Raw genomic sequence first — 112740 nt, 5'->3', positions numbered from 1 at the left:
GATGCCGCGGGTCATGAAACCGGGGTACGCCGGAGCGCCGCCGACCGGGTCAGGGGTGCCGCCACCGGCGCCCCAGGCGCTGCCCTGACCGCGGGTGTCCATCACGAAGTGCGCACGGCCCGTGGACGCCCACAGCAGATGCTCGTGCGGCAGCCCGCGCCCGCCCCCATAGCCGATGAACTCGACGACCATCGGCAGCGGTTCCCCGGCGGCGACGGGCAGCGTCAGCCAGCCCTTCACCGGGTGACCGCCGTACCCGGCGAACGTCACGTCGAACACCTGTACGGTGGTCAGTCCCGTGTCGACCGGCTCGAACCGGGCGTCCAGGTCGTGCTCGCGGGCCTCCTGGAGGGTCTTGGACCAGAAGGCGTCGAAGTCCTCGGGTTCGGCGGAGGAACTCCGGTACTCGCGGAGCTCGTCGAGGGGGAGGTCGAACAGGGCCATGTAGGACCGCCTTGAGTGCAGACGACGTTGGTGATCACACCGTACGCGGGTGGTCGGACCACTCGCCAGATACGCGGACCCCGCGCGCAGGTTGCGACGGGATGTCGCCAGAGCCGCGCGTCAGGCCCGCCGCCGGGTCCACTCCGGTTCCGTGCGCGCCCACGCGCGCTCCCACTCCGCCATCCGGTGCCGGTTCGCCACCCGGCGGACGGCCGCCTGGCCGAGCAGCACCACGGCGACTGTGCCGCCCGTGGCGCAGACGCCCATGGTCAGGCTGTGCTGCCAGACCGTCGCGGCGCTCGGAGGCGGCGCCACGCTGCGGCCCCGCCCGTCGAACCACACGTCGACCGTCTGCCCGGGCCGCGTCCCCACCGGGACCCGCGCCGTGCCCGTCCGGGGTCCCTCACCGGGCTCCGTCCAGCGCACGGTCGCGCGGTACGAGTACTCCCGGCCGCCCTGCACCGCGGGCAGCGTGTCGGGGGTCCTGCCGACGACCTCGGCACGGACGTGCCGCCGGTCCTCCCGCTGGGCCGCCGCCGTCTGCTGTGCCTCGCCGTGGGCCCACCAGCCCGCCAGCGCCCCGGCCAGCGGCGCGCCCAGGAACAGCAGGACGGCGACGACCAGCACCGTCCACGCCTCGACGACGTCCGACCTGCGCCGCAGCGGATTGCGCCGCCAACGCCAGGCGCGCACCCGGGTTCGCATCTCCGCCTCCTCGCCGTCACCGGAGCCGGGGAGCCGTACCGGCGCCCCCGGGCCCACGTACGCGTGCGAGTCCACATGGATCTGGTACCCCGTCCCACGGACTTCGTTCATCGGGACGGACCGATGACAGGGACGGCGCGGCGAAGAGGCGGGTGCTGCTCAGCCGAAGCGTTCGATCCGGATCCGGTCCACCGGCTGACCCGCCGCCACGAGCTGGCGGGATGCGTGCTCGGCGAAGGCGTTCGAGCCGCACACATAGGCCTCCCACCCACCGGGAGGCGCCGCGTCCAGCAAGGACGCCACATGCGCCGCCGTCATACGACCCACCGGTACGCCCGGCGGAGCCGTGCGCGTGAAGACGGGCGTCGTCTCGGCGCCGTACTCCCGCGCGTAGATCAGCTCCTCGGGACTCCGCGCGGACACCAGCAGCCGCAGCGGCGCGGACAGGCCGCGCGTCCGGTGGTGCCGCACCATCGACATCAGCGGTACGACCCCGGATCCGGCGCCGATCAGCAGCGCGGCCCGGTCGCCCGGCCAGGCGAAGAAGCCGCTCAGCGGGCCGCGCACCTCGACCCGGTCACCCGGCCGGGCCTCGGTGTGGAACCAGCCGGAGACCTCTCCGCCCTCGACGTGGTCCAGGGTCAGCTCGATGTGCCCCGAGTCGTCCGGCGCGGACGCGATCGAGTATTGCCGCTGGGCGGTGTAGCCGTCGGCGGCGGTCAGCCGGAGCATCAGGTGCTGGCCGGGCAGATGCCCCGCCCAGCCGGGCACCGCGAACCGGAAGGTGGCCGCGCGCGGCGTCTCGCGGCGGATCTCGGTGAGCGTGGCGGTCTGCCAGTGGCCCGCGGTGCCGTTGCCCACGGCGATCCGGCCGGGCACGGCGAACCGCGTCGGGGGAGTGAACGTGTCAGTCACCGGAGTACCGCTGCTCCTCCCACGGGTTGCCCCGCGCGTGGTAGCCGTTCTGCTCCCAGAAACCGGGCTCGTCGTGGTCGAGCAGACTGATGCCCGCGATCCACTTGGCGCTCTTCCAGAAGTACAGATGCGGCACCAGCAACCGCGCCGGGCCACCGTGCTCGGGCGGCAGCGGCCGGCCGTCGTACTCCCAGGCGATCCAGGCCCGTCCGCCGGTCAGGTCGGCGAGCGGGAGGTTTGTGGTGTACCCGGTGTGCGCGTAGGCGACGGCGTGCGTGGCCGTCGGCAGCGGGCGCACCTGCTCCAGGAAGGCGTCCAGCGAGACGCCCCCGAAACGCACCCCGAACTTCGACCAGCTGGTCACGCAGTGGATGTCACCCTCGTACGCCGAAGCAGGCAGCGCGTGCGCCTGTGCCCAGTCCCAGGTACGGGGCGCCTGCACCAGGCCGTCGATGCGGAAGGTCCAGTCGGCGGCGCCGAGGTCGGGGGTGACCTCGGCGGACAGGACGGGCCAGTCGTCGCCCGCGTCGTACTGCCCGGGCGGCAGCCCCGGGTTGTCGACGCGCGGGCGCCCGGTGAAGCCTCGGGTGACGTTCATGCGGGTGGTGCCTCCAGACCGCCGGTGCGGCGGCCCGCGGGTAGAGCGTGATCAGTGCGTACGCGTACCACCGTACGTGGTAGGAGGACATGCCCCCGGAGACGGTCGCCGTCCGACCCGTGAGGTAGGGTGACCGTCCGGCTGGGGGCGGTCCCAGCCGTGTGCGACCGAGGAGGTGAGACCCATTACCGCTGTGTCAGGTCGGGTGCTCTCTCCTCATGTCGGCGCGGATCACCGGCAGTAGCGACCGAGAGCGCGCCCTTCGGCTTCCGAAAGGCTCTCACTCGCATGCCCCTACCGCTTTCACCTTCCTACGCCTCCGTGGTCGCCGCGCTGCGTGCCGCGGGCTGTGTCTTCGCCGAGGACGAGGCGGAGCTGCTCCTCGGCGCCGCCCGCACCCCGGACGAACTCGCCGCCATGGTGGCCCGCCGCACCGATGGACTGCCCCTTGAACTCGTCGTCGGCTGGGCCGAGTTCAGAGGGCTGCGCATCACCGTCGAACCCGGCGTCTTCGTCCCCCGCCGCCGCACCGAGTTCCTGGTCGAACAGGCCCTCGCCGCCGCCCCCAAAGCCTCGGTCGTCGTCGACCTGTGCTGCGGCTCCGGCGCGGTGGGCGCCGCCCTGGCCGCGGCCCTGGGCCGGGTCGAACTGCACGCCGCCGACATCGATCCGGCCGCGGTGGACTGCGCCCGGCGCAATGTCGCCGGGCACGGCGGCCGGGTCCACGAAGGCGACCTGTACGCGGCGCTCCCCGGCGAACTGCGGGGCCGCGTCGACATCCTCGCCGCGAACGTCCCCTACGTCCCCACCGCCGAGGTCGGCCTGCTGCCCGCCGAGGCACGTGACCACGAACCGCCCACCGCCCTCGACGGCGGCGCCGACGGACTGGACGTGCTGCGCCGGGTCGCCGCCGGGGCGGCCGAGTGGCTCGCGCCCGGCGGCTGCCTGCTGACCGAGACCAGCGAACGCCAGGCGCCTCAGGCCGTCGACGCCTTCACCCGGGCCGGTTTGACGACCCGTCTGGCGGTGTCGGAGGAGCTGTACGCCCATGTGGTGATCGGCACCAACTGACCCCGGTCCAAAGGGATCGGGCTCGGGTCAGTCTCCCGTCTGGGCGCGGGCGATGAGGACGGCCACGTCGTCGTGGTTGTCGGGGTGGTGCAGGGTGCGGACGAGGAGGTCGCAGACGTCTTCCAGGGGGCGGGCCGGGTCGTCGAGGAGGTCCAGCAGGGTGTCCAGGCGTTCGTCGAGGGAGTGACTCCGGGTCTCGACCAGGCCGTCGGTGTAGAGGACGAGTTCGTCGCCGGGGGCGAGATCGAAGACGGTGGTGGTGAACTCGACGCCGCCCACGCCCAGCGGCGCGCCGGTCGGCAGGTCGAGCAGCCCCCGCGTCCCGTCGCGGCGGACGTGCACGGGCGGCAGATGGCCCGCGTTGGCGATCCGGCAGCACCGCTGTCGGGGGTCGTGAATGGCGTACAGGCAGGTGGCGATCGAGTGGTCAAGGCCCTCGGTGATCCGGTCGAGGTGTTCGAGGAGCACCGCGGGGTCGAGGTCGAGGGACGCCAGGGTGTTGGTGGCGGTGCGCAGCCGGCCCATGGTCGCCGCGGCGGTGATGCCGCTGCCCATCACATCGCCCACGACGAGCGCGGTCTTGCCGCCGTCCAGGGGAATGACGTCGAACCAGTCGCCGCCGACCTCGGTGGCGGCGCCGGCCGGCTGGTAGCGGGAGGCGACTTCGAGGCCGCCGGTGACGGACGGATGGCTGGGCAGCAGGCTGCGCTGGAGGGTGAGGGCGGTGTCGCGGGCGTTCTGGTACCAGCGGGCGTTGTCGATCTGCACCGCGGCACGGGAGGCCAGTTCACGGGCGAGCAGGAGGTCGTCCTCGCCGAACGGCAGCGGGTTGTGGATGCGTTTGAGGTCGAGGGCGCCGAGCACCTCGCCGCGCGCGATGAGCGGGACGGCAAGATACGAGTGGACGCCCGCGCGGGCCAGCAGAGCGGCGGCCTCCGGGGAGCGGGCGATGCGCGGCAGGTCCTCGTCCTTGACCTGCGGCACCATCACGGGCCGACCGGTGCGCACACACTCGGTGACCAGGCGGTCGGGGCCGTAGCGGGCCACCTGTCCCGGCGTGTCGGCCGCCCGCAGGGCCTCCGGTGCGTCGTCCGCCCGTACGGCCAGCGCCCGGATCACCGCCGGCTGGGAGGGGTCGGAGCTGCTGCGGCGGCCGCCCACCACCGAGTCCAGCAGGTCCACGGCGGCCACGTCCGCCAGCTCCGGCACCGCGACGTCGGCCAGTTCGCTGGCGGTGCGGTCCAGGTCCAGCGTGGTGCCGATGCGGGCCGACGCGTCCGCGATGAGCGCCAGCCGCCGCCGCGCGGCCTCCGTCTCGACACTCGCCCGGTACTGCTCCGTGACGTCCACGACCGACAGGGCGACGCCCAGTACCGTGCCGCGGGCGTCCTCCAGCCGGTACAGGGAGACCGACCAGGCGTGGTCCTCGTGCGGGTCGGCCGGGGTCCGGCCGGCGGCGGGGTGGTCGACCAGCGGCTGCCCGGTGTCCAGGACGTGCTGCAGCGCGGCCTCCAGGGGCGCCAGCTCCAGCATCGGCAGTACCTCACCGACGGTCCGGCCGATGTGCTCCTCGGCCGGGACGCCGTGCATCCGCTCCAGCGCCGGGTTCACGGACACGAAGCGCAGCCCGGTGTCCAGGACGCCCAGCCCGGTCGGTGACTGCGTGATCACCCGCGTGGACAGCGCGACGTCCTGCTCCAGCCGGCGCACGGTCGGCTGGTCGGCGGCGAGGCCCAGGGCGTAGACGTCGCCCCGGTCGTCCAGCAGCCGCATGTTGCGGAACTCCACCAGGCGCGTGGTGCCGTCCTTGCGGCGCACCGGGAAGGCACCCGCCCACCCTCGGCCGGTGGCCATGACGTCGGCGAACAGCTTCTTGACCAGGTCGAAGTGCTCCTCGTGCACCATCACCCGGGCGGCGTAGTGGCCCAGCGCCTCGGGCGCCGAGTAGCCGAACAGCTCCTCGGCCTGCGGGCTCCACAGGACGATGCGGCCCTGGGCGTCCAGCACCACCGAGGCCACGCCCAGCACGTCGAGCAGGCCGCTGGGCCGCGCCGTCCCGCTGCCCGGCTCGGTCCCGTCGGCCACCGGTGGCCCGGTTGCTCCCATCCCACGCACCGCCTTCGCCTTCCACACGGCACGTCGTCCTCGTGCCGACTCCCCTTGGGTACCGCGCTCAACCATCTCTCTTACGCCACGACCGCCCTACTCCACCATCCCTCAACATGACTGGGGGTGTCTGGCGATGGCCGATTGGACGGGTGGGGGCTCGGGAGCAGCAGTCGCCTGTACGACAACTCCCGTTCTGTCGTTGGTCTGTACATGACCATCTCCTCTCGCCACACTCTTCCGCCAAGCGCACCCACCCCCAACCGAGGAGCCCCTATGCCCTCACGCCGCCCGCGGCAACGTTGTCGCACCCTCCTGGCCGGGCTCGCCGCCTGCGCCCTCACCCTGCTCGCCGCCCCCTCCGCCACCGCCGCCGACACCTGGACCGAGGTCGGCTCCGACCGGGCCGACCCGCTCACCGAGAGCCAGGGCCTGACCTCGGTCGAGGCCCCGGCCGGCAGCCCCAACCGGTACACCGGCGTCGGCACCATCCCCTCCTCCGTCAGCAGCCGCGGCTGGAACCACGTCGGCGACCCCGACGCCTCCTACGACGGCCACTACATCGAGCCGTACCAGCGTGACTCGGGCAGCACCAAGATGTTCCGGGTGCAGTCGCCCGGCGGCACCTGGTCGGAGTACGTCCACACGCTCAGCGCGGGAGAGGCCCTGAACAACTCCTGGGTCGCGATCTCACCCGACGGCCAGTGGATGCTCGCGGGCGAGTACGGCACCATGAACCGCCTGCTCGTCTTCCCGACGCCCGGAGTCAACCCCAGTACCTCGCCCTCGGCCAACCTCCCGCAGGCCGCCACCGTCCACCTCGACCACGCGGTCCGCGACGTACAGGGCTGCGACTTCACCGGCCCGACCACCCTGCTGTGCTCCTCCGACGACCCGGCGGGCACGCTCTTCGGCATCACCAAGCCGCTGCTCCAGATCGACCTGTCCGCCCCGCCGAACGGCACCTCCGACGTGTCCGGCCAGGTCACGGCCCTGCGTCAGCTCCCGCTGCGCAGTGGCTGCTCCGGCACCTACGAGGCGGAGGGCATCGACTACGACCGCCGCACCGGCACCCTGCGCGTGATCGTGCTGTCGCCCGGCTTCTGCATCCTGACCGACAGCAAGACATACCGCTTCACCAGAAGCTGAGCCGGCGCTCCTCTCGGGGCTGTACATCCCGGAATGTGGTGGTTTTCTGGGAGTGCGGCACGGCGCCGTGCGGGAACCCGCTGCCGTACCGCAGCGCGGCCACGAGAGGAGTCACCACGATGGACAGTGAGCGACTGCACCCGGAATCCGTCTCCGTGGAGATCAGCGGATGCAGCAAGGAGGACGCCCGGATCGTGTTCGACACCCTGTGCGAGTACTTCGACTCGGACCGGTGCTCCGAGGACGTACCGCGCGACTGGCACGAGGTCCGGCCGACGGTGTGGCTGGGCACTTTCGAGGTCTCCGCACCGCACACGGGCCCGCACACCACCAACCCCCGGCTCTCCGCCTCCGTCGAGGCCGACGCGCACGGCGGCTACTGGGCGATCGACCGCTTCCGCACCACCCTGCACGACCTGTTCAGGGTGCACGACCTCGCCACGGCCTCCGGCGACCAGGAGCGAGAGCTGCACGTGAGGCTGGAGAGTCGCTGACGACGCCCCTGCCGTTATGCAACTAGTTGCATAAACCGTGCGCGGTCCTCTACAACAGAGGTACGTCACCGCGCACGGAGGGGCCATGAGCCGTTACCCGCACCTGCTGAGCCCGCTCGACCTGGGCTTCACCACCCTGCCCAACCGGGTCCTGATGGGCTCCATGCACGTCGGCCTGGAGGAGGCCGAGCGTGGCTTCGCACGCATGGCGGAGTTCTACGCCGCCCGGGCGCGCGGGGGAGTGGGCCTGATCGTCACCGGCGGCATCGCGCCCAACGACGAGGGACGGCCGTACGAGGGCGGCGCCAAGCTCACCACCGAGGCGGAGGCCGAACAGCACCGGCACATCACCGAGGCGGTGCACCGCGAGGGCGGCCGGATCGCGATGCAGATCCTGCACTTCGGCCGGTACGCCTACCACCAGGACCTGGTGGCGCCGAGCCCGCTCCAGGCGCCGATCAGCCCCTTCCCGCCCCGTGAGCTCACGGACGCCGAGGTCGAGCGGACCATCGACGACTACGCCCGCGCCGCCCGCCTCGCCCGCCAGGCGGGGTACGACGGCGTGGAGATCATGGGCTCCGAGGGCTATCTGATCAACGAGTTCATCGCCGCGCAGACCAACCACCGCACCGACCGCTGGGGCGGCTCCTACGAGAACCGCATGCGCTTCCCGGTCGAGATCGTCCGGCGCGTGCGAGAGGCGGTCGGCGAGGACTTCATCGTCATCTACCGGCTGTCGATGCTGGACCTCGTGCCCGGCGGCTCCACCCTCGACGAGGTGATCACGCTCGCCAAGGCGGTCGAGGCCGCCGGGGCGACCCTCATCAACACCGGCATCGGCTGGCACGAGGCCCGTATCCCCACCATCGCCACCTCCGTGCCGCGCGGCGCCTACACCTGGGTCACCAAGCGGCTCATGGGTGAGGTGTCCATCCCGCTCGTCACCACCAACCGCATCAACACCCCCGAGCTGGCCGAGGAGTTGCTGGCGGACGGCTGCGCGGACATGGTGTCGATGGCCCGCCCGATGCTCGCCGACCCCGATTTCGTCGCCAAGGCCGCAGCGGGCACGCCGGAGGCCATCAACACCTGCATCGGCTGCAACCAGGCCTGCCTCGACCACACCTTCAGCGGGCAGATCACCTCCTGCCTGGTCAACCCGCGCGCCTGCCACGAGACCGAGCTGGTGCTCTCCCCGACGCGGCGGCGCAAGCGGGTCGCGGTCGTCGGCGCGGGCCCGGCGGGCCTCGCGTGTGCCGTGAGCGCCGCCGAACGCGGCCACCAGGTCACGCTGTTCGACGCCGCGAGCGAGATCGGCGGGCAGCTCAACGTCGCCCGCAAGGTCCCCGGCAAACAGGAGTTCGACGAGACGCTGCGCTACTTCCGCCACCAGCTCGACGCGCACGGCGTCGACGTACGCCTCGACACGCGCGTGACCGCCGCCGACGTGTCCGGCTACGACGAGGTCGTCGTCGCCACCGGCGTCACCCCGCGCACCCCGGACATCCCCGGCGTCGACCACCCGAAGGTCCTCGGCTACCTCGACGTCCTGCGCGACGGCGCCCCCGTCGGCGACCGCGTCGCCATCCTCGGCGCCGGCGGTATCGGCTTCGACGTCGCCGAGTACCTCACCGACGGCGGCGACAAGGCGCACGAGGACCCGGCGACGTACTTCCGCCACTGGGGCGTCGACATGACCTACGAAGGCCCCGGCGGACTCGCCGCCCCCGAGCGTCCCGCCCCGCCGCGCACCGTCCACCTGCTCCAGCGCAAGACCAGCAAGGTCGGCGCGGGCCTCGGCAAGACCACCGGCTGGATCCACCGCACCGAGCTGAAGCACCGCGGCGTCACCATGGTCCCGGGCGCGCGCTACGACCGCATCGACGACGCCGGACTGCACGTCACCGTCGGCGAGACCAGCACGGTCCTGGAGGTCGACACCATCGTGCTGTGCACCGGGCAGGACCCGCGCCGGGATCTGTACGAGGAACTGCTCGCCGCGGGCCGCAGCGTGCACATCATCGGCGGCGCCGACGTGGCCGCCGAACTGGACGCCAAGCGCGCCATCAAGCAGGGCACCGAACTGGCGGCCGCCCTCTGACGTCAAGGGGCCGTCCCTAGGATGGCCCCCATGTCACTCCCGCACGCGATCCTCACCGCCCTGCTCGAAAAGCCGTCCTCGGGGCTGGAGCTGACCCGCCGCTTCGACCGGTCGATCGGCTACTTCTGGTCGGCGACGCATCAGCAGATCTATCGCGAGCTGGGAAAACTGGAGGCCGAGGGGCTGATCCGGGCCCTGCCCGCCGAGCAGCCGGTGCGCGGGCAGAAGAAGAACTACGAGGTACTGCCCGCGGGCCGCGCCGAACTGGCCCGCTGGACCGCCGCCGCACAGGACCCCAGGCCGCACCGCGACCCGCTGCTGCTGCGGCTGCGCGCCGCGGCCGTGGTCGGCACCGAGGGCATCGTGGCCGATCTGCGCCGCCATCTCGATCTGCACCGGCGGCAGTTGGCGGAGTACGAGGAGATCGAACGGCGCGACTTCCCGCCGGGCAAGGACAGCCCCCAGGACCGGCTCCAGCATCTGGTGCTGCGGGCCGGTATCGACCTGGAGACGTTCTGGACGGGGTGGCTGGAGCACGCCCTGGCGGAGTTCGCCGAAATTCCGGACCGCGACGCGAAGTGAGCGCGGGTGTGCCTCAGAGCCGGTACGGCTTCGAGCGGCGGCGCAGGAACCAGACCGTGGCGATCACCCCGGTCCCCACCAGCGCCCCACCCCCCACGAGCGTCAGCGTGCCGTAGTCCCGGCTGGCGCCGCCGACACCGCCGACCACACCGCGCGTGGGCGAGGCCGTGGACGTCGCCGAGATGGTCGGCGTGGACCCGGGGGAGACGATGACGGACTGGGTGCCGGCGGTGTTGCCGTTGGAACAAATGACGATCACCGTGTACGTGCCCGGGCTGACGTTCGACCAGACCGAGCTCTGCAGGGCGGTCGTCCTGCCGGACAACGCCACCTGGCGGCCCTGAGCGAAGGTCGCCTGGCCGCTGCTGAGCAGCGAGGCGGTGCCCCACCTGCCGTTCAACAGGGTGCAGGCGCTGGTCGTCACCGAGACCGTGGAGCCGCGGGTGCTCACCGAGATCCCGGAGTTCGCGGCGGCCGGTCCGGCGACCAGGGCCAGCGGCAGCGCGGCGGCCGCCACGGCCGCCCCGAGCAGAGGCTGAGAAGTACGCATGGGACTGCCCTCCGGCGGCACGGTTGGCGGTACATCCCTTGCGCCGCCGAGGTCGGGGAACGCCCGTGCTGCCTCATGGGTAGCCAACGTGCCCCCGGCCCGTCCCGCATGCGGACCGCACCCGCACAGGTGACGGACTCCGCCGCCCGGGGGATAACCGGGCCCTCAGCGCCCCCCGCCGGTCGTGACCGTCCGCTCCGCCGAGAAGCCGCCCCACGTGCCGTCCGGCAACCGGGCGCGCAGCCGCACCCGATGGCTCACCCCGGCCTCCCGCCCGACGTAGAAGCTGTACGTCGCCCTGCCCCGGGGCGCGGTCCCGCCCCAGACGAGGGAGGTGGCCGGACGGCCGTCGAGGTGGACCTGGTACTCGGTGATCACTCCGTCCGCCTCGGGCGGCACCCACGACAGGTCGAGGTGGTAGGCCCCGTCGGCGCGCCGGGTCGTCGCACGGAAGTCGGTCGGCGCGGTGTCCCGCCCGTCGTCCGTGCCCGGCGCGGTGGTGAGCCGGACGGCGGCGCCGGCGGCGGAGACGTTGTCCGCTGCGTCCCGCGCCCGCACCGTGAAGGTGTAGCTGGTGCCCGGCCGCAGCCCCGTCACCACGGTCGCGGTCTGTTCCCCGCCCACGCTGTGGATCTTCGTGCTGCCCTGGTAGACCTCGTACGACGCCACGCCCCGGTCGTCCGTCGAAGCGGCCCACGACAACTGCACCGCCCGGCTCCCGGCGGCCCGCCCCCGTGTCCCGCCCGGCCGCGAGGGGGCCGAGGTGTCGGCCGCGACGGCGGCGGGTGTCCGCGCCCGCACCGCACGACTGCGCGGCCCGAGCCGCCCCTCGGTGTCCCGGGCCCGCACGGTGAAGACGTACGTCGTCGACGGCCTGAGCCGGGTGACGTCCACCATGTGCTCGGAGCCGTGGACCTCCTCGACCTTCGTGGCGTCGCGGTACACCTCGTAGCCGCTGATGTCGCCCGAGGCCACCGCGTTCCACATCACATGGACGCTGGTGGCGCTGCCCGCCGCCGCGGTGACCCCGGTAGGCGCGGCGGGCAGCCGTCCCTCGTCGCCGTCCGCCGTACCGCCCCAGCCGCAGGACGGGACGAGCAGCAGGACGCCGAGGGCCAGGGCAGCGGGGACGGGAACGCGTCGCACGACTCGGCCTCCCGGGACGGCACGTCGGCAATGGTCCGGACCAATATGACGTGACTGACGCGATCACATCAAGAGGGCGGTGCCTTCCTGAGCGCCCGGCACGGTTACGTATGCTGAAGCGAGCACGGCCGAACTCTCCCTGAGCGAGGGGAAGTTCGTGCTGCGGGCGCGGACCGCTGTCGTCGCTGATCCCGCGCCGGCCGGGGCGGCCGGGAGACCGAGCCGACACGGGCTCGGGCCCCGGCCCCTGGTGGACAGCGTGGCGTGCACCCTCCGGACCCCTCGGGTGGCCCCATGATCAGGGACAGCATCAGATGGTGCTGAGTGACCGTCAGTGTCCCCCATCAGAGAGTTTCTTATCGTGCGTGTCCAGTTGCTCGCCCTGGCCGCGGCAGGTGCCGCCCTGCTCGCCCCGGCGACCCCCTCGACCGCCCACCCGCCCAAGGAACCCCGCTCCCGGCAGGAGAGACCGGCCGAGGATGCCGTCCAGGCGGCCGACCTGCTGGCCAAGCTGCGGGACTGCACCCCCGTGTCCAGTGGCCGCTACCGCACCGACGCCGGCCGGCCCAGAACCATCCCCGTCTGTGGCACCCGGGACGCCGTCTTCTGGACGGCCGACATGGACATCGACTGCGACGGCCGCCCCGGCCGCCGCTGCAACCGCCGCGCCGACCCGTACTTCGCCGCCAGCACGGCCTTCCAGACCTCCGACGGCCGTCACCTGAACGCCGAACGCCTCCCCTACGTCGTCGTGCCCGTCCCCAGCCGCATCTGGGACTACCGCGAGCACGGCGTGCGCGGCGGATCGGTGGCCGCCGTCATCCATCGCGGCCGGGTGCAGTACGCGGTCGTCGGTGACACCGGGCCGCGCGAGGTCATCGGCGAGGCGTCGTACGCCGCCGCCCGGGCCCTCGGTATCCCGCCCGACCCGCTGAGTGGGGGAACGGACTCCGGTGTCACCTACATCATCTTCAAGGACTCGCAGGTCTCGCCCCTGGGGAGCCATGCTGCCGCCGTGGCGGAGGGGGAGCGGCTGGCGCGGCGATTCGTGGATGGTGGGTGAGCGGCCGTCACGGCTGCCCGCGGTGGCTGAGTGACCGTCAGACGGCGGACCAGCCGTCGTCGACGGGCAGGATCACGCCGTTGATGTTGCTCGCCGCGTCCGAGGCGAGGAACACGATGGCGGCGGCCTGCTCCTCGGGCTGGGCCAGCCTGCCCAGGTTGACGAAGTGCGGGCCGAGGGTCGAGGGCCCGTGCGCGCCCTGCTCGGCGTCGACGGCGATGCCGGTGCTGGTGCCGCCCGGGGCGATGGCGTTCGCGCGGATGCCCTGCTTCCGGTACATCACCGCGAGGGACTTCGTCAGCCCCGCCACCCCGTGCTTCGAGGCGGTGTAGGCGGCACCGGCCGCGCTGCCGCGCAGGGACGCCTCGGAGGCGGTGCTGACGATCGCGCCCCGGCCGACGGCGAGCATGTGCGGCAGCACCGCCCGGGTGAGCAGGAACGGCGCGGTGAGGTTGACCCGGATGACCCGCTCCCACTCCGCGTCGCTGACATCCGCGAGCGCCGACATGCGGTCCATGATCCCGGCATTGTTCACCAGCACGTCCACCCCGCCGAAGCGCTCCACCGCCGTCCGCGTCACCCGGTCGACGACGGCCTGCTCACTGAGGTCGCCGGTGACGGCGACGGCGGTGCCGCCCGCCTCCGCTATCTCCTTGACGGTCGCCTCCGCGCCCTCGGCGTTGAGGTCCGCCACCACGACTCGAGCGCCTTCGGCTGCGAAGGCCAGGGCGGCGGCGCGCCCGATGCCCGAGCCCGCTCCGGTGACGATGACGCTGCGGCCGTCCAGTCCAATGGTCATACGGGTGCTCCTGGGATTGAGGGGAGGCGTGTGCGGTCCTACCGTACGGCTTAGTGTCTCTGCGTGACATAAAGTCTTGGTGGAGAATTCCGCAAGACCGTTTCCCCTTCCCCGGCACCGGAGGACCAGATGGCCGCAGCCCATGGACGCACGGGCCGACCACCGCTGACTGAAGCGCGCAAGGCCGAGATACGGCTGCGGATCGCCCGCGCGGCCGTGGACCTGTTCGTGCGTCAGGGCGTCCACGCGACCACCGGCGAGCAGATCGGCCAGGCGGTCGGGGTCTCGGCGCGTACGGTGTGGCGGTACTTCCCGAGCAAGGAGAGCTGCGTACGGCCGCTGTTCTCGGCCGGGATAGAGATGCTCGTCGGGTGTCTGCGCGACTGGCGGCCGGGACAGCCGCTCGTCGCCGCCTTCGACGGGGCGCTCGCGGGCGAGCCCGAGCTGGTGGCCGGTCCCGAGCGCTCGATCCTCGGGCCGCTGGTACGGCTGACCCGGACCGAGCCGGGCCTGCGCGCGGTCTGGCTCCAGACGTACGACGAGGCCGAACCGGCGTTCGCCCGCGCCCTCGCCGAGCGGGCCGGGCTCCCGGCCGACGATCCGCGGGCGGCCATCCAGGCGGCGATGTTCAACGCGGCCCTGCGGGCGGCCGTGGAGCACTACGCGTGGCGGGACGCCGGGCGCGGGGCACAGGGGGATGAGCTGGAGGCGGCGGTGCGGTCGGCGTTGGGCGTGGTCGCGGAGGGGTTGAGGTGAGGCGGTGAGCCGATACGGCGGCGGAGGGGGACGGGCGGGAGATGACCGCCCGTTCGCCCTCCGCCGCCGTCAGCGGAGGGGTCGGCCCGGGTGTCAGACCTTGCGGTAGCTGTACGCCTCCGAGGCCGCCGCCGCCACCGCGTCCAGGTCGGCTCCCGTGGCCGCCGTGACGACCGCGGCGACGGCGCCCTCGACGAACGGGCAGTCCACCAGGCGCGACTGGGCGGGGAGTTCGTCGCCCTCGGCCAGCAGCGCCTTCACGGTGAGGACGGCGCTGCCGAGGTCGGTGAGTACGGCGACCCCGGCGCCCCGGTCCACGGACGCGGCCGCGGCGGCGATCAGCTCCGCGCTCGTCCCCAGCTCGCCGCCCTCGGTGCCGCCCGCCGGGGCGACGGGCACCGCCGTAGCGCCGCCCGCGAGCGCCTTCGCCAGCTCGGCCACGGACGCGGCGACCTGCGCGCTGTGCGACACCAGCACGATCCCGACCAGCTTCTCGTCACTCATCTTCTCGGCACTCATCTTCTCGTCACTCATCGGCCGCCTCGGCGAGCCCCGCGATGAGCAGCGCCGACGAGGTGGCACCCGGGTCCTGGTGCCCGATGCTCCGCTCGCCCAGATAGCTGGCCCGGCCCTTGCGGGCCTGCAACGGGATCGTCGCCAGCGCGCCGTGCTCGGCGGCGTTCCGCGCCGCGCCGAAGGACTCGCCGAGCGCGTCCACCGCCGGCACCAGGGCGTCGATCATCGTCTTGTCGCCGGGCGCGGCCCCGCCGAGCGTCATCACGGCGTCCACGCCCGCCCGCAGCGCGTCGGCGAGCTGTGCCCGGTCGACCTCGGCGGCGTCCCCGAGCGCCTTGCCGGTGCGGCGCAGCAGCGTGCCGTACAGCGGCCCGGAGGCCCCGCCGACCGTCGAGATCAGCTGCCGCCCCGCCAGGATGAGGATGGCGCCCGGCGTGTCCGGGGCCTCCTTCTCCAGCGCCGCCGTCACGGCAGTGAACCCGCGTTGCAGATTGCTGCCGTGGTCGGCGTCCCCGATGGGGGAGTCGAGGGCCGTGAGCCGTTCCGCCTCGCGGTCCACGGACGCGGCGGTCACCGTCATCCAACGGCGGAAGAAGTCGGCGTCGAGCACTGGGTCTCCTTGCGTGGTAGGTGCCTTGATCGTCCCGTCGCCGTGTCACATACCCCAGCGCAGCCCCGGCGTCCGCACCGGCGCGTCCCACAGCCGCAGCAACTCCTCGTCGACCTGGCACAGGGTGACCGAGGCGCCGGCCATGTCGAGGGAGGTCACGTAGTTGCCGACGAGGGTGCGGGCGACGGCGACGCCGCGCTCGGCGAGCACGCGCTGCACCTCGGCGTTGAAGCCGTACAGCTCCAGCAGCGGGGTCGCCCCCATGCCGTTGACCAGGACCAGGACGGGATTGCGCGGGCTCAGGTCCTCCAGTACGGCGTTCACCGCGAAGTCGGCGATCTCGCGCGAGGTCATCATCGCCCGCCGCTCCCGGCCGGGCTCGCCGTGGATGCCGATGCCCAACTCCAGCTCACCGGGCGGCAGATCGAAGGTGGGGCTGCCCTTCGCGGGCGTGGTGCAGGCGCTCAGTGCCACCCCGAAGCTGCGCGAGACCTCGTTGACCTGCCGCGCGATCGCCTCGACCCGCTCCAGCGGCTGCCCCTCGTCGGCGGCGGCCCCGGCGATCTTCTCCACGAACAGCGTGGCGCCGGTGCCCCGCCGACCGGCGGTGTAGAGGCTGTCGGTGACGGCCACGTCGTCGTTGACCAGCACCTTGGCGATCTGGATGCCCTCGTCCTCGGCGAGCTCGGCGGCCATGTCGAAGTTGAGCACGTCACCGGTGTAGTTCTTCACGACGAACAACACCCCGGCCCCGCTGTCCACGGCCGCCGCCGCCCGCACCATCTGGTCCGGTACGGGGGAGGTGAAAACCTCCCCGGGGCAGGCGGCCGACAGCATCCCGGGCCCCACGAACCCGCCATGCAGCGGCTCATGCCCCGAGCCCCCACCGGAGACGAGTGCGACCTTGCCCTCGACGGGCGCGTCCCGCCGTACGATCACCCGGTTCTCCACATCGACGGTCAACTCCGGATGGGCCGCCGCCATACCGCGCAGGGCGTCCGCGACGACGGTCTCCGGTACGTTCATGAGGATCTTCATCGGTGCCTCCTGGCGCGGTCCAGATAGGGGGAGGGCTGCTGTCGGCAGTATCGACCTTGCGGCGCCGAAGGTCACGTGGACGGTCATCCGGCCCCGTTCCTGCGCAGTCGGAGGCGCTGGGTGAGGCGGATGATGTCGTGTGCGGTGATGATTCCCGTGAGATGGCGGCCGTCCAGGACGAGGATCGGCAGGCCGCCCGCCGGGCGGAGCTGTTTGAGGGTTTCCTCCAGCAGGTCGTCCGGTGCGCAGGTGGTGCACTGGGACAGGGGAGTGGCCACGTCGCGCAGGCGCAGTGTCTCCCGCTCCGGTGCCGGGACTCGGGTCAGCTGCGGCAGCCGGAGCAGGCCGCTGGGGCTGCCGTCGAAGTCCAGCAGGGGCAGCGCCGAGTGGCGGGCCTCGATCGCGGGGCCGTCGATGAAACGCTGCACGGTCATCCAGTCGTGGGCGGTCTCGACCGGGCTGGACATGGCGTCGGTGGCTCGTAGCCCCTTCAGCGCCGAGGTCAGGGACGCCTGTTGCAGCTCGGCCTTGGCGGCGATCACGACGAAGAAGCCGATGAGGGCCAGCCACAGTCCGCTCCAGGCGCCGCGCAAGAACAACAGCCAGCCGAGGACGATGAGCAGAATGCCGAGGATCTGTCCGCTGCGGCCGGCCGTCCGTTCGGCCCGCTCGCGGTCACCCGTGCGCCACCACATCACGGCCTGCACGACCCGTCCGCCGTCGAGCGGGGCGGCAGGCAGGAGGTTGAACACTGCCAGCAGGAGGTTCGCCCAGCCCAGCCACACCAGCACGGCCGCGGGCAGTTGCCAGCCCGGTCCCGCGCTCAGTCCCACTCCCGCGCCGAGCGCCGCTCCACCGGCGATCAGGCTGGTGAGCGGCCCGCTCACGGCGACGAGGAAGGCCGCGCCCGGGGCGGTGGGTTTCTCCATCTCGGTCATGCCGCCGAGCGCCCAGAGGGTGACGCTGTGGACGGTTATGCCTTTGCGCCGAGCCGTGACGGCGTGCGCGGACTCGTGTGCCAGCAGGCTCAGCAGCAGCAACAGGGCGCCGACGAGCCCCGCGACGGTGTACGCGATCGTGGACCGTCCCGGGAGCCAGGCGGGCAGCGTCCCGCCGGCCAGGCCGTAGCCGAACAGGAACACCAGCAGCGGTACCGTCCAGTGGATCCGCAGCGGGACCCCGGAAACCCGTCCGATGGGTAGCGAGTTCTTCATGGCTGTCTCCTGCCGACCGTCATCCGTCGCTCTCGGACGGACTGCCGGGTCTGCGGCTTCGGTGCGGGCGGTCGGCGTGCGGGTTCTCGGGAGCGAGATCGCCGCCGTGCAGTGCGGTAGCGTCGTCGGCCTGGTAGATGTCGGGTATGCCGTCGGCGTCCGTGTCGGCGGTCTCCGCCTCGTACAACCGCCTGTACTTGTTGTTCCGCAGTCTCAGCAGGACGCATGCCACGAGCGCGGCGGTCAGTGAACCGACCAGGACCGCGGCCTTGATGTGTTCCTGGTCCACCGGGTCCGGATAGGCGAGTTCCCCGATCAGCAGCGAGACGGTGAAGCCGATCCCGGCCAGCACGGCCAGGGCGAATACGTCCGCCAACGCCAGGCCGGGACCGAGCTGGGCACGGGTGAAACGGATGGCGAGGTACGTTCCGCCGAAGACCCCCAGGACCTTCCCCGCCGCCAGCCCCAGCGCCACGCCCAGTGGCTCCGGGGTCGTGATCACGGCTCCGAGTGTGTCGCCGGACATGCTCACGCCGGCCGCGAACAGGGCGAAGAGCGGTACGGCCACTCCCGCGGAGATCGGCCGTGCCAAGTGGGCGATGTGTTCGGCCGGGCGGTGTCCCACCGTTCCGTCCTTGGCCGCGCGCAGCAGCAGTCCCATCGCGACTCCGGCCACCGTGGCGTGGACGCCGGCGGCGTGGGTCAGGCCCCAGATGACCAGAGCCAGGGGGACGTACCAGTACCAGCCGTGTACGTGTTTTCGCGTGTGCAGGACGTAGAACAGGCCGAGCCCGAGGGCGGCGCCGAGGAGGGCCGGGAGGTGGATGGTTGACGTGTAGAAGAGGGCGATGACGATGATGGCGCCCAGGTCGTCGACGATCGCGAGGGTCAGCAGGAAGGCGCGCAGCGCGGAGGGCAGGTGGGTGTCGATCACGGCGAGCACGCCGAGTGCGAAGGCGATGTCGGTGGCCATGGGGACGGCCCAGCCGTTCCAGGTTCCCCCGCCGGCCGTGGCGACGATTCCGTAGACGAGGGCGGGTACGGCCATGCCGCTGAGTGCCGCGACCACCGGCACGGTCGCCGCCTTGGGGTCGCGCAGTTCCCCGACGACCAGTTCGCGTTTTAGTTCGGCCCCGGCGACGAAGAAGAAGATCGCCAGGAGCCCTTCCGCCGTCCAGTGGGCCACGGAGAGGTCCAGGCCCAGCGCCCCGATACCGAAGTGGAAGTCCCGCACCGCCTCGTAGGCGTTTCTCAGCGGCGTGTTCGCCCAGACCAGTGCCGCCGCTGCCGCGGTGAGCAGCACGATGCCGCCGACGGTCTCCGTGCGGAGCGCGTCTGCCACGAAGGTGCGCTCCGGCAGGGGGAGACGGCCGAGGAACGTGTGGGGCCTGCCGTTGCGGTGGGGCATGCGGTCGGATGCCTTTCGGGTGGTGCATGTGGCCGGATGGCCTCGGCGTGCGGCTCGTCGATCACACCGGTGAGCTGTGCAAGATCACGTGCGCGCACGGTTCCCCCGGGTATGCCGTCGGTAGGTCGGTGGGCAGTGGTCGTCTGCCCGGTTCCCGGAGGCGCCGGCGTGGGGAGCGGCGTTGGGTGTGTTCGGAGACGCCCGGCACCACGCCTTTGGGAGGTGGCGGGTCCCTGTCGGCCTGCTGCGGATTGTTGTTGAACACCGCGGTGAGGAAGAGACCCAGGAAGGCGACGACGGCGCAGGCTATGGCGGCGGTTCGCCGCCAATTGCGCTGTTGCTCTTCGCTGTCGGCGGCCTGCGCTCCGGGCTCGTCGGGAAACTGCTCGTTGAGCGCGTCCATGGTCGCCGCCAGGGCGGGATCGTCCTGGGCAAGACGTCGTTCGAGCTGTGCGAGGACGCGTTCCTCGTCCATCTCGGGGTTCATGCCAACCTCCTCGAAGCCTTGGGGGAACGGGCCGAAACGGGTCGACGGCGGTCGAGGACTACGACTTGCCCGGTCCTGATACCGACCCGGGCGTGAGCACTTCCGCGGCGAACGAGGCCCCCGCCAGGATCAGCAGGAGCAGGCCGCCGATGTCACCCTGCGGACCGACCAAGACGCGACGGCCGTCCAACTCGGTGAGGAGGCCATCGCACGACGGCGCCGAGAGGTCGACCGCGTCGTTGCCCACGGGGCTGATTGCACCGTTGACCCGCGTGAGAAGCACGCTCGGCGTCTCGGCCGCGCGCATCCCCGGGGCGGCGAGCGGGCAGCCGAGCGCTGTCTGGAGGACTGTGGCGAGTCTCCGGACGAGACCAGTGGGGCGAGTTCGGGGCACGAGTGCGGTACCCCCTGGTTCCTGGAACCGATGGGCGGCGGCCCTACTTTGCGGACTACCCGGCTGACCTGCCCGAATACGGCCCGCGAAGAGACATCGGCGGACATCTGGAGGTGCGCCACCTTGCCGAGGGTCGGCAAAGTGACGGTAAACTCGAAGCTCGCGGAACGGACAAATGGGGTGGCCCCGATGGCTGGCAGCAGCGGTCCCCACGCAGGGACATGGGGTGCACCGCCCCATGAGGAGCTGCTGGCCCAGGCCCTGGTGCGGACCGGCGATCTGGACGCCGAGGATCGTGCCCGGCTGCGTGAAGCGGCAGCTCACGCCGCCGACAACGGCACCCCGCTGCGCGAACTCATCGACACATACCTGGGCGCTCTGTGCCGGACTTGCTCACGCTCTGCGCCCGGGGCAGCCCAGGATCGCCAGGCCTCGGCGCCGATCCCGGCGGACGCGCTACGGCCCATCCGGGACGTCGCGGTCACGCTCACCGAGGGGTACGAGGCCGCTCACCGGGCGGCCATCCGGCGGGAAGAGGAGATCAGGCAGGCATTCCTCGACGAGCTGTTGCACGGTGCAGGCGATCTCGGCCGGATGGCGGAGCAGGCCCACCGCATCGGCTTCCGGTTCGCGGGCCCACACCGCGTCGCCGTGGCCCGGGCCGAGGCACCGTTCGGTGCGGCGGACCCGGCCACCCGGTACGTCGAAGAGGCCATGGCCTCGGGGTACGACGCCTGGGAGAGCCTGGTCGCCGCCAAGGACGGCATGCTGATCTGCATCTGCGCCGGAAGCGGCACGACCGCCGCCGACCACTTCGCCGAGCACGTTCAGCGTTCGATCGCCCGGCATCCTCAGGTCGCCGTCAGCCGCTCCCGGCCGGGGGCGAACGGTGTCGTCCGCTCGTATCGCGAAGCCCGCGAGACCCTCGACCTAGCCCACCGCCTTGCCGTCTCCCGCCCGGTGATCCACGCGTCGGACCTGCTGGTGTTCCAGGTCCTCGGCCGGGACAGAGCGGCGATCACCGACCTTGTGGCCACGGTGCTCGGGGGTCTGGAGCGGGCCCGCGGCGGGCCGGGCACGCTTCTGCACACCCTGACCACGTACTTCGACAGCGGCTGCACCAACACCGTGACCGCACGACGCCTCGGCCTCAGCGTCCGGACCGTGGCCTACCGAATGGCCCGCGTCCGCACCCTGACTGGTTACGACCCCACCATCCCCGACCAGCGCTACACCCTGCAGACCGCCACCCTCGGAGCACGCCTGCTCAACTGGCCCGCACTCCCCTTGCAACCCTCCGACTGAGGCGCTACGAGTGGTCCGAGGACGAAGTCTCCTCCGCGGGCTCCAAGTACTCGGGACAGTCGGGGTTGCGGCAGGGCGCGGGGTGCCACACGGGCACGAAGAGCCCGAGCGTCTTGTGTCGCCGCTTGACGATCGTGTCCACGGGCTGTTTGCAGACGGGGCACGTCAGCACACCTTGCGGACCGGTCTCATGCTCTTTGCCCTCTGCTTTACGCATTCTTTAACAATAGTGATGAGCGGAGACGAATGCAGCCCTTGGGGGAGCGATGTCCGCGGCGGCTATGGCCCATGAACCAGGTGGATCTCCCCCTGCCCGTCGTCCGCCGCTCGTCGGAACATGTCGACGCCCGTGCTCTCGAACGGGATCTGCGCGACCGGGTCGACGGCGAGGTCCGCTTCGACCCGGGTACGCGTGCCGCGCACTCGAAGGACGGCTCCAACGCTCCGCCCGCCTGCGCCGAACGGGCGCGTTCCTCGTACGGCAGTGATCCGGACGCGCACTGAACGGTGGTAGGCCACTGACCTTCCCCGAACCCTGCACAGCGTTCACTGACGGATGGAATGGAACTGAGCGGTAGTCACGACTGGGGCGGATTGCGGCGGTCGTCGGTGCGGATGTGCCCGTCCTGGGTGCACCGAAGCGGCAGCTCGTGTGAAGGAATCGGTGTGTTCGGTCACTGTGCTGTCACACCGGTGAAGTCGCTTTTCGCGGTGCGTCCCATTTGAGCTTCCGGCGGCTGGCCGCCCCTTTGTCCGCATGCTTTGATCCTGCGCGTGGCACAAGTCGCCGGGACTGTTTCCACTTTTGGGAATCGGGCGAACTCTGCCATTCCGAAATACCTATTCGAAGGGAACCGCGCGTTATGAACCCTGCCTCCACGGTTGCAACAACCGAGATCTCCGATGTCGACCTGGACAACGTCTCCGGCGGCCTCGCGGCCGGCGGCTCCGGCGGCCTCTTCATCGAGACGCCGATCGCAGCCGTCTGCGCCGACCTCATGGCTGTCGGTTCGGCCGAGGGTCTTGCGGCGGGAGCGAGCATCCACACTACTGCCCTGTGACGACATGGGTACCCACCGTGGACCTCATGGTGGGTACCCCACCTCTTACCGAGCACGGGCGGGCTACCCCTGCGCAGGCGTCACGTCAGGCCAGAACGCACCACGGCGACCGGGCAGTGCGCGTGATGGAGTACGGCCTGGCTGACCGAGCCCAGGAGCAGTCCCGTGAATCCGCCGCGTCCGCGAGCACCTACCACCATCAGCTGGGCGCCACGACTGGCCTCGATCAGCGTGGGCCGCGTACGGCCTCGTACGACACGCGCACGTACGGGCACCTCGGGGTGCTCCCTCCGGTGCTCGGACAGGGCCTCGTCCAGGAGTTGTTCCTCGTGTGCCTGAAGCGTCTCGACGTCACCGATCAGGTCCACCACGTCCAAGGGGCGGGTATCACCGTGGTCGCTCCACGTCCCCCACACGTGCAGCGCCACCAGGTCCGCGCCGCGCAGCGAAGCCTCCTGGAATGCGAAGGCGATCGCCCCATGGCTGTGACGAGGACCGTCCACCGCCACCAGCACCGGCCCGTCCTTCACCGGCCGGTCCCGCACCACCATGACCGGGCAGTGGCTGTGGGCGGCCAGGTGGACCGACGTCGATCCCAGCCGCAGCCCTGCGAAACCGCCCGAGCCACGATGGCCCACCACCATCAGCTGGGCCGTCCTCGACTCCGCCTCCAGGGCTGTGACTGGCTCGCCCGGGATGACCGCGTGGTCGGCCACCACCCCGGGCGCGGCAGCCAGGGCGCGCTCGACGGCTTCGGCGAGTACGTGCTCGACGGATTCCCGTACGCCCCCTGCGGGCGGGCCCAGCGGCGATCCGCCGGGCGGGACATGCATCGCGGGCCAGATGAAGGCATGCACGACGTGCAGTCTGGCTCCCCTCATCAGTGCCTCTTGTGCCGCGGCCTCCACGGCGGCCAGAGCGGAGGGGGAGCCGTCCACTCCCACCACGACCGGCCCGGACATCATGCCGCGCTCTCCTAGTCCCGGCGTCGACGCGGGCAGCGACCCAGCGCCCTGCTCTCCCAGCCTCTCCCGAGCCCCACACCGGCGCCACCACGGACAGCCGACCCGTCTCAGCTGCCGCGCGTGGCCCGGCGGTCGCCTGCCGCGCGGGCCGCGCGGAGCAGGGCCGCGCCGGTCAGGAAAACGGCCAGCGCAGCGGTCGGCAGCCCCAGCGGGCCGTGGTCGGCCGGACCGGCGTCGGCGACCCCGAGCAGGCCCAGCACGCAGGCGGCGTAGCCGACGGCGGTCGCCGTGGCGCGCGGCCTGGGCCGACCGAGCGCCCTCGGCGCCCACCGACTGCGCGAAGACCCGGCGCCGCGCCGCAGGCCGCGCCTTTCGACCCGGCCGAAGAGCGCCACCAACGCGCCGAGCACGGCGAAGAGCACAACCAGCCACGGCAGCTTCCACAGCAGCCACTCTCCCGTGTCCCCCGGAGGCTGGGGCAGCGGGACCAGGCCGGACGCGTACACGGCCACGGCGACGAGCACGAACGCACTCATGTGCCACAGCAGCACGGTCAGGATCACCGAGTTCACGGCGATGACGGCCATCCACGGCCCGAGCCGTTGCATCCGCCGCTCGCCCGCGTCGCGCAGCAGCAGGACCAGCCCGAGTTGGGCCGTGGCCAACGCGAGCAGTGCGAGCGTCGGCGGCGAAAGGTTGCGGAACGACGTGCCGGGAACGTCGACCATGCTGACCGGGTAGGGACCGGCCACCGTGAGCAGTACCGCCACTCCCACACCGCCCACCAGCAGCGGAACGGCCACCCCGGGCCGGACCGGCAGCATCCCGTCCTGCCAGGCGAAGCCCATCTGGTGCACCGCCAGCCAGGCGAACAGGTAGTTGCCCAACTGCAGCGTCGGCGCGTCGAACGCCAGCCGCGCCACGTCCCCCGCAGCGACCAGCCCCACCAGTGCCAGCGGCACTACCAGCCCCGCCCGCCGGTGCAGGCGGTGCATCAGCGGCGTCAGGAAGACCACCACGAGGTAGACGAGCAGGAACCACAGCGGGATCGAGGCCAGCCACACCGCCCGGCCCACCCGAGCTGGATCAACGCCCGCCAGCCGGGCGGTCAGCGCGGCGGCGGCGAGCGTCACCAGCAGCAGGGTCGTCGGCCGTACGAGCCGCGCGCTGCGGTCGAGCAGCCAGTCCGCGACGCCGCCACCCCGACGGGTGTGCGAGGTCAGCGAGGCGGCGTTGGCGAACCCGCCCACCAGGAAGAACACCGGCATCACCTGGACCAGCCAGGTGATCGGGCGGCCCCACGGCAGCACTTGAAGGGCACTGAAGCCGTCCAGGCCGCGTGCCCCGCCGGTGACCACGATCACCGTCCAGTGACCGAGCACCACGATGAGGATGGCGAGCGCCCGCAGCAGGTCGACGTAGCGTTCCCGCTGCGGCGGTGTGCGCTCCGCGAGCTCGCGCAGGCCGGGCATGTGGCCATCCTACGAACGGCGCAGGTGAAGACCGGCGCCCGCGAACGAGGCCGCGCGTGGCGTACGCAGGCGATGTTGAGGATCGTCGCCGGGAGGGAACCCTGGTCCTGCTGCACCGCCGGTACTACGTCGAGCCAGGACTACTGAATGGAGGACCGGTGCTGGACATCAGCGTACTCACCTGGGCCGTCACCATCGGCCTTATCCTCGCCCTGCTGGCCGTCGACCTGATCCTGGCCGCCGCGCGCCCGCACCGGGTCGGCTTCGGCGAGGCCACCGCATGGTCGGTGTTCTACATCCTCGTCGCGATCGGCTTCGGAGTCTGGTTCGCCGCCCGATACGGCGGCGAGTTCGGCACCGAGTACTTCGCCGGCTACATCGTCGAGAAGAGCCTGTCGGTCGACAATCTGTTCGTCTTCGTCATCATCATGACCACGTTCGCCGTACCGGCGGAACACCAGCACAAGGTGCTCACCTTCGGCATCGTGCTCGCCCTGGCCATGCGCGCGATCTTCATCGCGCTCGGCGCCACCCTGCTGGCGCTGTTCTCGTTCATGTTCCTGCTGTTCGGCCTGCTGCTGATCTACACGGCCGTGCAGTTGTTCCGGCACCGCGACGAGGACCCCGACATCGAGGACAACGTCATGGTCAAAGCCGCCCGTCGGCTTCTGCCGATCACCGCCGACTACGTGGGAGGAAAACTCACCACCCGCGTCGACGGGCGCCGGATGGTCACCCCGCTGTTCATCGTCCTGCTCGCCATCGGCAGCATCGACCTGCTGTTCGCCCTCGACTCCATCCCCGCGGTGTTCGGGGTCACCGAAGAGCCCTACATCGTCTTCGCCGCCAACGCCTTCGCCCTGCTCGGCCTGCGCGCCCTGTTCTTCCTCGTGAGCGGCCTGCTGGACCGGCTGGTGTACCTGTCCACCGGGCTCTCGCTGATCCTCGCGTTCATCGGCGTCAAGCTCATCCTGCACTGGGCGCACGTCGACCTGCACGAGGCGGTCCCCGAGATCTCCACCCCGGTCAGCCTCGCCGTGATCGCCGTCGTCCTCGCGGTCGTCACCGTGGCGAGCCTGATCAAGACCAAGCACGACCCGACCGCCAAGGCCCACCCCGGCTCCCTGCGCGCCCACCCCAAACCGGCGGACTCCAGCCAGGAAGCCGACCGCAAATGAGCTGCACCGCTCTTCCACACCGGTCAGGACCACAGCTGGGCGTGTCGTGACGTCGGCGCGGGGCACTGGGAGACGATGGGCGTTCCTCGGGCAGCCACGAGATCGGGCAGAGAGGCAGGGGCTGCGTGGACCAGCGGATCACCACAGACGGCACCGCAAACGGGGCAGATGTGCGGCGGCGGATCCCCCGCACCGATGCACTCCTGCGAGACGTGCGCCTGGCAGAGGCGGCACACCGACTGGGATCCGGAGTGGTGAAGGCGGCCGTCCGGCAGGCCCAGGAGCGGGCGCGGGACGGTGCCATCGCGCCGGAGGACGTGGCGGACTCGGCGGTCGCCCTGCTGCCGCGCACGATCGGCGGGCTGCGGTCGGTGATCAATGCCACGGGCGTGGTGCTGCACACCAACCTCGGCCGGGCGTCGTTGTCCACGGCCGCCCGCCAGGCGGTGCAGGAGGCCGCCGGACCCACGGACGTCGAGCTGGACCTGCGCACCGGTGTCCGCGCTCGCCGGGGGCGCACCGCTCTGGCCGCACTGCGCGAGCGGGTGCCGTCGGCCGCTGCCGCGCACGTCGTGAACAACGGTGCGGCCGCGCTGGTCCTCGTGGCGACCGCGCTCGCCGCCGGTAAGGAGATCGTCATCAGCCGCGGGGAGATGGTGGAGATCGGGGACGGCTTCCGCCTGCCGGACCTGCTGGTGTCCACCGGAGCCCGGCTGCGCGAGGTGGGCACCACCAACCGCACCACCATCGCCGACTACGCCGCAGCCATCGGCCCGGAGACGGCCTTCGTGCTGAAGGTGCACCCCTCCAACTTCCGCATCACCGGCTTCACCCGCACCGCCGACGCCGGGGAACTGGCGACCCTCGGCGTTCCGGTGGTCGTCGACATCGGCTCCGGCCTGCTCGCACCGCATCCCCTGCTGCCGGACGAACCCGACGCCGAGACCCAGCTCCGGGCCGGAGCATCGCTGGTCACCGCGAGCGGCGACAAGCTGCTCGGCGGACCGCAGTGCGGACTGCTCCTCGGTGAGGAGGAACTGGTGCGGACCGTGTCCCGGCACCCGCTCGCCCGTGCCCTGCGCGTGGACAAGCTGACCCTGGCCGCGTTGGAGGCGACGCTGACGGGGCCCGAAACCCCCACCGCCGCGTCGCTGGCCGCCGACCCGGCACGGCTCGCCCGCCGTGCCGAGCGGCTCGCCTCCACTCTGGCCGCCGACGGCATCGATGTCCGGGCCGTCGAGAGCGCCGCGACGGTGGGCGGCGGCGGTGCCCCGGGCGTGACACTGCCCAGCGCCGCAGTGTCGCTGCCCGAGCGGTACGCCGCCGCCCTGCGGACGGGCCCGGTCCCCGTGGTGGGGCGGCTGGAGTCGGGCCGCTGTCTGCTGGACCTGCGTGCGGTGCCGCCGGAGGACGACGAGCGGCTGGCCGAGGCCGTGCGGTCGGTCACGGAACCGGCCACGGAAGGGTAGGTGGCATGCGGGTACTGGCCACCGCCGGGCACGTCGACCACGGCAAGTCCGCCCTGGTGCGGGCGCTGACCGGGATGGAACCCGACCGCTTCGAGGAGGAGCGGCGCCGAGGTCTGACCCTGGACCTCGGGTTCGTCTGGACGCGGCTCGCATCGGACGCAACCGGCGGCTCCGGCGGGGAGCACATCGCCTTCGTCGACGTCCCCGGACACGAACGGTTCGTCGCCACCATGCTGGCCGGTGTCGGGCCCGTGCCCGCCGTGCTGTTCGTGGTGGCCGCCGACCAGGGCTGGCAGCCGCAGTCGCAGGAACACCTGGAGATCCTGGACGCGCTCGGAGTACGACACGCCGTGCTCGCGGTCAGCCGCAGCGACCTCGCGGACCCCGAGCCCGTCCGTGCCGACGCCGTCGAGCGCATGGCCGCCACCTCCCTCGGTACCGTGCCGTCCGTCGCGGTGAGCGCGCTGACCGGCGCCGGACTCGACGCGCTGCGCCGGGAGTTGGCCAAGCTGGGCCGCACGCTGCCCGTTCCGCCCGCCGACGCGGACGTACGGCTGTGGCTGGACCGTGCCTTCACCGTGCGCGGTCATGGCACGGTCGTCACCGGCACCCTGGGCGCGGGATCCGTGCGCGTCGGCGACCGGCTGGTGGCGGACGGCACGACCATGCTCCGGGTGCGCGGTCTGCAGTGCCTGCACGAGGACGTCTCGGCGGTCAGCGGGGTGGCGCGCGTGGCGGTCAACGTGCATGGCCCCTCCGACGGCGTTCTGGGCCGGGGACAGGTGCTCCTCACTCCGGACCGCTGGCTGCTCACCGACCTGATCGACGTCCGGGTTTCCGGAGTTCCGGTCGATGACCTGCCCCGGACGGTCACCCTGCACATCGGAACGGCCGCGGTGCCCGTGACCGTCCGCCCGTTCGGCCCGGACACGGCCAGGCTGACCCTTTCCCGCGCGCTGCCCCTGCGGGTGGGCGACCGGGCCGTCCTGCGGGAGCCGGGCGGCCGGCGCACGCCGTGCGGGGTGACCGTCCTGGACGTACGACCGCCCCGGCTGACCCGGCGAGGAGCGGCCCGCGCCAGGGCGGCCGAGCTGGCGGGCATGACCGGCCGCCCGGACGGCGCGGCGGAACTGCGCCGACGCGGGCTCGTCCGCCGTACGGAGCTGGCGGCCATGGGAGTACCAGCCCCCACCGCACCGGTCGCCGGTGACTGGCTGGCCGACGCGGCCCACTGGGCGGCACTTCGGGACCGCCTGGAAGCCGAGGTCGAACGCCATGCGGCCGAGCACCCCCTGGAGCCCGGCCTGCCCACCGAGGCGGCCCGCCGCCTGCTCGGCCTGCCGGACCGGTCACTGGTCGACGCCCTCGCCGGGACCTCGGGAAAGCTGCACCGCAACCAGGGGCGGTTGTACGGCCCTGGAGACCTCCGGCCCGCGCTCCCGCCGTCTGTTCAGACAGCTGTCGACACGTTGCGGCATGAGCTGGTCCGGGCGCCGTTCCGCGCGCCGGAGGCGGACCGGCTCACCGAACTCGGGCTCACCCGGAAGACCCTGGCCGCCGCGGTCGCGGCGGGCGCGCTGCTGCGGGTCGGCGACGGAATCGTGCTGCTGCCGGACGCGGACGTACGGGCCGTCGCCGTACTGCGACGGCTGCCCCAGCCGTTCACGCTCAGCGAGGCCCGCCGGGCCCTGGACACCACACGCCGGGTGGCCGTGCCGCTGCTGGAGTTCCTGGACGCCCGCGGTTACACCGAACGCGTGGACGACCAGCGTCGGCGCTGCCGGGCCGGTACGGAGAGCGGAGGCGGACGGGAATCGAACCCGCCTGCCCGAGATCCTCGGACACCTCGGTTTTGAAGACCGGGAGGGCCACCAGGCACCCACACGCCTCCCACGCCCACCCAGGCTACCGGAGGGCAAGATCATCGACCCGGAGGACCCGGCATGACCACCACACGCGAAACGCCCGTACGCCTCACGCAGTTCGCCCACGGCGGCGGCTGCGCCTGCAAGATCCCGCCCGGCGAACTGGAGGACGTGCTCGGCGGACTGGCCGCACCGATGACGACCACGACCGACACCCCGCTCCTGGTCGGACTGGCCACCGGCGACGACGCGGCCGTCGTCACCCTGCCCGCCGACGGCGGTGCCCCGACCCAGGCGGTGGTGTCCACCGCCGACTTCTTCACCCCCGTCGTGGACGACCCCTACGACTGGGGACGCATCGCCGCGGCCAACGCCCTCTCCGACGTGTACGCGATGGGCGGCCGCCCGGTGCTCGCCGTCAACCTCCTGGCGTGGCCGCGGGATGTGCTGCCGTTCGACCTGGCCCGCGAGGTGCTGCGCGGCGGGCTCGACATCGCCACCGAGGCGGGCTGCCATGTGGGCGGCGGGCACAGCGTGGACGATCCCGAACCCAAGTACGGCATGGCCGTCACCGGTCTGGCCGATCCGACCCGCCTGCTGCGCAACGACGCGGGCCGACCCGGCGTGCCGCTGTCGCTGACCAAACCCCTCGGCCTGGGCGTGCTGAACAACCGCCACAAGGCCACCGGCGAACGGTTCGAGCAGGCGGTGGCCACGATGGTGGCGCTCAACCGGGACGCGTCGGCCGCGGCTGTGGCGGCCGGCGCGACATGCGCCACCGACATCACCGGCTTCGGCTTCCTCGGCCACCTGCACAAGCTGGCCCGGGCCTCGGGCGTGACCGCGGTGGTCGACACCGCCGCCGTGCCGTATCTCGACGGGGCGCGGGAGGCGGTCCGGGACGGGTACGTCAGCGGCGGCACCCGGCGGAACCTGGAGTGGGTGGCGCCGTTCACGGACTTCGGGGACACGGACGCCGACACCAGGCTGCTCCTGGCCGACGCCCAGACCTCGGGCGGACTGCTGGTGGCGGGGGAGGTGCCCGGAGCGCCGGTGGTGGGGGAACTCGTCCTGCGCCGGGAGCACTCCGTCGTCCTCAGCTGAGCGCCGACGCCGGTCAGAGCTCCGTGCCCGTCCGGTCGTCGATGCCCGCCCGCGCCCGGTAGGCGCGCACCAACTCCACGGCGGCGGGACCCCTCGGCCGCCGTCCCGGCCGGATGTCGACGGCGAACGCCTTGCTCTCCTGGATGTGGGTGTTGGGGTCGAGGGACATGTGCAGCAGCTCGTTGGCGGCGTCCCCGGTGGTGTAGCCGTTCGGCCCCCAGTGGTAGGGCAGTCCCACCTGGTGCAGGGTGCGCCCGTGCACGGTCAGCGCAGGCACGCGGTCGGTGACCAGCACCCGGGCCTCGATCACCGCGCGGGCGCTGACGATCGTCGCCCACCCGGTGTGCTCCAGGCCGCGCTCGGCGGCGAGTCCGGGGGAGACCTCGCAGAAGAACTCCGGTTGCAGCTCCGCCAGGTAGGGCTGCCAGCGGGACATGCCACCGGCGGTGTGGTGTTCGGTGAGGCGGTAAGTGGTGGCGACGTACGGGAAGACCTCCGAGCCGGGCTCGTCACCGCTGGGCTGGTAGCGGTTGTCCGGGTGCGGTGGAAGCAACTGCCGTACCGGGTTGCGCTGCCGGCCGTACAGCAGGTTCGGGAACGGAGAGTCCTGCGGCTCGTAGTGCGTGGGCAGCGGGCCGTCGGTGAGGCCGGACGGCACGTACAGCCAGGCCTTTCCGTCGCCCTGCATGATGAACGGGTCGGTGCCCGACAGGGCCTCGGGGCCGGTCGCATCCTCCGGCGGCCGGTAATCGGGGGCCTTGTCCTTCTTGAAGTCGGCGATGTCGTGGCCGCTCCACTCGCCCCGTTCCGCGTCCCACCACACCAGCGCCTTGCGTTCGCTCCACGGCTTGCCGTCCGGGTCGGCCGAGGCGCGGTTGTACAGGATGCGCCGGTTGGCGGGCCAGGCCCAGCCCCATTCGTTGGCCACCCAGTTCTGCTGCTCGCCCGGCTTGCGGCGGGCGGCCTGGTTGACGCCGTCGGCGTAGACACCGCAGTAGATCCAGCAGCCGCAGGCGGTGGAGCCGTCGTCGCTCAGCTGCTCGTACGAGGCCAGCGGGTTGCCCTCGGCGTCATGGCCGTTGATCTCGGCGAGGACCGCCTCGGCGTCCGGCTCGGCGAGCTCGCCCTTCGTCGGGTAGTCCCAGGCGAGGTCCAGCACGGGCCGGTCCATGGGGTCGGTGGACGCGGCGAGCTTCTGCCGGACGATCCGCCCGAGGTGGTACGTGAACCACAGGTCGCTGCGCGCCTCGCCGGGCGGTTCGACGGCCTGGTGGTGCCACTGGAGCAGGCGTTGGGTGTTGGTGAAGGTGCCGTCCTTCTCGGTGTGCGCGGCGGCGGGCAGGAAGAACACCTCGGTGCCGATGTCCTCGGTGCGCATTTCACCTGTCTCGATCTCCGGGCCGTCCTGCCACCAAGTGGCCGACTCGATGAGGGAGAAGTCCCGTACGACGAGCCAGTCCAGGTTGGCCATGCCCAGGCGCTGCATCTTGGCGTTGGCGGACCCGACCGCCGGGTTCTCGCCCATGAGGAAGTAGCCCTTGCAGGTTCCTTCCAGCTGGGCCATGACCGTCTCGTAGGTGGAGTGGGAGCCGGTCAGGCGCGGCAGGTAGTCGAAGCAGAAGTCGTTCTCGGCGGTCGCGGCGTCACCCCAGTAGGCCTTGAGCAGGCTGACCAGATACGAACGCATGTTGCCCCAGTAGCCCTTGCGGGCCGCGTCGGCCCGCACGAAGGTGTCCAGGTCCTGCTTCTGGTGGGCGTGCGGCATCGGGATGTAGCCGGGCAGCAGGTTGAACAGGGTGGGGATGTCCGTCGAGCCCTGGATGGAGGCGTGCCCGCGCAGGGCGAGGATGCCGCCTCCGGGCCGGCCGATGTTGCCGAGCAGGCTCTGCAGGACACAGGCCGTGCGGATGTACTGGACGCCCACGGTGTGCTGTGTCCACCCCACCGAGTAGGCGAAGGCGGTGGTGCGGTCGCGTCCGGAGTTCTCCGTGACGAGTTCGCACACCTGGCGGAAGAGGTCCTGCGGGACACCGCAGATCCTCTCGACCATCTCGGGGGTGTAGCGGGCGTAGTGCCGCTTGAGCACCTGGAAGACACAGCGCGGATGGGTGAGCGTCTCGTCCCGCTCGGGTTCACCCTCGCCCACGTCGGCGCCGCCCGCCCCGTGGGCCTCGCCGCGCGCCGCGTCCGACACCGAGCTGCCGCCGCCGGTGCGCTTGCCGTACTCCTGGTCCCGTTGACCGGAGGCCGCCTGGATCTCCGTACCGGCGTACTGCCAGCTGCTGTTGTCGTAACTGCGGGTATCGGGATCGAGGCCGGAGAAGACCCCGTCGAGATCCTCGGTGTCACGGAAGTCCTCCCGCAGGACGACGGGGCCGTTGGTGTACGCCACCACGTAGTCGCGGAAGTACCGGTCGTGCTGCAGCACGTAGTTGACGATCCCGCCGAGGAAGGCGATGTCCGAGCCCGCGCGCAGCGGCACGTGCACATCGGCCAGCGCACTGGTGCGGGTGAAGCGCGGATCGACGTGGATCACCTTCGCGCCCCGGGCCTTGGCCTCCATCACCCACTGGAACCCGACCGGATGGCACTCGGCCATGTTCGAGCCCTGGATGACGATGCAGTCCGAGTTCTGCAGGTCCTGCTGGAAGGTGGTCGCGCCGCCGCGGCCGAACGAGGTTCCCAGACTGGGAACGGTGGAGGAGTGTCAAACACGCGCCTGGTTCTCGATCTGCACGGCTCCCAGGGCGGTGAACAGCTTCTTGATCAGGTAGTTCTCTTCGTTGTCCAGCGTGGCACCGCCCAGGCTGGCGATGCCGAGCGTGCGCCGGGTGCGGGTCTCGTCGACCTCCCACTGCCAGCCCGCCCGGCGCGCCTCGATGACCCGGTCGGCGATCATGTCCATGGCCGTGTCGAGGTCGAGACGCTCCCAGGCGGTGCCGTGCGGGCGCCGGTAGAGGACATGGTGCTCGCGGGCGCTTCCGGTGGTCAGCTGGAGGCTGGCCGAGCCCTTGGGACACAGCCGTCCGCGCGAGACGGGGGAGTCGGGGTCGCCCTCGATCTGCGTGACCCGCTCGTCCTGGACGTAGACGTTCTGGCCGCAGCCCACCGCGCAGTACGGGCAGATCGACTTCACCACGCGGTCCGCCGAGGCGACCCGGGGAGTGAGCCGCGCGCTGGGCCCGCTCTTGGCGGCCGCCCCGCGGCCCAGGGGGTCCGTCCCCTTGAGCTGGCGGTAGACCGGCCAGGAGTCGATCCATGTGCGTACGCCCATGACGTCCGCCCTTTCGGTGGTGCTCGCTGCCGTCTCCGGGTGCCCGTCCCATTCTCCCGTGCCGCGGAGTACCCCGCGAGCCGACGCCGAAACGGGCGGCCATCCGTGTCGTGGGGGTGTCAGCGCCGGATCCCCGGGCACTCCGCCTCGGCGGTGTGTCAGCTCGCGGACCCCACGGCCTGCCCGTAATGTCCGCATGGCCTCGGTCTCGAACGGTAACGACGGGAGTGAGCGGATGGTCGTCAGGGCCAACCACGACGGCAGGACGGCAGAGTGAGGCAACGTCACATCTTCGGTGAGGTCTTCACCCTGGAGTCGATCATCGCGGGCGTGGTCTTCGTCGTCGTGGTCGCCGTCTTCGTCTACGCGCTCATCGGACGGCGGGCCGGAAGGCAGGTCACCGCCTCGCAGCGAGCGGAGCGCCCCCGGCTGGAGGCCTACTACGTCGGCGTTCTCGCCGCGTTCTCCGTCTTCCTCGTGGCCTGGACGGCATGGCAGAACCACCGGGAACACCAGACGGCCGCCGGCCCGCCCGTGCGCGTCGACGTCTCCTCGTTCCAGTGGTGCTGGTCCTTCAACTACCCGCAGGCACCCGATCGGCGCACCGTGTCCGGGAGTTGCCGGGGGGACGACCTGCCGACCCTGGTCGTACCGACCGGCCGTCCCGTGCAGCTGCGGCTGACCTCCCGTGACGTCATCCACTCGCTGTGGGTGCCGCACCTGCGGTACAAGATGGACGCCTTCCCCCACCACGTGAACACCTTCACCCTCACCCTGGACAAGGAGGGCCGCTGGAGGGGCAAGTGCGCGGAGTTCTGCGGGGAGCGGCACCGCACCATGCACTTCTGGATCAAGGCCGTGTCGCCCGACGAGTACGACCGGTGGCTGCAGGACCAGCCGGGCGGCGGGCAGGGGGCGGCGGTATGACGGTCACGCCACCCACCGCCAAGGCGGTCACCGGCGGGCGGCCGGTACCGCCGAGCGGCTGGCTGGGCTGGGTGACCAGCACCGACCACAAACGGATCGGCGTGCTGACCGTCGGCACCTCGCTGGTGCTGCTGCTGGCCATGGGCATCCTCGCCCTGACCATGCGCGCCCAGCTTGCCCAGCCGGAGCAGCAGCTGGTGGACACCCACACCTTCAACCAGCTGTTCACCATCCACGGCTCCGGCATGATCTACATGGTCGTCACCCCGTTCGCGATCGGGATGGGCGTGTACCTCGTGCCGCTGCAGATCGGGGCTCCCGGCATCGCCATGCCGCGCCTCACGCTGCTGGGCTACTGGCTCTACGCCCTCGGCGCGGCGGTCATGCTCGCCGGGTTTGCCACGCCCCTGGGGGCGCACGCCGACGGCTGGTTCTCCTACCCGCCGATGGCCGACAGCATCCACTCGCCGGGCGCCGGGTCCGACCTGTGGATCGCGGGGGTCTTCCTGGCGACCACCGGCACCATCGTCATGGGCTGGACCGTGCTGTGGACGGTGCTGCGCAAACGCACGCACGGGATGACGATGCTGCGTCTGCCCCTGTTCTCCTGGTCGATGATCGCCACCTGCCTGATGGTGATCGGCGCCTTTCCCGCCCTGCTGGCCGCGCTCGGCCTGCTCGCCGTCGGACGCGCCGACCCGTCGATCTTCGACCACAACGTGTGGAACATCGGCTACCAGCACCTGTTCTGGTTCTACGGCCACCCTGTGGTGTACGTGATGTTCTTCCCGTACCTGGCCGCGGTGGCGGAGGTGCTCGCCGTGTTCTCCGGGCGCCGCTTCTTCGGCTACCAGGGCACGGTGCTCTCACTGCTGGTGTTCGCCGCGCTGTCGATGAGCGTGTGGGGCCACCACATGTTCGCCACCGGCCAGGCGGCCAACGACTACTACTCGCTGACCTCGATCGCCCTGCTCGTCCCCGCGGGCGTGGAGTACTTCAGCATGCTGGGCACCATCGCCGGCGGGCGGCTGCGGTTCGCTCCCCCCATGCTGTTCGCGCTCGCGTTCATCCCGCAGTTCCTGATCGGCGGGCTCACCGGCATCATGGTCGGAACCCCGGTGATCGACTACCACGTGACCGACAGCTACTTCGTCGTGGCGCACCTGCACTACGTGCTGTTCGCGGGCAGCGCCTTCGGGCTGTTCGCCGCGGTGTACTTCTGGTTCCCGAAGGTGACCGGCGTGATGCTCGGCCACCGGCTGGGCCGACTGCACTTCTGGCTGCTGGTCATCGGCGCCAACCTGACCTTCCTGCCCATGTTCGCCCTCGGCTACCTCGGGATGCCGCGCCGGGTGTCGACGTACGCCGCCTTCGAGGGCTTTGGCTGGCTGAACCTGCTGTCCAGCATCGGTGCCGCCTTCCTGGCCGCCGGGGTGATCCTGTTCGCCGTCAACGTGCTGTGGACCTTGCGCAAACGCACCCTGGGCCGCGCCGAGAAGGCCCCGGACGACCCATGGGGCGGTCACACCCTGGAATGGGCCACCTCGTCCCCGCCGCCCCGGCTGAACTTCACCCCGGAGCACCCGGTGCCGCCCGTCACCAGCTTCGCTCCGCTGCTGGATCTCCGGCAGCGGCAGGAGGTGACCGCGGTCGACAGGAGCCCATCGTGAAACGGCACCTGCCCTTCGTCGTCGTGGCCGGATGGGGTGCGCTCAACGGCGTGCTGCTGGCGGTGCTGGCGGTGTACGGCGAGAGTTCGATGGTGTTCTGGCTGTGGGGCGGCGCCGTCGTGCTGCTGGCGTTGGTTGCCCTTGCTGTGCTCGCCGCCTGCCGTTCCGGGCCCGACCAGCACGTCCGCTACCGGGTGCCGGACCGCGGAGCCGGTGCGGTGGTGCCCGCTGCCTTCGGACTCCTGCTGGTCGCACTGGCGTTCGTCTACGGTCTGTGGCTGCTGGCCCTCGCCGGTCCGCTGCTGCTCGTGGCGGTGGCTCTCGCGGTGCGCGGTACGACGGCCCGGGAGGAGTGAACCCGTGCTGGACCACACCACCCACGGGACGCACCTGTCATCCGTGGCCGCGATGGCCTTGTCGGGCCTCGTGCCGACCGCGGTCGTGCCGGGTGTGATGTCGCTCGTCGGACGGGCACCGCTGTGGGAGCGCGTGAGCCTGCCCCCGGGCGTCGCCCTGCCGCTGCTGGTCCTGCTGCACGCCTGGGTGGTGCTCGCCGACCTGGTGCACCCCTTGCCTGCCGCTGTCACGCTCGGTTCGGAGCTGGTCCTGCTCTCGGCCGCGGTGACGTTCTGGGTGCCCGTGGTCGCGTACACACGGCACCGCCTGAGCGACCCCGGCCGCTGCCTCTACCTCTTCCTGGCCGCACCGCTGCTGGATCTCCCCGCACTCGGCGTGATCGCGGCGGGACACTCGGCGGAGGGAGTCGCCATGATCGTCGGCATGCTGCCCCTCGGCATCGCCGCGGCCGCACTCACCTGGTCGTGGATCCTCCGGGAGGAACGGCAGGCGCGGATGGAGGCGGTACAGGCCGGTGGCCCGCCTGCCCGCTGAGAGCAGTCAGTCGCCGTCGGAGCGGGCTCGGGACGTCAGACGTTCCCGCTGCGGTACGACGGTGTACTTGGGGTCCTCCGCGGAGGCCACACCGGCGTGGAACACGCCGAAGCGCAGGGCCGCCGAACCGGCCAGCAGGGCCGCACCCGCCGACGCGGCGAGCAGTCGGGCCCGGCCGCCCGTGTGGCCCGGCCGGCCCGCGTACGTGGCCAGCACCGCACCGCCCGCGGTGAGCACCTCCGCCGACCGCAGCTGCCAGTGAGGCTTGCCCTTCTCGTACGGCTCGGCAGCCAGGCCCATACGCCGCTTCATCAGCTGGAAAGCGCCCAGCTCCAGTCCCGCGCCGAGCACCGCCAGACGGCGCGCGGGTCCGGTCTGCCGGAACGGCGCGCAGGCCAGGGCCAGCCCGGCGGCCGCGGTGGCGCCCGAACCCGCGAAGACGAACGGCATCTCCCGGTGCCCCTCGTGCCACGACGGCACGGCGGTGTCGGCCAACAGCACGGCGGTGTAGGTGGCGACCGCCGGGCCGAGAGCTGCGGCGCCCGCCGTGGCGGCGGCACCGACGATCCGGTGGCGGCCCGCGACGTCGGCGGCAGCGGCGGCCACCGTGAGCGGCGCGTAGCTCGCCAGCAGCCACGATCCCAGGTTCATGGGGGAGGTTGGCTTGAAGATGCGGAGCATGTTGAGGAAGCGGGCGGGGCGTCCGAGGTCGTGCACGAGCGCGGCCAGGGACATCGAGATCGCTCCGGCCGCGCCCAGCTTCGCCACGCGGGCCAGCCCCGGGCGGCCCGTGACCTGACCACCTGCGGCCAGGAGTGAGGACGCCCCGGCGAGGCCGCCGAGGTAGAGGTAGCCCGCGATGTCCAGCGGCCGCCACGTCGGCTTGTTCAGGATCGGCTTGCCGTAGTACGAGGAGAACTCGGCGTCGGGCACCATCGCCTGCTCACCGCGTCCGCGGCGCCGCCGTCGGCGCCCGGTGGAGGCTCCGGTGAGGGCGTCGCGTCCGGGGTGGGCGCCCTCCATCCCGTCGCGGGTTACGTCGGACCCGGTCATCGTGGCCTCCTGACGAAGCTGAGAACGGCCATCGCGGCGAGCGACGCGGCGGCGGCCGCCGCGTGCCGCCACATGGCGGGCAGGTCGCGGGTGGTGACGACCGGGTCGGGCGGCAGGCCGTAGACCTCCGGTTCGTCCAGCAGCAGGAAGAACGCGCCGTCGCCGCCGACGCCGTCCTGCGGGTCCTCGCCGTACAGGCGCGCGTCCGTGACCCCGGCCGCGTGCAGCTGCGCGACCCGGGCCGCCGCCCGCTCCCGCAGCTCGTCCAGCGGGCCGAACTGGATGGAGTCCGTGGGGCACGCCTTGGCGCAGGCCGGTTCCATGCCGACGCCGAGGCGGTCGTAGCACAGGGTGCACTTCCAGGCGCGCCCGTCGCCCCGGCGCTGGTCGATCACGCCGTACGGGCAGGCCGGGACGCAGTAGCCGCAGCCGTTGCAGATGTCCTCCTGGACGACGACCGTGCCGAACTCGGTGCGGAACAGCGACCCGGTCGGGCACACGTCGAGGCAGCCCGCGTGCGTGCAGTGCTTGCACACGTCGGAGGACATCAGCCAGCGCAACTCGGTGCGTCCGTCGGGTGCGACGGGCGAGATCTCTCCTGCCGGCGCGCCCGCAGGAGCGGAGCCGGGTTCGGGAGCCGTGGCGCCCGGGCCGGGGGAGGAGGGGGAGGTGCCCAGGTTCCCGGCGGCCGCGAAGACGTCGATGTCCTCGTGGCCGACGCCGGGCTCCTGACCGCCCAGCGGCTTGCGCTGCTCGATGAAGGCCACGTGCCGCCAGGTGCTGGCACCGAGTCCCTGGGTGTTGTCGTAGGACATGCCGGTCAGCTCCAGGCCGTCCTCCGGGATCGCGTTCCACTCCTTGCACGCCACCTCGCACGCCTTGCAGCCGATGCACACGGAGGTGTCCGTGAAGAAGCCCACGCGGGCCGGTGCGTCGGTGTACCCGGCCTCTCCTGCCACGTCGGGCTGCGGGCCGAACAGCGCACTGCCCCGGACCGGATCCTCGCTCCGCCCGGGCGTTGCCGCCGACGCGTCGGTGTCATCCGTCATGCCGTGACCTCCTCGGTCATGTGTCGTCGGCCTCCTCCGCCGCACCGGGGGCGGCCCGCACGAGTTCGACGCGTTGCCGCTGCCAGTCGGTGGCCGGCAGTTCCACCCGCTTGCCGAAGTACCACCGGCTCAGCGCGTTCCTGATGCGGTGCTTGCGGAACCAGCGCCACACCTCCGTGCCGTGTGCCCGCGGCCGTGGCTCGTCACGCACGAGGATGCGATAGACCTCGGCCGGCGGCAGCAGCGTCCGCGCCTGCTGGTAGCCGCCGTCCGCGGTCTGCCGCACCTCGGCGGCGGCCCGCCCCTCCAGCAGGCGCCCTCGGTCGGCCGCCTGCAGCCCCAGGCAGGCCCGTTTGGTGGCGTGGTAGGCCAGGAACGGCAGCACTAACAGGGCGGTGCGGAGGGTGTACGTCACCCATTCCAGCCGGATGCCGAAGACGAACGCGATGACGTCCTGTCCGCCCGCCATGAGCAGGACGGCGTAGGCGGAGACGGCGGCGACGCCCAGGGCGGTGCGGGTGGGCTGGTTGCGCGGGCGGTCGCACAGGTGCTGTTCGGGTGCGGGGCCGGTGATCCACCGTTCGAAATACGGATAGCTGTAGAGGACGAGGAACAAGGTGACGGGCAGCACCACACCCGGCAGGAAGACGTCCCACACGACGGTGTGCCCGGCGACGTCGGTCTCCGCGGCGGGCATCAGGCGCAGGGCGCCCTCCAGGAAACCGACGTACCAGTCCGGTTGGGAGCCGATGGAGACCTGGTCGGCGCGGTAGGGGCCGAAAGCCCAGATCGGGTTGATCTGCAACAGGGCCGCAAGCAGGGTCAGCACGCCCGCCACGGCGAAGAACAGGCCGAGGGATTTGGTCGTGTACTGCGGGTAGAAGGGCTTGCCGATCACGTTCCGGTTGGTCCGGCCGGGCAGGGCCCACTGGGTGTGCTTGTGATAGACGATGAACGTCAAGTGGACCGTGACGAGCGCCAGCAGCAGTCCGGGCAGCAGCAGGATGTGGGCCACGTACAGGCGCGGGATGATCTCGTGCCCGGGGAACTGGCCGCCGAAGACGAAGAACGACAGATAGGTGCCGACGACGGGGATCGACAGCACGATGCCCTGAGTGGTGCGCAGGCCGGTCCCGGAGAGCAGGTCGTCGGGGAGCGAGTAGCCGCAGAAGCCCTCCAGCACAGCCAGCAGGAACAGCGTCACGCCGATCGTCCAGTTCGCTTCCCGAGGCCGCCGAAAGGCGCCGGTGAAGAAGATCCGCAGCAGGTGCACACAGATCGCGGCGACGAACACCAGTGCGCCCCAGTGGTGGATCTGCCGGATCAGAAGACCGCCGCGCACGTCGAAGCTGATGTGCATGACCGAGGCGAAGGCCTCCGACATCAGCACGCCCTGCAGCGGCTCGTACGAACCGGTGTACGACTGCTTCGCCATGGAGGGGTGGAAGAAGAAAGCCAGGAAGACGCCTGTCGCGACCAGCACGAGCAGGCTGTACAGGGCGATCTCGCCCAGCAGGAACGACCAGTGGTCGGGGAACGCCTTGCGCAGGAACTCCCGGCCCGCCTGACTGACCGGCAGACGTTTGTCGAGCGCGCTCACCACCCGTTCGCCACGCGCGGTGGACCGACTCGATCCGTCCTCGCCAGCCACCGCCACGGCGCGTTCGCCCTCCTGCCGCCCGTTGCGGCGACTGCGTCGCGTGACCAGTCGCCGACTGTCCGTTTTCGAGCCTGCCACGGGTGCCCTGGGCTCGCGCGGCTGAAACGGCGTCGGAGGGACTGACGGTGGGCGGAGAGTGGCGAGTGAGGCGGGGTGCGCCAGTGATCATGCTTCTGTTTGTGGTGCGGGCCGCGGGCTACCCGGTCGTACGACCGTCGGGCCCACGGCGCGGGAGGTCCACGTGGCCAGCGTCTCTCAGTTCCTTGCGGCACGTCTGCGGGCGTGGGATGTGGACCGGGTGTTCGGCCTCCCCGGCCGGGACGTGGACCCCTTGGTCACCGCTCTGACCGAGGGAAGCGAGACACCGGAATTCCTGCACGTGCGGCACGAGGAGTCGGCCGCCCTGATGGCATGCGCCCACGCCAAGCTGACCGGACGGGTGGGCTGCTGCCTCGCTTCGTCCGGCTCCGGCGCACTCCACCTCCTCAGCGGCTTGTACGACGCGGCACTGGACCGCCGGCCGGTGGTGGCCCTGGTCGGCCAGGAATCGCCGCCCGCGGTCGGCGCCCGGCGGTCGGCCATCCGGACGCCCCACCACTTCGCCGAGGTGTCCGTGTACTGCGAGCCGGTCTCCGACCCGACCGTGGTGGGGGACACGCTGGACCGTGCCTTCGGAGCCGCGCTGTCCGAGCGGGGCGTGGCCACGTTGATCGTTCCCAGCTCCGTCCTTGAGGCTCGGGCGCCTCGGGGCCTGAGCGCGGACGAAGGCGCTCCCGTGCGCCCCTCCTTGCCGCTGCGGTCGCCGGACCAGCGGGACCTACGCCGGGCGGCCGATGTCCTGAACGCGGGCAGCAGGGTCGCGGTCGTCGTGGGCCCGGGTGCCGCGCGGGCATCCGGCCACGTCGTGGGCGTTGCCGAGCTTCTCGCCGCCGGTGTCGCCAAGACGTCGCCGGCCCGGGACGTTCTCCCCGACGACCTGCCCTACGTCGCGGGCGTGGCGGGCCCCTTCGGCAGCGCGGTCGCCGCTGTCCTGGTTCGCGACTGCGACACCTTGCTGCTGATCGGCGCCGAGGACTTCGACGTCGGCCCGGTGCCCGAGTCCGGTGCGCGTCGGATCGTCACCGTCGACGCCGACGCCGAGTCCTCCCCGGAAGGCGGTGACGCGTCCCCCGACGTGCGGCTGACCGGCGACGTCGCCACGGCTCTGGAGATGCTCATCCCGCTGTTGCACCGCAAGTCCGGCCGTGGCTGGCGCACGAACGTCGAGCGCGCCGTCCGGGAATGGCATGCCGAGGGCCACGCGAAAGCCCACCGGTTCTTCGGCATGGCGATCAACCCCCGCTCCGTGGTCGCCGAGCTGTCCGCCCGGCTGCCGGACCGGTCCGTCGTCGTCACCGATTCCGGCTCCGCCCTCGACTGGTGGAGCCGTCACCTGGAACTGCGCAACGGAATGCGCTCGATCCTTTCGGGACACCTGGCCACCCCCGGAGCGGCCGTTCCCTACGCCGTGGCCGCCCGGCTGGCCTTCCCCGAACGGCCGGTGATCGCCCTGGTCGGCGACGGAGCCCTGCAAGCGGGCGGCATGAACGAGCTGATCACCGTGCGGCGGCACCTCGAACGGTTCGCCGCCCTGCCACCGACGATCTTCTGCGTCTTCAACAACGAGGACCTCAGCCGGCTCACCTGGGAGCGCCGGAAAGCGGCCGGGGACCCGCGCATCCCGGCGACCGGCGAGGTCCCCGCCGTGTCGTACGCGCAGTACGCCCGGCTGCTCGGCCTGCCCGGTGCCCGCTGCGACCGGCCCGCGCAGGTGGGTGCCGCCTGGGAGGACGCGCTCGCCGGGCGCGGGCCGACGCTCCTGGAGTTCATGGTCGACGGGGACACGCCACCGGACTGGGCGGATCTCGACGGCTCGGTGGGCGCCCGGGGGCCGTCGCTCAGGCCTCGTGCCGGTGGCTCCGTGCGGCGGAGGATCAGCGCGGCGATCGGAGGCGTGTTCGGCATGAGCCGGTGATCTCCACTGGGTGATAAGGACCCGCTGCCTGGGTACTGCGTGTGGTCCGGAGTCGGCGACCACGAGGCCGGCGGGTGGTTTGGGAACGGCAGGCAGGAGACGGCGATGCACACCCGAGGTGACGAAGCCGCATCGGCAGGGGGCCGCATGGGTGATGCCGCGGCCCGGCTGGCCGAGGACACCGCTGAACTGGCCCGGCGGGAGGTCAGGGCGATCCAGGACGAGGCCGTGACCGCGCTCAAGCGGTTCGGGGCGGGCGGACTGTTGCTCGCGGGCGCGGGCACCTGCGGTGTGCTCGCCCTGTGGGCGGCGCACGAGGCACTGCTGCGGGCTGTCGAGTCCGTACTGCCGAGGGGGAAAGCGGCGGTAGCTCTGACCTGCGCGTACGCCTGTGGCGCCGCGGCCCTCGGCATGGCGGCCCGCAACCGGATCCGCGCCGGGGCGCAGGCCACCGCCGGGGCCATGGAGAAGGAGGCAGGACAGCTGGAGCAGGAACACGCGCCGATGCGCGGCGGCGAGGACGCCGGTCCTGAGGCTTCCTGAGACGAGGAAACGACTACCACTGACGGCGACGCGGTCGGCCCACGTCGGCGCAATCGCTCCGCTCGGGCCCTCAGGCCCTCGGTTCGATGCGGCTGATCTCCAGCTCCCGCCCGCTCCGCAGCGCCGTCGAGGGACGGTCGCAGCCGGGGCACCAGAAGAACGGCGGCATGCCCACCGGGAACTCCGCCGCGCACGGCTCGCACCAGGCGCGCGCGGGCACCGCCTCGACGACCAGCCGCGCCTCGGCCAGGGCGGTGCCGTCGCGGGCCACCTCGAAGGCGAAGTCGAGGGCTTTGGGAACCACGCCCGACAGTTCGCCCACCCGGACGGTCACCGCCGCGACGGCGTCCGTCCCGTCCGCACGCGCCAGCTCGGCGGCCCGGTCAACGATCGCGGTCGCGATCGACAGCTCGTGCACCGTCGGCTCAGCGCGGGTGCCGGGAACCGACGTGGAAACCGGCCATCCGCCAGATCCGCACTTCGCGTACCGCTCCCGGAAACTCCTTCACCATCAGTGCCAGGAGCGCACCGCCCACCAGCACCGCCTCCGCCATCAGGATCCGTCTGGCCGTCATCGCCGCTCCCTGCTCGCTCGTAGCCTGTGTCTTTTCCGCCGTCGCTCGACCGGGTCCTCATCCGGGGGAGATGCTCGGCATGATCTTCATGATCGCGTTGTGCCGCTTCCAGTGGATCCCGGTGGACCGGCGTGCGTCGGCGGTGCCGTCCTCGTGGTGTCCCGGCTGGTGCTGGTACGGGCCCTTGTTGCCCTGGCGGATGCCGTGGACGTGGGTGGGCGTGTCCGGCTTCGCCTGGGGTTTGCCGACCTTGATGGTGCCCATGCCGTTCTCCTCTCCCGCGGCCCTACGGCCGCTCGGTCAGTTCGGCGAAGAACTGCTCGACGGCGGGCCAGAACCGGCCACCGCCGGACAGCCCCCGCCACTCCCGGCGCACGAGGGCGACCAGCCGGAAGCAGTCGTCGAGCGGTACGATCCAGTGCTGTCGCAACGACCGCGCGGTGTTCACCAGCAGCGCTTCCACCTCGGGTTCCACGCCGGCCAGCTCCGGACACTTCGTCACCGTCTCCTGCCAGGCGCCCGCGTCCACCTCCCAGCGGGTGGCGCCCGCTGGGCTCGGGTAGTGCGCCGACACGCTGCCGTCCGTCCGGGGCACGAAGAACGCCAGACCGACGGGGACACCGAGCGGTCCCGTCTCGACCGCCGCCAGCCTCACGCGCCGCTGCGGAACCAGCCGGTAGTGGCCGTCGCCCGCGCCGTCCTCCACGAAGAGCACCGAGCACGCACGACAGGCGCACAGCGCCTCCTCGCGGCTTGTGTCGTACAGATGCCGGTGGTCGGCGGCGATCGGCGCGCCGCACAGGTCGCAGCGTTCCTCGGCGTCTCCCGTGCGCCGGTCGGCGGACGAGCGGATCATCCGGCTCAGGGCGCCGCCGACGGTCACGGTGCCCCCTGCGGCTGGGCAGGCCGGCGCAGCACGGTGTCCAGGGGGACGAACGCGGCCTTCGCGGACTCCGGCTCCGGCACCGGCTCGACGGCCGTCAGCTCGGGCGCCGCGGCGAGGACCGCCTCCCGAACGGCCTCCTCGAACCCGGCGGACGCCGACCCGCACCCGGACCCGCATCCGGGGGTACGAAGGCGGACCCGGGCGACCGGGCCCTCCACGCCGGCCAGTTCCACATCACCGCCGCGCTCCTGGAGGGCGGGCCGGAGCCGCTCGACGGCCCGGGAGGCTCGGAGTTCGGGCGGCTCGGGGTGGATGTCGTGCAGCACCAGCAGGTGGTCCAGCAACTCGTCGCCGGTCAGGCGTGCGCGCAGCGCGGGGTCTGCAAGGTCCAGCACCCGGGCCAGCGCCTCGCCGTAGACCTCGGTCAGCGCGCGGACCGCGTCGAGGGCCGCCTGAGCCGTGGGACCGGGCGTGATGCCGACCTTCTCCAGCACCTCGTCGATGCGGGCCAGACGCGCCATCACCTCGCCGTCGTTCAACCGCCAGGGCAGGACAGTCCCATCGGCCGGTTCCCCGACGGCCGGATGAACGGCCGGGTGAACCGGCTCAGCCATGGGACGCTCCATAGGTGGGGGAGTGCAGCGTGGTGAGCGTCTTGCCCTTGCCCAGGTACATGTGGACTCCGCAGGGCAGACACGGGTCGAAGCTGCGGACGGTGCGCATGATGTCGACGCCCTTGAAGTCCTCCGGCCCGTTCTCCTCGAAGATGGGCTGGCCCTGGACGGCGTCCTCGTACGGACCGGGGGTGCCGTAGCTGTCGCGGGGGCTGGCGTTCCACGGGGTCGGCGGGTACGGGTGATAGTTGGCGATCTTCTTGTTCTTGATCACCAGATGGTGGGAGAGGACCCCGCGCACCGCCTCGTGGAATCCGCAGCCGATGGCCTCCTCGGGCACCTCGAAGTCCTCGTAGACCTTGGTCTTCCCGGCCCGCACCAGCTGCATGGCCTCCTCCAGGAACTGCAATGCCATCGCGGCCGCGTAGGCGACGAAATAGGGCCGGGCGCGGTTCCGCTCGATGGTGTTGCTCCACTGGGGGATGTGCCACTCCAGCGCCGTCTCCGGCAGCTTCTCGCTCTTGGGCAGCGAGATGCGCACGCTGTGCCCGGTGGCCTTGATGTACGGTGTGTCGACCAGGCCGTTGAGCGCCGTGGACCACAAGCGGGCGAGCGGGCCGCCGCCGGTGTCCAGGGCGAGGTGCTCACCGCTCTCCTTGTGGTACCAGCGCGGACTCATGACCCAGCTGTACTTGGCGTCGAACTCCCGCTTCTGCGGCACCGGTACCGTCGTCTGGTTCCAGGGGTGCCGCATGTCGACCGGGTTGCCGAGCGGGTCGTGAGTGACGAACGGCTCCTCGTTGACCCAGTCCTCGTAGTAGGAGCTGCCCAGCAGGATGCGCATCCCGAGGTTGATGTCGACCAGGTTGTTGGTGACCAGTTCGCCGTCGAGGACGATGCCGGGGGTGACGTACATCGCCTTGCCCCAGTCGTTCATGGTCTCGTAGCGGTAGTCGACCACGTCCGGGTCCTGGAAGGCGCCCCAGCAGCCGAGCATGATCCGGCGGCGGCCGACCTCCTCGTAGCCGGGCAGGGCCTCGTAGAAGAAGTCGAACACGTCGTCGTTCATCGCCACGGCCTGCTTGATGAAGTCGAGGACCCTCATCAGGCGGGACAGGTAGTCGGTGAACGTCGTCGGCTGCGGCATCGTGCCGACGCCGCCCGGGTACATCGTCGACGGGTGGACGTGGCGCCCCTCCATGAGGCAGAACATCTCGCGTGTGACCCGGCTGACCTTGAGGGCCTCCTTGTACACCTCGCCCTCGAAGGGGTTGAAGGCCCGCATGATGTCGGCGATGGTCCGGTAGCCGTGGATGTGCCCGCGGGGCGCCTCGGACTGCTCGGCCCGCGCCAGCACACTCGGGTTGGTGGCCTTGACCATCGCCTCGCAGAAGTCCACGAACACCAGGTTGTCCTGGAAGATCGTGTGGTCGAACATGTACTCGGCGGCCTCGCCCAGGTTGGTGATGTGCTCCGCCAGCGGCGGCGGCTTGATGCCGTAGGCCATCTGCTGCGCGTAGTTGGAGCAGGTGGTGTGGTTGTCGCCGCAGATGCCGCAGATGCGCGAGGTGATGAAACCAGCGTCGCGTGGGTCCTTGCCCTTCATGAAGACGGAGTAGCCGCGGAACAGGGACGAGGTGCTGTGGCACTCCACGACTTCCCGGTTGGCGAAGTCGATCTTCGTGTAGATGCCGAGGTTCCCGATGATCCGGGTGATGGGGTCCCAGGACATGTCGACGAGCTCCGGAGGTCTCCGCTCGCCCGCCCGGGCCCGGTCCTCGGTTGTGGTCATGTGCGTTCCTGCCCTCGCTGCTCGCTGCTCGCTGTGTTCGGCGGTCGGTGGTGCGGGGTCCATGGGGCACGGGGCCACGGTCACGGACGCCAGTGCGGGTCGTAGCCGGAGGTGAGGACCGGCTTGTTGTGGTGCCACTTGGGCTCGCGGTTGACCGCGATGTTGGTGATGCCGCGCAGGCGGCGGATGACCGCCCCGTAGGGCTTGATGAGGATCGACGACAGGCTCCCGCCGGCCGGCTCGTCCATGAACGGCATGAACGCGTCGGGAAAGCCGGGCATCGTGCAGCCGATGCAGATGCCGCCCACGTTCGGACAGCCGCCGATGCCGGCCATCCAGCCGCGCTTGGGCACGTTGCAGTTCACCACGGGACCCCAACAGCCCACCTTCACCTGGCACTTGGGGGAGTTGTAGTCCTTGGAGAAGTCGGCCTGCTCGTAGTACGCGGCGCGGTCGCAGCCCTCGTGCACGGTCTTGCCGAACAGCCACTGCGGGCGCAGCATGTGGTCGAGCGGCGGTGCCGGGGCGGCGCCGGCCGCGTGGTACAGGACCCAGATCAGGGTCTCCATGAAGTTCTCCGGCTGGATGGGGCAGCCGGGGACATTGACGATCGGCAGGGCGCCCTCCGACTTGAAGTCCCAGCCGAGGTAGTCGGCCAGGCCCATGCAGCCCGTCGGGTTGCCCGCCATCGCGTGGATGCCGCCGTACGTGGCACAGGTGCCGGCGGCGACCACCGCCCACGCCTTCGGGGCCAGCCGGTCGATCCACCAGTTGAGGGTGAGCGGTTGGCCGGTGCCCGGGTCATTGCCGAACGACGTCCAGTAACCCTCCCCCTGGATGATGTTCTGGTTCGGGATCGAGCCCTCGATGACGAGGATGAACGGCGCGAGCTCGCCGCGGATCGCCGCGCGGTACGGGGCCAGGAAGTCCTCGCCGCCGAGGCTGGGGGAGAGCACCTTGTTGTGCAGGTTCACCTTCGGGAGCCCGGGGACAAGGCCCTGGATGAGGTCCTCGATCGCCGGCTGGCCGGCCGCGGTGAGGGACACGGAGTCGCCGTCGCAGCTCATGCCCTCGGAGATCCAGAGGATGTTGATCTCGTCGAAGCCGTTGCGCGCTTCGGCCCGGCTCGGTTCGGTGGCGACCTCCTGGGTGCCGCTCGCGGTCGTCATGTCCTGGGCCTCCGCTGCAGTCGGTCCCTGAATCGGTCGTACGCCGCGGCCACCGGCCCCGCGAAGGTGAGCATGGGCGGCCGGTCCGGCGCGTGCGGGTGCGGGCGAGTCGGCGCCGTCTGCTTGGCCTTCACGAGCATCCGCCCCAGCTCGTCGAGCCGCTGCTGGTCGACGGCCTCGCGCAGTTTGGGCATGAACTCGCCCTCCTCCTCAAGCACGTGCGCCTCGACGTCGCGCCGAAGCCGCGCGATCAGCTCGTCGGTGCGCTCGTCGTCCTCGCCGAGCCGGTCCAGATCAGCGAGGGTCTCCTTGACGGCCATGTGCTCGCCGAGATGGTCGTCGACCAGCCGCTTGCCGTCCGGCAGGACCTTCCTGGCAAGGGGGTAGACCATGAGCTCCTCCAGCGCCGCGTGCTTGGACAGCTCGCGGATCAGCAGTTCCACCACTGCGCGCCGCTGCGTGGGGGAGGCGGCCGAGTAGTAGTCGCGGAAAAGCTGCTCCACCATGCGATGGTCGTGCACCAGCACCTCAAGACCGTCCATCGGACCGTCCCTTCTCCGGCCCGTCGGCCGGCTGTCGGGGCCGCTCGTGCGGCAGCCGGGGCGGGTCGGGCGTCGTGGGCCGACCCGTGACGTCGAGGGGCGCGAGCGGCTCGACTTCATCGGGCCGGAAGTAGTGGTAGCGGCCGTACCAGTCGTGCAGCTCCGCCGCCGGATCGTCGTCGATCGTGACGGCGAGGTACACGCCGCCGTCCACGTCGTGGAAGACCGCCGCGACCCGGGCGGTCCGCCCGGCCAGGAACATGTCCTGGGCGTCGGCCCCCCGGACGCGCGGGCGAAGCCGCACCCGGTGACCGTTCCCCACCGGCACACCGTCGACGAGGACCGTGTCGGTCACCGGAGACAGGTCGTCGTCGGCGCCCTCCTGCCACCACGTCGGCCGCGCCGGGTCCCTCGGTGCGGTGGATGCGGTGGATGGAGCCGTACCTTCGGGGCAAGGGGAGACGGCCGGACGTGTGGCCGCACTGGGGACGCCGGGCGGGGCGGGCACAAGGGAGCGGATGGCGCCGTGCAGCCGGGAGAAGACCTCCGGGGGCATGGTCTCGACCCGGTCGAGGATCTCGGCGGCGCGGCGGTCGGTGGCGCGCGCCTCGCGCTTCTCCTCGTCGGTGAGGAGCAGGGTGCGCAGGGTCAGGATCTCGTCGATCTCCGCAGCGTCGTGGAGATCCCCCGGGCTCTCCGGAGCCACCTGCGGGTGGTCGGGAAGGATGATCGGTGCGGAGAGCACGGCTGAGGATGATCCGCCGCCGAGGACGGGGAAAGTGAATGCGTTACGGCAGTCGCGGGCATGTCCCTCAAGGCTCGGCGGTGGATCGATCAGCGAGCGGAACTCCACGCCGTCCCCGCCGATGAGCGTGTGTGTGGCGATCAGCGCGTGGCTCAGCGCCTCGTCGCGAGCGGCGTGGGAATCCGGTGCGGACTCCGTGTTCTCGGTGCGGATCCGGAGCCGGTAGACGTCCTTTTCGACTCTCTCGGCACGGACGGTGCTGGTCGCGCCGACGGCCGCCCGCCGCCGTACCAACCGCCCGGTGCCCCCGGGGAGGGGCTCGATCTCCTCTCCGTCGGACGAGCCAACGGGGAAGGTGTGCTCCTCCCGCACCAGTTCGTCCAGCCGAACGACGACGTCCCGTTCGTGCGGCACGGCCTCGACGAAGGTCAGGTGGATGGTTCCGTCGTCCGTGCGCAGCGACTCGACGGGCCGGTACCGCCCGTGCCGATCGGCCTCCTCCACCTGCTTGTGCTGCATCTGCAGGTATCGCACGCCCACCCGCACGAGCGCGTCGGGCCGCCGACCGACCACCAGGCACTCGGTCCGCTGGTACCAGGAGTCGGCGGAACCGGAGATGCCGGGAGGGACGGGGCCCTCATGCTCCACCCAGTTCCTGGGGAACAGGACGCCGAATTGCCACCGGACGCGGTTCTTGGGAGAGGACCGTCGGTAGGGATAGAGCAGATAGCCCTCGTACAGGACGGCGTCGGCGACGGCACGGAGTTGCGCGAAGGCGTTTGCGGAGTCGTCGGACGGCTCTCTCACGCCGTTCTCGGCAGCAGCGGGTGGCATGCCGCTCCCCACGAGAGCTTCCGCCATCCCGCCTCCTCGGATCTGTACGCGGAGTCATCCCTTCCACCACCGTCGCAGCGATCACTCCTCCCCGCCCCCTGCGGCCCACCCGCTTTGAGCCGTCCGAGGGAGCGGGCGCCGCCTGCCGAGCAGCCAGTGCTCCAGTGCGGCGCCGTGACGAGCGGGTTCGGCTGCGTGAAATGGGGTACTCCCGGCATATTGCCGGAACGCGGGGAAGGTGAAAGCCGTGGCCAGACCGGACAGGACGTGGTCGTCGATCAGCCGTGCCGGGGCACGCGGCCTGGTGGCGGCCATGGCGATGACGGGCAGCCGCACGGTGGCGGCCGGTGTCGCTCCCGAGGAGAGGACGCCACCGGAGGCGATCGTGGAGAGGCATGCGCCGGCGCTGTTCTCGCGCCTGGACGAGCACCATCGCGAGGCGGTGACCGAACTGCTCCACTGGGCGTACGGCGCCGGCGGAGGCGTGGCTTTCGGCCTGCTGCCCGCACGGATCCGCCGATTCCCCGGGACGGGCGCGGTCTACGGTTTGGCCTTCTGGCTGGGTTTCGAGATGGGGATCGCTCCCCTTCTCGGCATCGAACAGGCGAAGCACCGGAAGGTGGTGTGGCGTGTCCTGATCGCGCTCGACCACGTGTTGTACGGGGTGGTGGTGGCCGGCCGACTGGCCCCGGAACCGGCGATCGACGCAGACCGGTCCGATGGCGAGGCCGACGGCTGAGCGAAGGACAGGGCTCGCCGGGACCCTGGTCAGGCCATCTCCGACCCCTGCACCAGGAGTTGTGCCACAGCCATGGCCGCCACCACGATGGCCGCCCGGAACGGCCACCGGCTGCCGCCCCTCGACGGTACGGCCGTACCCGCGGCCGCGACGATCCCGGCCGCGGCCGCCAGCGCCCAGTCCGAGGTCTCCGCAGCCCCGGGCGGCCCTGCGACGAGCACGCCCAAAGCCGCCAGCAGCACGCACGGGGCCAGCCACCGACAGGCCGGACCGCCCAGCCGCTGCGGCAACCCGCGCACACCGGTCGCGAGATCGTTCTCGATGTCCGGAAGGACGTTCACCAGGTGCGCTCCGACGCCCAGCAGCGCCCCCGCCGTCACCGCCCACCAGGCGGGCCAGGACGGTGACGGCAGACCGAGGGTGACGAAGGCAGGCAGCGAGCCGAAGCCCACGGCATAGGGCAGCGGTGAGAGCACCGTGTGCTTCAACCGCAGGTTGTAGGTCCAGCCCGCGGCCACCATGCCTCCCAGGTGCGCCGCCCCCGCAGCGACGCCGCTCAGCAGTGACAGCGGCACGCACAGCCCCAGCGCCGTCCCGGCCGCGACAACCGCAGCGCGGGGCGGGAGTTCACCGGTGGCCAGCGGCTTGTCGGCGCGCCCGCAGACCGCGTCGCGCTGCGCGTCGGCCGCGTCGTTGCACCAGCCGATCGAGAGCTGACCGGCCAGCACGGCCGCGGCCACCGCCGCCGACCCCGCCACCCCGCGGCCCGCCGCCACGGCCAGGGCGGTCACGAACACTGTCACGGCGAGCGCCGGTTCCAGATGGCAGGAGCGCAACAGCACCGGGACACGGTGCGTCGTTCGCGAGAGGACCCCAGACGGGTGGAGAGACACCTGGGCAAGGTAGTCCAGCAGCCAGGGCAAGGAAGGCATTACGGACATGCGTGTCCCTGTGATCGTCAATCAGGTCCCCCACCCGCCCACCGCGTCCCGGACGACCGTGCCCTCCACGGCGACGACGATCGTCGCCGTCCACACCGCGCTGCCGCCGCACCGTTACGCCCAGGACGACCTCACCGAGCGAATCGGCGACCTGTGCCTGCCCCCGGGCGCCGACCGGGCCGTGCTACGCCGCCTGCACAGGTCTGCCGGTGTGCGCACGCGCCATCTCGCCCTGCCGATCGAGCGGTACGCCGCTCTCGGCGACTTCGGGCAGAGCAACGACGCCTGGCTGGCGGCGGGCCTCGAACTGGGCGAGGAAGCTCTCACCGGCGCGCTGAAGAAGGCGGAGCTCCGACCGTCCGACGTCGACCTGCTCGTGTGCGCGTCCATCACCGGCGTCGCCACCCCGTCGCTCGACGCCCGGCTGGTCGGACGCATGGGACTGCGGCCCGACGTGAAAAGGCTTCCGGTGTTCGGCCTGGGCTGCGTGGCGGGCGCCGCCGGACTTGCCCGGGTGCACGACTACCTACGGGGACACCCCGACGACACCGCTGTGCTGCTCACCGTCGAACTGTGCTCGCTGACGCTCCAGCAGCGCGACGACTCCCGCGCCAACCTCGTCGCCGGTGCCCTGTTCAGTGACGGTGCGGCAGCGCTCGTCGCACACGGCGGTGGCAGTGGCGATGACAGCCACAGCGCGGGTCCGGACGCGGCCGGGCCTTCGGTGGTCGCCACCCGCAGTCACCTGTACCCGGACACCGAGAGGCTCCTCGGGTGGGACATCGGCGCCGGCGGATTCCGCGTCGTGATCGATCCCGGTGTTCCCGGCATCGTGAGGGACCACTTCGGCCGACACGTGCGCGCCTTCCTGGCCGCACACGGCCTCACCACCGACGACATCGGGACCTGGGTGTGTCATCCGGGAGGCCCCAGGATCCTCTCGGCCGTGACCGACACCCTCAGCCTGCCAGGCGACGCCCTGGACTCCACGCGGCGGGCACTGGCGACGGTGGGGAACATGTCGTCCGTCTCCGTCCTGCACATCCTGCAGAACACCTGGGAATGCCGTCGGCCCGCACCCGGCACCTGGGGGCTGCTCATGGCGATGGGCCCCGGGTTCTGTTCCGAACTCGTCCTGCTGCGCTGGTGAGTGGCCCTCATGCCGTGGTACGTCCTCCTCGTTCTCGCCGTTGCGGCCGAACGCTTCGCCGAACTCGTCGTAGCCCGCCGCAACGCGGCCTGGACTTTTGCCCGCGCCGGTGTGGAGCACGGCCGTGGCCACTACCCGGTCATGGTCGCCCTGCACGCGGGCCTGCTCGCGTGCTGTCTGCTCGAACCCGCGCTCGCCGACCGGCCGTTCCTGCCCGCGCTGGGCTGGCCCATGCTGGCGCTCGCCGTACTCGCTCAGGCTCTTCGCTGGTGGTGCATCACCACACTCGGGCCGTACTGGAACACCCGGGTCATCGTCGTCCCCGGAGCCCGTCTGGTCGGCGCCGGCCCCTACCGCTTCCTGCGCCACCCCAACTACCTCGCGGTCGTCGTCGAGATCGCCGCCCTGCCCCTCGTACACACCGCATGGCTGACCGCGGCAGCGTTCACCGTCGCCAACGCGATCCTGCTCACGGTCCGCATCCGCTGCGAGAACGCGGCCCTCACCCACGCGGTGCCCGCGTGAGCGGCTGCCACGACCTGCTCATCGCCGGAGGCGGACCCGCCGGCCTGGCGACCGCCCTGCACGCCGCCCGCGCCGGCCTCGACGCCGTCATCGCCGAACCACGCCCGGCGCCGGTCGACAAGGCATGCGGTGAGGGCCTGATGCCCGGCGCCGTCCGCGCCCTCACCGCCCTCGGCCTGGAGGTCCCCGGCCACCCCATCACCGGCATCCGCTACGTCCAGGGATCCCGTCAAGTCCAAGCCGCGTTCCGGCACGGTCCCGGCCTCGGCGTACGCCGCACCGGCCTGCACAACGCCCTGCACCAGGCCGTCCTGGACGCCGGCGTGCCCGTACTGCCCCTGCGGGTGGAGGACGCACGGCAGGACACCACGGGCGTGACCGTCCCCGGCACCGGTCTGCGCGCCCGGTGGCTGGTCGCCGCCGACGGCCTGCATTCACCCGTACGCCGCTCCCTCGGTCTGGGGACGACGACCCGGGGGACGCCTCGATACGGGCTGCGCCGACACTACGCGGTGCCCCCCTGGTCGCCCTACGTCGAGGTGCACTGGGGAGCGCACGCGGAGGCCTACGTCACCCCGCTCGGCCCCGCCCTCGTCGGCGTCGCCCTGCTGACGACCCGGCGAGCCCCCTACGCCACCCAACTGGAGAGTTTCCCGGAACTGGTCGCCCGCCTGCCCCGGGAAGCGGCCGTCACCCCGGTGCGTGGCGCCGGGCCGCTGCGCCAGGGAGCCCGTACCCGCGCCCACGGGCGGGTCCTGCTCGTCGGCGACGCCGCCGGATACATCGACGCCCTGACCGGCGAGGGCATCTCCCTCGCCCTCACCGGCGCCCAAGCCCTGGTCGCCAACGTGCGCCGGGGCACACCGAGCCGCTACGAGACCGACTGGAGCCGAGCGACCCGCCACCACCGGCTCCTGACAGAACTCCTGGTGAGGGCCCGTCAACAGCCGACGCTCTCCCCACACATCGTGCCCACGGCCGCACGCCTGCCACGCCTGTTCGCGGCAGCGGTGAACGCACTGGCATGACACTCCGGTTCGCGAATCCACTGCTTACCGCCTCTTGACGTGTTCCGCGCCATATCAGTAGCGTCCGGGCAAGCTGAGTGTTTGAAACGATTCAATGCGGAGTTGCTGCCATGGGCGAAAAGCGCTCAGTCCTGCTCGTGCTCCTGAGGGGTTTCCTGGTGCTTGTCGTACTCGGAAGCATGACGGCCCTACCGGCGTCCGTGTCCAGCGCGGCATCGGCGCGAGACGCGCGGCTCACCGTGAAGGCTCTGACCACCAACAGTCGAGTGAACCCGCTGGGCACCGGCGGCGAAGCCCCCGCCTTCGGCTGGCAGTTGGAGTCGGTCCGGCGTGCGACTTCGCAGAAGGCCTACGAAGTCCAGGTTGGACGCACGCCGGGGTCTGCTGATGTGTGGTCGTCCGGAAGGGTGGCCTCCGACCGTCAGGTCGGCGTGCGGTACGGCGGTCCTGCCCTGGAGGCGGCCACGCGTTACTACTGGCGCGTGCGGGCCTGGGACGACAAGGGAGTTGCGAGTCCGTGGAGCGCGCCTGCGTCCTTTGAGACAGGTCTGCTGGATGCCGGCGACTGGGACGGTGCCCAGTGGATCACTCGCCGTGCGGCTCCGAGCGAGCTGGACAAGTGGACCGACTACACCGCCACGGTCGAGTTCGAGCTCGACAGCGCTGCCTTCGGCATGTTCCTGCGTGCCTCGGACGTGAGCAACGGGTACATGTGGCAGTTCAACGCCACGGGTTCATCCCCGATGCTGAGACTGCACAAGCAGGTCAAGGGCTCCTACTCCGTGGTTCAGCAGGTGGATCTCGCGCCCTACGGCTTCACCAACGCCAGTCTCCTCGCCGGCCGGCACACCGTCCGCTACGACGTGGTGGGCAGCACCATCAAGACGACGCTCGACGGCAAGCTGGTCAACACCTTTACTGACTCCACGTTCACCAAGGGCTACATCGGTTTCCGCACACACGCGTGTTGCGGCGAACGGGGGACGGTCTACGACGCGGTCGTGACCGGCGCCGATGGCGGCACGCTGCTCGACACCGACTTCGCGTCCGGCCGGAACCCGTTCACCGGCGGCGACATCGTCGACTCCGCCCTCGTCGTGTCCGGCACCACGGACGCCCTCTACGGACCCGCAGCCCGGCCGCAGCCGCAGCTGCGCAAGGACTTCGCGACCGAGTCCGGCAAGGAGGTCGCCTCCGCGCGGGTCTACGCCTCGGCGCTCGGCCTCTACGAGCTGGAGATCAACGGCAAGCCGGTCGGCGACCAGGTGCTTGCCCCGGGCTGGACGAACTACCACAAGCGCATCCAGTCCCAGACGTACGACGTGACAAAGCTGCTCGACGGCGGCGACAACGTGATCGGCGCGTCCCTGGCGGAGGGCTGGTGGGCCGGCAAGGTCGGGCTCGGCTGGAGCCGTCAGTACGGGGACACGCCCGCTCTCGTGGCGAAGATGCGCATCACGTACACCGACGGGTCGGTCCAGTGGATCGTCACGGACGGTTCGTGGAAGGCGGCGGACGGGCCCTACGTCAAGGCTGATCTGCAGGACGGCGAGACCTACGACGCCCGTCTGGAACCGTCGGGCTGGAGCCGGCCGGGATTCGACGACGCGACGTGGGAGCCCGCAGCGAGCCTTCCGTCCCGTACCGCGCTGCTGGTCCCGCAGAGCGACGAGCCGGTGCGCCAGACCCAAGTGCTCAAGGCCCAGAAGATGACCGAGCCCACCGTCGGTACCTATGTCTACGACCTCGGCCAGAACATGGTCGGTGTGTCGCGGCTCAGGCTGACCGGCTCCGCCGGTCAGACGGTCCGCATCCGCTACGCGGAGGTGCTCAACAAGAACGGCACCCTCTACACCGACAACTTCCGCAGCGCCAAGGTCACCGACCGCTACACGTTCGCCGAGTCCGGAACGGTGACGTACGAGCCCACGTTCACCCAGCACGGGTTCCGTTACATCGAGATCACCGGGGTGAACGAGCCGCCTGCGCTCTCCGACGTCAAGGGCGTCGTGTGGGGATCCGACCTCCCGTCCACCGGCACGCTGAAGACCTCCGACGGCATGCTCAACCAGCTGGTGAGCAACATCTCCTGGAGCCAGCGGGGCAACTTCCTGTCCATCCCCACCGACACCCCGGCCCGCGACGAGCGCCTGGGATGGACGGGTGACATCAGCCTGTTCGCGCCGACGGCCAACTATCTGGTGGACACCCGGGCGTTCCTGTCCCACTGGATGGCGGACGTACGCAACTCCCAGTACGTCAACGGTGACTTGCCGGCGGTCGTACCGACCCCTCAGGGCCAGTTCGGCGACAGCGGTGTCGGGTGGTCGGATGTGATGATCACCGTGCCGTACTCCGTGTGGCGCGCATACGGCGACACCGGCATCCTGCGGGAGAACTACGCCGCCATGCAGAAGTTCTTCCAGTTCGTGCGCGACACTGCGGGACCGGACCTTCTCGAACCCGGCCGCACCACGTTCTTCACCAACGACTGGCTGCATCTGGACGACCCGACCGAGCAGGGCATTCTGGGCACCGCCTACTACGCCGAGAACGCCCGCATGATGGCGGAGATGGCCGAGGCCCTGGGCGATGAAGGGGCGGCGTCCGACTACCGCAAGCTCTCCGCCGACATCCGCGACGCCTTCACCGCCACCTACGTCGCGGCCGACGGCACGGTGAAGGGCAACTCGCAGACCGGGTACGCGATGGCCCTCGGCATGGACCTCGTCTCGGATCCGCCACTGGTGGAGAAGGTCGGCGAGAAGTTCGTGGCCAAACTGGCGCTCACCGACTACCACCTGCGGACCGGCTTCATCGGCACGCCGCTGCTGCTGCCCGCGTTGAGCAGGATCGGCCGGGACGACCTCGCCTACAGGATGCTGCTGCACAAGGACTACCCGTCCTGGGGCTACGAGGTCGTCAACGGGGCCACCACCATGTGGGAGCGCTGGAACTCGATCATGCCTGACGGCAGCTTCGGCCCGGTCGACATGAACTCCTTCAACCACTACGCCTACGGCGCCGTGGGGGACTGGATGTTCCAGAACATTGGCGGCCTCTCCGCGATCGAGCCCGGCTACAAGCGGTCCCGGATCGCGCCGGTGCCCGGCGGGAACCTGACGGAAGGCTCAGGAAGCCTCAAGACCGTCTACGGCCCTCTGTCGTCGAGTTGGAGCACCCACAACGGCGCTGTCGACTTGAGGGTGACAGTGCCGGTCAACACCGTCGCGGAGGTGCATGTGCCGGCGACGACCCGCTGGGCGGTGACCGAGGGCGGCCGACGGGCCGATGCCGCGAAGGGTGTTCGCTTCCTCCGGATGGAGGGCGGAGCGGCCGTGTTCGAGGTCGGGTCGGGGTCCTATCGGTTTCGCGCTCATCGACCGCATTGAGACTCTTCGCTCATCGGGGCACCAGCTTCAGCGTCGTCGAGCGTGCCGCGACCATGGGGTCGACGTAGGCGCCGCCGAAGCGGCCGTACTTGGTGCGGTACGCGGTGTCGATACGGTCGTTGACCTCGGAGTCCGCCTCCTCCATGAAGGTCACGTCCTTGTCGACGCCGCCGGAGCGGATGTGCCCCTCGTGGCTCGCGCGGGCCGTGCGCCACCAGGTGCCGTCGGTACCTCGATAGGAGCGGACGTACAGGTCGGTACCGTCGGGGACGACCCAGATCGGTACCGGCCTGCGCAGGGTGCCCTCAGGCCGCAGCGGCGCCATCTCCAACTCGTCGGCTTCGGCGATGCGGGACAGCTCGTCGCTCGTCCATGTCGTCATCGGCGCTTCTCCAATCGTAGAGCGAGCCTCAGCCGGAATGGTCGGCGTTCTCCAGGATCGCCTTGAGCTGGCTCATCGTGGTCATGGAGTTGGGCCATCCGGCGTAGAAGGCCAGGCGGGTGAGGACCTCGATGCCCCTACGGATCAGTAGTTCTGCCACTCGTGCCGTGTGTATTCGAGTACCGCCGGATCCATCAAGGTGCTCGCCCGGACGTTCTGGGGGCGGCGGTCGACCGGGAAGACGGTGGCGGCCTTGAGTACGGCGTCGTCCAGGAAGCGCAGGGGTGGGGCGTCCGCGGCCAGGCGCAGTGTCGGCGGCGGGCCGTCGGCGCCGGGGGCGGCGAGGACGTACCCCCAGTTGCCGAAGCTGGGGACATCCACCTGGTACTCGGTGGTGCGGAAGCCGGCCTGCTCGATCGTGGTGGCGATGGACCAGTACGACTTGGGGGCGAAGAACGGAGACCCGCCCTGCACCACGACCCGGCTGTCCGGGTTCAGGACGTGCCGGAGCAGATGGTAGAACTCGACGCTGTAGAGCTTGGCCAGCGCGGCGGTGTCCGGGTCCGGAAAGTCGATGACGACCGCGTCATGGCGCCGGCCGGCGTCCCGCAGCCAGTTGAAGGCGTCGGCGTGGACGACGTTGACCCGGGGATCGTCGAACGCGTCGTCGTTGAGGTCGGCCAACGGCCCGAAGGTGCGGGCGAGCCGTGTCATCGCCGGGTCGAGATCGACCAGCGTGACCTCCTCGACGCCGTCGTAGCGCAGCACCTCCCGCAGGGCCAGCCCGTCCCCGCCGCCAAGGATCAGGACGGAGGAACGCTTCCCCGACAGCGCCGGATGCACCAGGGCCTCGTGGTAGCGGTACTCGTCGACGGACGAGAACTGCAGGTCCCCGTTGAGGAACAACCGGGTGTCGGGGCTGCCGGTGAACGCGGTGGACCGGGTGATGACGATGTCCTGGTACGGCGTCGTCTCGGCGTGGATGATCGGGTCCCGGTACAGCTTCTGACGCGCCGTCACCTCGATGTCGTCGGCGAGGACATAGACCGTGCCCAGAATGGCGATTACGGCGGCGGACCCGGCCAGCAACGCCAGGCGCACGGCGCGTCGCGTCTCCCGGCGGAAGATCCACAGGACGACAACGACACCGGCCACGGCATTGACCGCGCCCACCACCAGCGCGCCCTTGAGCTGCCCGAAGGTGGGCAGGAGCAGCAGCGGAAAGCACAGCCCGCCGACCAGCGCCCCGACGTAGTCCGCGGCGAACATGTCGGCGACCGCGCTGCCCGCCTCCTGCCGCCTGATCCGCTGCAGCAGCGTCATCAGCAGCGGAATCTCCGCTCCGATGAGGAGGCCCACGACGAACGACATCGCCACCATGGCCGGCATATAGATCCGCAGCCAGGCGAACGTGATGTACAGGACGAGCACCGACAGACCGCCGACGAGCGCCAGCGCCCCCTCCAGCAGAGCGAAGGCTCCGACCGCGCGCCGCTGCATCGGCTTCGCGGCCAGGGAACCGATGCCCATGGCGAAGACCATGACGGAGATGACCACGGAGGTCTGCGTCACGGAGTTGCCGATGAGGTAACTGCCCAGCGCGGTCAACGCCAGCTCGTAGACCAGACCGCAGGCCGCACAGACGAACACCGCGAGCAGGAGCAGGAAACGCGCCGCCCGCGAGTACCTCGCGGGCGGCGGTGCGACGGCCGGATCGGTGCGATCCAGGGCGGTGGTACTCACGGCGGGAGGCTCAGGAGACCGCAGCGCCGACCATGAAGGCCGTACCGATGTAGATGGCCGCCTGGACCCAGGCGGCGGGGTGGGGGCGGCCGTCCTGGTCGTCGAGGACGGCGTGGCCGAGGCGGCCGGGGGTCAGCAGCCCGATGACGCAGGCGATCAGGGTCATCACGACGACCCCGGCCAGGCCGTACAGCAGGGTGCTGAACAGGCCGTATCCCAGGCCCTGTTCCGACTCGCTGGCCCGGATGGACTGGTCGATGACGAGGCCGATCGCGATCGTCTGGCCGGCGAGGAGGACGGCCGCGCCCCGGTTGCGCTCCGTCCACACCACATGGATCAGCTTGCCGGGGGTGACGAGGTCGAGGGCGATGAACCCGACCGCCATCACCACGAAGCCGACCAGGCCGTAGAGCAGGGCAGTGCCTGCGGACTCGAAGATCTCTGCCACGGGGTGCCTTTCGAGGACTTCGGATATGTGTACTGCGGTGGCTGTGGTGTGTTGCGGTGGTCACTTGCCGGAGCCGGGGCCCCCGCCACGGAACGAGTCGCTGTCGGGATCCGGCCACACCGAGCTCAGGTGCGACTTCCAACGGCGGTAGCCGTTGCGGTAGTCGTCGATCTCGATCCGGCTGCCGCCCTGGTAGGGGCTGACCGCGACGATGTCGTCCCGGTAGCGGAGGAAAACCATGGAGCTGCTGCTGGTGCGGTCCTGGGCCGAGGTGTGCTTGTCGATCTCGTCCGCGACCGTGGACACCGGGTCGGTCCTGTCGATATAGCCCCCGCCGCCGGCACGGTATTCCTTGCGGATCCAGCTCGACGGTACGGCGTTGCCGCCGGAGTCACCGGAGCAGGCGGCGAGCGCTGCCGTGGCGAGGAACAGGACGCTGATGCGTCGGGCGGTCTTCAACGGACCTCCAGCCGGGTGTGCGTCGCCACGATCGTGCGGCTCTGCGGATACGTGTGCCAGGTGCGCCAGCTCGGTCCTGTATCGCGCCACTCGACGGTGAGTGCGGTGACCGCGTCCGGGGAGCCGGGGAAGACGCCGTACAGCGCCCGGGGATGTGCCTCCGCTCGACCGCGGATCCCAGCCACCTGAGTGCTGAACTCGTCTGCGGGGAAACGCCGGACGCCGGCGCCGAAGCGGTAGTTCCAGCCGTCGAGCTCGCGCTCCGCCGAGTCCGGCAGGCCCCCCTCGACACCGGGCAGACAGGCCACGGTCTCCCGGACGGGCCCCGCGAAGACCTGATGCGAGGCGCCCAGGAGCCGGAGCTGCACGTCGAGTCCACCGACGGTCAGGTCCCGCACGGCCAGCGCCGTGTACGGGGGATGACCGAGGGCGAACGACAACTGGTCGGCGTCGGTGTCGAGATACGGGGCGGCGAGTGCTATACCGCTCATCCGGTACAGCCCCAGAACGCCACCCGCGCGCCCACGACGGAGCGCGCACAACGCAGCAACAACGAAGATCCCCCGAGTTGGACCATGCAGAACGCCGCTGAGTATGGCATACGCGTGAGGGTCTGCGGGGGCGGGCGCGGATCGACGTCAGTGCCGTGCGCGGGACAGCGGTACCGGTGCCCACCGAGTACGTTGAGGGCATGCATTCGACGCGAGTTTCGGGGCGTGTCAACGCCTCGCGTGGGGCTGTGTATCGGGCGCTTGTGGACGCGGAGGCCATCGCCCGGTGGCGGGTGCCGGACGGGATGCGCAGCGAGGTGCACGAGTTCGAGGCCCGTGAAGGTGGCAGGTTCCGTGTGTCGCTCACGTACGACATGCCGGACGGGGCGGGTAAGACGAGTCCGCACACCGACACGTACCACGGTCATTTCGCGAAGCTCGTGCCCGATGAGCAGGTGGTGGAGGTCCTGGAGTTCGAGACGGCGGACCCCGCCCTGCGCGGCACGATGACGATGACCACCACGCTCACCGACGCGGACGGCGGCACGGACGTCCTCATCGTGCACGAGGGCATCCCCGACGCCGTGCCCGCCGCGGACAACGAGACGGGAACGCGCATGGCGTTGGCGAAGCTCGCCAGGCTGGTGGAGTCGGGCGAGCTTCGTTCGGACTGAGGCTGAGGGACGGGGCCGGTGGTCCGTCGGTCCTCAGCGGGTCCCGTTCCAGTTGTGCGCCACGTCCACCACGACGCGGTCCGTCAGCACCACTACCCGGAAGGGCAGCCGGGCCCGCACCCCGAGCCCGATCTGCGTCTCGCCCTCGAAGCTGCCTGCGAAGCGTGCGTCCCGGAAGGTGCGGTATCCCGTGAGGTCAACGCCCGGCAGCGGGCGGCCCGCCCGCGCGGGGTACGTCGGCGCGCCGGTGTCGGGGTCGTAGGCGGGTGCGGTCACCCGTACCTCCAGGATGGCTCCGCCGCCGACCGTAATGGGTTGGCCTGATCCGTCCTGGTGGAGCTGGTCGACGTACCTGACCGAGTAGCCGAGCCCACGGGTGCCTGCGCCGGGGAGGTCGATCACCATCCGGTCGTAGCAGGCCTGGCGGCCGGTCCTGATGTTCGTGACCGGCACCGTCGTGGTGGCGGTACGGGTCTTGGCCGTGCTGCCCCAGCCGGTCGGACACGCCGTGGCCGGCGCGGTGGCGACCGAGGCGCGGGCGGTGGCGGCTTGGGTCGAGGCGGCTTGGGCCGTGGTGGCTTGGGCCGGGGTGGCCGCCACCGCCGACGTGGCGCTCATCAGCGCGAGCGCTACCCACACCGGCGGTTTCACTGTCCTTTTTCGCGCCATTGCATCCCCCAAGGTGTGCATGTTGGTGATATCTACCAGGACAACCGGGATGGCCGAAAGGTTGCACCTGGGGATCACGCACTGTTACGGCTCGGGGCAGGCGCAACCCCCGAGGATGCTCGTGCTGAGGGCACGGCTCTCGGGGGCTGTGCCGGTCGGGGTCAGGACGGTCCGGGCTTGATGCGCCCTCGCCAGCCTCCGGTTTCGCTTCCGCGCTGCTCGATGTAGTCCTTGAAGCGGTGCATGTCTCCCTTGATGCGCCGGTCGATGGTCCCCGTCATGTCCGCGGCCTTCTCCGCCGCGCCTGTGGGTTCGACGTCCATGACCAGTTCCACGCGGGTGTGCGTGTCGTCTACGCGCTGGAAGCGGACAGTGCCCTTCTGCTGGGTCTCACCCGAGGTGGTGCGCCAGGTGATCCGCTCGTCGGGGAGCTGGTCGACGATCTCGGTGTCGAACTCCCGGCGCACTCCGCCGATCTTGGTGGTCCAGTGGTTGTGGCGGTCGTCGAGCTGCCTGACCTCCTCGACGCCCTCCATGAAGTTGGGGAACTCCTCGAACTGGGTCCACTGGTTGTAGGCGGTGTGCAGGGGGACCTCGACCTCTACTGCTTCCTTGACCTTGCTCATGTCCGACCTCCTTGGCGATCGTGTGCGGCAGGCCGTCGGCCCGCCGTGCGGATCTCGGGACAGTGCAGCGAGTACCCGGGGAGGACGGGTTAACAGCAGGGGACCTGAGCATTTGGTCCAGTGCGCGGGTGTGTACGAGGCTGTGTTCCGTGAGCGCGTCGCGCCACGCACCGGCTCACCGCCGACAGACGCCGCCCCGGAAGGAACGCCCTCATGATCATCTTCGGCACCAAGGGATACCTGTACCAGCTCGCGATACTGACGCTGGTGTGCGGCCAGTGCGGCAATCCCGCCGCCCACACGCTCAGGAAGCGCGTCACGAAGTTCACGCTGTTCTTTGTGCCGCTGTTCCCGTTCTCGACGAAGTACGCGACCCAGTGCACGTTCTGCGGAGCGGAGCAGAGGGTGACCAAGGAGCAGGCGGAGCAGCTGCAGGCGCAGGCGGCAGGCGGGTCGGGCGGTCAGCCGTACGGGCAGCCGCAGCAGCAGCCGTACCAGTCCTGAAGGCATGGACACCGCGGCGTGTTCAGCGGGTCAGGCCCCGGCCGCCTCCCGCGCGATGGCGTCGAAGCGGGCGCCCATCTCCTCCGCCAGGGCCTTGGCGGCCGACAGTGGGCGGACCATGACCATGAGTTCCGCGATCTTCCCGTCCTCGTTCATGCGCAGGAAGTCGCAGCCCTGGAGCTGCTTTCCGGCGACCGTCGCGGTGAAGGCCAGGGCGTGGTCGCGGGCGTCGGGTGCGCCGATCTCCCGCTCGTAGGAGAAGTCCTGGAAGACCTCGCTGACGGCGCGCAGGATCGCGGCCGTGACGGCCTTGCCGATGTACGGCTTGAAGACGACGGGGCTGGTGAAGACGACGTCGTCGGCCAGCAGGGCCTCCACGGCGTCGATGTCCTTGCGTTCGACCGCCTGACGGAAGGGATGCATCCGGCTCACCTCGGGCACTCGGATAGTCAACGAATTGAATAGGTGACAGTGAGGCTAGGAGTGGACGCCCGGCTTGTCCAGGGTTTGGTGCTCAACTCGTTGACTAGTCAACGCGGTGCTAACGTGGCGCGATGGCATTGCGCAACGCGGTGATGGCCGCACTGCTGGAGGGCGAGGCGTCCGGGTACGACCTCGCGAAGGGGTTCGACGCCTCCGTCGCCAACTTCTGGATGGCCACCCCTCAGCAGCTCTACCGGGAGCTGGAACGCATGGAGCGCGAGGGCCTCGTCGCCGCCCGCGTCGTCGAGCAGGAGCGGCGGCCCAACAAGCGGCTGTTCTCCCTCACCGAGGCAGGCCTCGCGGCCGTACGGGCCTACGTCGCCGAACCGCCCGCCCGGCCGAGCGCGATCCGGGACGAGCTGATGGTCAAGGTCCAGTGCGCCGACGTCGGCGACATGGAGGCCGTGCGCGCGGCGATCGCCGAGCGCGGGGAGTGGGCCACCGCAAAGCTGGCCCGCTACGAGCGGTTGCGGGAGCGGATGCTGGGCGGGCGTACGGAGGACGAGTACTTCGCGGTGGCCGAGCGGATCGGGCCGTATCTCACGCTGCTGCGGGGGATGTCCTTCGAGCGGGAGAACCTGCGCTGGTGCGAACTGGCGCTGCGGCGGCTGGAGGAGCGGGCGGCGGTGCGCTGAGCGCTCCGCCGGCTGAGCGCTCCGCTGGAAGTGCCGGGATGTGAGGTTCATCGTCTGCGGCACCGTCGTGGCTGGTCGCGCAGTTCCCCGCGCCCCTTCCCGGCGTTCGGCCCGGGCGCGTTGGGAGCCCGGCCTCGGCCGTACTGCATGGCCGAGGCGCAGGCCGTGCGTTGAGGCTCCCGTTCACGCCTGGTGCACCCGGTCCACCAGGATGTCGATGACCAGGGGAGTGCGCGGGCCGAAGCTGAGCAGGACGCCGTCTTCCAGGGTGACGACGCGGCGGGTCTGGCCGGCCGGTGTCTCGCGGATGCCGGGCACGTCGAGCAGGCCGTCGATGCCGCCGACGGACTCCAGGCCCTTGCTCATCATCAGGATCACATCCGGCTGGGCCTTGATGAGGGCCTCGCTGGTCAGCGGGGTGAACGGCTTGTCCAGGCCGGACTCGACGCCCGCGTCCACCGCCCCCGCGGCGTCGATCAGCGAGTCGGCCCCGGAGCCCTTGCCGCCCATGAGGTACACGGCCGCGCTGCCGCGCATGTAGAGGAAGGCCACCTTCGGACGGCTGCCCTCGGGGACCGCCGCGCGAGCAGCCGCGAGGTCCTTGTCGATACGGGAGTTGAGGGCCTTGCCCGCCTCGGGGACGCCGAGCGCCTCGGCGATACGGGTGGTGCGGGTCGAGACGTTGGCCAGTTCCGTGGCCGGGTCTAGTACGACGACCGGGACACCGGCGTCGCGGATCTGGTCGATCGCCTCGCTGGGCCCGGTGTCGGTGTCGGCGAGGACGACGGTGGGACGCAGGGACAGCACGCTCTCCGCGCTCACGTCGTGCGCCTTGGTGACCAGGGGGAGATCCTTCGCCTCCTCGAACGTCGCCGTGATGTCGCGGCCCACGACCCGGTCGCCCAGCCCGAGGGTGAAGACGATCTCCGCCACGCCGCCGTTGAGCGGCAGGATCCGGGAGGCGTCCTCGACGGTGACCTCGCGTCCGTCGGACGAGTCGACCGTGACCGGCAACTCAGACTCCGGTGGCTCCCCTTGGAGCGGCACGAGGGAGTTCTTCGCGAGCTGCTTCTGCGCCGCCACGGCACGCTCACTCGCCGAGGGCGGTGACGCGTCCGCCCCCGTGGCACCACCCGAGCCGCCTCCACAGGCCGAGGTCAGCAGCGCGACGGCCAGGGCGACAACGGCGGCGCCCCGCCCGTGCCACCGGCGTTGACGGGGTTTTCCGGAAGTGGGCATGGAATCGGCCTTCTGTAGGCGGGCTCTCACTTGAGCGACAGTTTAGGTTAGGCTCCCCTAAGTTATCGTGTGGTGGGGGTGTTGCATGACATGGGTAAGTGACCTGCGCGTCAGGCGAGTTGGGCGCTTCGGCGTGGCCGCCGTATCGGTCGCGCTGGCGCTGACGGCGACGTCCCCGGCGGTTGCCGCGGGGACGTCGGCCACCGGGCCCGAGGGGCAGAAACTCACCGTCTCCAAGGCGTCCGGCCTCGATCCGGCGGGCGAGACGGTGACCGTGTCCGGCTCCGGCTACAACACCGAGAAGGGCATCTACGTCGCCTTCTGCGTGGACAACGGATCCGGCAAGACCCCCACGCCGTGCGTGGGCGGAGTGGACATGTCCGGCGAGTCCGGGGCGTCCGTGTGGGTCTCCTCCAACCCGCCGTCGTACGGGGAGGGACTCGCCAAGCCGTACGAGGGCAGCGGGCACAAGGGCTCGTTCTCCGTGGAGATCAAGGTGCGGGCGAAAGACGCGAACACCGACTGCACCAAGTCCGGCATCACCTGCGCGGTCATCACGCGCAACGACCACACGCGGGGCGGTGACCAGAGCCAGACGGTACGGATTCCGGTCACGTTCAGCGGAAGCAGCGGGGGCGCGACGGCCGATGACTCGCCGTCGGCCACGCCGAGCGCGTCCGCCACGACCGGTGGTGGCGCGAAGGGCGTCGGCACCGACAACAACGCTCCGGGCGGCCCGTTGGCCAGCACCGGCTCGGACCTCGCGGTGCCGCTCGGGCTCACCGCCGCCGGGCTGGTCGCCGCCGGGACCGGCACGTGGTTCTGGGCGCGCCGGCGGCGCACGGGACATGCGGGCTGACATCGACATCGGCGTCGCCATCAGCGTCGTACCGAAGTCGTCGTCAGCGTCGTACTGAAAAAGTCGTGCTGCACAGAGAGGCTTGGATGTGAAGGCGAGGAAGAGACCCGGTGCCGTCGTCCTGACGGGCGCCGCCCTGCTCGGGCTGCTGGGCCCGGGCGTGGCGGTCGCCCAGGACGGGGACGCGTTCTCGCGCGAGGTGTCTGGCGGCTACGCGAGCTGGGCGACGACGACCGCCACCGCGCTCACGGACCAGGGTGTGTCCCTGATCGCAGGCGAGGGAGCCCAGGGTTCCGCGAACCGGACCTGGTTCCCGGCCACCGGCGGCGGCGCGAACCCCGAATCCGGCGACGCGGACGTCGAGTTCGACGGCACGGTCAGGCTCACGCTACCGGCGGAGCCCGCCGACCAGTTGCTCCTCGGCGCCCTGCGGCTGCGGCTGGCCGACGGGGGCGGCGCCCTGTATGTCCGTACGGAGCTCGACGGTGAGAAGCGCGAAGTCGCCTTGGCGGACGTGGAGTCGGGCGGCACCGCGCCCGCCGTACGCGACGGCGGCGTGACGTGGACCGGCCTGCGGGCCGCCCTCACGGACGAAGGCGCCCGGCTGCTGGCCGCCTGGAGCGGGCAGGAGTTCGCCGCGGGGGACGCCCTGGGTCTGCTGGACCTGACGGTCGGTACGGGCAGCGCGGCCTCGCCGTCGCCCGAGCGGCCGGAAAGCCCGGCCGAGAGCCCCGCGCCGCAGCTGTCCCCGACGGCCACCGCAACCCCCGCTGCCCCGGCCAAACGGCCCACTGCGGCTGTGGCGCACCCGATCCTGACCGCCGGTGGTGAACAGGAGGTCACCGGTGAGGGCTTCGCGCCCGGCGCGGTGGTCCTCGTCGCGATCGACGGCGACACCCGCTACCAGGTGGTCGCCGACGAACAGGGCCGGGTCGCCCGGACCTTCCCCGTGTACGCCGGCGCCGCCGAGGGCGAGCACCTCGCCGAGCTGTACACCGTGACCGGCGAACACGGCAGCGCCGTCGCCCGGTTCGGGGTGCAGGGCGCGGGCTGACCGGCGTGTTACTGGACTTACCCCGGACAGGAGCGGGCCGAGCCACGGCCCGCTCCTCGGCATGCCCAAATCTCTTGGCGGCGCGCGGAGTTGGGGATTCTTTGCCGCCCATTGACAGAAGGCTGAACCGTCTACTTAGGTTTGCCTTGCCTAAGTTGGGCGCTCAAATCGAGAAAGGTGCTCGCACCCCATGAGATCTGTTCTCTCCGCCCGTAACACCGCCCGTGCCGGTCTCGCCGTCGCCGCCTCCGCCGCCCTCACCCTGGGCCTGGCCACCTCGGCCTCCGCCGCCACCTCCACCCGCACCGTCGTCGACGGCGGCACCACCTACAACCTGTCGCTGACCAGCCCGGACACGGCCGCGGCCGCCGGTCAGGTCATCACCGTCTCCGGCTCCGGCTACAACACCGGCCAGGGCGTCTACGTCGGCCTGTGCGTGGTCGACGGCGCCCCCGGCGTGAACAAGCCGACCCCGTGCCTGGGCGGCCAGGACGAGAACGGCTCGACCGGCGCCTCGCACTGGGTGAACAACACCTTCGGCGGCATGTTCGCCAACAGCTCCAAGTTCGGCACCGGCGGCACCTTCAGCGTCCAGATCTACGTCCAGGCCACCCTCGACGACGGCAGCCTCTGCGGCGAGGACGTCACCTGCGCCGTGGTCACCCGCGCCGACCACTTCGACAGCGGCGACCGCAAGTACGACGTCCACGTCCCCATCACCTTCCAGTAACCGCCACCGGCCGGGCCCACCGCCAAGGGCCCGGCGCTCGGCGTCCCCGGGGGTGCCGATCACGCCCCACACGCGAGGAATTCCCATGACTGACGACACGACGGACCGCAACCGGCCGGACGGACCGGCCAGACCCCGGCTCAGACGCCCCGCCGCGCTGCTCGGCGCCGCCGCCCTGGTGGCCGCCGGTGCGACGGCCATGACGGTCGGCTCCCCGGCGCAGGCCGCCGACACGCCGAAGACGGCCCTCGGCAAGGACGGCCAGAAACTCACGGTCTCCGCCTCCGCGAACCTCGACCCGGACGGCGAGACGCTCCGCATCACCGGCGAGGGCTACGACGAGATCAAGGGCATCTACGTCGCCCTGTGCAAGGACAACGGCGACAACCGCATCCCCACCCCCTGCCTCGGCGGTGCCGACCAGACCGGGGGCAGCGGTTCCTCGAAGTGGATCGTGCCCGAGGGCGACCCCAACGAGGGCGAACTCACCGAGACCTACGGCGAGGACGGCACCTTCGACGTCGAGATCGAGGTCAAGGCCGAGGACGGCGGCCTCGACTGCACCCAGGTCGCCTGCTCCGTCGTCACCCGCGTCGACCACCGCGCCGCCGGCGACCGCTCCCAGGACGTCCGCATCCCCGTCACCTTCGAGGGCCAGGACCCCGGCGACGGCGGCGACGGCGTGGACGTACCCGCGGGCACCGTCAGCTATGTGAAGGCGGCCGAGTTCACCACCGCCGGCCGCCCCCTGGACCTCCTGCTGCACCCCGACTCGGGGAAGCTGTACGTCGGTTCGGAGAACATCCCCGACACCGCGGACGTCGCCGAGCAGGGCCTGTACGTCCTCGACGCCTCCGACGGCAAGCTCCTCAGCCACATCGCGCAGGCCCCGGGATCCACCGGCGCACCGGCCGCCCGCGTGGTCCGCTGGATCGCCGCACCGCTGCCCGGCGACGGCGTCGCCTTCCACTACCCGCTGCGCGGCATAGGCACCGCCAAGGACGGCGACACGGCCGCGCGGGGCGTCTGGCTCACCGGCTCCACGGTCACCGGCGTCGGTCCGGGCACCGAGGCCTCCACCGTCCTCGTCGCCCAGGGCGCGAGCCTCTCGGAAATCGAGACCGCCACCGGCACCGTCAAGCGCACCGTGAACCTGGAGGGCGGCAACGAACTCGGCGTGGACACCGCCCACGGCGCCGCCTGGTCCGTCGGCACTGCCGAGGGGCAGCCGGTGCTGCGCCGCGTCGACACGGGTTCCTTCACGGTCACCGCCACCGCCCAGCTCCCCGACGGATCCGTCTTCTTCGTCGAGCCGGACCCGGCGACCGGCAACGTCTGGGTGAGCGTCGGGGACTCCGTGCTCGTCTTCGACAAGGACGCCGAGCTCCTGACCACCCTGACGGGCCAGGACCGTCCCACGGCGATGGCCTTCGACAAGACCTCGGGGCGGGCCTTCGTCCTTCGCGAGGACTACGGCAACGCCGACAACGGCGCCGACAACAACGGCTCCCTGCAGGTGTTCGACAGCGCGACCTTCGAGCAGGCGGCCGCTCCGGTCGAGCTGCCCGGCAGCCGCGCGGGCGCCTACGCGGGGGTCGCCGTCGCCCCCGGCGCCACCTCCGTCTACCTCACCCACCAGGCGGAGAGCAAGGTCGTCAAGTTCGACCTCCGCATGTCCCCCAAGGTCACCCAGGCCCCCACCGACCAGTCCGTCAGCCCCGGCGACGAGGTCACGTTCGTGGCGGCGGCCGAGGGCACGCCGGAGCCGACCGTGCGCTGGCAGGTCAGCGCCGACGGTGGCCAGACCTGGTCCACGATCGAGGGGGCGACACAGAACGCGTACTCCTTCACGGCGAAGGCCTCGCACGACGGCTACGAGTACCGCGCGGAGTTCACCAACCCGGTCGGCACGACGCGTACGACACCCATCACCCTGACGGTCACGGAGCCCGACGACGGCGGCAACGACGGGGGTGACGGCGGCGACGACGAGAACACCGAGCCGTCCGGCTCCAGGACCATCACCGGCCCCGAGGGCCAGAAGCTCACAGTCACCCCGGTGAACAACCTGGCCACCGAGGACCAGACCCTGACGGTCACCGGCTCCGGCTACGACGTCGACAAGGGCATCTACGTCGCCCTGTGCGTCGACAACGGCGCCGGCGAACTGCCCACGCCGTGCATCGGCGGCGTCGACATGACCGGCACCTCCCACTCCTCTGCGTGGATCTCCTCCAACCCGCCGGACTACGGCGAGGACCTCGCGATCCCGTACGGCGACGGCGGCACCTTCGAGGTGGAGCTGACCGTCGACGCGAAGGACGAGTTCACCGACTGCTTCAAGGCCAAGTGCGTGCTCGCCACCCGCGCCGACCACACCCTGTCCGGCGACCGCTCTCAGGACGTCAAGGTCCCGGTCAGCTTCGTCGGCCAGGACCCGGTGGACACCGACGACGACACCGGCGACACCGGCGGCAACGGCTCGGGCGGCGGAGCGTCGAGCGGTGGGACGTCCGGTGGCGGTACGACCGGTGGGACGGGTACCGGCAGCAGCACTGGCGGCACCGGCACGACCACCACCTCCGGCGGCGGCAGCCTCGCCTCCACCGGTACGACGGTCGGCATCGCGGCCGCCCTCGCCGCGCTGCTCACGGCAACCGGCTGGTACGTCCACCGGCGCGCCCGCGGCAGGGGAGCGGCGGTCACCACCACCGAGCCGCAGGCCGACTGACCGCACGGCACACCGAGTTGGCGCCCCGCACTTTGCGTCCCGCGGGGCGTCACCAGCTCTCGAAACCCGGCGATGCTCCTTCCGGTACCCGCGCCTCGCCACGCGCCGTGCGCAACCGGAGCGCCAGCAGCGGAAAGACCAGCACGGAGATCATCGCCGCCCCGACCAGCGCCGCCGCCTCGCCCGCCCCCACGACCCGCTCCTCCAGCCCGATGGTGGTGATGGCGACGACGAGGGGCAGGCACGTCGACGCGTACAAGGACAGCGCGGCCCGCTCACTGCGCCCCTGGTCGCGCGGTGCGAGCAGATACACCGGCAGTCCGCGCACGACGAGGAAGAGCAGCAGGAAGACCGGCAGCAGTGCCAGTGCCCGCCCGCCGTCCAGCAGCGAGGCGAGGTCGAACTCGACACCGGTGACGACGAAGAAGAGCGGTACCAGGAAGCCGAATCCCATCGCCTCGACGCGGCCGAGGATCTCCTCGCCGCTGCCAGGCGCCGCCCCTTGCAGGACCAGTCGGGTGAGCATCCCCGCCGCGAAGGCCCCGAGCAGGCTGTCCAGGCCGAACACATACGCCAGAGCGAGCATGCCGGTCAGCAGCAGCATCACGAAGCGGACCGCGAACTGCCCGCTGCTGTGCAGGGTCGCCGCGATGACGCGCGAGAACCACGGCGGCCGCGGCCGCAGCGCCCAGAACACCGCGGCGGCCGTGACGGCGGCGAAGGCCACGAGCAGCACCGCGGACTCACCGGGCCCACGTCCGCTGAGCAGCAGCGCCATGGCGATGATGGGGCCGAACTCGCCGACCGCCCCGAACGCCATCACCACCGTGCCGAACCGGCCGCGCAGATCGCCGCTGTCGCGCAGGATCGGCAGGATCGTGCCGAGCGCGGTGCTGGTCAGTGCCGTACCGATGACGAAGCTCTTGTCGACGTCGGCGCCGCTGAGGGCGAACGCCAGGCCGAGCCCCAGCGCCAGCGAGACCACCCAGGCCCACACCGAGCGACGCAGCGTGTCCCCGCGTACTGTCGCGAACTCGATCTCGTAGCCCGCAAGAAAGATCAGCATGCACAGCCCGAGGTCCGCGAGCGTGTCGATCACCTGCTCCTCATGGACCCAGCCGAGCACGTCCGGGCCGATGAGGATGCCGAGCACGATCTCGAAGATGACCAGGGGAACGCGGATCCAGCGGCCCAGACCATAGGCGAGGAGCGGAGCGAGCACGGCGACGGCCATGATCAGGACGAGAGTCCCCGCGTGTGACATAACGGGCATTCTTTATGACGTGCCGTTGTCCTTCCGTGGCGACTCGCGCCCGCGCACGAGGTGGGTGACGACGAAGGACACGACCGCAGCGGCGATGATCAGCGGCATCTGGTTGTACGCGTCGTCGCCCATCAGCAGGACGGTGAGGACCGCGCTGGACAGCGGCAGGCCCGTGATCGCGGTCGCCGCGGCCGCCATGCCGAGCGCCAGGGCCGGGGTCGCACCGAGCCCCGGCAGCCCGGCACAGGCCAGGGCCGTGGCGGCGCCCAGCAGTACCGCCGGGAAGACCGGACCGCCCCGCAGGCTGCCCAACGCGATGCCCCAGGCCAGCCCCTTGCACAGCACGAGCACGACGAGGGCGGCCACGGACCAGGCCTGCGGATGCGCCGCCAGCCGGCCGAGCGCGGCCTGGCCGGACAGGGCCGCCTCCTCGGGCGAGCGGTCGGTGATCACGGCGTACGCCGCCAGACATACGCCGACCGCGGTGGCGCAGACGACGGTGCGCACGGCGGTGTGCCGCCCGGTCCAGCGCAGGGTCCGGTAACCGAGTCCCCGCGCCACCGCGACGACCAGGGCGACCAGCGCCGCCGCCGGGATGCCCCACAGGAAATCGCCCGCGTCCGGGTTGACGTCCGCCGGCACGGTGGGCAGGGAGAGCGCGCCGATCTCCAGACCGGTCCAGTGGCCGAAACCAGTGAAGACCAGCGCACCCGCCGCGCTCGCGACCAGACAGGGCAGCAGTACGGCCACCAGCCGGGCGCCGCCGAACCCGGCCGCCTCGATCACCAGTACCGCGGCCACCACCGGCCCGCCCAGGATCGTGGAGATCGCCGCCGTGGAACCCGCGGTGGCGCACACCGCTGTCATCCTGGGATCCGTGACCGGCCCCGCCCACCGCAGGGTGAGCAGGGCGAGCCCGCTGCCGACCGCCATCAGCGGTGCCTCCGGGCCGAGGACCACACCGAGCGGAAGCGTCGTGAGCGTCGCCAGCACCACGCCGGGCACCGCGCGCGGACCGATCGGCGGACCACCGCCGAATCCGTGCACCGGGATGTGCCCACCCCCGCCCGGCATCCGGGTCACGATCGGCGCCAGGACCAGCCCCGCGAGCAGCAGCGCGGGCAACGGCCACCACCACGGCGGACGGTCGTACCCGGCCGCCTCGGGCAGCGCGTTCCACACCCAGTGCTGGAGTTGGTGCTGAGCGGCGACGAAGAAGAAACAGGCGATGGAGACCGGGACACCGAGCACCGCGCTGATCAGCAGCAGACGTAGATAGCCGCGGCTCAGCAGGATCCGTCGAAGGTCCAGCTCGGACGAGGTGGACGATGCCGAAGCCGCCGAAGAATCCGAAGCCGACGAAGAATCCGAAGACGCCGAAGCCGCGGGAGGGTCGGGGGCCGGTTCGGGGGCCGTACCGTCAGACGCCACGACGTGTGGCGAACGGGGTCGGATCGGCTGCGGTCCCATACGGCATCTGCTCGGGGCCGGAGGGCTGGTTCGGGGGCTGCACGATCGGCCTCCTCGGGGCTGGGCTGGTGCGCTATCCGTACCCGTCGGCGGAGGTGCCGGTGCGCGCACTGGCCCGTTCGGGGCACTGCGGCCACAACCGGGTTGATAACGTGCGCCCTTGGACGAGGGGGAGTGGGCGGCGCATGACAGCGGACGTGTTTCACATCGGCGGGGAGCTGGCCGTGGGACGGCTGGGCTTCGGGGCGATGCGGCTGCCGATCGACCCGGCCCCCGAGCGGCAGACCGGCCTCTCGGTCGCCCGCCGGGCGGTCGAACTGGGCATCACCCTGATCGACACCGCCCACCTCTACGGCGGCGGCGCCAACGAGGAACTCCTCGCCGAAGCGCTGCACCCCTACCCGGCCGACCTGCTGATCACCACCAAGGTCGGCGTCGCCCGCACCGGCCCCGACGGGGACTGGCGCCTCGACGGACGCCCGGCCATCCTGCGCGACCAGGTGGACCAGGCCCTACGGCGACTGCGCGTCGAACGGCTCGAACTGCTCCAGCTGCACCGCATCGACCCGGAGACCCCGCCGGCCGAACAGCTCGGCACGCTGAGGGAGTTGCAGACCGAGGGCAAGGTCGGCCGGATCGGTCTCTCGGAGGTCACGGTCGACCAGCTCGACCAAGCGCGCGCCGTCGTCGAAGTGGTGAGCGTGCAGAACCGGTACAGCCTGCTCGACCGGGAGCACGAGCCGGTGCTCAAGGCCTGCGCGACGGCGGGCATCGCCTTCCTGCCGTGGCGGCCGGTCGCGCACGGCACGTCCGGCACGCACGCGGAGATCGCCGCCGTGGCGGACGAGCTCGGCGCCACGCCGACGCAGGTCGCACTCGCCTGGCTGCTCGCCCACTCCCCGGTGATCTGCCCCATCCCCGGCACCGCCCGGATCGACCACCTCGAAGAGAACGTCGCCGCGGGCGGCCTCGACCTGTCCCCGTCCAACCTCGCCCGCCTCGACCGCCTGAGCGAACAGGCCTGATCGAGCAGGCCTGACGAAAAAGGGACGGGTTCGGGGCCCGAACCCACTTTCACGGCACCGTGCAAAGTGCCTTGACGGGCCTGATGTTACCGGTAACACTCGTCTGCGTGACCGATCCAACGACCGGACCCCCCGTCGAAGCCACCCGCACCACCACCCCGGACACCCCCGCCTTCAGCCCCGTCGCCGTGATCGCCTCCTGCGTGGGCTTCGTGCTCATCGGGGCGCTCCAGGCGCTGTACGGGCCCGCGATCCCCGCCTTCCGGAGGGAGTTCGGGCTGTCCCCGTCGGCCGCCGGGATGGGCCTGAGCGCCCATTTCGCCGGCGGTTTCGCCGGGGTGCTGCTCTTCGACCGGCTGTACGGGCGGATCGGCAACCGGCGTCTCCTGGGCTGCTCGTATCTGCTGATGGCCGTGGGCGCGGCCGGCTTCGCGCTGGCGCCCGACTGGCCGTCGGCGCTGGCCATGGCGCTGCTCGCCGGGCTCGGGTTCGGCGGCCTCGACTACGGGCTCAACCAGCTCTTCGCCATCGGCTTCGGTCACCGCTCGACGGCCATGCTCAACGTCCTCAACGCCCACTTCGGCGTGGGCGCGATGCTCGGCCCGGCCGTCGTCGGCGTGATCGGCGCCGATCGCTACCCGGCGGTCTTCCTCGGCTTCGCGCTGGTCACCCTGCCGCTGCTGCTGTGCCTGAGGGGCGTACGGGACCGGTCGCCGAAGCCCGGCGATGCGGTGGGGGAGTCCGGTGTGCTCGGCCGGAGCCTGGGTTCCGTGCTCGCGGTGTTCGTCGTGCTGTACGTCCTGCACGTCGGTATCGAGGCCGGCGTCGGCGGCTGGGAGCCGACCCATCTGGAGAGCGTGGGGTACGGCGCCGGGTTCGCGGCGACCGCCACCTCCGTGTACTGGCTGATGATGACGGTCGGCCGGTTCCTGGTCGTGCCGATCGCCCTGCGCTTCTCCGCCCAGGCCATCATCACCGTCTCCTGCGCGGGCATGACCGGCTGTCTGCTGCTGGCCACGGTGCCGGGCCTCGCACCCTACGCGTACGCGGGCGTCGGCCTGTTCATCGCGCCGATCTTCCCGACCGGGCTGCCGTGGCTCAACCGGGCGGTCCCGCAAGCCCGTCGAGCCGGGGCGACGGTCATCGCCGCGTCCGTGGCCGGTGGCGTCGTGGCCGGTCCGGCGCTCGGCAAGGCCATCGAGTGGTCGGGGACGCGTGCCGTGCCGTTGCTGCTGAGCGGTGTGTCCGCGCTGTGCCTGGCGGCGACGCTCTGGCTGATCCGGGCCACGCGCTCGTCGTAGACCGACCCATTCCACCCGAAGGGAAGTCCTTATGCCCGCCCTGACCACCACCTCCGACGGCTTCCTGCTGCACGGCGAGCCGTTCCGGATCATCTCCGGAGCGATGCACTACTTCCGCGTCCACCCCGGCCAGTGGGCCGACCGGCTGCGCAAGGCCCGGCTGATGGGGCTCAACACGGTGGAGACGTACGTGCCGTGGAACCTCCACCAGCCCGACCCCGACGGCCCCTTCGTCCTCGACGGCATCCTCGACCTGCCGCACTACCTGACCCTGGCCCGGGCCGAGGGCCTGCACGTCCTGCTGCGGCCCGGACCCTTCATCTGCGCGGAGTGGGACGGCGGCGGCCTGCCCGCCTGGCTCACCGCCGACCCCGACATCCGGCTGCGCAGCGCCGACCCGCGCTTCACGGATGCCGTGGACCGCTACCTCGACCTGCTGCTGCCCCCGCTGCTGCCGCACATGGCGGCATCCGGCGGGCCGGTGATCGCCGTCCAGGTGGAGAACGAACAGGGCGCCTACGGTGAGGACACCGCGTACCTCAAGCATCTGCACCACTCCCTGCGCTCGCGTGACGTCGAGGAGCTGCTGTTCACCTGTGACCAGCCCGCCGACCTGGCGGCCGGCAGTCTGCCCGGCACCCTGGCCACCGCCACCTTCGGCAGCAAGGTCGACCAGAACCTCGGCCTGTTGCGCGCCCACCAGCCCGAAGGGCCGCTGATGTGCGCGGAGTTCTGGATCGGCTGGTTCGACCACTGGGGCGAGGGGCACCACGTGCGGGACGCGGCCGACGCGGCGGCTGACCTGGACCGGTTGCTGTCGGCGGGGGCCTCGGTGAACATCTACATGTTCCACGGCGGCACCAACTTCGGATTCACCAACGGCGCCAACCACGACCACGCCTACGCCCCGATCACCACGTCCTACGACTACGACGCCGCGCTCACCGAGAGCGGCGACCCGGGCCCGAAGTACCACGCCTTCCGTGAGGTCATCGCCCGCCACGCCCCCGTACCCGACGAGCCCGGCCCCGCACCGAGCCCGAAACTCCCGCCCACCGTCGTCGAGTTGGGTCGGCAGGCCGCGCTGCTGCCTCTCGCAGCTCGCACGGCGAAGCCCGTGCACGCCGAGAGCCCCCTCACCATGGAGGAGCTCGGCCAGCGCTCCGGCTACACCCTCTACCGCACCACCGTCCCCACCGCCGGCGACGGCCTGCTGCACTTTACGGGCGGTGTCGGGGACCGGGCGCAGGTCTTCCTCGACGGCGCCCCCGTCGGCGTACTGGAACGCGAACGCCACGACGAGACCCTGCCCGTCCGCGTCCCCCGCCCCGGCACCACGCTGGACGTCCTCGTGGAGAACATGGGCGGCGCCAACTACGGCCCGCGCATCGGCGAGCCCAAGGGCCTGCTGGGACCGGTCACCTTCAACGGCGAGGCGCTGCGCGGCTGGGACTGCCACCCCCTGCCCTTGACGGACATCGACGACCTGCCCTTCGAGACCACCACCGTCGTCGGCCCCGCCTTCCACCACGGCTCCTTCGAGGTGGCCGAACCCGCCGACACCTTCCTCTCCCTGCCCGGCTGGACCAAGGGCCAGGCCTGGATCAACGGCTTCCACCTCGGCCGCTACTGGAACCGCGGCCCCCAGCGCACCCTCTACGTCCCCGCACCCGTCCTCCGCCCCGGCGTCAACGACCTCCTCCTGCTCGAACTGCACGCCAGCACCAGCACCCGCGCCCAGCTCACCGACACCCCCGACCTCGGGCCGGTGCAGCGCTGATCGGCCGCGCCTCGGCGTCGGCCATGGCCGAGGCGTCCGGGGGAGGCCCGCCCGGCCTATCCTGTGGTTCCGCCGGGCGGGACAGGACCGCCGGGACGAGGCCGAAGGAACCACCACTCGCCATGACCCGAAGCACCCCCGGCGGCCCGCCTCCCAGGGGGCGCAGCCGCCGCAGCTTCGCCGGAACGCGCCCGGTGATGGACGACGTGGCCCGGCTCGCCGGGGTGTCCAAGCAGACCGTGTCCCGGGTGCTCAACGACCATCCGGCGGTCCGTACCGAGACCCGGGAGGCGGTGCTGGAGGCCATGCGCGCGCTGGGGTACCGGCCGAGCCGCAGCGCCCGCTCGCTGGCCAGTGGGCGGACCCGGATGCTCGGCGTGATCTCCTTCGACGCGGCGCGGTACGGACCGGCCTCGATCCTGACGGCGATCAACACGGCGGCGCAGGGCGCCGGTTACCTGGTCAGCTCCATCGCCCTGGACACGGCCGAACGGGACACCGTGGTCCGGGCGGTGGACCGGCTGTCGGCGGAGGGCGCGGACGGCGTGATCGCCATCGCCCCGCAGCGCCGGGTCGGCACGGCCCTGGCCGAGGCCGGGCTGGACGCCCCGATGGTGGTGCTGGAGAACGACCTCGGCGGCCGTACGCCCCTGATCAGCGCCGACTCCTGGTCCGGAGCACGCAAGGCCACCGAGCACCTTCTGAGCTTCGGCCACACCACCGTCCACCACATCGCGGGCCCCACCGGCTGGACCTCGGCGGACGTACGGATGGACAGCTGGCGCGAGACCTTGAACGCGGCGGGCGTCCCCGTCCCCGAGCCGCTGATCGGGGACTGGAGCGCCGACTCGGGCTACGAACTGGGCCGTCGCCTCGCACGTGACCCGAGCGTCACCGCCGTGTTCGCCTCCAACGACCAGATGGCCCTCGGCCTGCTGCGCGCCCTGCACGAGGCGGGGCGGCGGGTCCCGGACGACGTGAGCGTGGTCGGGTACGACGACATTCCCGAGGCCGCGCACCTGCTGCCGCCGCTGACCACCGTGCGCACCGACTTCGCCGAGATCGGCAGCCGCGCCCTGCGCCTGCTGCTGGACCGTATCGACGGCGTCGAACCCAGGGTCGAGCCCGTCGTCCCCGTCGAACTGATCATCCGCCAGAGCACGGGCCCGGCTTCGGGGCCCTGACGGTCGGCAGGGCTGCGGGCTCGGCCCCGACGTGCTGACGGCTCATATGGTTGCGGGGTTGTTTGTCTGGTGGGTTGAGTGTTCGTAGGGCTTGGGGTGCGGCCCTGAGGTTTGGGCTGTTGGCTGGGTTGCCGACCTCAAGGCCACGGCTCCAGGCGCCGCCCCCTGGTCGCCCGCAAGGCGTACGCCAGGGGGCGGGTGGCGCAGAGGTGGGAGCAGGGGGTGGGGGTGTGTGCGCCCTGTTATGGCGTTCCGCCCTGCGCCTACAGTGTGGCGCCCCGGTCCGCGCCGGGCGTTCGGCACGGCTCAGCCCGCAGCGACGACCGCCCACGCGACCGGCATCACCCCATGAGTTCGCTCGGGCCGCGCGACCGAGTGTGCGCGGCACCCGTGCGCGTCGAGAACCGCTGGAGGCCGCCGTGTCCCGACCGTGCATCGCCCTGATCACCGACCCCACCTCGCCCGAGGGCTGCGCCGAGTTCCTCGCCCGGGCGGTGGAACTGCTCACCGGCGCCGCGCCGGTCCCCATCGACTCCCGGCACTTCGCGACCGGCGGTACCGGGCGCGGACTTCCGGCGGGAGACGGCTTACGGCTGCACGTCCCCGACGAGCAGCTGGACCTCGTACCCGACGTCGTGGTGCTCTACGAGATCCCCCCGCACCGCCGCCACGAACTCGCCGGTTTTCAGTGCCTGCTGGAAGACCACGACGTGGTGACCCTCGGCACCGGCGTCGCCGCCTGGCGCACCGCCACCGAGAAGGACCTGACCGTGGAGCGCTTCCGACGGGACGGCATCGCCCACATGGAAACCGTCGTACTGTCCCGGCCAGGCGTGGCCGAGGCGCTCGCCGCCTTCGACAAGCTCGGCCGGGACACCTGGGCCCGGCCCGTCATCGGCACCGGCGGCGGCGACACCTTCCACCTCACCACCGAGGACGGCGTGGAGCGGGCCACCGCCTTCTACGCCGAGCGCCGCACCGACTGGCTGCTGTCCCGGGACGCGGGCAACATCACCGCCGACGGCTCACGCCACCAGTTCCGCGTCTTCGTCCTCGGCGGCCGCGTCATCCACGCCCGCGAACACCTCCAGCCCGAGCCCGACACCCCCTGCAACACCTGCCAGGGCGCCACGCCCGTCCCCATCGCCCCGGCCGACCTCCCGCCCCGCCTCGCCCAGCTGGCGATCGCGGCCACCGCGTCCGTCGGACTGCCCTTCGCCGGCGTCGACCTCGCAATCGAGAACGGCGGAGTCGTCTTCGAGGTGAACGTGCAGCCCGCCTTCGTCGACGGCGAGGTCGAGACGGTCGCCGTGCCGTACATCGAGGCCCACTTGAACGCCCTGGCAGCGACGCGCAAGGCGCGCCCAGTACGGCGGTTACCCGCGTGAGGATCCTCACGCCTGGGTTACGAAACGCTCAACCACTGGTATCGGTGGGGTGATGCGGTGACGATGGGGACATGACTCTGGCCCAGCGCGCCCTGGAGCAACTGGAAGCCTGGCCCGACCTCACGGCGGGACCGGCCAGTTGCGGCACAGGGCGGGCAGTTCGCTCCGCCCGCAGCGAGATCGCCCACTTCCACACGGCTCACGACGTGGACCTGCACCTGACCAGCCGGGCCATCCGGCGGTTCGCCCAGGACCTCACCGTCTCCACGGCGATCCGGCTGGTGCCCGGCTCCCGGTGGGTGACCGTCCACCTCGACTGCGACACGGACGTCGACCTGCTGCTGAGCCTGGTGAGCGTCGCCCTCCAGGCCCACCAGGCCGAGCCCCCGGCCGAGCCCGCCCCACCCGGCGGGTGCAATTTCCACCGGGTCACGGTCCTGCGCCGCGACCCGGCCGGCGTGGCACCCTTGGCCCCGTAGGGCCGCTCCGGCGCGGTTCCCGCTCGTCACCGGCGTGGGCCGCACCCCCCGGCAGGGCGCCGGGGAGAGACTGCTTGCGCACGGGTGCCGAGCGAGCCGTACCGGGAACTCGGCACGCCGCCTGCTGCGGGAGGAGCACCGAGGTGACGGGCTGGACCTGGGAGTACGAGGGTTACGAGCCGGCCGACGAGCGGCTGCGCGAGTCGCTGTGCACGCTCGGCAACGGCTACTTCGCCACCCGCGGCGCCCTGCCGGAGTGCTCCGCGGACGATGTGCACTACCCGGGGACCTATGTGGCCGGCTGCTACAACCGGCTCACCTCCGATGTGGCCGGACGCAGGGTCGAGAACGAGGACCTGGTCAACGTGCCCAACTGGCTGCCGCTGCGCTTCCGGCTGCGCGGCCGTCCCTGGCTCACCCCGGACACCGCGACCGTCCTCGAACACCGCCTGGTGCTGCACCTGTCCTCGGGCGTGCTGGAGCGGCTGACCAGCTACGGGCTGGGCAACGGACGGGCGCTGACCGTGCGCCAGGAGCGGCTGGTGCACATGGCCGACCCGCACCTGGCGGCGCTGCGCACCGAGTTCACCGCCGACGGCTTCTCCGGCGAACTGCACGTCGAGGCCGCCCTCGACGGCGGCGTCACCAACGCCGGAGTGGAGCGCTACCGGGACCTGGACGGCCACCACCTCACCCACGAACACGCCGGAACCGCCGAGCACGACACGGTGTGGCTGCGCTGCCGCACCCGCACCTCCGACATCCGCATCGGCATGGCCTCCCGCCTCACCGCCGACGCGCCCGTGACCATCCGGCACGCCCGCCCCCGCACCACCCAGCGGACCCGGCTGCAACTGGTGCCCGGCCGCCCCGCCACCGTCGACAAGACCGTCGCCGTGTACACCTCGCGCGACCCGGCGATCAGCGACCCGCTGTACGCCGCCGTCGCCCGGGTCGGCCGCGCTCCCGCCTTCGACGAACTGCTGCGCAGCCACCGCACCGCCTGGGCGCAGCTGTGGCGCCGTGCCGACCTCGACGTCCCCGGCGAGGCCGGCAGCATCCTGCGGCTGCACCTGTTCCACGTACTGCAGACGCTCTCCCCGCACACCGCCGACCTAGACGTCGGCGTACCCGCGCGCGGACTGCACGGGGAGGCCTACCGCGGCCATGTCTTCTGGGACGAGCTGTTCGTCCTGCCCTTCCTCAACCTGCACTTCCCCGAGGTCTCCCGGGCTCTGCTGCGCTACCGCCACCGCCGCCTCGAACAGGCCTGCACCGCCGCGCTGAACGCAGGACGCCGGGGCGCGATGTACCCCTGGCAGAGCGGCAGCGACGGCCGTGAGGAGACCCAGCAGCTGCACCTCAACCCGAGGTCGGGCCGCTGGCTGCCGGACCACTCCCACCTCCAGCACCACGTCGGCTCGGCGATCGCGTACAACGTGTGGCAGTACTGCGAGGCCAGCGGCGACACCGAGTTCCGGCACACCAAGGCCGCCGAGATGCTGCTCCAGATCGCCCGCTTCTGGGCCGACGCGGCCCGTTACGACAAGGTCCTCGGCCGGTACCGCATCCGGGGCGTGGTCGGCCCCGACGAGTACCACGACGCCTACCCCGACGCCCAGCAGCCCGGCCTGAACGACAACGCCTACACCAACGTCACCGCCTCCTGGGTGCTCACCCGCACTCTGGAGCTGCTGCACGGCCTGCCCGAGCCGCGGCGCCGTGAACTCGCCGAGCGCACCGGCCTGGACGACGAAGAGCTCGACCTGTGGGACGAGATCTCCCGCACCCTGCACGTGCCCTTCCACGAGGGCGTCATCAGCCAGTTCGACGGCTACGGCGACCTCGCCGAACTCGACTGGCACCGCTACCGGCAGGAGTACGGCGACATCCGCCGGCTCGACCGGATCCTGGAGGCCGAGGACGACACCGTCAACCGCTACCAGGCCTCCAAACAGGCCGACGTCCTGATGCTCGGCTACCTCTTCGCACCCGAGGAACTGCAGGGCCTGTTCGCGCGGTTGGGGCTGTGGCTGGACGAGGAGACCTGGCAGCGCACCGTCGACTACTACCTCCACCGCACCAGCCACGGCTCCACCCTCAGCGGCCTGGTGCACGGCTGGATCCTCACCCGGGCCCGGCGCGCCGAGGCCTGGCAGTTCGTGCAGGAGGCCCTGCGCGGCGACATCGCCGACGTGCAGGGCGGCACCACCGGCGAGGGCATCCACCTCGGCGCCATGGCCGGCACCCTCGACCTCGTCCAGCGCGGCCTGACCGGCCTGGAGACCCGAGAAGGCGCCCTGTGGCTGGACCCGGTCCCGCTGCCGGAGCTGTCCTCGTACGGCCTCTCCCTGCGCTACCAGGGCAACTGGGGCGTCCGCCTGCGCCTGCGCCACGGCCGCCTGGAGATCACCGTACCGTCGTCCGACGAGACCCCCATCGACGTACGCCTGCCGGGCCGGGCCGTACGGCTGGAGCCGGGGGAGACGGGGCGACTGCTGCTGCCGGAGTGAGCGGCCACCGCCATCCGGCCCGACCCCGCCGCGCGCGACCCGTCCGAGGAGTGGCATCGTCGGAACCGGCGGTCCGAGCAGAGCAGCGATCACCGCACCGATCAGGAAGTTGACGCATGACCGACACACGCACCGTGACTGTCCTGGGCACCGGCATCATGGGCGCCGCGATGGCCCGCAACCTCGCCAGGGCCGGACTCGGCGTCCGCGCCTGGAACCGCAGCCGCGACAAGGCCGAACCGCTCGCCGCCGACGGCGCGCACATCGCCGGCACCCCGGCTGAGGCCGTCGAGGGCGCCGACGTCGTCCTCACCATGCTGTACGACGGGGCCGCCGTCCTGGACGTCATGCGCCAGGCCGCGCCCGCCCTGCGGCCCGGCACCGCCTGGGCGCAGTCGACGACCGCCGGCCTGGACTCCGTCGCCGAACTGGCCGCCTTCGCCGAGGAACACGGCCTGGTCTTCTACGACGCTCCCGTGCTCGGCACCCGCCAGCCCGCCGAGGCCGGGCAGCTGCTCGTGCTCGCCGCCGGTCCGAGCCGCGGCCGGGAAGCGGTCACGCCTGTCTTCGACGCGGTCGGCACCCGCACGGTGTGGACCGGCGAGGACGGCGCCGCCGGCACCGCGACCCGGCTGAAACTGGTCGCCAACAGCTGGGTCCTCGCCGCCACCAACGCGGCCGGCGAGGCCCTCGCCCTGGCGCAGGCGCTCGGCGTGGACCCGCAGAACTTCTTCGACGCGATCGCCGGGGGCCCGCTCGACATGGGCTACCTGCGCGTCAAGAGCGGGCTCATCCTCGACGACCGGCTGTCCCCGCCCCAGTTCGCGGTGGCCACGGCCGCGAAGGACGCGCGACTGATCGTCGAGGCGGGTGAGCGGCACGGCGTACGGCTCGATGTCGCCGCCGCGGGCGCGCAGCGGCTGGCCCGCGCCGCCGCGCAGGGCCACGGCGACGAGGACATGGCCGCCGCGTACTTCGCCAGCTTCGACGAAAGGCCCGAGACGCCCGAGGTGCCCGAGGCACCTGAAACGCCCTCCGCCTGACCCCCGTTCACCTGCGCCCCAGGAGGAAACCACATGTCCAGGACCCCGCTGCCGCCCGAGGTCGACGCACTGCTGGCCCGTCCCAACCCCTGCGTGATGGCCACCCTGCGCTCCGACGGCACGCCTGTCTCCACGCCCACCTGGTACCTGTGGGAGAACGGGCAGGTGCTGATCAGCCTGGACGAGGGCCGGGTCCGGCTGAAGCACCTGCGGCGCGACCCGCGCGTCACTCTCACCGTCATGGACAAGGACGACTGGTACACCCACGTCACCCTCGTCGGACGCGTCACCAAGATGTACGACGACGAGCAACTGGCCGACATCGACCGGCTCGCCCGGCACTACATCGGCAACCCCTACCCGGACCGGGTGCGCGCCCGGGTCAGCGCCTGGATCGAGGTCGAGCGCTGGCACGGCTGGGGCGCCCTGAAGGACAGCGCTCAGGCCTCCACCTGAGCCGGGGCTGACGTAGGCTCCGAGGCATGCGGATCTCCGTTTCCTCGGACATGGACGAACCCGTCGCCCGCCTGCTCGTCACGGAACTGCGCGATCGCGGCCACGAGGTGCTCACCCACGGCGCGCTGCGCGCCGGTGACGACCCGCAGTGGGCGGCGTGCTCGTCGGCGGCCGCGCGGGACGTGGCCGACGGGACGTCGGCGATGGCGGTGGTGTGCTGCTGGACCGGCACCGGTGCGTCGATCGCCGCGAACAAGGTGCCGGGCGTACGGGCGGCCCTGTGCACCGACGCCTATACGGCCGACGGCGCCCGCCGCTGGAACGACGCCAACGTGCTGGCGCTGAGCCTGCGGCTGACCTCCGAGCCGGTCCTGAAAGAGATCCTCGACGCCTGGTTCGCCGGGGAGGCCAGCGAGGACGCCGAGGACCGGGGGAACGTGGCCCGCATCGAACAGCTGGACGACGGTCGGGCCATGCCCTGAGGCTTCCCACCTCTACGTACGGTCCCCCTTCGGCTTCCCCCGCTGGTCCGGTGTCCCGTGCGGCGGCGGGCTGGAGGGCTCCGGCGATGTCGCGGGCGACACCGGGGAGCCGGCCCGGCCCGCTGGGCCCTGCTCGGGGCGCAGCGCCGACGGGTCGCCGGACGTCGGCTCCGCGCCCGCCTTCAGCTGCTCCAGCCGCGTGGTGAGCAGCTCGGTCACCGGCACCCGGTCGGCGTGCGTCCGCTCGTACGCGAGGAGCTCCTCGACCTCCTCGGTGGTCAGCGACCGCACACGGGCCTCCAGACCGCCGATCGGCAGATGGTCGTAGTCGGGCAGTGGCAGGGCGCTGCGGCCGGCGTCGGCCATGATCTTCCCTTCCCTCTGTCTGTTGCTCTGCGTCCGTGCTGCCGGGGCGGCGCTCAGTGCGCGCCGAGCCCGCCGCCGCCGAACGAACCGGTGGTGCCCTTGCCCCAGCGGGGCCGGTCCTTCGACGCGCTCGGCCGGGTCCGCATGTTGGTCAGCTCGTACGGCGTGAGCGGGCGACCGCCCTTGGGGATCACGGGCACGTCGTCCGGCTCCCGGTTCTCGCGGATCTCGTGCACCGCGCCCTCCGGCGGCAGGTGCGGCTGCTCCTCCGGGCGCGGGCGCGGAGGTTCACCGAGCTTGACGCGGTTGCCGAGCCAGAAGCCCCCCCACAGCACGACGAGAACGGCGACGGCGACCACGATCGGCACGAGCAGGAGCAGTCCGCTCGGCGCGGCCAGCTGCATGGATGCAGTGTTCATATCGGACGAATACCCCCTAAATCGACAGTGAACCGGGTCACTGGGACCGGGCGGCGCGGGTCTTGGAGCGGTTCGCCTTGCGAATCGAGTCGAGCAGCTCCGACTTCGACATCCGGGATCGGCCGTCGATGTCGAGCCGCTTGGCGACGTCGTAGAGATGCTGCTTCGAGGCGCTCTCATCGACGCCCTCGCCACTGCGCCCGCCCTGGCCGCGCGGCCTGGCCGACTGCGGGTCCGAGGGGCCCTTGCGGCCGCCCTCCTTGCGCTCCCAGTGGTCGCCGACCTTCTCGTGCGTGTGCTTCAGCGCGCCGTAGGCCACGCGGTGGGCCCGCTCGCCCTCGCCGTACTGCTCGACCGCCGAGTCGTGCGCCTTGATCCAGGTGCGCTGGGCCTCCCGGGAGGAGCGCTCCAGGGTCGAGGGGAGCTCCTCTCGTCCGGGCATCCGATCCACCTCCCTTGTCCTTGTTCGTCGGGATCCGGGTGCCCGCGAGCGACGGCGGAAAACAGGCCGTACCCTTCGCCCCTCGGGGGTTTGGCGGGGGCGGCCATGGCTACCCGCGCGGTGTGACTTCGACGACTTCGCAGCAGGACGTCTTCCGGTTCCTGGAAGATCGCTTCGCCTGCGCGCAGGCGTGCACGGAGTGTGCGCGGGCGTGCGCGCTGCGCGCGAGCCTGGTGGATCCGGACGGAACCGAGGAGCAGGAGCTGCTGCGCCGCAAAGGCATCATGTGCGCGGAGGTCTGCGACGCGACCTGCCGGATGCTGTCCGAGCAGACCCTCGCCGACGAGGAGGCCCTACGGGTCCAACTGGAGTGGTGCCGCACCGTCTGCCTGGACTCCGCCCACACCTTCGACGCCCACCCCACTGCCGAGGACGCCGCAGCAGCATGCCGCGCCTCCGCCCGGGCCTGCACGGAATTCCTGGGAACACTGGGCTGAGCCCGGCTTCTTGGGCGCGCTGGGGCTTCGGGGGGTGCGGCGGACAGCGGGGCCTTCTGGGCGCGCTGGGCTACGCGGGGGTGTCGGGCGGCCGGGTCCTGCGGGCGTGCTGGGCGGACGGGCATTGCGGGCGTGCGGGACAGCCGAGGCCTACGGGCGCGCTGGGTAGACGGGGTTGGGCGGGGTGCCGAGCAACCGGGGCCCTGCGGGCGTGCTGGGCTTCGCGAGGGTGTCGGGCAGCCGGGTCCTGCGGGCGTGCTGGGCGGGCGGGTCTCGCGGATGTGCCGGACAGTGGGGCTCCGCGGGCGGCTGGGTAGACGGGGTTCCGCGGGGTGCCGGACAGCCGGGTCCTGCGGGTGTGCTGGGCGGGCGGGTCTTGCGGCGTGCCGGACGCTGGGGCCCCGGGGGCCTGGGTGGACGGGTCCCGTGGGTGTGCCGGGTGACCGGGCCCGTGGGCGTGCTGGGCTCCGCCGCTGGGGACTTCCCGTACCGTTGCCATTCCCAATTTCTGGAACACGTTCTACGGTGTGCGCCGTCAGGCACGACCGGCCCTGGGAGCCTGGAGGCGCTGTGCACCTCGAATACACGCCCGAGCAGCAGCGGCTGCGCGCCGAACTGCGTGCCTACTTCGCAGAGCTGGTGCCGGACGACGGCCATCTGCGGCATGCCGAGCCTGCCGCGCAGAAGCGGTTCTACCGCGACACCATCCGGCGGCTCGGTACCGACGGCTGGCTCGGCGTCGGCTGGCCCGAGGAGTACGGCGGGCGTGGGCTGACGGCGATGGAGCAGTTCATCTTTTTCGACGAGGCCGCCCAGGCGGGCGTACCGCTGCCGTTGATGGCGCTGAACACCGTCGGCCCGACGATCATGCAGTACGGCACCGAGGAGCAGAAGGCGTACTTCCTGCCCCGCATCCTCTCCGGCGAGATCGACTTCGCGATCGGCTACAGCGAGCCCGACGCGGGCACCGACCTGGCGTCCCTCAAGACCCGGGCGGTGCGCGAGGGCGACGAGTACGTCGTCAACGGTCACAAGATCTGGACCACCAACGGCGACACCGCCGACTGGGTGTGGCTCGCCGTGCGCACCGACCCCGACGCCCCGCCGCACCGGGGCATCACCATGCTGCTGGTGCCGACCACCGACCCCGGCTACTCCTGCACCGTCATCAACACCCTCGCCGGGCACGACACCACGGCCAGCTACTACGAGAACATCCGCGTCCCCGTCGCCCGCCGGGTCGGCGAGGAGAACCAGGGCTGGCGGCTGATCACCAACCAGCTCAACCACGAACGCGTCACCCTCGCCGCACACGGCACCATGGCGATCCGCGCCCTGCACGACGTCCGCCGCTGGGCGAGCCGCACCAAGCTCACCGACGGCCGCCGCGTCATCGACCTGCCCTGGGTCCGCCGCCGACTCGCCCAGACCCACACCCGCCTGGACGCCCTGAAGCTCCTCAACTGGCAGATGGTCAGCGCCGTCCAGCACGGCACGCTCACCCCGCAGGACGCCTCCGCCGTCAAGGTCTACGGCTCCGAGGCGCGCCGCGACGCCTACGCCTGGCTCATGGAAGTCGTGGGCGCGACAGGCGCGTTGCAGGAGGGCTCGGCCGGCGCGGTGCTCCACGGCGAACTGGAACGCGGCTACCGCTCCGCGGTGATCTTCACCTTCGGCGGCGGCAACAACGAGATCCAGCGCGAGATCATCTCGTGGATCGGCCTGGGCATGCCCCGGGTACGGCGTTAGCCTGCCCGCATGGCGGGTGATCCGGGGCTGTTCACTCCACGGTCCGTGACCTGGCAGCTGCACGGCGACCCGATGATGTGGATCGCCGGTATCCGCGCGCTCCACCTCCAGGCCCTGCACCCGCGCGCCGTGCGCGGCGTCCTGCAGAACTCCGACTTCCGGCGCGACGCCTGGGGCCGGCTGATGCGCACCGCCAACTTCGTCGGCACCACGACGTACGGCACCACCGAGGCCGCCGAGCGTGCGGGCGCCCGCGTCCGCAAGATCCACAGCATGCTGCGGGCCACCGACCCGGACACCGGCGAGGAGTACCGGATCGACGACCCCGACCTGCTGCTGTGGGTGCACTGCGCCGAGATCGACTCCTATCTGCACGTGCTGCGCCGCTCCGGCTACCCGCTCACCGACGCCCAGGCCGACCGCTACGTACGCGAACAGCGGACCAGCGCCCGCCTGGTAGGCCTCGACCCTGACGCCGTACCGGCCGACCGTGCCGAAATGGCCGCCTACTTCGAGAAGGTACGGCCCGAACTCGCCGCCGGACCCGAGGCCAGGGACGTCGACGCCTTCCTGCGCCGCCCGCCGACACCCCCGGCGCTGACGCCGTTGCGCGAGCTGCTGTGGAGCCGGGTCGCCGGGCTGGCGTACGCCTCCCTGCCGTCGTACGCCCACGCGTTGTACGGCCGTCCCGCCCCCGCACCCGACGTCGTCACCCGCCGCCTGCGCCGCACCGGCACCCTGCTGCGCGCCGTCCCGGCGCGGGTGCGGTGGCAGCTTCCGCCGAAGCACATCCTGCGCGCCATGGCCCGACTCGGCCCGGCCGCCCGCCCGGCGCCGTACAAACTCGAACCATAGGTCGCCATACTGGACGGGCGAGTACTCCAGTGCGGTTTCGTGATCTATCCGGTGGGTTCGTCGGCGGAGCGTCGTCGGTAGTGGCAGCGCCGGGCGGTTGCCTGGTGGCGTCTGCGCCAGGCGGACCAGTGCAGCAGTCTGGCGGTGGTCATGGCCGGCGGGGTGAGGACGGCGGCGAGCAGGTGGCGGATCTCCGGGACCGTCAAGGCGATCGGATCGCGGCTGCGGGCGGGCTGGTGTGGATCGGCGGTCCGGTCTAGTGCCGTGCTGGCTGCGAGGGCGGTCAGGAAGGCCAGGGCGAGCATGGCGAGGGTGATGTGCCGGTGTCATGAGGTCCAGTTGCGGACCTGGTAGTGGTCGAGTCCGACCTGGCTTTTGGCGGCCTGGAAGGACTCCTCGACGCTCCAGCGGACACCGGCGACGCGGACCAGCTCCGCAAGAGTGACCGTGGTGGGTGACCAGCACAGGTAGAAGGCGAGTTCACCGGTCGTGCGGTTGCGGCGGATCAGCAGGTGGCGGTGGTTGTCGCTGCCGATGTGGACCCAGGCCCAGTCGTAGTAGCGCGGGCCTTTCGCACCGGCTCCGGCGCTGTGCCGCTGCCAGGCGGTGGCGGGCAGTCGGGCGGCGACGGTGTCCGCGCGGACAGGGGTGCGGCCGTGGTTGATCCGCACCCCGCGTCGAGCAGGCGACGGCCATCACGTAGCCGGTGCCGCGCGCTTCCAGGGCTGCACGAAGCTGCGGGTCCTGCCCGTAGGCTTCGTCGCCGGTCACCCATCGTGCCTTCACCCCGGCCTCCTGCGCGGCGGCGATCATCTCCCAGGCCAGGCGGGGCTTGGTCTGGAACTGCACTTCGTCGGGTATCCCGGCAGCGTGGCGGCGCTCGGGATCGGAGCACCAGGACTGCTCGGGCAGGTAGAGCCGGCGGTCGACCAGCGCCCGCCCCGGGCTGGTGGCATAGGCGAGGAAGACGCCGACCTGCGAGTTCTCGATGCGCCCGGCGGTGCCGGTGTACTGGCGTTGCACTCCCGCCGAGGAGTGGCCCTTCTTCACAAAGCCGGTCTCGTCCACGATGAGGACACCACCGTCGGTGCCGAGGTGTTCGACGGCGTAGGCGCGCAGGTCGTCGCGGACGGCGTCGGCGTCCCAGCGGGCGGAGCGCAGCAGCCGCTGCATCGGCCCCGGCCGGGCCAGGCCGGTCTGTTCGGCCAGTTGCCAGCAGTTCTTCCGCTCTGCCTTCGACAGCAGCCCGAGCAGATAGGCGCGGGCACTCGCCCTCGGCTCAACTCGGCCGAAACGGCCCGCGATCCGGGCCATTACCTGCTCGAACATCTCCCGCCAGCGGGCGCCGTCTATGCTGTGACCTGCGGCCACCGCACGATCGTCATGAGTCCACACAACCCTTGATGATCACGCGGTGGCCGTTCCAGTTCTCACGCGGGTCCGACCCAAGATCGCGAAGTCACACTGGAGTACTAGAGGCTGGCCGAAGCCATCCGCAGCAGCGGGCTGGCGGAACCACTCCGCGCGCCCAGCAGGATGGCCTCCAACGCGGCTACGCCGTCACCCCTTCCAGCCCGAGGCCGGCCAGCGTAGCGTTCAGCGGCCCTGTCGTACCGACAAAAGAGGCGGCATCAGCCGCCTCGACGAGCTCTACAACGGCTGAATAGCGCCCCGGGACTAGAGCGGTGGATGATGCACCGCTGGCAGTAGCGCTCTGGCGTCGTCGTCCCACTGCCTCTCGCCCGTCGAGAGGCAGCCGACTTGAGGGACGGGACAGGCGAGCGTCGGCCCAACGGGACCGCCTCCCCAATAGTCGAGGACAGTGGGTGGGTGTTGGGGTGTCTCGTGAGACATCTATCAGCCTGGAGAACCGGGGCTCCGGTGCCCCAGTCGCCGCAGGTCCGCCGAGCGGGTGCCGGCGGGCTGGAAACTGGAGCGCCGACGGGTTCGTTCCGATGCTCCGTGCGGGAGTTATGGCTGTTCATGCAGGTCGGAGCCGTGGGTAGACGCTTCACTCGATCGTGTGAGTATCTGACGATTTCTCGCAGATTTCAGTAGTTCTCTCCGATCTTCCCGGCGAGCGGTTCGCCGGCTGAGCACGGAGGCGTGATCCATTGAAATGGAACCTGCGCTGGGCCGCGGCCAAGCGCGACATCTGGCGCCCGACCCAGTTGCAGGCGGCCTTTCGGGAGGTGGGGTTCACCCCGTCCCTGAGCAAGGTGGCTGTGCTGTGGTCGAACAAGCCGGTCACCGTCCGGCTGGAGGACCTGGACAAGATCTGCGCCGCCCTCCAGTGCACGGTCGCGGACCTGATGGAGGCCGAGCCGCTGGCGGCGGCCGAGGGACGCCCGGAGACCGAGCAGCGTGCCGTCGGCGAGAACGGGCCCGCACGCCCGATCCCCCGGCCGGGCAGCGGCGGAGCCCGGCGTCCGCTGCCGCCGAACTGACTGGTCGACCGTTGATCAGGGGATTCCGGCTGCTCGGGTCGTGCGAGACGTGCGCGAGCTGGGGAGCGGTGAACGGGAACGCCATGTGCCCTCGATGCGCGTGGGCGTGGATCCGCGTTTCCTCGGGCAGAGATGGCTGGAGCGAGGCTCCGTGCCGCCGATGCGCGTGGACCGTGCCGGTGACGCGGGCGGGTGTGTGCGCGCCTTGCCTGCTGGCTGTCCGCCTTGGGGAAGACAATCCCTGGGCCTGGGGCGAGCTCCGCGACGAGGCCCTCGTGCCGGGCCGGCCGCGTCAGCTCGTCCTGGACATCGAGGGGATCGCCCTGCCCGAGGCGAGGCCGGTCCGGATGCCCCAGGGCAGATCCGGGCGCCGCGCGGGCAGCCCCGCATGGTTACGGGACCGGCTTCCCCAGCCGGTCCGGGACGATCCCCGGATCTGCCCTGTTCAGGTTCCCGGGCAACTGGGGCTCTTCCCGACCCCGGCCCGTCGCTTCGCCCGCACCCACGCGGCCCGCATCGGTGACCGGAACATCCCCGGTTTCGAGGCCGTCGCCGAGCAGCTGCAGCAGCTGCAGCAGCTGGCTGACGAGCGCCGGGTACGCGCCCGGACCATGTGGATCTGGCGGCTCGAAGGCTTCGCCCGCCTGGCGCTGGCCGCCCGCGACCCCGACCAGGACCAGGTCGCCACCGAGTCCCTGAAAGACCTCCTCTACAACGGCCCGATCCTCGGGAAGGCCCTGGACCGTGCCGGTCTCCTCGCACCGCCCCCACCGCGCCGGCTGGCTCCGCCGCGCGGGACCGGGCCTCGCCGCGGACAGCGCGAACCTGAGCTGCGGGGACAGTGCACGCATTGCCTGGCCTGGGCGAACGACCGCCGGGTCCTATGTGTGCCGTGCACCAGCTGGTGCTACGAGATCCGCAAACGCGGCGGCAACGAAGCCGAGTGCGACCGCTGCCACCGCACCTTGATGCTCAGCGGCGGGATGTGCCGCATGTGCCGGATCGTCGTCGCCGAAACCGAGGTCGACACCGCCCAGATCGCGATGAAGAACGGCGACCAGCTATGGTTCGCCCGCCCCCACGCCGCCGGACTGGCCGTCGGACGCCTGCTGCCCGGCACCGCCGCGCTCCAAGGCCGCTTCGCCCTCAAACGCCGCCGCGCCCGCGCCCGGGCCAGGTCGGCACAGCGGCCGTCCGAGCACCTTTTCGACCCCGCCCAGCTGGAACTCTTCCCGGCCCCGCCCCGCAATTGGACCCGTCTGGACACCACCAGGCCGCCCACCCTCACCCCGGCGGCAGCCAACCTGGTCGCTGACTTCACCGCGTACATGCGCGGCCGTGGATGGAACACCGACTCCTTCAGCGGCAGCATCCGAACCTTGCGCATCGTGACCGGACACCTCGGTGCCGACCTTCCCATCCAGGAGAGCGACATCCGGGCCCTGGCCTCCATGAGCGCCAGCCTCCAAGGCGCGCGCGTCATCAACTACCTCCGCCTACGCGGCCTGCTCGACGCCCAACCCCCCCCAGCGATCCGTGCATCGCCCGCGCCCGGCACCGCGCCGCCGACATCAGCCACCCCACCTTCTCCGCAGCCGTGCACACCTTCATCGACGTACTCCTCGGCCAAGGCAGCACCCCCAGCCGGGCCCGCAGCCCCAAGACCGTCGAGAACTATGTGGCCGCCATCCTGCACATCCTCGAAGCATGGATCGCCGACGGGCACACCGATCCCCGCGAGATCACCAAGAAGCACATCGAGGACGCCCTGGACCCGCTCCGCGGCGACCAGGCCCGCCGGCTGCACACCGCGCTGCGCTCCTTCTTTAGAGCCCTCAAGCGCGAACGCCTCGTCTTCCGCGATCCCGCCCGCAGCATCTCCCTCACCAGCAACCGAACCGTGCCGGCCGCGCTGCCCTCCGACCGCATCTCCGGCCTCCTCGACCGCCTCGATGATCCCCGCGACCGCCTCATGGTCGCCCTCGTCGCCATCTACGCCCTCCTCCCCGGACAGCTCGTCCACCTCCGACGAACCGACCTCGACCGCAGCAAGGGCCGACTGCGCCTACGCCGTGCGGGACGCATGGACCACGTCATCTACCTCGACGCCTTCACCCTGCGCCTGGCCACAACGTGGGAACTCCATCGCCACCGTCGCTGGCCCGACAGCTCCAACCCCCATCTCTTCGTCACCCGCAACACCGCCGTCAACGACTCCGGCCCGCCCATCAGCGCCGGCGTGGTCCAGCAGCTCTTCCAACGAGTCGGCCTGCCAGCCGGCCGCCTACGCGTCGACCGAATCGTCGACGAGGCGCGCCACAGCGCCGACCCCGTCCGGCTGATGGAGCTCTTCGGCCTGTCCAACCTCTCCGCCACCCGCTACGTCCTATCGGCACACCCCGACGAGAGGAACGGCCCCATCGCCCCGTAGGCGCCTTAGCGGTAACCGAAGAACGCAGACATGCGGGACCCCACGTGGACTACGAGGCCGGCGTGGACAACCGCCTGCGGCGGGGCGCGGCGGTGCTCACCTCCGCCGCGCCCCTTCGTCTTCGAGCGCGTCGGCGGACGCGCGATGAGCAACGAGTGATGATCCACAGTTTCGTGAATTCACAGCTATCAAGTGTTGACCTGGTCGCATCGCCAGAGACGTGTCAGGCACGTAGGGCAAATCCTGACCTCCCACGACGCCACAGGCATGGGGAGGCAACAGGTCCTGGACCGAAACTGGACTGTCCATTGGCTTTGACCGTGAATGCTGACGTCGTTTGGCCGTGAAAGTTGACGGCGGTTCGTGGCCTCGGGCCGGCTGGATGTTGGTGAATTCTGACGGCAGTCCGGATGGTGTGGGGATGGCTTAGCGGGCGAGTTCGCGGCTGTGAGCGAGGCGGTAGGACTCGGTGCCGGTCTCGAGGATGTTGCCGCCGAAGGTGAGCCGGTCGACGATGGCGGCGCAGAGTCTGGGTTCGGTGAAGGTCTTGCCCCAGCCGGCGAAGGAGTCGTTGGAGGCGATGGCGACGGAGTTCTTCTCCTCGCGTTCGGTGAGGACCTGGAAGAGGAGTTCGGCGGCGCGGCGGTCGAGTTGCATGTAGCCGAGTTCGTCGATGCAGAGCAGGTCGACGCGGCCGTAGCGGGCGATGGTCTTGGTCAGGATCTTCTCGTCGGCGGCCTCGACCAGCTCGTTGGCCAGCTTCGATGCCAGGGTGTATTTCACCCGGAAACCTGCCATCGCGGCTTCGGTGCCGAGCGCGATGAGCAGGTGAGACTTGCCGGTGCCGGAGTCACCGATCAGGCAGAGCGGCAGGCCCTTCTTCACCCACTCGCAGGTGGCCAGCGAGCCGACGACGGCGGAGTCGATGTTCGGATTGGCATCGAAGTCGAACTCGCGCAGCGATTTCTCCCGGGGGAACTGGGCGGCCTTGATCCGGCGTTCGGAGCGGCGCCTGGCGCGGTCGTCGCACTCGGCCAGCAGCAGTTCGGCCAGGAACACCAGGTAGGACATCTGGTCGTTGCCGGCCTTGGCCGCCAGGTCGGGAAACTGGTTGCGGATCGTGGGCAGTCGCAGGACCCGGCATGCCTGGTCGACGGCGGCTTCGGCGGCTTGTTCACTCATCCGGCGGCGAGGGCTCATGGCGGCGGCTTCTTCCTGCTCGGCTTCTGGGTAGGTCTCGGGGCCGGCGCGCGCCCAGCGGCGGCCACGGCGGCTCGCCGGCTGGGAAGCAGCTGGTCGTAGATCGACACGTCAGGCATGGGGCGGGTGTCTTTGGGCAGTTGCGCCAGGCGCCGCTGGGTCAGCGAGGTGACGGTCGCTGCGACGGCCCGGTCTGCCTCGGTAGTGGCTCGGCGTCGTGGCTTGGCCGAGGTCGGTTCGTCGTTGTCGGCGATGCGGCGGGCTTCCAGCGCGGCCGCGTCCGCGGTGAGCGCTCCGACCTGGAGCGCGGCGGCCAGGCCGGCGACGACGTGGTCGTGCTGCATGTGCCGGTGCAGCAGCAGAACCTCGATCAGAGCGCGGGTGCCGGCGGTGTCGCCGTGGGCGTTGCAGACGGCTGTCCACCAGGCTTCGTGGATCGGGGTGAACTTGCCCGCGGCCCGGGCCTGTTCGAGGACCGTGGCGCCGGGCAGCGCGCCCGGTTTGCGCAGCAGCGCTTCGAGATAGTGATCGAGCTCGAGCCGTGATCCGCTCTTGGTCAGCAGCCGTTCGTGCTGGGCGATCTCGGTGCGGCCGTCGAACACCACGAGCTCGGAGGCGTGCAGCAAGACCCGGACCTGGCGACCGATGAACCGGGTCGGGACCGAGTAACGGTTGGTGCGGACGGTGATCTGGGAGAACCGGTCGACCCGTGGGGTGAACCAGCGGCCGGTCTCGAACGTCTCGACGGGCAACGGCTTCAACGACGGCCGTTCGACGGCGAACAGCTCGCCGATCGTGCGGGGACGGGTCCCGATCCGCCGGGCCTCGTCGGCCAGATCCCACTCGTCGATCAGCATGTTCAAGTGCGCCAGCGAGTCGATCTCGGGGACGGGAACGAAGTGGTTGCGGCGAAACCAGCCGATCTGGCCCTCGACGCCGCCTTTCTCGTGGGCGCCTTCGATTCCCGGCGTGCAGTAGAACGGCTCGATGCCGAACCTCCGTGGGTTCGCGAATTCTGAAGGGTCGTCGTGACGAACTCACGGGTTCAGGGGCGAAGTTTGCTTGGACTGAGACGGCGGTTCAGAGCTTGGTTCAGGCGTCGGCGATACCTGGAGAGGTCATTCGATAGCCGTAGAAGCCTGTCGTCGGGAGAGGGCCAGCCTGCGTCGCTCTCGGTCGATTTCTGTGATGACGACCGTGATCTTGTCGCCGACTTGGACCACCTCCTCCGGAGCCTCGACAGGTGTCCATGCGAGCTCTTGCAGATGGACCAGTCCCTCAATGTCCTTGGCGACCTGGACGAAGGCACCGAACGGGACCAGCTTGGTGACCTGTCCCTGCGGCGTCTGCCCCACCGTGGTGCTCTCGGCGAAGGTCTGGAATGGGTCAGGCTGTGTTGCTCGTAGGGACAGCCTGGCCTCTCCGTTCGTTGTGTCGAACTGGAGGAACTCGCACGAAACACGCTGTCCCACCTGAACGATGTCCGAAGCTGTCTCGAAGCGTCGCCAAGACAGTTCGGGCATCGTGATGAACCCGACGCCGGGGAAGACCGGGTGATCAGGGCCGTCGTCCAACGCCACGAACACGCCGAACCGTTCGATCGACGCGATCCTGCCCTCGAGCATTTCGCCGACGCGTTGAGACTTCAGAAATGCCCAGAGTTCGGCATTCTCCGTGGCAGCCATGGACAGCCAGGCTTGGCCCTGTTCCAGGTCGATGGCGGTCACCTCGGCGGTGATCCGCTGGCCGACCTCCACCGCTGCAGCCGGAAACTTGCACCACGACAGGTCCAACGGCCCCACGAACCCCAGCGGACGTTCCGTGAAACCGTCCAGGATCACTGACACCCCTCCTCGTCGAGATACCTCTGCCACGATCCCGCTGCAGCGGTCACCGACCTGAAACACAGCCAGAAACCTCCGGGAAGCCTCATCGCCCGACACTCCGCCCATGCAGTGCAGCGTCTCACGGGAAGCCGTCCATCAGCTCAGCTCATGGTGTCTCGTGCTCGGCAGCCGAGGGGGCGACGGCGGTTGTGTAGCGGAGGCTGGTCTTGGCGCCGAGCGAGAAGACGTGCGCGAGGTGGAGAGGATCCGCGCCGCTGGCGAGGGCCTCCTCCAGGATGCGGTCCTGCCGCAACCGGTCGAGGCCCACGGGCAGCGGCTGGACCAACTTGTCCAGCCAGAACGTGCCGACTGCCGTCGTGGTGGTGGCCGTGTTCCGGCTGACCAGCAGGTGGGGATTGGTGCTGTTCGGCCAGCGGCTGCGTCGGTAGTCGAGGTAGTCGGTGATCGCCTCGGCGGTGTACTCGTCCAGGGGACGGTTGAGGCTTTCGAGCTCCAGACGGCACCCGGCCAAGTCCACTTGGTCCAGCAGCAGCGTGCGGATCTGGTGAGCCGCCAGCGCATGGATCCCGGACAGCGCGACGACCACCCGCAGGGCCGGATCCTGCTGGGCAGCCTGAGCGACCTCCGCCACCTCCTCCGCGGTGAGTGGGGAAGGAATCGTCGTGGTGAGCCTGCCGCCCTTGATGCCGCGCATCGGGTTGCTGAAGATCAGCCGCTCGGCCTTGAGCGCCCCGAACAGCGATCTCAGGGCACTGGCCTCGTAGGCCCGGTAAGGCCGGTTGGTCAGCCACGTGGCGAGGTCATCTCGCGTCACCTGACGCAGAGTTGTGTACTTTCCGCCGTACTCGGTGAGGAACGGCAAGACGAGCCTGAGCAGGGTGCCGATCGTGGACCGGGCTCGTGGCCTGCGGCGGGAGGTTCCGTCCCGCAGGAGCCCGATCCACGTGTCCAGCTCCGCCCGGATGTCCGGGGCCAGGAAGGCGAAGTGCTTGTGGTACCACCGGTCGAGCGAGTCGGGCCGGTCGTCGAGGAAGACCTCCAGACCTTCGAACACCTTCAGGACGTGGTTGGCGGGCACCGCGGTGTGGGTGAGCTGGGCGATGGTCGAGGCTCTGATCCGTTCGCCCGGTCTTTGGACTGCGCAGAGGATGCGGATGCCGCGTCCCATCGAGCCGACGGTGCGAGGCGGCCAGCCCCGCAGTTCCGCGATCCGTGCAGCGCGGCTACTCAAGAAGGCGGCCAACTCCGGGTCCAGCAGCGGCTGTTTGCTGCTGACACCACACAGGTTGCGGGGCATGTCGAACAGCGTCAGCTCCGTCCAGCGGGGCGGGACAGAGCGCAAACTCACCCGGGTCGGCTCCGGCGGGACCGGCCGGGGAGGAGGGCCGCCGCGAGGCCGCAGGGTGCCGATGATGAACAACTGGTGCCCGGTGTGGGCGGCCACCGTCAGGTCGACGCACGTCTTGTTGTCCGGGCCGGCGATAAGGCCGGCCTGGCGGCGGCAGAGCCGACAGACGCCGTCGATCGCCGCGACATCACGCTGACAGATGTCGCAGTAGCGGCTCGTTGCTTTCGCGACGAAGCCCCAGCATGCCTTGCAGCGCGGACGGTCGAACCAGCCCCACCCCAGGCAGTCACGGCAACTGCGAGTGGCCCACGGCCGTGAGCGTCGAACCGGCCGACTCATAGCGGCGGTCCCGAGCGGCCGGGCCGCCGCTAATGACTGATCGGGGTGCCGCCGACGACCTGCCTCTCCGCCTCCGCCGCCGGGGAGGTCTGACGGTCAGCCCGCTTCTCCGGAACCAGAAGGTCAGCGGGCGTGCAGTCCAGCACTTCGCAGATGATGTCGAGGTCATTGAGGCGGACGGTCAGCGGTCGACCGGACCACAGGTGAGACATCTTGCCTGCGGAGATCACCAGTCCGGCGTCCGCGAACATCCGTTGCAGTTCAGACGCTTTCCAGATGTCACGCTGGGCGGCGACCATCCGCAGGTTCCACTTCATCAGCGGGTCCCTCCGAATCGAGCCGCGGCCCGCTGGCCCGCGCGGATCCAAGCGTCTTCGACGTGGGATTTCTCGACGTGCACGTAGATCATGGTCGTGTTGAGCCATTCATGTCCGAGGATCTCTTGGATGGCAACGACGTCCATGCCGTTGCGGTAAAGGTCTGAGGCCGCGAAGTGCCGCAACACGTGTGGGGTGAGCTGGCCGGCCTGGTGCGGCAGATGTCGGGCGACCGCCTCGGACAGCCCGGTCCGCAAGGCGTCGTCGGTCACCGGCCGGCTGGAGCCGTCGCCGTATCGGCGCTCGGAGGGAAACAGCGGGGCCCGCAGGTCGTTGACCTTGTCGTCGAACTCCCAGCGAGGCCCGGTGACCCACCATTCCAGCAGGTCACGTGATCCGTTGATCAGCGGGACGAGCCGTTCCTTCTTGCCGCGGCCCTGGCTGCCCTTGCCCTTCAGCAAGACCTTGCCGAAGCGGCCCAGGTCCCAGCGGACATCCCCGATCCGCAACAGGCACAACTCCGAGATCCGCGGCCCGATCAGGCTGGTCAGCCGTGAGGCGGTGTAGTTCCTGGCAGCCGGAGCGTACTTGCGAGCCTCCTCCATGTCACACCGCCAGCCGCCGAAAAGGGCGGCATCTCGCCTTCCGGCGGCGGGATCCGCAGCCTCGCCGAGGTGCCGCCGCGGGGCCGGTTGACTTCATCCAGCGGGGACTCGACGACGAAGCCTGTCGCATCGTGGATGGCGGCCTTGTGCCGCAGTTCGAGGAACTCGAAGAACACCGCGAAGGCCGCGGCCTGGCGGACCTTGGTGCCCGCGGCCGAGTCGCGGCGATGCCGGCCGAAGTACCGGTCCAGGTCCTGGGGCTCCATTTCCCACAACGGTCGGCCGAACCACTCACGCAGAGCCATCACGGGCCCGACGTCGCCGCGGATGGTGTCGTCGAGGACACCGGCCGAAGCACGGGCAAGGACGAACTCAGCCAGCAGGTCCTGCTCGAAGGCGGCGATCTCCTCGGAAGTCTCCAGCCGAAGCTCCGACCGCAGATCGCGCACGACGGCCAGGGCCATGCCGTTCCTCCCGTTCAGCTATCCGGCGACTTCGCCATGACAGCCGAGAAGGCTTCGGAATTTCCGAGGAATCAGCATGGAATCACCCGATCGTGTCCAAGCCGGGGAACCCCGAGATCAGGCAGCCGCCGAGGCCACTGGCACGGTCGGGAGGCGGCGGGAACTCACGGGAACATGGACATAGTGGGACCGAAACGCGGTCCACCGGTCGGTCTCGACCCGGCGCCGCGTGAAGCCGAGCACCGACGCGACCGCGGCCTTCAGGTTGTCATACCGGATCTTGCCGAACGGCACGCCGCCCAGCACTCTGAAAGCGTGCTCGTGGCCCTCGAAGAACGCCTCCTGACCGCCGGAGGCGAACACCCGGTGCACCGCCTTCCCGGATAACGACAACCGCAGGCAGAACAAATGGCACTTCACCAGCTCGCCCCGCAAACGGACCGCGACCTCGCCGAAGTCGACCTCGGCTTCGGCGCCGGCCAGGTGCGACTGCTCGATGAACACCTGCGCCGGGCCACGGCCGGCCTCGACCCGAATCTCCGGCTTCCGCTTGGCGACGTAGGCGCGCACGACCTGGTAGGACACGTCGTCCATCGCGTGCTCGTTGATCAACCGGCGATAGATCCGGACCACCGTGTGACGCTGCTTCCTCGGCGCATCCAGATCAGCCAGCAGCATCTGGTCGATCACCGGCTTGAACGGATCCAGCTTGGAACGGCGAGGCGCGTACGGTTCCCGAGGTTGCGGCCACGCCGAACTCAGCGCCTTCTGAACAGTCCGCCAGCCCACCCGGTACTTGCGCTCCAGCGCCTGGTTCGACATGCTCTCGCGAGCGTCACGCCGCAGCGCGGCATACAACTCGACCTTCGACTGACCAGGCGGCATCGGCGGTGCTCCTTCACTGAGCACATTCACCTTGCCACCGCAACCCCGCGAGTGACACTACTTCTCACGAACAACTTCCCAGCTAACCAGCCGGTGACATCCACTCAGACGGACAACTGACAACCCACAAACACCGTCAGAGCCATCCTTGCGAAAACCATTGGTGCCCGGCTTGCTCCGCTGATGGACTGACGTCCTACCGTGAGTCTGCCGCGTGACGGAGGTAGTGGTTGTGACAGGTTATGAGGTGCTTGCCGAGGTGTATGAATGGCTCATCTCGGATGCAAAGTTGCCTCCAGCCGAGTTCGCTGCGTCGTTCGACGACGTCCTCAATCTCCTGCCGTCGAACGCTCACGTCCTCGACTGTTCGTGCGGAACCGGACAGTTGGCGGTTGGCCTTGCCGGTCGTGGCATGCAGGTTGTCGCAACTGACGCCAGCGAGGCGATGGTTCGTCGGACTGCAGAGTTGTCTGAGGAGTTCGGGGCATCCGTCCGGGCCGTACGGGCGAACTGGGAAGAGTTGCCCGACCATTTCCAGGACAACACGTTCGACATGGTGTTCTGCGTTGGCAACTCGCTTCACCATGCCGCGGGCGCGACAGGCAGGGGTGCTGCTCTGGAGTCGATGTCACGGCTTCTGCGTCCCGGCGGGCGCTTGGTACTCACATCCCGCACTTGGGAACTCGTGAGGGCCAGAGGTTCCCGGCTGGAGATCAGTGACCGACTCGTCCGCCGGAACGGTCGCGATGCCGTCGTGGTCTACCGCTGGGAGATTGCACGGCATTGGGAGGAGGAGCACCACATCGAGATTGCGATCGCGCAAGTTGATGCGACCGGGTTGGTTCTTGTCCGCTCGGAACTGCTGTCCTGCTGGCCCTACCGGTACGAGGAACTCGAAGTCGAGCTGCACCGGGTCGGACTCCAGACGGAACTGAGCACGTTCGATCTTGAGGCCGAGAACTACATGGTGGTCGCGAGCAAGGTATAAACACCGGACTCTCAGTCCCTGGCCGGACCGCGCGGTTGCTCGCAGGACGCTTGCGCCCTCTCATCGGTGCGGGTTCAAGTGGTCAACGCAACGCCTCGGACGAGGAGTGCTCGTCGATCAGACGGCGGTAGATCCGGGGTGACGGTGTGGCGCTGTTTCCTGGTCGCGTCCAGATCAATGAGCAGGATCTCGTCGATCAGCAGCGTGAACGGATCCAGCTTCGACGGCCGCGCCGAAGCGGTTGTCGTGCGTGGCTGCGGCCAAGCCGAGGTCAGGGCCTTGTTGACCGTGCTCCAGGTGACGCCGTACTTGCACTGCAACGCCCGGTTCGACATGCCATCGCGGGAGTCGCGCCGCAGCGCGGCGTACAACTCGACCTTCGACTGGCCAGGCGGCATCGGGGGTGCTCCTTTACTGAGCACATCCAGCTTGACACCGCAACCCCGATGGTGACGTCAGAATTCGCGAACATCTTTCTGGGCCATCACCTGGTGCCGTCAGCTTTCACGAACAACTGACGTCACCAACTACCGACAGAACCAGTCCATGGTCGCGGTTGAACTGCTGGTAGTGCTCGGGCTGTTCGCGGTGGTGGTAGTACGGGGTGCGGAACGTGGCGCCGGCGCCCTGATAGGCGCGGCCCGCGAGAACGAGGATCTGCCGGGTCAGGCAAGCCTGGACGATGCCGTGGGCCCGGGCCGCGGTCAGGTCGTGGGTGCGGCCCGGCGTCGCGCGGGAGAACCACAGTGGCGTGCCGTCCGGGCGGGCGATGACCTGCACGTTCATCCCGTTCCGGCGGTGTTTCATCGAGTAGTACGGCTCGTCCGCGCGGAACCGGTCGATGGGGATCAGGGTGCCGTCAACGATGACGTGGTCGCCCTCACCGAGGCCGGTGAGCGCTTCATGGAGGCCGGGCGCCCAGGAAGCCAGAACGTCCAGGGCCTCGTTGACGTATCGCCAGGCGGTGGTCTGGGATATCCCGAAACCGGCTCCGAGCTGCGAGAACGTCTCGTTCTTGCGTGCGCAGATGGACCAGCGTGAGCAACGCCTGCTGGAAACAGCCGAGCTTGCGCCACCGGATGTTACGGGCCTGGCGATGCTCGTACAGCAGCCAGGCAACATGCTCAACGAGCTCATACGGGACATCGAGCATGGCAGGATACGGAACCACAGGGTCCCTTCGGTCGCCGGTGTGCTGAGTGGAATCACCACGCCAACGACGAGGGGCCCTGCCTCGTCACCACGCCCGCTGACCAGCCATTTCACCCTCCAGCACAGGATGAAAGAGGTTCAGTGAGACGCCCAGCAGGGCAGCCCGAGGGCCGGAGAGACAGTAGAGCGCGGCCTGGAGGCTTCCGGTGGCCACGGAGTGGCCGTCGGCCCGGGAGTGTGGGGTGCGGACGGCTACAGCGGCGGCGATAGGGCTCTTCCGCTACGCCAGCAACCCCAGCAGGGCGGCCCAGGCCAGGGCTTCACCGGTCCTTCCCACCTGTGGTCGGCACCGGCACCTTACGGAAGCACGGATCGGCGATCCGGCCGGTGTCCGCCGGACCCAGGTTCACCAGGGCGGGGGACGGGAGAGGACAGGGCAGGCACTAGGCCACCTCCTGATCATCGGGCTTAGACGCCCAAATGATCACGCAGCCGGTGCCTGCCCTGTTATGTGCCTCAACCGATCACAACCCGACCAGCCGCACAGCCCCGGAACCACCCTGGTCAGGCGGTACTCGAAATGTCGCTGAGCACCGGTCGCCGGGGCGCCGCTTGAGTCATGGGTTCCGGACTGCTGTTCGCCCGGATGACTCCATGTGAGGCGGCGTCGCGCGTACCTTTACGCGGGCGCGGGCAGGGTGTCGAAGACGGACTCCACTCGACGTGCCAGATCAAGGAGCTTCCTGTCATGACCATGTGCGCCGTCGATTTCGAGCCCGATGGGCAGGCCCTGTCCGGTCAGACCAATGGGGATGCTGATGCCCGGCAGGCCGGCTCCACTGGCGGGAACGGTGTTCTTCGCGAGAAACAGGTCACGGACCTCTTCGCCCGCGACTGTGAACATCGACCGCTGCTCGATCAGCGGTGCGGGGCTGGGCGTCGTCGGGAAGAGCAGCGCATCGAAGCCGCTGCGCGTGAATACCTTACCGAGTCGGCGCTGGAGTTCCGGGCGATCGACGGACAGTGTCGCCTCGTAGGCCTCCTGCGAAATATAGCCCTGTCCGCTCGGCAGGACGAGATGATCCCACGCTCCCTTGAGTTCCGGCTTGAGATCGTGGTAAATCTCATCGAAAGAAACGGGGAAGTTGTTCTGGCAAAGGAAATCTGTCACCGCTTCCATCGTCTCACGGAAGAACAGGTTCCATGCTATCCGATCCGTTAGCGTGGAATAATCCTCGCCGAGGTCGATCTCGACAACTTCGGCACCAGCGTCCTGCAGGCGCAGGAGCGCACTCTGGAAATGCTTTTCGATGTCAGGATCGATCAGCTCCATGTGCTGCCTGGGAGCGTAAGCGAACCTCGCCCCCTGCAGATCGGAACGATCAGAAAGGGGAGCGGCTACATCATTCGTGACGACCTGGTCGATCAGCGCGGCGTCATCCACGCTGCGCGCCAGGATCCCTGCCGTGTCGAGCGTGTGCGAAACCGGCGCGATGCCACGACTCGGCCACCGTCCCGTGGTCGGCTTGAAGCCCACCACGCCAGACAGTGACGCGGGCACTCTGATGGAGCCGACCGTGTCGCCGCCCAGTGCCGCAGGCACGATGCGGGCCGCGACAGACGCTCCGGCGCCGCTCGAAGACCCTCCCGGCACGTGTGCGCGGCCGTAGGGATTCTTCACCTGCCCATAGCGGCTGTTGTTTCCAGTCAGCCCCCAGGACATCTCAACGAGATTGTTCTTGCCGAAGACGATACCACCGGCATTTTTGACTGCGCCGACAACATCGGCGTCTCCGGCTGGCGTGAAACCTTCCAGGGTTTTTACGCCGAGCGTTGTGGGGAGATCACGCGTTGAGTAACTGTCCTTCACTCCGATGGGGACGCCAAGGAAAGGAGCGCTGGAACCCGCCGCGCGCGCCTTGTCCGCTTCTCTGGCCGCGGACAGCACGGCGGATTCATCTATCGTAATGAAGGAATTCAGATCGGAATATTGCCGCGCACGCCGCAGAAGTGCGGCCGAGTACGCCTCGGACGTAATGTCGCCGTCACGAATTGCGGCGGCTGCGGCCGCTACACCGAGTTCGGTCAGTTCATTGTCTCCCGCCGGCACCGCGCCGACGGAGGCTTCCTTGTCCTGCATGGATTACCTCTCTTAGATCCGGCCTGTTCCCGCACGGCCGCGGCAGTGGCCTCCTGATCAACCTGACCGGCCCGGTCAACAGCCGAGCCGCCGTACGCGATCCGATCGCAAGGGCAGCCGCCAACAGAATCGCCAGACGAGCCGGCGTTCAGGTAGTGCGCGAAACCCTCACAAGTAAAGTGATCGCTGTACTTCGTCGAACGTAGCACGCCCCGCGGGGGAAGTAAAGCGATCGGTATACTTGCGGCATGGCAACGAGTAAAACAACGGCCGGTACCCCTCGAGGCGGGCGCGGGGCGCGGGAGCGCATCCTGCGCGCCGCGGTCGAACTGTTCGCGCGCGACGGCATACACGTCACCGGTATCGCGAAGCTGACAGACGTGGCGCACGTGTCGACTCGCACGTTCTACCAGCACTTCCCTAGCAAGGAGGCATTGGTCAGCGCCTACTTGCAACGTGTCGAGTCGGACTCGGAGGGGCCCGTGCACCTCGAGACCGTTCTGGAGCGCAGCGACCTCAGCGCGCGCGAGCGTCTCTTGGCACTGTTCGCCGACTCGCCGCCAGCAAAGGTCGTACGCGGCTGTCCACTGCACAACGCCACCGTCGAAGCGGCCGGGACGATGCCCGAGGCCGCAGCACTGGTCGAGCGTCACAAAAGAGAGTTCACCGAGCGTCTGATCAAAACCGCCGCCGAGGCAGGCGCGCACCAGCCCGAAACCCTCGGACGGCAGCTCGCCTTGCTGTTCGAGGGCGCCCGAGCCCTCTCCACCTCGCTCAACGACACGCTTCCGTACCAGGATGCCCGGGAACTTGCCGAAATGTTGATCGGCCAGGCGACCAGGGCGGTTCCAAGTTCCCGATAGGAGCGGGCTGGCGGTGATGCCCCAGATCCAGAGGCGTGTTCGGATGCGTCCCGGATCGCTCGGCATCCCTGACATGGCAGCTGGAGTCCTCGTTCCGGTCCGCGCATGTATCCGCCCGGGTCGGCGGGCTGGCCTCGTGGGTATGGCGACTTGTGAAGTCGTAGACCGTCTCCCGTGTCTGCACTCGGCGCTCTCCTGTCAGCGCCGTTGGGTGCGCAAGGCGAGCCGCGCTTGAGGGAAGCGATCCCGCTCAGCTTCGCCGCGACAGCCATGGTCTTGATCGAGCGGGCTCCCGCCGCCCGTGCCCACTCCCGGAGACAGCGTGCACTACGGGCACCTGTTCCAGGGCGGGGCCTTGACTATGCCAACACGGTCGGCTGATTTCCTCGATCACCGCGATGTAGTTGCTTTCTTCTACCGCATCGGACGGCGCACCTGGCCCTTGACGCTGTGCAGGGCGTCGAAGGCGACCACGGCGCCGGCCAAATCGAGGATCCCAGCAGCGGGCGGAAGGCGGCCGTCTCGCTGGGTCTTGGCAACCACCAACGGTCTCGATCGCGGAGATGTCGAAGTTCAGCTTCACCTTGTCGCTGATCATCACGCCGCCGGCCTCCAGGACCGCGTTGCAGGTCAGGCCCCCCTCGGAGCGCAGGATCTCGGCCGAGCCCTCGAAGCCGACGCGCTCGTTGCCGTAAGGGTCCGCGGCCGTGCCGTTGAGCTCCAGGTCGATCGAGAGCGGCTTCGTCACGTTGTTAATTGTGAGGTCGCCGATCACGCGGTACTTGCGGAAGCTCATCAGCGGGAACTCCTCGGCGTCGAAGGTGGTCGCCACTGCGCGAGGCTGGTGAAGTAGATCGAGTAGCCGGCCCGGCAGGCGGCGACCGCGAGGGCAACGGCGATGTGCGTTTTGCCGACACCGGGTGGGCCGAGCAGGGCGGCGTTCGCCTTGGCCTCCACGAAGGGCAGGGTGGCCAGGTCCTTGACCTTGCGCGGGTCGAGGTCGGGCTGAAAGGCGAAGTCGTACTCGTCCAACGTCTTGTGGTGCGGCAGCCTCGACAGCCGCAGGCCCTGCCGGAAGCGGCGGTCGTCGCGGATGGCGAGTTCCTCGGACAGCACCAGGTCAAGGAAGTCGAGGTAGCCCATCTTCCCTTCGTCGGCCCGCCGGATGTACTCGTTGATGGATTCGGTCAGGTGGGGCAGGCCGAGCTTGCCGGCCGTGCTGCGGATGCGGGTGCTGACCAGCTCGCTCAAGACGTTTTCCTCGTGCTCGGGTGGGTGGTGAAGGGGCGGGTGCCGGTCAGTTCGTCATAGACCGACAGCGGACGGCGGCTGACCTCGACCCGGGTGGCCGCGGCTCGGTTCAGCAGGGCCTGCAAGGGTCCGGCCTCCTCGCCCAGTGGCCGTTCGTGACGGGGCCGGGGCGGGACGTCACCAGTGGTGGTCCTGCGACCTTTGCCGGTGGGCAGGCCGTCCCAGTGCGTCTCCTCGACGACGCGGACACCGCGGCCGACGGCCCGCTGGTGCATGGCCAGCAGCGTCTCGCCACCGGCATCCGCGACGGTCGAGTGCAGCATGACCTGCGACTTCGTGGCCCGGACCTCGATCAGTTGGCGGGGACGGACCTTGCGGGCGGGCACCGAGTAGAGGTTGCCGCCGAAGGCGACCAGGCAGTCCTTGCCGACCGGCCGCAGGTGCCGTTCGGCCACCAGATACGGAGTCGGCGGCAGCGGCCTGAGAGCCGCGTGGTCGCGGGCCGCACGCTCGCCGATGACTTCCCGGTGAGTCTTGTGGATCTGGGCCCGACGCTGCGGCACCCAGGCGGCGAAGGCCGCATCCATCTCCTCGGTGGAGGAGAAGGCCCGTCCGGACAGAACGTGGTCGCGGACGATGAGGACCTGGCGTTCGACGCGGCCTTTGCCGGTGGGCCGGTAGGCGGCCAGGACGTCGATGTCGAAGTCGTAGTGGCCGGCGAAGCCGACCGCTTCCGGGTGCAGCGGGACCGCCTCGCCGGGGGCGACGTGGCGGCGGACGACGGTCTTGGTGCGGTCGTAGACGATCGTCATCGGGACCCCGCCGAAGTGGGCAAAAGCCCGGCGGTGGCAGTCGAAGAAGGTCTGCAGGTCCTGGCTGGTGGTGAAGCAGCAGAACGGGTCCCGGGAGTACGACAGCGTCATGTGGAAGGAGTAGACCTTCGCAATGCCCATGTGGGCGAGGATTTTGCCCTCGTCGCCCCAGTCCACCTGGGCCTGGGCCCCGGGGATCACCTCGAACCGGCGATGCATGCCCGCCAGTTCCTTCGGGGTGATGCCGAGTTCCTCGGCGATCCTGGGACGGGCTTCCTGAACGTAGAGCTTGACGCGCTGGTAGTTGCCGGTAAAGCCGTACTTAGCAGCCAGCCGCGCGTGGATCACCGACGCCTTCATCAGGACCTCAGCCCGCAGCATCGAGTCGATCAGCGGCGCGAACTCGTCGATCACTCTCGCCAGGGACCGTCCGTTCGCAGACCGACGCGGCGGGGTCGCCGGTCCCGCGACCGAGAGGTACTTCCGGACCGTCTTCCGGTCAAGACCCGTCTCCCGGGCAATCTCCGACAGACTCATCGCCCCGGACTCCAACAGGCCACGGAAACGCCGCAGTTCCAACCAGCGATGCGGATCCAAGACCACCGTCAACCGCCCTCCGCCGCCCTATACCGACCAAGCAGCAGAGTGCCGATCGATACTCCTCAACGCATCAGAAACTGGCCGCGTTCATCCGTACGCGGCTGGGGACGTTCAGGTGTACGCCGACATGGGGTGTGGTGTTTAGCGGCCGGGGAGGCGCTGGGTGATTTCCTGGAGGACCCAGCCGTTGCCGTCGGGGTCGGTGAAGGTGGCGTAGGAGGCGTAGGAGGTGCGGTCGGGGTGGGGGCCGGCGAGTCGTTCCTGGCCGCCTTCGGCGTGGTGGGTGACCTGGCCGTTGTCGTGGCCGTGGTAGAGGAGGCCGTTGGCGTCGTGGAAGATGTCGCTGACGTCGATGCCGCGGTTGATGAGGTTGGTGCGGGCTTCCTCGATGTCGGTGACGATGAGGTAGAGGCCCTGGTAGGAGCCGGGGGCGGCGGGGGTGAGGCCCTTGCCGATGATGATGGAGGCTTCGGAGCCGGGCGGGGTGAGGTGGACGAGGCGCCAGCCGTCGTGGGGGGCTTCGTCGACGTCGAGATGGAAGCCGGCCTTCTCGTAGAAGGCTTTGGCGCGGTCGACGTCGGAGACGGGGACGACGAGAAGTTCGAACTTGAGGTCCATGTGGGGTGTCCGTTTTCGTGTGGGGTTTCGGGGACGAGATCCCGTCACCTGTTCGACTGGTGACGAGACTGTTAATCCAATGCGTCACCTGTCAAGAGGGTGATGCGGGTGGGGTTGGTAGGAATATGTGATTGTTTCAGCCATTTTGTGCCGTGGGGGCGGTGTCCGCACTCAGGGGAGGTCACGCGCCGGGTGGTCTGGGCGGCGAGTTCCCCACCGGCCTGTGTGATGCGGCTGCTGGGCACCTGAGACCGGAACCCACGCCAGGCTCAATGCCGTAGGGGCCGATTCACCACACGTTCCCAGGAAAAGTCCTCTGGGATTCGGCGAACTCGTCGGTTTCAGGTGTCCGGCGACTCGATGATCGACGCGGCGATCTGTGACGGCGACATCGTGACCGTACGCCGCCAGGACAGCGCCGACCACGGGGACATCGTCGCTTCTAGCGGGGTCAACTGTCGTGCAGCGTGATCCGGTGAGGATCAGTGCAGCTCAGCGGCAGTGCGAAGTACGCTACCGCGTGCAACAAGTGTTGCGCTATCACCCGATCAGGTAAGGGGCGCGCCGTAGAGGCCCGCATCCCAGGTCGAATGCGAATGCGGCCAGGATGGCCTGGAGCAACGACCTACCGCTCCCGTTCTGCTCCTCGCCACCCTGCTGGCGGACGCCTGATCTCGTGAGGCGTCCGCCAGCAGCGGGATAGATCAAGGACTCGTGTGGCCCGGTTTCGGAGTGCCTGGAAGGAAGAGCGTGTGCCGACGCTGCGCATCACCACCGAAATCGGGACGGTGCCCGGGTGGTCGAACTCGATTGGGACGGCGACCGCGTTACCGTCCTTCCGGCCTAGGGTCGACCGGTTCCTCCCGGAGGACCTGCGCTGGTACCACGAGAACTACGGGAGAGCTGGGCCGCCACGTCTGAGGATGGTGCCACCCGGATCCACCGCGCCCAGAGCGCGATCGGTGAGGCGCTGTACCAAGAGATCCCGAGCACAACCATTGCAACAGTTGTGACGCCATCACCTGAAGGGACGACGGCATCGCTGTCACGCACGGAGGCCTGCCCAGGCGACCTCGATGTTCCTTTGCGGGTCCGTGGCAACTGGGCTGGGGATAAGCTGCGTTGTTACGTTGAGGTCGGAAAGAGCGATGGGGGGACACGTGGCGTCGCAGGTCGTGTCGTACGAGGTCGAGGGCGGAACCGAGGTCCGGTTCGAGATCGAACCAACCGATGAGTGGCATCAGGTCGGCTCTGAGCAGATCGTCGGCAAGATTCGCGAGGCCGTGGCACCAGCCGTGGAAGGTGCGCGGGCGGTGCTGGAGCAGGTCTAGGCCCTGCAGCCGGGTGAGGTGCAGGTTAAGTTCGGGGTGAAAGTGACCGGGACCGCGAACTGGCTGGTCGCCAAAGCGGCAACT

At 70.6% G+C, this 112740-nt stretch carries 112 protein-coding genes, 1 tRNA gene and 5 pseudogenes (1 of these 118 only partly in view); 53 read left to right on the top strand and 65 right to left on the bottom strand.

What is annotated here, in order from left to right:
* The 4 genes from SSP24_RS15105 to SSP24_RS15090 all read right to left on the bottom strand — a co-directional run.
* Positions 1-444, bottom strand: partial view of an acetylxylan esterase gene (locus SSP24_RS15105; RefSeq protein ID WP_141310039.1) — the beginning only. The gene continues 525 nt to the left of window position 1, outside the view; 444 of the gene's 969 nt are visible here — the first part of the coding sequence; the start codon lies at positions 442-444; the stop codon falls past the left edge of the window.
* A 120-nt stretch (positions 445-564) separates the two neighbouring features.
* A complete protein-coding gene (locus tag SSP24_RS15100; protein WP_174864655.1) occupies positions 565-1149 on the bottom strand; it encodes an Rv1733c family protein in 585 nt (194 codons plus the stop codon).
* Positions 1150-1308: 159 nt separating this feature from the next.
* On the bottom strand, positions 1309-2064 hold the full coding sequence (locus SSP24_RS15095; RefSeq protein ID WP_141310037.1) for a ferredoxin reductase: 756 nt from the start codon (positions 2062-2064) through the stop codon (positions 1309-1311).
* Positions 2057-2662, bottom strand: a complete 606-nt coding sequence (locus SSP24_RS15090) for a sulfite oxidase-like oxidoreductase (protein WP_141310036.1) — start codon at positions 2660-2662, stop codon at positions 2057-2059. The genes SSP24_RS15095 and SSP24_RS15090 overlap by 8 nt, the downstream gene beginning before the upstream one ends.
* A 288-nt stretch (positions 2663-2950) precedes the next feature.
* On the opposite strand from SSP24_RS15090, the gene SSP24_RS15085 reads away from it, so the two are divergent.
* Positions 2951-3733, top strand: a complete 783-nt coding sequence (locus SSP24_RS15085; RefSeq protein ID WP_141310035.1) for a putative protein N(5)-glutamine methyltransferase — start codon at positions 2951-2953, stop codon at positions 3731-3733.
* 27 nt (positions 3734-3760) lie between these two features.
* Here the strand turns inward: SSP24_RS15085 and SSP24_RS15080 are convergent, their stop codons facing one another.
* Positions 3761-5839, bottom strand: coding sequence for a SpoIIE family protein phosphatase (locus tag SSP24_RS15080; protein ID WP_141310034.1), 2079 nt, complete (start codon positions 5837-5839; stop codon positions 3761-3763).
* A gap of 276 nt (positions 5840-6115) precedes the next feature.
* Here SSP24_RS15080 and SSP24_RS15075 point away from each other — a divergent pair, with 276 nt between their 5' ends.
* The 4 genes from SSP24_RS15075 (at position 6116) to SSP24_RS15060 (ending at position 10165) form a co-directional block, all read left to right on the top strand.
* Positions 6116-6988 (top strand): hypothetical protein, encoded by an 873-nt coding sequence (locus tag SSP24_RS15075; protein ID WP_141310033.1) that lies wholly within the window; start codon positions 6116-6118, stop codon positions 6986-6988.
* 119 nt (positions 6989-7107) lie between these two features.
* The gene (locus SSP24_RS15070; RefSeq protein WP_141310032.1) at positions 7108-7482 is read left to right on the top strand and encodes a hypothetical protein; all 375 of its coding nucleotides are present in this window, start codon (positions 7108-7110) and stop codon (positions 7480-7482) included.
* An 85-nt stretch (positions 7483-7567) separates the two neighbouring features.
* The gene (locus SSP24_RS15065; protein ID WP_141310031.1) at positions 7568-9583 is read left to right on the top strand and encodes an NADPH-dependent 2,4-dienoyl-CoA reductase; all 2016 of its coding nucleotides are present in this window, start codon (positions 7568-7570) and stop codon (positions 9581-9583) included.
* Positions 9584-9613: 30 nt separating this feature from the next.
* Complete coding sequence (locus SSP24_RS15060; protein WP_141310030.1) at positions 9614-10165, top strand: PadR family transcriptional regulator; 552 nt, start codon at positions 9614-9616, stop codon at positions 10163-10165.
* A gap of 13 nt (positions 10166-10178) precedes the next feature.
* Here SSP24_RS15060 and SSP24_RS15055 read toward each other — a convergent pair whose 3' ends face one another.
* Positions 10179-10715 (bottom strand): hypothetical protein, encoded by a 537-nt coding sequence (locus SSP24_RS15055; protein ID WP_141310029.1) that lies wholly within the window; start codon positions 10713-10715, stop codon positions 10179-10181.
* Between the two features lie 165 nt (positions 10716-10880).
* On the bottom strand, positions 10881-11861 hold the full coding sequence (locus SSP24_RS15050; RefSeq protein WP_141310028.1) for a fibronectin type III domain-containing protein: 981 nt from the start codon (positions 11859-11861) through the stop codon (positions 10881-10883).
* Positions 11862-12222: 361 nt separating this feature from the next.
* Between SSP24_RS15050 and SSP24_RS15045 the strand changes: the two genes are divergently transcribed.
* Entirely contained in the window at positions 12223-12924 is a 702-nt protein-coding gene (locus SSP24_RS15045) for a glycoside hydrolase family 75 protein (RefSeq protein WP_141310027.1), read from the top strand.
* 37 nt (positions 12925-12961) lie between these two features.
* Here the strand turns inward: SSP24_RS15045 and SSP24_RS15040 are convergent, their stop codons facing one another.
* Positions 12962-13723, bottom strand: a complete 762-nt coding sequence (locus SSP24_RS15040; RefSeq protein ID WP_141310026.1) for an SDR family NAD(P)-dependent oxidoreductase — start codon at positions 13721-13723, stop codon at positions 12962-12964.
* Between the two features lie 129 nt (positions 13724-13852).
* Here SSP24_RS15040 and SSP24_RS15035 point away from each other — a divergent pair, with 129 nt between their 5' ends.
* Positions 13853-14479, top strand: coding sequence for a TetR/AcrR family transcriptional regulator (locus SSP24_RS15035; protein ID WP_141310025.1), 627 nt, complete (start codon positions 13853-13855; stop codon positions 14477-14479).
* Between the two features lie 93 nt (positions 14480-14572).
* Here SSP24_RS15035 and SSP24_RS15030 read toward each other — a convergent pair whose 3' ends face one another.
* From SSP24_RS15030 to SSP24_RS15000, 7 genes are all read right to left on the bottom strand, one after another.
* Positions 14573-14983 carry a PTS-dependent dihydroxyacetone kinase phosphotransferase subunit DhaM gene (locus tag SSP24_RS15030; protein WP_141310142.1) on the bottom strand — a complete coding sequence of 137 codons (411 nt, stop codon included), beginning with the start codon at positions 14981-14983 and terminating at the stop codon, positions 14573-14575.
* A gap of 22 nt (positions 14984-15005) precedes the next feature.
* A complete protein-coding gene (gene dhaL / locus SSP24_RS15025; RefSeq protein WP_141310024.1) occupies positions 15006-15605 on the bottom strand; it encodes a dihydroxyacetone kinase subunit DhaL in 600 nt (199 codons plus the stop codon).
* Between the two features lie 45 nt (positions 15606-15650).
* Positions 15651-16643, bottom strand: coding sequence for a dihydroxyacetone kinase subunit DhaK (gene dhaK / locus SSP24_RS15020; protein ID WP_141310023.1), 993 nt, complete (start codon positions 16641-16643; stop codon positions 15651-15653).
* Positions 16644-16726: 83 nt separating this feature from the next.
* Positions 16727-17857, bottom strand: a complete 1131-nt coding sequence (locus tag SSP24_RS15015; protein ID WP_141310022.1) for a site-2 protease family protein — start codon at positions 17855-17857, stop codon at positions 16727-16729.
* Between the two features lie 19 nt (positions 17858-17876).
* Positions 17877-19265 carry a Na+/H+ antiporter NhaA gene (gene nhaA / locus SSP24_RS15010; RefSeq protein ID WP_141310021.1) on the bottom strand — a complete coding sequence of 463 codons (1389 nt, stop codon included), beginning with the start codon at positions 19263-19265 and terminating at the stop codon, positions 17877-17879.
* 61 nt (positions 19266-19326) lie between these two features.
* Complete coding sequence (locus tag SSP24_RS15005; protein WP_141310020.1) at positions 19327-19752, bottom strand: DUF3040 domain-containing protein; 426 nt, start codon at positions 19750-19752, stop codon at positions 19327-19329.
* A gap of 58 nt (positions 19753-19810) precedes the next feature.
* Positions 19811-19999, bottom strand: a complete 189-nt coding sequence (locus SSP24_RS15000) for a hypothetical protein (protein ID WP_141310019.1) — start codon at positions 19997-19999, stop codon at positions 19811-19813.
* Between the two features lie 336 nt (positions 20000-20335).
* On the opposite strand from SSP24_RS15000, the gene SSP24_RS14995 reads away from it, so the two are divergent.
* The 3 genes from SSP24_RS14995 to SSP24_RS14980 all read left to right on the top strand — a co-directional run bounded on the left by SSP24_RS14995 (position 20336) and on the right by SSP24_RS14980 (position 22512).
* Positions 20336-21451 (top strand): PucR family transcriptional regulator, encoded by a 1116-nt coding sequence (locus SSP24_RS14995; protein ID WP_167529592.1) that lies wholly within the window; start codon positions 20336-20338, stop codon positions 21449-21451.
* 288 nt (positions 21452-21739) lie between these two features.
* Positions 21740-21955: a hypothetical protein gene (locus tag SSP24_RS14985; protein WP_141310016.1), complete on the top strand. Its 216-nt coding sequence runs from the start codon at positions 21740-21742 to the stop codon at positions 21953-21955.
* Positions 21956-22314: 359 nt separating this feature from the next.
* On the top strand, positions 22315-22512 hold the full coding sequence (locus SSP24_RS14980) for a hypothetical protein (protein ID WP_141310015.1): 198 nt from the start codon (positions 22315-22317) through the stop codon (positions 22510-22512).
* A gap of 80 nt (positions 22513-22592) precedes the next feature.
* Here the strand turns inward: SSP24_RS14980 and SSP24_RS14975 are convergent, their stop codons facing one another.
* Both SSP24_RS14975 and SSP24_RS14970 read right to left on the bottom strand, forming a co-directional pair.
* The gene (locus tag SSP24_RS14975) at positions 22593-23474 is read right to left on the bottom strand and encodes a universal stress protein (protein ID WP_141310141.1); all 882 of its coding nucleotides are present in this window, start codon (positions 23472-23474) and stop codon (positions 22593-22595) included.
* A 110-nt stretch (positions 23475-23584) separates the two neighbouring features.
* A complete protein-coding gene (locus SSP24_RS14970) occupies positions 23585-24949 on the bottom strand; it encodes an acyltransferase family protein (RefSeq protein WP_141310014.1) in 1365 nt (454 codons plus the stop codon).
* Positions 24950-25107: 158 nt separating this feature from the next.
* Between SSP24_RS14970 and SSP24_RS14965 the strand changes: the two genes are divergently transcribed.
* The 3 genes and pseudogenes from SSP24_RS14965 to SSP24_RS14955 form a co-directional block, all read left to right on the top strand.
* A complete protein-coding gene (locus tag SSP24_RS14965) occupies positions 25108-26127 on the top strand; it encodes a TerC/Alx family metal homeostasis membrane protein (RefSeq protein ID WP_141310013.1) in 1020 nt (339 codons plus the stop codon).
* A gap of 125 nt (positions 26128-26252) precedes the next feature.
* A complete protein-coding gene (gene selA, locus SSP24_RS14960; protein ID WP_373306750.1) occupies positions 26253-27596 on the top strand; it encodes an L-seryl-tRNA(Sec) selenium transferase in 1344 nt (447 codons plus the stop codon).
* Between the two features lie 5 nt (positions 27597-27601).
* Positions 27602-29359 (top strand): annotated as a pseudogene (locus tag SSP24_RS14955) (SelB domain-containing protein); the annotation flags it as partial.
* 35 nt (positions 29360-29394) lie between these two features.
* On the opposite strand, the gene SSP24_RS42840 reads toward SSP24_RS14955, so the two are convergent.
* Positions 29395-29487, bottom strand: a tRNA-Sec gene (locus tag SSP24_RS42840).
* Between the two features lie 52 nt (positions 29488-29539).
* Between SSP24_RS42840 and selD the strand changes: the two genes are divergently transcribed.
* The gene (gene selD / locus SSP24_RS14950; protein ID WP_141310010.1) at positions 29540-30565 is read left to right on the top strand and encodes a selenide, water dikinase SelD; all 1026 of its coding nucleotides are present in this window, start codon (positions 29540-29542) and stop codon (positions 30563-30565) included.
* Positions 30566-30578: 13 nt separating this feature from the next.
* Here selD and fdh read toward each other — a convergent pair whose 3' ends face one another.
* Positions 30579-33839, bottom strand: coding sequence for a formate dehydrogenase (gene fdh, locus SSP24_RS14945; RefSeq protein ID WP_189986323.1), 3261 nt, complete (start codon positions 33837-33839; stop codon positions 30579-30581).
* A gap of 273 nt (positions 33840-34112) precedes the next feature.
* Between fdh and coxB the strand changes: the two genes are divergently transcribed.
* From coxB to SSP24_RS44095, 4 genes are read left to right on the top strand one after another with little or no spacing between them, the layout of a single operon-like run.
* Positions 34113-34766, top strand: a complete 654-nt coding sequence (coxB, locus tag SSP24_RS14935; protein WP_141310007.1) for a cytochrome c oxidase subunit II — start codon at positions 34113-34115, stop codon at positions 34764-34766.
* Positions 34763-36436, top strand: coding sequence for a cytochrome c oxidase subunit I (locus tag SSP24_RS14930; protein ID WP_141310006.1), 1674 nt, complete (start codon positions 34763-34765; stop codon positions 36434-36436). Before coxB ends, SSP24_RS14930 begins: the two co-directional genes overlap by 4 nt.
* Entirely contained in the window at positions 36433-36792 is a 360-nt protein-coding gene (locus tag SSP24_RS14925; protein ID WP_141310005.1) for a hypothetical protein, read from the top strand. The genes SSP24_RS14930 and SSP24_RS14925 overlap by 4 nt, the downstream gene beginning before the upstream one ends.
* Before the next feature lie 4 nt (positions 36793-36796).
* Positions 36797-37327, top strand: a complete 531-nt coding sequence (locus SSP24_RS44095) for a hypothetical protein (protein WP_229865629.1) — start codon at positions 36797-36799, stop codon at positions 37325-37327.
* A 6-nt stretch (positions 37328-37333) separates the two neighbouring features.
* Here the strand turns inward: SSP24_RS44095 and nrfD are convergent, their stop codons facing one another.
* The 3 genes from nrfD to qcrB are packed head-to-tail and all read right to left on the bottom strand — an operon-like array spanning position 37334 to position 41080.
* The gene (nrfD, locus tag SSP24_RS14915) at positions 37334-38380 is read right to left on the bottom strand and encodes an NrfD/PsrC family molybdoenzyme membrane anchor subunit (protein ID WP_174864651.1); all 1047 of its coding nucleotides are present in this window, start codon (positions 38378-38380) and stop codon (positions 37334-37336) included.
* The gene (locus tag SSP24_RS14910) at positions 38377-39429 is read right to left on the bottom strand and encodes a 4Fe-4S dicluster domain-containing protein (protein WP_141310004.1); all 1053 of its coding nucleotides are present in this window, start codon (positions 39427-39429) and stop codon (positions 38377-38379) included. The genes nrfD and SSP24_RS14910 overlap by 4 nt, the downstream gene beginning before the upstream one ends.
* 16 nt (positions 39430-39445) lie before the next feature.
* Positions 39446-41080: a cytochrome bc1 complex cytochrome b subunit gene (gene qcrB / locus SSP24_RS14905; RefSeq protein WP_229865662.1), complete on the bottom strand. Its 1635-nt coding sequence runs from the start codon at positions 41078-41080 to the stop codon at positions 39446-39448.
* A 250-nt stretch (positions 41081-41330) separates the two neighbouring features.
* Here qcrB and SSP24_RS14900 point away from each other — a divergent pair, with 250 nt between their 5' ends.
* Positions 41331-43103: a thiamine pyrophosphate-binding protein gene (locus SSP24_RS14900; RefSeq protein ID WP_167529591.1), complete on the top strand. Its 1773-nt coding sequence runs from the start codon at positions 41331-41333 to the stop codon at positions 43101-43103.
* Positions 43104-43250: 147 nt separating this feature from the next.
* Positions 43251-43646: a phage holin family protein gene (locus SSP24_RS14895; protein ID WP_167529590.1), complete on the top strand. Its 396-nt coding sequence runs from the start codon at positions 43251-43253 to the stop codon at positions 43644-43646.
* 70 nt (positions 43647-43716) lie between these two features.
* On the opposite strand, the gene hypA is transcribed toward SSP24_RS14895, so the two are convergent.
* From hypA to SSP24_RS14855, 9 genes are all read right to left on the bottom strand, one after another.
* Positions 43717-44064, bottom strand: coding sequence for a hydrogenase maturation nickel metallochaperone HypA (gene hypA, locus SSP24_RS14890; protein WP_141310001.1), 348 nt, complete (start codon positions 44062-44064; stop codon positions 43717-43719).
* A 7-nt stretch (positions 44065-44071) separates the two neighbouring features.
* Positions 44072-44221, bottom strand: a complete 150-nt coding sequence (locus SSP24_RS42835; protein WP_167529589.1) for a hypothetical protein — start codon at positions 44219-44221, stop codon at positions 44072-44074.
* 57 nt (positions 44222-44278) lie between these two features.
* A complete protein-coding gene (locus tag SSP24_RS14885) occupies positions 44279-44485 on the bottom strand; it encodes a hypothetical protein (RefSeq protein WP_141310000.1) in 207 nt (68 codons plus the stop codon).
* A gap of 22 nt (positions 44486-44507) precedes the next feature.
* Complete coding sequence (locus SSP24_RS14880; RefSeq protein ID WP_141309999.1) at positions 44508-45104, bottom strand: DUF5947 family protein; 597 nt, start codon at positions 45102-45104, stop codon at positions 44508-44510.
* Entirely contained in the window at positions 45101-45721 is a 621-nt protein-coding gene (locus tag SSP24_RS14875) for a NifU family protein (protein WP_373306751.1), read from the bottom strand. The genes SSP24_RS14880 and SSP24_RS14875 overlap by 4 nt, the downstream gene beginning before the upstream one ends.
* On the bottom strand, positions 45714-47513 hold the full coding sequence (locus SSP24_RS14870) for a nickel-dependent hydrogenase large subunit (RefSeq protein ID WP_141309997.1): 1800 nt from the start codon (positions 47511-47513) through the stop codon (positions 45714-45716). Before SSP24_RS14870 ends, SSP24_RS14875 begins: the two co-directional genes overlap by 8 nt.
* 80 nt (positions 47514-47593) lie before the next feature.
* Positions 47594-48682 carry an NADH-quinone oxidoreductase subunit B family protein gene (locus tag SSP24_RS14865; protein WP_141309996.1) on the bottom strand — a complete coding sequence of 363 codons (1089 nt, stop codon included), beginning with the start codon at positions 48680-48682 and terminating at the stop codon, positions 47594-47596.
* Complete coding sequence (locus SSP24_RS14860; RefSeq protein ID WP_141309995.1) at positions 48679-49224, bottom strand: hemerythrin domain-containing protein; 546 nt, start codon at positions 49222-49224, stop codon at positions 48679-48681. Before SSP24_RS14860 ends, SSP24_RS14865 begins: the two co-directional genes overlap by 4 nt.
* Entirely contained in the window at positions 49211-50830 is a 1620-nt protein-coding gene (locus tag SSP24_RS14855; protein ID WP_229865631.1) for a hypothetical protein, read from the bottom strand. The genes SSP24_RS14860 and SSP24_RS14855 overlap by 14 nt, the downstream gene beginning before the upstream one ends.
* A 220-nt stretch (positions 50831-51050) precedes the next feature.
* Between SSP24_RS14855 and SSP24_RS14850 the strand changes: the two genes are divergently transcribed.
* A complete protein-coding gene (locus SSP24_RS14850) occupies positions 51051-51542 on the top strand; it encodes a hypothetical protein (RefSeq protein ID WP_141309994.1) in 492 nt (163 codons plus the stop codon).
* A gap of 29 nt (positions 51543-51571) precedes the next feature.
* Here the strand turns inward: SSP24_RS14850 and SSP24_RS14845 are convergent, their stop codons facing one another.
* A complete protein-coding gene (locus SSP24_RS14845) occupies positions 51572-52381 on the bottom strand; it encodes a UbiA family prenyltransferase (RefSeq protein WP_229865667.1) in 810 nt (269 codons plus the stop codon).
* A gap of 100 nt (positions 52382-52481) precedes the next feature.
* On the opposite strand from SSP24_RS14845, the gene SSP24_RS14840 reads away from it, so the two are divergent.
* The 4 genes from SSP24_RS14840 (at position 52482) to SSP24_RS14825 (ending at position 58578) form a co-directional block, all read left to right on the top strand.
* A complete protein-coding gene (locus SSP24_RS14840; RefSeq protein WP_141309993.1) occupies positions 52482-53633 on the top strand; it encodes a type III polyketide synthase in 1152 nt (383 codons plus the stop codon).
* Between the two features lie 9 nt (positions 53634-53642).
* Positions 53643-54158 carry an isoprenylcysteine carboxyl methyltransferase family protein gene (locus SSP24_RS14835; RefSeq protein WP_141309992.1) on the top strand — a complete coding sequence of 172 codons (516 nt, stop codon included), beginning with the start codon at positions 53643-53645 and terminating at the stop codon, positions 54156-54158.
* A complete protein-coding gene (locus SSP24_RS14830) occupies positions 54155-55186 on the top strand; it encodes an NAD(P)/FAD-dependent oxidoreductase (RefSeq protein WP_141309991.1) in 1032 nt (343 codons plus the stop codon). Before SSP24_RS14835 ends, SSP24_RS14830 begins: the two co-directional genes overlap by 4 nt.
* Positions 55187-55365: 179 nt before the next feature.
* On the top strand, positions 55366-58578 hold the full coding sequence (locus tag SSP24_RS14825; RefSeq protein WP_141309990.1) for a family 78 glycoside hydrolase catalytic domain: 3213 nt from the start codon (positions 55366-55368) through the stop codon (positions 58576-58578).
* A 10-nt stretch (positions 58579-58588) separates the two neighbouring features.
* Here the strand turns inward: SSP24_RS14825 and SSP24_RS14820 are convergent, their stop codons facing one another.
* The 6 genes from SSP24_RS14820 to SSP24_RS14800 are packed head-to-tail and all read right to left on the bottom strand — an operon-like array spanning position 58589 to position 62101.
* Positions 58589-58960, bottom strand: a complete 372-nt coding sequence (locus SSP24_RS14820; RefSeq protein WP_141309989.1) for a DUF2255 family protein — start codon at positions 58958-58960, stop codon at positions 58589-58591.
* Between the two features lie 28 nt (positions 58961-58988).
* Positions 58989-59120: a hypothetical protein gene (locus tag SSP24_RS44905; RefSeq protein ID WP_268255095.1), complete on the bottom strand. Its 132-nt coding sequence runs from the start codon at positions 59118-59120 to the stop codon at positions 58989-58991.
* On the bottom strand, positions 59105-60703 hold the full coding sequence (locus SSP24_RS14815; protein WP_141309988.1) for a polyamine aminopropyltransferase: 1599 nt from the start codon (positions 60701-60703) through the stop codon (positions 59105-59107). The genes SSP24_RS44905 and SSP24_RS14815 overlap by 16 nt, the downstream gene beginning before the upstream one ends.
* Before the next feature lie 10 nt (positions 60704-60713).
* Positions 60714-61151, bottom strand: coding sequence for a DUF350 domain-containing protein (locus tag SSP24_RS14810; RefSeq protein ID WP_141309987.1), 438 nt, complete (start codon positions 61149-61151; stop codon positions 60714-60716).
* 60 nt (positions 61152-61211) lie between these two features.
* Positions 61212-61610 (bottom strand): DUF4247 domain-containing protein, encoded by a 399-nt coding sequence (locus SSP24_RS14805; protein ID WP_141309986.1) that lies wholly within the window; start codon positions 61608-61610, stop codon positions 61212-61214.
* The gene (locus tag SSP24_RS14800) at positions 61607-62101 is read right to left on the bottom strand and encodes a DUF2617 family protein (protein ID WP_141309985.1); all 495 of its coding nucleotides are present in this window, start codon (positions 62099-62101) and stop codon (positions 61607-61609) included. Before SSP24_RS14800 ends, SSP24_RS14805 begins: the two co-directional genes overlap by 4 nt.
* Before the next feature lie 200 nt (positions 62102-62301).
* On the opposite strand from SSP24_RS14800, the gene SSP24_RS14795 reads away from it, so the two are divergent.
* The gene (locus tag SSP24_RS14795) at positions 62302-62775 is read left to right on the top strand and encodes an SRPBCC domain-containing protein (protein WP_141309984.1); all 474 of its coding nucleotides are present in this window, start codon (positions 62302-62304) and stop codon (positions 62773-62775) included.
* A 33-nt stretch (positions 62776-62808) separates the two neighbouring features.
* Here the strand turns inward: SSP24_RS14795 and SSP24_RS14790 are convergent, their stop codons facing one another.
* Both SSP24_RS14790 and SSP24_RS14785 read right to left on the bottom strand, forming a co-directional pair.
* Positions 62809-63444, bottom strand: a complete 636-nt coding sequence (locus SSP24_RS14790; protein ID WP_444546202.1) for an AMIN-like domain-containing (lipo)protein — start codon at positions 63442-63444, stop codon at positions 62809-62811.
* A gap of 161 nt (positions 63445-63605) precedes the next feature.
* Positions 63606-64070 (bottom strand): SRPBCC family protein, encoded by a 465-nt coding sequence (locus tag SSP24_RS14785; RefSeq protein WP_141309982.1) that lies wholly within the window; start codon positions 64068-64070, stop codon positions 63606-63608.
* Positions 64071-64283: 213 nt separating this feature from the next.
* Here SSP24_RS14785 and SSP24_RS14780 point away from each other — a divergent pair, with 213 nt between their 5' ends.
* Positions 64284-64574 (top strand): zinc-ribbon domain-containing protein, encoded by a 291-nt coding sequence (locus SSP24_RS14780; protein WP_141309981.1) that lies wholly within the window; start codon positions 64284-64286, stop codon positions 64572-64574.
* A 30-nt stretch (positions 64575-64604) separates the two neighbouring features.
* On the opposite strand, the gene SSP24_RS14775 is transcribed toward SSP24_RS14780, so the two are convergent.
* Positions 64605-64997, bottom strand: coding sequence for a nuclear transport factor 2 family protein (locus SSP24_RS14775; protein ID WP_141309980.1), 393 nt, complete (start codon positions 64995-64997; stop codon positions 64605-64607).
* A 131-nt stretch (positions 64998-65128) separates the two neighbouring features.
* Between SSP24_RS14775 and SSP24_RS14770 the strand changes: the two genes are divergently transcribed.
* Positions 65129-65692: a PadR family transcriptional regulator gene (locus SSP24_RS14770; protein WP_141309979.1), complete on the top strand. Its 564-nt coding sequence runs from the start codon at positions 65129-65131 to the stop codon at positions 65690-65692.
* Positions 65693-65875: 183 nt separating this feature from the next.
* Here SSP24_RS14770 and SSP24_RS14765 read toward each other — a convergent pair whose 3' ends face one another.
* Complete coding sequence (locus tag SSP24_RS14765; protein WP_141309978.1) at positions 65876-66931, bottom strand: heme/hemin ABC transporter substrate-binding protein; 1056 nt, start codon at positions 66929-66931, stop codon at positions 65876-65878.
* 85 nt (positions 66932-67016) lie between these two features.
* Between SSP24_RS14765 and SSP24_RS14760 the strand changes: the two genes are divergently transcribed.
* The 4 genes from SSP24_RS14760 (at position 67017) to SSP24_RS14745 (ending at position 72305) form a co-directional block, all read left to right on the top strand.
* Positions 67017-67790, top strand: coding sequence for a hypothetical protein (locus SSP24_RS14760; RefSeq protein ID WP_141309977.1), 774 nt, complete (start codon positions 67017-67019; stop codon positions 67788-67790).
* Positions 67791-67878: 88 nt separating this feature from the next.
* Positions 67879-68844 (top strand): HtaA domain-containing protein, encoded by a 966-nt coding sequence (locus SSP24_RS14755; protein WP_167529588.1) that lies wholly within the window; start codon positions 67879-67881, stop codon positions 68842-68844.
* A gap of 190 nt (positions 68845-69034) precedes the next feature.
* Positions 69035-69574, top strand: a complete 540-nt coding sequence (locus tag SSP24_RS43455; protein ID WP_176605070.1) for a hypothetical protein — start codon at positions 69035-69037, stop codon at positions 69572-69574.
* Between the two features lie 85 nt (positions 69575-69659).
* Positions 69660-72305, top strand: coding sequence for an immunoglobulin domain-containing protein (locus tag SSP24_RS14745; RefSeq protein ID WP_141309975.1), 2646 nt, complete (start codon positions 69660-69662; stop codon positions 72303-72305).
* Between the two features lie 49 nt (positions 72306-72354).
* Here SSP24_RS14745 and SSP24_RS14740 read toward each other — a convergent pair whose 3' ends face one another.
* Complete coding sequence (locus SSP24_RS14740; protein WP_141309974.1) at positions 72355-73569, bottom strand: cation:proton antiporter; 1215 nt, start codon at positions 73567-73569, stop codon at positions 72355-72357.
* A 12-nt stretch (positions 73570-73581) separates the two neighbouring features.
* Entirely contained in the window at positions 73582-75000 is a 1419-nt protein-coding gene (locus SSP24_RS14735) for a chloride channel protein (protein ID WP_373306752.1), read from the bottom strand.
* A gap of 224 nt (positions 75001-75224) precedes the next feature.
* Between SSP24_RS14735 and SSP24_RS14730 the strand changes: the two genes are divergently transcribed.
* The 10 genes from SSP24_RS14730 to SSP24_RS14685 all read left to right on the top strand — a co-directional run bounded on the left by SSP24_RS14730 (position 75225) and on the right by SSP24_RS14685 (position 86690).
* Complete coding sequence (locus SSP24_RS14730) at positions 75225-76064, top strand: aldo/keto reductase (protein ID WP_141309972.1); 840 nt, start codon at positions 75225-75227, stop codon at positions 76062-76064.
* Between the two features lie 83 nt (positions 76065-76147).
* Complete coding sequence (locus tag SSP24_RS14725) at positions 76148-77365, top strand: MFS transporter (RefSeq protein ID WP_141309971.1); 1218 nt, start codon at positions 76148-76150, stop codon at positions 77363-77365.
* A gap of 31 nt (positions 77366-77396) precedes the next feature.
* Positions 77397-79145, top strand: a complete 1749-nt coding sequence (locus SSP24_RS14720) for a glycoside hydrolase family 35 protein (RefSeq protein ID WP_141309970.1) — start codon at positions 77397-77399, stop codon at positions 79143-79145.
* 122 nt (positions 79146-79267) lie between these two features.
* On the top strand, positions 79268-80329 hold the full coding sequence (locus SSP24_RS14715) for a LacI family DNA-binding transcriptional regulator (protein ID WP_141309969.1): 1062 nt from the start codon (positions 79268-79270) through the stop codon (positions 80327-80329).
* A 419-nt stretch (positions 80330-80748) separates the two neighbouring features.
* The gene (locus SSP24_RS14710) at positions 80749-81717 is read left to right on the top strand and encodes an ATP-grasp domain-containing protein (RefSeq protein WP_141309968.1); all 969 of its coding nucleotides are present in this window, start codon (positions 80749-80751) and stop codon (positions 81715-81717) included.
* Positions 81718-81788: 71 nt separating this feature from the next.
* Positions 81789-82196 (top strand): luciferase domain-containing protein, encoded by a 408-nt coding sequence (locus SSP24_RS14705; RefSeq protein WP_141309967.1) that lies wholly within the window; start codon positions 81789-81791, stop codon positions 82194-82196.
* Positions 82197-82339: 143 nt separating this feature from the next.
* Complete coding sequence (locus SSP24_RS14700) at positions 82340-84709, top strand: glycoside hydrolase family 65 protein (protein ID WP_141309966.1); 2370 nt, start codon at positions 82340-82342, stop codon at positions 84707-84709.
* A 116-nt stretch (positions 84710-84825) separates the two neighbouring features.
* Positions 84826-85752: an NAD(P)-dependent oxidoreductase gene (locus tag SSP24_RS14695; protein WP_141309965.1), complete on the top strand. Its 927-nt coding sequence runs from the start codon at positions 84826-84828 to the stop codon at positions 85750-85752.
* Positions 85753-85785: 33 nt separating this feature from the next.
* Positions 85786-86208: a PPOX class F420-dependent oxidoreductase gene (locus SSP24_RS14690; protein WP_141309964.1), complete on the top strand. Its 423-nt coding sequence runs from the start codon at positions 85786-85788 to the stop codon at positions 86206-86208.
* A gap of 26 nt (positions 86209-86234) precedes the next feature.
* Positions 86235-86690 carry an RpiB/LacA/LacB family sugar-phosphate isomerase gene (locus SSP24_RS14685; protein WP_141309963.1) on the top strand — a complete coding sequence of 152 codons (456 nt, stop codon included), beginning with the start codon at positions 86235-86237 and terminating at the stop codon, positions 86688-86690.
* 12 nt (positions 86691-86702) lie between these two features.
* Here the strand turns inward: SSP24_RS14685 and SSP24_RS14680 are convergent, their stop codons facing one another.
* The 3 genes from SSP24_RS14680 to SSP24_RS14670 are packed head-to-tail and all read right to left on the bottom strand — an operon-like array spanning position 86703 to position 87917.
* Entirely contained in the window at positions 86703-87056 is a 354-nt protein-coding gene (locus SSP24_RS14680) for a DUF8129 domain-containing protein (protein ID WP_141309962.1), read from the bottom strand.
* Positions 87057-87109: 53 nt separating this feature from the next.
* Complete coding sequence (locus SSP24_RS14675; RefSeq protein ID WP_141309961.1) at positions 87110-87475, bottom strand: DUF6479 family protein; 366 nt, start codon at positions 87473-87475, stop codon at positions 87110-87112.
* Positions 87476-87512: 37 nt separating this feature from the next.
* Positions 87513-87917, bottom strand: coding sequence for a ChaB family protein (locus SSP24_RS14670; RefSeq protein WP_141309960.1), 405 nt, complete (start codon positions 87915-87917; stop codon positions 87513-87515).
* A gap of 122 nt (positions 87918-88039) precedes the next feature.
* Here SSP24_RS14670 and SSP24_RS14665 point away from each other — a divergent pair, with 122 nt between their 5' ends.
* The 3 genes from SSP24_RS14665 (at position 88040) to SSP24_RS14655 (ending at position 91018) form a co-directional block, all read left to right on the top strand.
* Complete coding sequence (locus SSP24_RS14665) at positions 88040-88414, top strand: four-helix bundle copper-binding protein (protein ID WP_141309959.1); 375 nt, start codon at positions 88040-88042, stop codon at positions 88412-88414.
* A gap of 570 nt (positions 88415-88984) precedes the next feature.
* On the top strand, positions 88985-90163 hold the full coding sequence (locus SSP24_RS14660; protein WP_141309958.1) for an acyl-CoA dehydrogenase family protein: 1179 nt from the start codon (positions 88985-88987) through the stop codon (positions 90161-90163).
* A 9-nt stretch (positions 90164-90172) separates the two neighbouring features.
* Positions 90173-91018 carry an oxygenase MpaB family protein gene (locus SSP24_RS14655; protein WP_141309957.1) on the top strand — a complete coding sequence of 282 codons (846 nt, stop codon included), beginning with the start codon at positions 90173-90175 and terminating at the stop codon, positions 91016-91018.
* A gap of 44 nt (positions 91019-91062) precedes the next feature.
* Here SSP24_RS14655 and SSP24_RS44090 read toward each other — a convergent pair whose 3' ends face one another.
* A complete protein-coding gene (locus SSP24_RS44090) occupies positions 91063-91323 on the bottom strand; it encodes a hypothetical protein (protein WP_229865638.1) in 261 nt (86 codons plus the stop codon).
* Positions 91324-91498: 175 nt separating this feature from the next.
* Positions 91499-92389: an IS701 family transposase gene (locus SSP24_RS14650; protein ID WP_229865639.1), complete on the bottom strand. Its 891-nt coding sequence runs from the start codon at positions 92387-92389 to the stop codon at positions 91499-91501.
* Positions 92390-93132: 743 nt separating this feature from the next.
* Here SSP24_RS14650 and SSP24_RS14645 point away from each other — a divergent pair.
* Positions 93133-93465, top strand: a complete 333-nt coding sequence (locus tag SSP24_RS14645; RefSeq protein ID WP_141309956.1) for a helix-turn-helix domain-containing protein — start codon at positions 93133-93135, stop codon at positions 93463-93465.
* Positions 93466-93857: 392 nt separating this feature from the next.
* On the opposite strand, the gene SSP24_RS14640 is transcribed toward SSP24_RS14645, so the two are convergent.
* A complete protein-coding gene (locus tag SSP24_RS14640; protein ID WP_141309955.1) occupies positions 93858-94316 on the bottom strand; it encodes a hypothetical protein in 459 nt (152 codons plus the stop codon).
* A gap of 746 nt (positions 94317-95062) precedes the next feature.
* Here SSP24_RS14640 and SSP24_RS14635 point away from each other — a divergent pair.
* A complete protein-coding gene (locus SSP24_RS14635) occupies positions 95063-95896 on the top strand; it encodes a site-specific integrase (RefSeq protein ID WP_167529587.1) in 834 nt (277 codons plus the stop codon).
* 426 nt (positions 95897-96322) lie between these two features.
* Here the strand turns inward: SSP24_RS14635 and istB are convergent, their stop codons facing one another.
* Both istB and SSP24_RS14625 read right to left on the bottom strand, forming a co-directional pair.
* Entirely contained in the window at positions 96323-97096 is a 774-nt protein-coding gene (gene istB, locus SSP24_RS14630) for an IS21-like element helper ATPase IstB (protein ID WP_141309953.1), read from the bottom strand.
* Positions 97093-97953 (bottom strand): Mu transposase domain-containing protein, encoded by an 861-nt coding sequence (locus SSP24_RS14625; RefSeq protein WP_218037086.1) that lies wholly within the window; start codon positions 97951-97953, stop codon positions 97093-97095. The genes istB and SSP24_RS14625 overlap by 4 nt, the downstream gene beginning before the upstream one ends.
* Before the next feature lie 6 nt (positions 97954-97959).
* Here SSP24_RS14625 and SSP24_RS43515 point away from each other — a divergent pair, with 6 nt between their 5' ends.
* Positions 97960-98115: a hypothetical protein gene (locus tag SSP24_RS43515; protein WP_218037085.1), complete on the top strand. Its 156-nt coding sequence runs from the start codon at positions 97960-97962 to the stop codon at positions 98113-98115.
* Between the two features lie 99 nt (positions 98116-98214).
* Here SSP24_RS43515 and SSP24_RS14620 read toward each other — a convergent pair whose 3' ends face one another.
* The 6 genes from SSP24_RS14620 to SSP24_RS14600 all read right to left on the bottom strand — a co-directional run bounded on the left by SSP24_RS14620 (position 98215) and on the right by SSP24_RS14600 (position 102901).
* Positions 98215-98937: a S1 RNA-binding domain-containing protein gene (locus SSP24_RS14620; protein WP_229865646.1), complete on the bottom strand. Its 723-nt coding sequence runs from the start codon at positions 98935-98937 to the stop codon at positions 98215-98217.
* Between the two features lie 151 nt (positions 98938-99088).
* Positions 99089-100240, bottom strand: a complete 1152-nt coding sequence (locus SSP24_RS42830) for a site-specific integrase (protein ID WP_167529586.1) — start codon at positions 100238-100240, stop codon at positions 99089-99091.
* Positions 100241-100659: 419 nt separating this feature from the next.
* Complete coding sequence (locus SSP24_RS14610) at positions 100660-100947, bottom strand: helix-turn-helix domain-containing protein (protein WP_141309951.1); 288 nt, start codon at positions 100945-100947, stop codon at positions 100660-100662.
* Entirely contained in the window at positions 100947-101552 is a 606-nt protein-coding gene (locus SSP24_RS44085; protein WP_229865648.1) for a tyrosine-type recombinase/integrase, read from the bottom strand. Before SSP24_RS44085 ends, SSP24_RS14610 begins: the two co-directional genes overlap by 1 nt.
* Positions 101495-102016 (bottom strand): hypothetical protein, encoded by a 522-nt coding sequence (locus SSP24_RS44080; RefSeq protein WP_229865650.1) that lies wholly within the window; start codon positions 102014-102016, stop codon positions 101495-101497. The genes SSP24_RS44085 and SSP24_RS44080 overlap by 58 nt, the downstream gene beginning before the upstream one ends.
* Before the next feature lie 117 nt (positions 102017-102133).
* Entirely contained in the window at positions 102134-102901 is a 768-nt protein-coding gene (locus tag SSP24_RS14600) for a transposase (protein WP_174864650.1), read from the bottom strand.
* A gap of 232 nt (positions 102902-103133) precedes the next feature.
* Here SSP24_RS14600 and SSP24_RS14595 point away from each other — a divergent pair, with 232 nt between their 5' ends.
* The gene (locus tag SSP24_RS14595) at positions 103134-103889 is read left to right on the top strand and encodes a class I SAM-dependent methyltransferase (RefSeq protein WP_141310135.1); all 756 of its coding nucleotides are present in this window, start codon (positions 103134-103136) and stop codon (positions 103887-103889) included.
* Positions 103890-103963: 74 nt separating this feature from the next.
* On the opposite strand, the gene SSP24_RS14590 is transcribed toward SSP24_RS14595, so the two are convergent.
* From SSP24_RS14590 to SSP24_RS14580, 3 genes and pseudogenes are all read right to left on the bottom strand, one after another.
* Complete coding sequence (locus SSP24_RS14590; protein WP_095749789.1) at positions 103964-104287, bottom strand: hypothetical protein; 324 nt, start codon at positions 104285-104287, stop codon at positions 103964-103966.
* A gap of 151 nt (positions 104288-104438) precedes the next feature.
* Positions 104439-105101: pseudogene (locus SSP24_RS14585) on the bottom strand (transposase family protein); the annotation flags it as partial.
* 619 nt (positions 105102-105720) lie between these two features.
* Positions 105721-107181, bottom strand: a complete 1461-nt coding sequence (locus tag SSP24_RS14580) for an amidase family protein (protein WP_141309950.1) — start codon at positions 107179-107181, stop codon at positions 105721-105723.
* Between the two features lie 248 nt (positions 107182-107429).
* On the opposite strand from SSP24_RS14580, the gene SSP24_RS14575 reads away from it, so the two are divergent.
* Positions 107430-108044: a TetR/AcrR family transcriptional regulator gene (locus SSP24_RS14575; protein ID WP_141309949.1), complete on the top strand. Its 615-nt coding sequence runs from the start codon at positions 107430-107432 to the stop codon at positions 108042-108044.
* Between the two features lie 550 nt (positions 108045-108594).
* Here SSP24_RS14575 and SSP24_RS44075 read toward each other — a convergent pair.
* From SSP24_RS44075 to SSP24_RS14555, 4 genes and pseudogenes are all read right to left on the bottom strand, one after another.
* Positions 108595-108864, bottom strand: a pseudogene (locus tag SSP24_RS44075) (YceI family protein); the annotation flags it as partial.
* Between the two features lie 17 nt (positions 108865-108881).
* A pseudogene (locus SSP24_RS14565) lies at positions 108882-109295 on the bottom strand (ATP-binding protein); the annotation flags it as partial.
* Positions 109292-110710: an IS21 family transposase gene (istA, locus tag SSP24_RS14560; protein ID WP_167529598.1), complete on the bottom strand. Its 1419-nt coding sequence runs from the start codon at positions 110708-110710 to the stop codon at positions 109292-109294. The pseudogene SSP24_RS14565 and the gene istA, both read right to left, overlap by 4 nt.
* 138 nt (positions 110711-110848) lie before the next feature.
* The gene (locus tag SSP24_RS14555; RefSeq protein ID WP_141309947.1) at positions 110849-111325 is read right to left on the bottom strand and encodes a VOC family protein; all 477 of its coding nucleotides are present in this window, start codon (positions 111323-111325) and stop codon (positions 110849-110851) included.
* Between the two features lie 342 nt (positions 111326-111667).
* Here SSP24_RS14555 and SSP24_RS14550 point away from each other — a divergent pair.
* The 3 genes and pseudogenes from SSP24_RS14550 to SSP24_RS44900 all read left to right on the top strand — a co-directional run.
* Positions 111668-111769, top strand: a pseudogene (locus SSP24_RS14550) (LexA family protein); the annotation flags it as partial.
* 716 nt (positions 111770-112485) lie between these two features.
* Complete coding sequence (locus SSP24_RS44070; RefSeq protein ID WP_229865652.1) at positions 112486-112656, top strand: hypothetical protein; 171 nt, start codon at positions 112486-112488, stop codon at positions 112654-112656.
* A 3-nt stretch (positions 112657-112659) separates the two neighbouring features.
* On the top strand, positions 112660-112740 hold an 81-nt coding region (locus SSP24_RS44900; protein ID WP_280527082.1), incomplete at its 3' end, for a CU044_2847 family protein.

Source organism: Streptomyces spinoverrucosus, assembly GCF_006539505.1.
GTDB lineage: Bacteria > Actinomycetota > Actinomycetes > Streptomycetales > Streptomycetaceae > Streptomyces > Streptomyces spinoverrucosus.
Note: the sequence above shows the minus strand (reverse complement) of the source record. Positions and strands in the feature narration are given on the sequence as shown.

Coding starts and splice junctions, on each gene's coding strand:
- SSP24_RS15080 (WP_141310034.1), bottom strand. CDS start 5,839: ATGGGAGCAACCGGGCCACCGGTGGCCGACGGGACCGAGCCGGGCAGC.
- SSP24_RS14685 (WP_141309963.1), top strand. CDS start 86,235: ATGCGGATCTCCGTTTCCTCGGACATGGACGAACCCGTCGCCCGCCTG.
- SSP24_RS14820 (WP_141309989.1), bottom strand. CDS start 58,960: ATGACGACATGGACGAGCGACGAGCTGTCCCGCATCGCCGAAGCCGAC.
- SSP24_RS14770 (WP_141309979.1), top strand. CDS start 65,129: ATGGCATTGCGCAACGCGGTGATGGCCGCACTGCTGGAGGGCGAGGCG.
- SSP24_RS14885 (WP_141310000.1), bottom strand. CDS start 44,485: ATGGGCACCATCAAGGTCGGCAAACCCCAGGCGAAGCCGGACACGCCC.
- SSP24_RS14590 (WP_095749789.1), bottom strand. CDS start 104,287: ATGCCGCCTGGCCAGTCGAAGGTCGAGTTGTACGCCGCGCTGCGGCGC.
- SSP24_RS44080 (WP_229865650.1), bottom strand. CDS start 102,016: ATGGCCCTGGCCGTCGTGCGCGATCTGCGGTCGGAGCTTCGGCTGGAG.
- SSP24_RS15075 (WP_141310033.1), top strand. CDS start 6,116: ATGCCCTCACGCCGCCCGCGGCAACGTTGTCGCACCCTCCTGGCCGGG.
- SSP24_RS14580 (WP_141309950.1), bottom strand. CDS start 107,181: ATGCAGGACAAGGAAGCCTCCGTCGGCGCGGTGCCGGCGGGAGACAAT.
- SSP24_RS14825 (WP_141309990.1), top strand. CDS start 55,366: ATGACGGCCCTACCGGCGTCCGTGTCCAGCGCGGCATCGGCGCGAGAC.
- SSP24_RS14725 (WP_141309971.1), top strand. CDS start 76,148: ATGTTACCGGTAACACTCGTCTGCGTGACCGATCCAACGACCGGACCC.
- SSP24_RS14640 (WP_141309955.1), bottom strand. CDS start 94,316: ATGCGTGCACTGTCCCCGCAGCTCAGGTTCGCGCTGTCCGCGGCGAGG.
- SSP24_RS44085 (WP_229865648.1), bottom strand. CDS start 101,552: ATGGAGGAGGCTCGCAAGTACGCTCCGGCTGCCAGGAACTACACCGCC.
- SSP24_RS15035 (WP_141310025.1), top strand. CDS start 13,853: ATGGCCGCAGCCCATGGACGCACGGGCCGACCACCGCTGACTGAAGCG.
- SSP24_RS14780 (WP_141309981.1), top strand. CDS start 64,284: ATGATCATCTTCGGCACCAAGGGATACCTGTACCAGCTCGCGATACTG.
- SSP24_RS14610 (WP_141309951.1), bottom strand. CDS start 100,947: ATGAAGTGGAACCTGCGGATGGTCGCCGCCCAGCGTGACATCTGGAAA.
- SSP24_RS14680 (WP_141309962.1), bottom strand. CDS start 87,056: ATGGCCGACGCCGGCCGCAGCGCCCTGCCACTGCCCGACTACGACCAT.
- nhaA (WP_141310021.1), bottom strand. CDS start 19,265: ATGCCCCACCGCAACGGCAGGCCCCACACGTTCCTCGGCCGTCTCCCC.
- SSP24_RS14895 (WP_167529590.1), top strand. CDS start 43,251: ATGGGTGATGCCGCGGCCCGGCTGGCCGAGGACACCGCTGAACTGGCC.
- SSP24_RS14840 (WP_141309993.1), top strand. CDS start 52,482: ATGCGTGTCCCTGTGATCGTCAATCAGGTCCCCCACCCGCCCACCGCG.
- SSP24_RS14995 (WP_167529592.1), top strand. CDS start 20,336: ATGGCTGGCAGCAGCGGTCCCCACGCAGGGACATGGGGTGCACCGCCC.
- SSP24_RS14985 (WP_141310016.1), top strand. CDS start 21,740: ATGAACCAGGTGGATCTCCCCCTGCCCGTCGTCCGCCGCTCGTCGGAA.
- nrfD (WP_174864651.1), bottom strand. CDS start 38,380: ATGACCGGGTCCGACGTAACCCGCGACGGGATGGAGGGCGCCCACCCC.
- SSP24_RS14975 (WP_141310141.1), bottom strand. CDS start 23,474: ATGTCCGGGCCGGTCGTGGTGGGAGTGGACGGCTCCCCCTCCGCTCTG.
- SSP24_RS14675 (WP_141309961.1), bottom strand. CDS start 87,475: ATGAACACTGCATCCATGCAGCTGGCCGCGCCGAGCGGACTGCTCCTG.
- SSP24_RS14600 (WP_174864650.1), bottom strand. CDS start 102,901: ATGCCGCCTGGTCAGTCGAAGGTCGAGTTGTATGCCGCGCTGCGGCGT.
- SSP24_RS14865 (WP_141309996.1), bottom strand. CDS start 48,682: ATGACGACCGCGAGCGGCACCCAGGAGGTCGCCACCGAACCGAGCCGG.
- SSP24_RS15070 (WP_141310032.1), top strand. CDS start 7,108: ATGGACAGTGAGCGACTGCACCCGGAATCCGTCTCCGTGGAGATCAGC.
- SSP24_RS14715 (WP_141309969.1), top strand. CDS start 79,268: ATGACCCGAAGCACCCCCGGCGGCCCGCCTCCCAGGGGGCGCAGCCGC.
- SSP24_RS14670 (WP_141309960.1), bottom strand. CDS start 87,917: ATGCCCGGACGAGAGGAGCTCCCCTCGACCCTGGAGCGCTCCTCCCGG.
- SSP24_RS14795 (WP_141309984.1), top strand. CDS start 62,302: ATGCATTCGACGCGAGTTTCGGGGCGTGTCAACGCCTCGCGTGGGGCT.
- istB (WP_141309953.1), bottom strand. CDS start 97,096: ATGAGCCCTCGCCGCCGGATGAGTGAACAAGCCGCCGAAGCCGCCGTC.
- SSP24_RS14705 (WP_141309967.1), top strand. CDS start 81,789: ATGACTCTGGCCCAGCGCGCCCTGGAGCAACTGGAAGCCTGGCCCGAC.
- dhaK (WP_141310023.1), bottom strand. CDS start 16,643: ATGAAGATCCTCATGAACGTACCGGAGACCGTCGTCGCGGACGCCCTG.
- SSP24_RS14555 (WP_141309947.1), bottom strand. CDS start 111,325: ATGGACCTCAAGTTCGAACTTCTCGTCGTCCCCGTCTCCGACGTCGAC.
- SSP24_RS42835 (WP_167529589.1), bottom strand. CDS start 44,221: ATGACGGCCAGACGGATCCTGATGGCGGAGGCGGTGCTGGTGGGCGGT.
- SSP24_RS14625 (WP_218037086.1), bottom strand. CDS start 97,953: ATGCTGATCGACGAGTGGGATCTGGCCGACGAGGCCCGGCGGATCGGG.
- SSP24_RS14930 (WP_141310006.1), top strand. CDS start 34,763: ATGACGGTCACGCCACCCACCGCCAAGGCGGTCACCGGCGGGCGGCCG.
- SSP24_RS14730 (WP_141309972.1), top strand. CDS start 75,225: ATGACAGCGGACGTGTTTCACATCGGCGGGGAGCTGGCCGTGGGACGG.
- SSP24_RS14575 (WP_141309949.1), top strand. CDS start 107,430: ATGGCAACGAGTAAAACAACGGCCGGTACCCCTCGAGGCGGGCGCGGG.
- SSP24_RS42830 (WP_167529586.1), bottom strand. CDS start 100,240: ATGCCCCGCAACCTGTGTGGTGTCAGCAGCAAACAGCCGCTGCTGGAC.
- selD (WP_141310010.1), top strand. CDS start 29,540: ATGACCACCACACGCGAAACGCCCGTACGCCTCACGCAGTTCGCCCAC.
- SSP24_RS44090 (WP_229865638.1), bottom strand. CDS start 91,323: ATGCTCGCCCTGGCCTTCCTGACCGCCCTCGCAGCCAGCACGGCACTA.
- SSP24_RS14790 (WP_444546202.1), bottom strand. CDS start 63,444: ATGGCGCGAAAAAGGACAGTGAAACCGCCGGTGTGGGTAGCGCTCGCG.
- SSP24_RS14740 (WP_141309974.1), bottom strand. CDS start 73,569: ATGTCACACGCGGGGACTCTCGTCCTGATCATGGCCGTCGCCGTGCTC.
- SSP24_RS14760 (WP_141309977.1), top strand. CDS start 67,017: ATGACATGGGTAAGTGACCTGCGCGTCAGGCGAGTTGGGCGCTTCGGC.
- SSP24_RS14720 (WP_141309970.1), top strand. CDS start 77,397: ATGCCCGCCCTGACCACCACCTCCGACGGCTTCCTGCTGCACGGCGAG.
- SSP24_RS14745 (WP_141309975.1), top strand. CDS start 69,660: ATGACTGACGACACGACGGACCGCAACCGGCCGGACGGACCGGCCAGA.
- SSP24_RS14765 (WP_141309978.1), bottom strand. CDS start 66,931: ATGCCCACTTCCGGAAAACCCCGTCAACGCCGGTGGCACGGGCGGGGC.
- SSP24_RS14970 (WP_141310014.1), bottom strand. CDS start 24,949: ATGCCCGGCCTGCGCGAGCTCGCGGAGCGCACACCGCCGCAGCGGGAA.
- SSP24_RS14910 (WP_141310004.1), bottom strand. CDS start 39,429: ATGACGGATGACACCGACGCGTCGGCGGCAACGCCCGGGCGGAGCGAG.
- SSP24_RS15085 (WP_141310035.1), top strand. CDS start 2,951: ATGCCCCTACCGCTTTCACCTTCCTACGCCTCCGTGGTCGCCGCGCTG.
- SSP24_RS14695 (WP_141309965.1), top strand. CDS start 84,826: ATGACCGACACACGCACCGTGACTGTCCTGGGCACCGGCATCATGGGC.
- SSP24_RS15015 (WP_141310022.1), bottom strand. CDS start 17,857: ATGAAGAACTCGCTACCCATCGGACGGGTTTCCGGGGTCCCGCTGCGG.
- SSP24_RS14870 (WP_141309997.1), bottom strand. CDS start 47,513: ATGACCACAACCGAGGACCGGGCCCGGGCGGGCGAGCGGAGACCTCCG.
- SSP24_RS14855 (WP_229865631.1), bottom strand. CDS start 50,830: ATGGCGGAAGCTCTCGTGGGGAGCGGCATGCCACCCGCTGCTGCCGAG.
- SSP24_RS43455 (WP_176605070.1), top strand. CDS start 69,035: ATGAGATCTGTTCTCTCCGCCCGTAACACCGCCCGTGCCGGTCTCGCC.
- SSP24_RS15090 (WP_141310036.1), bottom strand. CDS start 2,662: ATGAACGTCACCCGAGGCTTCACCGGGCGCCCGCGCGTCGACAACCCG.
- SSP24_RS14835 (WP_141309992.1), top strand. CDS start 53,643: ATGCCGTGGTACGTCCTCCTCGTTCTCGCCGTTGCGGCCGAACGCTTC.
- SSP24_RS15055 (WP_141310029.1), bottom strand. CDS start 10,715: ATGCGTACTTCTCAGCCTCTGCTCGGGGCGGCCGTGGCGGCCGCCGCG.
- SSP24_RS15065 (WP_141310031.1), top strand. CDS start 7,568: ATGAGCCGTTACCCGCACCTGCTGAGCCCGCTCGACCTGGGCTTCACC.
- SSP24_RS15005 (WP_141310020.1), bottom strand. CDS start 19,752: ATGAACCCCGAGATGGACGAGGAACGCGTCCTCGCACAGCTCGAACGA.
- SSP24_RS14860 (WP_141309995.1), bottom strand. CDS start 49,224: ATGGACGGTCTTGAGGTGCTGGTGCACGACCATCGCATGGTGGAGCAG.
- SSP24_RS14800 (WP_141309985.1), bottom strand. CDS start 62,101: ATGAGCGGTATAGCACTCGCCGCCCCGTATCTCGACACCGACGCCGAC.
- SSP24_RS14980 (WP_141310015.1), top strand. CDS start 22,315: ATGAACCCTGCCTCCACGGTTGCAACAACCGAGATCTCCGATGTCGAC.
- SSP24_RS15040 (WP_141310026.1), bottom strand. CDS start 13,723: ATGACCATTGGACTGGACGGCCGCAGCGTCATCGTCACCGGAGCGGGC.
- SSP24_RS14690 (WP_141309964.1), top strand. CDS start 85,786: ATGTCCAGGACCCCGCTGCCGCCCGAGGTCGACGCACTGCTGGCCCGT.
- SSP24_RS14775 (WP_141309980.1), bottom strand. CDS start 64,997: ATGCATCCCTTCCGTCAGGCGGTCGAACGCAAGGACATCGACGCCGTG.
- SSP24_RS14655 (WP_141309957.1), top strand. CDS start 90,173: ATGGCGGGTGATCCGGGGCTGTTCACTCCACGGTCCGTGACCTGGCAG.
- SSP24_RS14785 (WP_141309982.1), bottom strand. CDS start 64,070: ATGAGCAAGGTCAAGGAAGCAGTAGAGGTCGAGGTCCCCCTGCACACC.
- SSP24_RS15060 (WP_141310030.1), top strand. CDS start 9,614: ATGTCACTCCCGCACGCGATCCTCACCGCCCTGCTCGAAAAGCCGTCC.
- SSP24_RS15030 (WP_141310142.1), bottom strand. CDS start 14,983: ATGAGTGACGAGAAGCTGGTCGGGATCGTGCTGGTGTCGCACAGCGCG.
- SSP24_RS15100 (WP_174864655.1), bottom strand. CDS start 1,149: ATGCGAACCCGGGTGCGCGCCTGGCGTTGGCGGCGCAATCCGCTGCGG.
- SSP24_RS14875 (WP_373306751.1), bottom strand. CDS start 45,721: ATGGCTGAGCCGGTTCACCCGGCCGTTCATCCGGCCGTCGGGGAACCG.